The organism is Acetatifactor muris (genome assembly GCF_024623325.1).
GTDB lineage: Bacteria > Bacillota > Clostridia > Lachnospirales > Lachnospiraceae > Acetatifactor > Acetatifactor muris.
Map to the genome: position 1 here is coordinate 115,343 of NZ_JANJZD010000008.1, position 101,292 is coordinate 216,634.

The window sequence follows — 101,292 nt, forward strand, 5'->3', positions numbered from 1 at the left end:
TCTCAGAAGTACATTGACAGGTCCGTTGGCATTGAAGATTGTTCTCATGGTCAGCAGCGTAACGAACTGGGGAACTGCCACGGAGAGCACGAACATAAATCTCCAGAAGCCTTTTCCCTTCGTACCCTTGCGGTTGATCAAAAGCGCCAGCAACAGTCCCAGGATGTAGCAGGTCACAGTGGCCGACACAGCCCAGATCAGCGTCCATCCCAAAACGGGCCAGAAAGTGGTGGCAAGAGAGCCGCTGGAAGCAATCAGCGATTTGAAGTTCTCCAGCCCCACCCAGGAGAACAGCGTTCCGGGCGGCTGATGCTCATGGTCATAGCTGGTAAAGGCAATGAGAATCATAAATACCAGCGGCACAATGGTAAATACAAGAATACCGATAATAGGAAAAGAAAGCAGAAACGCATGCAGATTCTCTTCGTGCAGGGAACGGATGTCATCCCGGAAAGTGGGAATATGCTGTCCCTTTGCCTTGCGTATCTGGGTGCAGTAAGCACTTTTTGCAGACATACAGGCTACAAAGAGAAATGCCGCAGTCAACACCAGAGTAATAACGCCATACAGCAGACAGAGCATGGAATTATCACCCATGGAATACTCATAGATCCCCAGAGCCTCATTGTACACCTGCCCCTGTTCCACGGTGCCCAGAGTTATAAAGTCACCAATGGCTCCGATACCAAATACAATCATGTATACAAAATAGAGAATCTCCAGTGCCAGGAAAATCAATCCTCTGGCCACCTGTTTATTCATTATGTTGCCAAGTCCGAAAACGATAAAGGAAAGTCTGGTAATGGTATCACCCTTTTTAAATACCTGCGAAATGCTTTCGTCCCTGGGCTTATCATACTTAAGCGAAGCTTTTCTCTTAAAAAGTCCCATTAGATTTATCTCCTATCAGAGTTCCGCAGGTGCCCCTCGACACCCCTCACGGGAAGAATTGCCGGCCGCACAGCGTCCGTCAATCCTTCCGGGTGTCTTCGCTTCACCTGCTGATTAGAGTTCCGCAGGTGCCCCTCGACACCTGCTGATTTATGTTCCCGCAAAAATTTTATTCCGCTGTCATAGCCTGAACGAAAGCATCCAGCTTCGCCTGTGCATTGTCCTTGGTGATTTCACCGCTTCTGATTTCGGTGGGGATTGCACCTGCATAAGACCAGTATCTGGAGCTGAATACGGAGTTGGAAGGCTGTGCCACGCTGGCGTTATTGGACTGCTCTACAAGCACTGCCGCAAGAGGATCCGCCAGAACCTTCTCGCTGGCGCCGGCCGCTTTGTTGGCAGGAACCTGCTGGGACAATTCATAACGCAGAACCTGATTCTCTTCGTTTCCAATAAATGCGGCGAACTGAACAGCTGCAGCCATATTCTTGGACTGTGCGTTTACGCCGATAGCCTTGGAACCATAGAAGCTCAGCAACTGATAATCATTGCCGTCAGGGTTAAAAGTAGGGATAACTGCCATTCCCAGATCATCGCCCAGGATGCTGTGGAAATTCTCATATTCCCATGTACCGCCGAACCATGCGCCCAGTCTGTGGCCCTCAATCAGCTCGGTTACAGTAATCTCACCGTCGAAAGCACATTTGGGGTTATTGATCAGGTCAATCAGATAATTGGTTACAGCCAGACCGGTTGCGTTGTTCCAGTCTACACCTGCAGAAAGGTCGCTGCCTTCAGGTCCGAAAATGCTGCAGCCCGCGCCGTAGTAATAGCAGCCCAGTTTCCAGCCGCCCGCAGACTCAAAATAATAGTTGTATACATTGTCTGCCGTTTCCTTGGCCATGATCTTCTCCAGAGATGTGATGTCGGACTCATCCAGGAGAGTCTTGTCATAGTACATAAAGAAGGTATTGTGGGTAAAAGGAATCCCGTAAATCTTACCGTCCTGTGTGACGGTGTCAACAACCGCCTCAGCGATATCGTTCTTTACCATCGCCTCGGTATCGCCGCCCAGCTGTGCAATGGCCCCTGCATCCACCAGCTGCGGAAGCTGGTCACTGGCAAACAGGAATACATCCGCCGCGTTGCCTACATCCTTAAGCACTTCGTCCTGGCACTTATCCTCACCCACAACTTCTGTGGTCCAGGTAATCTGGTACTCGGGATGTGCTTCTGCAAATGCATCCTGCATCTGCTTCATGGCACCTGTGTCAATCTGGTTCTGGGGACACCATACTTTAAGGCTGACTGCCCCCCCTGACTGGCTTCCGCCATCCTTACCGCATCCTGCCAGAACGGAAGCTGCCAGAGCTGTTGTCAACAATGCTGCGTAAAGCTTTTTCATTTTAAAGTTCCTCCTTTAAGAAAAATTTTATTGTTTCTTAATATTTCATTGAGATGAAAATATCATATTTTAATTTTTTCGTCAAGCTTGATTTTGTGCATATTTTTGTCTTTTCTTCTCATTTTCTGCGATGTATTATGCACTTTGTATGCCGTTTCGAAATTTTTTCGAAACCTGATAACGAAACTTTATTTTTCCATTTTCGATATTATTGTATTTTTGCAATTGCAGCTTCCTGTTTTTCCGATTGTCAGTTTTGACAGAAAATCGTTTATTTCTTTTTCCAATTTTTCCCATTTCTGTTTAATTTTACCTTTTTGTGGGTTCATTTGAAAAAGGGGGCACGCGGATTCGACTTTTCTTCTTCCTATTCCGCCATTTATATTGATAACGTCAGGAAATAAAGTTTCGCTGACATACTTGTTTTTTCATCACCGTCCTGTTATAATCCATATATCGACAGGCAAAATTGTTGTAATTTTTCACAAATTTTTAAACCGGCAGTAAAACGCCGATGTAGTGCAGCGGCTTTTAAGGGGGAATCTATTTATGACGACGATAAATGATATTGCTGCCAGACTGGGAATATCCAAAAGTACCGTTTCCAAAGGCCTGAACAACGCCAGAGATGTCAGCGAGGAAATGCGTAAGAAAATTCTGGAAACAGCTGTGGAAATGGGCTATGTCAACAGACGCCTGCAGAAAAAGGAAAAAAAGCTCTGTATTCTTGTGGAAAACATGGACTATCGGACACCCAATCAATTCGGTCATGATCTCATATTGGGGTTTAAGCAGATGGCCGAACCTGACGGCTGGAAAATAGACGTGATTCCTCTGGACAAGGAATTTCAGAGGGGAATCCCCTACACGGTGTTTATGATGGAGCATGGATACCAGGCTTCCTTTGTGCTGGGATTCAGTCTTCTGGACCCCTGGATACATGAGTTTCGGACTTCCAGAATTCCTGCTGTTCTCTATGACAATTATATCAAGGAAAATCCGAACATTGCCTCCGTAGGCTGCGACAGTCAGGAGGGATTCGAACTGGCTGTAAAGCATCTGGTCGACCTGGGCCATCAAAAAATAGGCCTGATCTCCGGTCCTCTGGATTCCTATATCCTGAAGGCCAGATACAATGCCTATCTCAATGCCATGGATAAATATGGGCTGGAAATCAATGAAAAATACATCGGACTGGAATATTACATAAACGATTCTACCAGAAAGTATGTCCCCAGACTTCTGGGCGAAGGGGTTACCGCCATTCTCTTCTCCCACGACGTACGTGCGATTTCCGCCATCACGGAATGCGAAGACAGAGGCATCAGCATTCCAGGGGACGTAAGCATTATCGGTTTTGACGATCTCCCCATAGCCGCACACACACAGCCTCCACTGACCACAGTGCGCCAGGACAGGCTTGCTCTGGGTAAATGCGGCTTCTATGCCCTTTCCTGCCTGCTGAATCGAGTCCCCATAGGTTCGATTCTCCTGCGCGCAACTCTGATTGTACGAAATTCCACAGGACCGGTTCCCCGGAAATCAGTGTGACAGCCGCCTGCCCACACCTTCTCCCAGACGCACCTTTGTCTCGATTCCCCGGCGGGAATTCTCCAGAATATCCCCGTCAGGGCAGGCTTCTCCTTTTTTGGTCATAAGAATAATCGTGGAACCGCCAAAAGCAAAATTCCCCTTTTCCCAGCCTCTTTTTACCTTGATTCCACGATTATGATTCCGAATTTTTCCTACCAGCAAAGCTCCGACCTCCATCTGAATCATCTCGCCGAAATTGTCGGAATGCAGTATGCAGTATTCCCTTGTATTCTCTTTGTAAACAGGGAACTCATCGTTTGCCACAGGATTTACCGTGTGTAAAACGCCGGGAATCCACACCAGTTTGGACACGGTTCCTCCATCTGCATAAATATATCTGTGATAGTCCTCCACACACAGCCGAAATACCCACACATAACCGCCGGCATAAGACGCCGCCAGCTTCTTATTCTGCAGAAGGCTTTCCGCCGTATATCGGGTATGCTTGATAGAAAAAGACGCCTTCTCGTTTATCTCATACACACTCAGTCTGCCGTCACAGGGACTGACGAGAACCTCCGGTGCCATTTCCACTCTGCGCGCTTTCGGCTCCATCCTTCTGGTAAAAAAGTCATTATACGAGCGGTACTTTTTCGGACGATATTCACTCATATCAATTCCGTGGCTGCGGACAAATCTGCCGATAAACACCCTGGACAATCCGGAATCCAGGAGCCTTCCTCCCAGTCTCGACACCGCCGGCGTCACCAGAAATCTCAACAACGCCCTTCCCGCCGCATGGCCATACAGTTCTTCCAGAAAACGATCCTGCAGAGATACTTCTTCCGTTACATTTCCTTTTCTGTCTGCAATCAGACCCATAAATCCATCCCCCTTCCGCAGTTCTGCCGTATTTCTTTGACAGCCCCTCTTTTTATCCTCTGGAATTTACCAGTTCCCACCAACTCCTCCATGCGAAGACAATCACCGCAACCGCAAAGGCAACTACTCCCACAATCAGCAGTACCTCCTTCACAGAAGGCTTACGTACCTTAAAGTTAAGAACAAACAGAAATCCTACCAGCCCCACCACAATATGCAGCACCACAACAAATGCAAGATGACTGGGAAACAGAGGCGATATCACGAATAAAACAGGAAGTGCAATGGCCATGGATGTGATGGGCAGACCCTGATAATACTTTCGTGCCCCCCCGTCCTCGGCCTGACGCTTTGCCTCCATTACATTGAAATATCCCAGGCGGATCAGCCCGGCCAGACCGTACAGCGCCAGAATCGCCATCCCATATATCCGATCCATCCCCAGCCTGTAACAGATTATAATCGGCAACGCTCCGAAACACACCATATCGCAGAGGGAATCAATCTGAATTCCGAAGCTTTTCTCATCCTCCGTCCTGTCTTTTTTCATTCTGGCGATTTTCCCGTCAAACATATCACAGAAACCTGAAAAAGCAAGGAAAAAAATTGCCCATCGCAGCTGCATGGCAGCCGCGCTGAAAATCCCCGCCACAGCCGATATAAAGCTGATATAAGTGAGTATAACTGTATAATTATAAAATCCTATCATTTTCACACCTCATATTTGCCTTCCGCAGTCATCTGCAGACTGTCTTACAGACATTCGGCCTGCCCATCACTCAGACCGGGCTTTCACCATATAGTATCCCTGCGCCGCCAGCGTAAAGACCGCGCTCAGCAGCAGCTCACTGTAGTAGCTCATTCCCCTGGACAACACCATTGCCGGCAGGGTCACAGACCCGAATACCGACGAAAATATTTTCAGGAACAGCGCCTCGCTGATTCCCATTCCCCCCGGCAGAGGAAGCATATCCACCGAAATGGAAATCACTGCCTGCAGAATAATCACATCCCACATGGGAGTTCCCGATAAACCGAAAGACAGGTAGACCAGCCATGTCACTGTAAATAATGCCAGCCGCTGTATAAAGGTAATTACAATCACACGAAATATCATTCCCGGATGATTTCTCAGATACAGCGCCGTCTCTCTGTAAATCTGCATGGATTCCCGCAGCTTCCTGCCGCGCTCTTCCTTATGTCTGAGAAACCGGAATCTTTCCAGCAGCCTCAGTCCTCTTGTCAGTATCTTCTCTGCCAGGTCCGGATGAAACACCAGCACTGTCATAAAACCCACGCAGAAAATATTCAGCAGCACGCCCAGGTAAAAAACAGGAGCGACCTCTTCCATATACCGGTGCATAAACCCTCTTCCAAAACAGGCTATTCCCACACCCATGACCACCAGCACCAGCTTATATGTGATAGTCACCACCATCAGTATCACCGTGGCAACCGGAATCGGAATCTTTTCCTTTTTCATATAGTAAATCTGCATGGGCTGACCACCCGTGGCAGACGGGGTAATGCAGCTGAAAAAGAAGCCCACCGAGGAAAACAGAAAACAGATCCTTTTCTTCAGACGAATCTGAAAGGAACGCATCATATACCACAGTATAATGGATTCACCCCAGATAAAGAACATCACCAGCACAATCCCGGGAATCAGCCATTTTATATCCGCCTGCCGGATAGCCTCCATCATTGCTCCCGGATCTTCCCCATGAAATACACCGTAAATCGTAAGTGAAAAAACCACAATCAGAAAAACAATGTTCCAGAATGTCTTCTTTTTCGTCAACATTCACCGCTTCCCCCTTTTGAAAGAAGCTTTCCGTTAATGTTGTCCAGAATCCTTTCATAAGTTCCCCGGACTTTTTTATTCGCAGCCACAAGAAAACAAAATTCCGCAAGGAAAATTCCGCCAATCACATCCGGAATCACATGTTGTTTCGTCGTCAATGTGGAAATGCATACCAGCAGTGCCATCAGACAGGAAGCCGCCCGATACCAGAGCGGTATATTTTTCTTCCCCCGCAGCCCTATGTAGCAGAACCAGCTCACCAGACAATGTATGGACGGAAACAGATTATCCGCCGCATCTATGGAATACAGAAAAATCACCAGCTGATTCCAGAAGCCCTCAGGATCCACCACCGGTCTGGTATTCGTGGTGGGATAAGCCAGATAACAGACCAGACAGACCACTCTGGAAAGGAAATCCGCCGCAAAAAAACGGCACACTTCTTTTTTCTCCTGTCTTCCGATTAAAATGTAGTTGACAATCCAGAACAGATAACATCCAAGATAAATCGCAACTGTTGGCGGCCAGAACGGAATCAGCCGGTCAAGGTTTCCTTCAATATTATGATGTGTCCATTCCCCGGCAATCATCCTGGAACCACCGTAAACCGCCAGGTTAAAAACAACGGCAAAAATCAGAGGAATCATGCTGTATTCCGGAATAATGGTATGTATCCTTTTCCAAATCTTTTCCATTCGGCCCTCCTGCCATAGCCAAACTGTCATCTGCACCTCAGGTTCCGTATAACAGTTTCTACTGAGCTGTTATTGTATAACCGTTTACCGGAAATCCATAACTTTACAGACACATCATAAAATATAGCAAAAAATGAACCGATGCTCAAGATGTTTTTTCATATCTTAAAAAAATCTTTAGATTATATCCAAAAAAAGACAGCAGGCCTTTTACAAAGCCTGCTTTTCCATGGAAAAACCCCGTCCCCGCACTTCACTCACCCTGCTGACAACCATGAAACTGGCCGGATCAATACTGCGGACTATTTTCTCCAGTTTATAAAGCTCTCTGTTGGAGACAACGGTAAAAACCATCTGGGTCTTATCGTGCAGATAGCCGCCCTCCGCCTCCAGCAAAGTCACGCCTCTGTCCACTTCTTTCAGAATGGCATCCCGTATCTGAGACGAGCGGTCACTGACAATCTTCACTTCCGTACGCGTGGTTCCAAGCAGCATGGTTTTGTCCAGTGCAACGGCCGAAATCATCACAAACAAAATACTGTACAAAATGTTCTCTGTCTGATTCAGCGGTGCCTGCAGCAGCAAAATAGTCACATCAAATACGTACAGGCTCACCGACACCGGAATCCTCAGATACTTGTACAGAACCAGCGGCGGAATGTCCATACCGCCGGTGGATGCCCCTGTGCGAATCACAATTCCCATAGAAACGCCCACTCCCAGCCCTGCGAACAAGGTGCAGAGCAGAATGTCGCCCGTCAGAACGAAATCCCCCAGTATCCGGTCAAATACCTCCAGCGCTGCCGGAATCAGAAAAGTACTGGCCAGCGTGTTCACCACAAAAGTCCTGCCCAATGTAAATAGGCCCAGAAGCAACATGCCCACGTTCACCAGAAGCAGAATGCCTGACACAGGCAATCCCGTCAGATAGTGCACCGCAAGCGCGATACCGGTGCCTCCTCCGCTGGCCAGATTAGCCGGAAGCAAAAAAAGCTTCACCGTCAATGCATATGAAATATTTCCCAGAAGAATGGCAATGATGGTCTGCCATGTCCAGCTTAACTTTTCTTTGTCTTTCATATTATAGTTCCGCCATGCGCCCGCCGACGGCCTGCTCCTTCATGATTTCCGCATCACCCGGCAGATACAGCTCTCCGGTATGCAGTTTATCCTTCATTTTGCTCATGTGCAGTCTCCCTTATTCTACTTTTATCTGAGCTTCTCCGGTTTCTGCAGGCACTATGTCATACGCCGGATGTCAGCCGGAGTCCTCACTGTTTTTCTCCGTCAGCAGTCCGGATAAACAATCACAGAATTCCCGTCGCCAAATGGATGCTGTTTTGCCTTTCCGCCAAACCAGGAATACTCGCTGTCCTTCTCCGTCTTGCCGTCACACAGCTCCTGCAGCCCTTCCCGAAGCTCCTCAATCAATGAAATCGGCTCAAAACCTTTGGCATGTCCGTGCAGGATATAATCCGCTTTCTCCTCCAGATACCTGACTCTGTCTATCTCACTCAGCACTTCCTTCGGAGACAGACAGCCCGGAAGCTGCAGCCAGAGATGCCGGTTAATGCTGTCACCGGTGAACAGGATTCTGTCCTCTCTCAGAAGAAGCAGAATTCCTCCCTGTGTGTGTCCCGGGAAGTCGATCACTTCCACACTCAGGCCGCCCAGCTCAATGACAGCGCCTCCCCGTATCTCCCGAAACGGTGGCATAGACAGACCATGCCTCGAAATTTCACTTGCAAATTTCTGAAATTTCGCATGTTCCTCTGCCAGCTCCAGGTCAGCCGGATGCAGGTATGCTTCCTCGAAATAAATATTGCCGTAAATGTGGTCACCATGTCCATGTGTATTCACAACCGTCAAAGGCAGATCCGTGACCGTCCGCACCACAGCCTTTACATCTTCACTGCCATTCATGGTATCAATCACCAGAGCCTTCTTCTCCCCCACTACCGCATATCCTGTGGCTTCTCCATTGTCATCCATCAGGAAAACATGTGGATTTAATTGTTTAATGCTTATTTTACTCACAGTACCCCTCCTCATCCATTTTCTCTATCTTATCATGGACAGCGGCGAAACACAATCCTTTCCTTGACCTGGAACGTTTGATTCAAAAAAGTTTTTAAAGTACTTGTATACTACGGAAAACTATGCTATAATCAACGCATTATCAGCCGAGGCACTTCTGGTGTTTCGGAAAATCATTAAGTTTCTCGCGTTTCGGGGAGCATACTGCTTCTCAGAATGCATAGAATTTCAGAATGCTCCGCATTCTGGTCTGTTGGCTTTTCGCCGCTTATTCAATCAGAAACCGACAATCAATTAAGGGCAGGCGAAAAGTATTTCTCCTGTCCCACATGAGAACAGGAGGAGGCATGAAAGAAAAACAAAAAAGAACACAATCCTTTAAAACACAGCCGAAAGAAGAGAGATTTAAATCTGCGGATGGAAAAAAGGCCGGAAAAAGCAATATACACAACCGGGATATCAACAGTAAGGAAATCTTCGACAATCCCGTCCTGTGTGCCCAGTTTCTCCGGGATAATTTTGATATTCCGGTCTTAAAAAACGTACAGCCGGAAGATATTGAGGATATCTCCGAGCGCTATCACCCTTATCTGGGAACGGAATTCGAGACAGATTCCGTCAAAAAAATCAGGATTCTCGATATCGGAAAGGAAAAGGACTCTGTGATGGAAGCGGAAAGTGAACCGCCTTTTCTGGTCTCGCTCATTGATCACAAGAGCCTGGTAGATTATGATGCGGCCATGCAGCTTTTACGGTATATGATGTGTATCTGGACGGCATATAAAAAAGAGATGGAGGCAATGCATGCGGGTATCACCAGGAGGAAGGAGTTCCGGTATCCTGTGATTATTCCCATTGTGTATTTTGAGGGAGAGGCAAAGTGGACAGCCGCCAGGAATTTCCGGGAGAGAATCAGCAGAGAGTCCCAGTTCAGAAAATGGATTCCGGATTTCAGATATGAACTTGTGAATGTCTGTGCCTACAGCAACGAGGAGCTTCTGAGCCGGGAAGATGAGATGTCTTTGATTATGTTAATCAATAAAATACAGAACGATGTGGATTTGGAGCAGTTTCTTCGGCTTCCCGGAGACAGACTGAACCGGATTCTGAAAAACAGTCCGGAACATGTCGTGGATGTAATGGTATCTGTGATGGAAAGTCTGTGTTTTAAGATAGATGTATCTGCCGAAGAGCGAATGGCATGTGTTCAGAAAGTGAGAGAACGGAAAATGGGATATCTCTGGGAAAATATGGAAAAATTCAGCATACAGGAAGAACGCCGGAAGACGGAGAAGCAGCGCCAAAAGACAGAAGCTGAACGTAAAAAAACAGAGGCCGAACGAAAAAAAGCAGAGGCCGAACGAAAAAAAGCAGAGGCCGAACGAAAAAAAGCAGAGGCCGAACGAAAAAAAGCAGAGGCCGAACGAGAAAAAGCAGAGGCCGAACGAGAAAAAGCAGAGGCCGAACGAAAAAAAGCAGAGGCCGCGCAAAAAAAGGTCGAAGAACAACAGCAATTACTGGAAGCAGAGCGCCAAAAGAACAGGGAAATAGAAGAAAAGCTCAGCGCCGCTGAAGCATTGATAAAGCAGTTGAGCAGTGACAGGCAGGAACACAGCGGAGAAATATAGTTCTTCTCAGTCTTCAAAAAGGATTCATTATGATCATCAGACATACCGGGCCGAACGAATTAGAACAAATATGTCAAATATACGCCTGTGCAAGAGACAGGATGCGCAAAGGGGGCAATCCCTCTCAATGGGGCAACAACCGCCCTTCTGTTCCCGTACTTGTAAGAGATATTCAAAACGGCTGCAGTTATGTGATAACAGAAAAGGATAAACTCTGCGGAGTCTTTTCCTTAATCATCGGTACGGACCCTGCTTATCAGGTAATCCAGCAGGGCAGCTGGCTCAATGAGGCCCCATACGGAACCATTCACCGGCTTGCCGGAAATGGTTCCGTTAAGGGTATTTTCAGTGCATGTCTGTCCTACTGCCTGTCGCAGATTCCCAACATCCGAATCGACACCCACAGGGATAATCTGATTATGCAGCACCTGCTGACAAAAAACGGATTTACCAGATGCGGAATCGTTCATGTGGAAGATGGAAGTGAGAGAATTGCCTATCAGAAATCTCTGCCCGGTTATGACGATTCCGTCTCCCTTCACTCTATATAAGAGAGCTGCCCTGTCAAATGTGCTGGGCAGAGATTATTCTATTCTATCCTTCTGCTTCACTCCAGCTGTCCCTTTTTAACAGAACATGAAAGCACAGGCATATCAGAACGCCAACCACGCCGCATACGCCGAAAAGCATAGCCGCGCCGGAACCTTTCCCGCTACCGAACAGTGATGTCAGCATACCCTCAGCCTTCCTGGCCATCAGTGGTTCAAACACCCTGTCCACCAGCCAGCCTCCCGCCATATATCCCACTGGAATTGAGAAAAACTGCAGCGTATTGCGACAGGCATACACTCTTCCCTGCATCCTGCCCGGTATGGTACTGCGGAAAATTACGTCCATATTCGCGTTCATGTACGGAACAAATATCCAGCCCAAAACCGCGCCGATACACCATACCACCGTATCATTTCCAAATGCCAGCAGGAAATTCTCTGTACTCATGGACACGAACAGCGCCAGACAGATTGCTCTGACCCGGTTTTTCGGTTTCGGAACAACAGTAACCAAAATACTCCCTGCCAGTGTGGCAATTCCCACAAAAGTATTAACCAGCCCCAGTACTGTCTCCCCGCCTTTTTCTCTGGACAAAAGCATGGCCGGCAGCGCCGCATTGTAAATAGAAGCAACCAGATTAATACAGGCCAGAAACAGAATCAATTTCAATATCAGCAAATTCTGCCCAAGCCAGCGCAGTCCTTTCCCTGCCGATGCCAGAAGTTTTTCCTTTTCTTCTCTGACATCCTCCGGCGACTCCTCCTGGGGAATCTCAATAAACAGCCACAATGTCAGAAATGCTGCCATAAACGTAAGCAAATCCACTGCAATTACCGTTTCCATCCCGGCAAAGGAAAAAAGTGCTGTGGCCAGTATGGGCGTCAATATGGAATTCAATGACTGTGAAAAGGAACGCAGTCCGCTGGTTTTCTGGTAGTATTCCCTGGGTATCAGCAGTGTCGCCGCCACCTCACTGGCCGGCTGCTGTACCGTATTCATCAGACCACTGATCCCGTTCAGGAAATACAGATGCCACGCCTCCAGACTGTCCGTTCTGATCAGCACAAAGACTGTCATCGTACTCACTGCAGCAATCAGATCACAGAACAGCATGGTTCGTTTCTTATTCCATCTGTCACTGAGAGCGCCTGCAAATATACTCATAATGATATAGGGCGCATAAGAACAGACAGATAAAAGCGCGGTCTTTAATGCAGATCCGCTGCGCAGATACAGCCACAGCACCAGGGCGTAGCCTGTCATTCCACTGCCGAGAGCAGAAAAAGCCTGTGTGCTCCAAAGTATCAGGTAAGGTTTCAATTGTTTATATTCTTTTTTCATTTTGACTTTGCTCCTTTGATATTCTATTTCATCTTATCAAAATGCAAAGCCGAGGACTTCTGTCATCCTCCATGCGGTGTCCTCAGGCCCTGCATGGAGCAAAAGCAATGCACAACAGCATATGGGACGTTCTCCTTTCCTCAGAATTTCTCTGTTTCATTTTATCACATTCTGCCATTTCAACCAGCTTTAACCCGGACATTCTGCAAATAGCTTCTGCCATTTCTCATTCCCCTGCAGCCACCCACATGCCCCTTCATCCCGGAAACTGTTCACCAGTTTCTCTTTCAGATCATCGTAAAATTCCTCTCCCAGCCTTCGGAAATCCATATGTTCATAGAGACGGGATTCCATATAGGTGCAGATTGCAGGAATATTTTCCAGAAGCCGCTTTGCAATGTCTGCTGCGGCATCGGCATCCCGCCTGCGCATTGCCGGCTCCAGTTCCCACATGAGTGCCTGATATTCTCCCATTTCCAGGAGCGCTGCCAGCTGCCGCTGTATGGTCACGATCATCTGTTCCTTTTCCGAATCCTTCTCTTCCGCAGCCAGCTGATAAATGCCATTTAAAACCATGCTCATCCTCTGATATCCGGAAAACAAAAGCTCCTCATAAGCCTTGTAAGCTTCCTCCCTCCGGTCCGTTCTGGCGCAGATCTGAGCCTGCTTTCTCTTCTTCTCCGGATCCCGATCCGGAAAATAAGCCAGATATTCCTCCGCCTTATCATATTGTTCCTCTCTCGTATAGAAATGGAACAGTGAATCCGCGGCCCTTTGTCTGATTTCCTCCTCTTTGCTGTCCAGGGCGCGGATGTAGCAGCAGATAATCTCATCGGTATATTTTTCCGCATTCGGCACTTTATTCACCAGTCGCCATGCATCCAGCACCACCGCCATGTTCAGGAACAGTTTCTCACAGTTGGGGAACTGCTCCCGTTTCTTTTTTGCCCATTGGAAGACCTCTTCATAAGGTTCCTTTTTCAGGCTGTCATCCAGCTCATAAATCAGGCTGTTGATTTCATCCTCCGTCAGCGCCTCCTGGAAGGACAATAAAGTATCCAGCGTGATGTCAAGCAGTCTGGCAATGGGCGCCAGCAACATCACATCCGGCAGGGAGTTACTGTTTTCCCATTTGTTCACCGCAGGCGCCGTCACCCCCAGGGCCCGGGCCATTTCTTCCTGTGTCAGATTCTTTTCCTTCCTGTATTTCCGTATCACTTCACCTATCTGCATAAGACTGTCTCCTGTTCTTCTTCCGCCCCTCGCTTCGCTGTCCGCAGCAGCGATTCTCCGAAGTCCGGGACTCCCATTTACATGCATCGGCCTTTGCAGTTCCTATTATAGTGGTTAGCGCAGGATTTCACAATTGAATGGTTGTTAAATCACAGGAAATAAAATTAACTGTTGGTTATAACCCAATAATCATAATAGGCTCTCTGCTGCACATGGCCGATCAGAGGCTCCTCGGATTTCTCAAATCCAGCCTTCCGCAGCGCTTCTATCCGCTCGACAGCATACAGAGCCGCTTTGGTGGCAATGTCCGTACAGCCGAACCAGTCATGGAAAGGCTCCGTAATCAGGGACACAATCTCATACAGCAAGTCCGCTTTCTCATAATCACTTCGCACATCCACCCTCAGAAGCCCGTAGCCGTCATAATAATCATCCGATTTCCTCCGGAACATTTCTATGGTTCCGATGGCCTGTTCCGTTTTTCTGTCAACGATAGAAAAACGCACAAAACCTCTGTACTCATGGTATTCCAGCAGCCAGTATTTTATGGTGTCCTCCATATCCTTTCTGACCGCGCAGTAGAAATTACTGCCGTGGCAATTGTCGCTGTTGAAAAAAGGCAGGGCATTTTTGTCACTGTAAACCTTCAGCAGGTCATCCGCATCCTTTTCTTCTATGAGACGTATCGTAAATCGTTCGTTTTCCAGCACAGGGCATTTTTCGTAAATATTCATTGTTTCTCTCCATCCTTTGTCTTTTATTCATCCAAATCAGGAAATCCGTCATAGAGCTCATTGAACGATTTCAGGGGACCACATCTTCCAAAAGGCAGTTCCCTGTTCGCTCCCGATTCAGGCAGAAGACACTTTCCATTCACAAAAAGGGAGTTTGGTCCACTCCGCTCCGTCACACCAAAGCTTTTCATAACAGCTTATGACTTTTTCTGTACTCACCTGGCGTCACCTGAAATGTTTCTTTGAATTTACGGCAGAAATAACCGATATTTTCAAATCCTGTATCCCGGGCAATAGCCGAAACGCTGTCCTCCGTACCCATAAGCAGCTTCGCAGCCCGTTTCAGCCTGTAATTTACCAGGTAGTTTATGGGAGAAGTATGAATGTTTTTGTTAAACAGATTCAACACACTGCTTTTACTCAGCGTCACAGTTTCCGCTATGTCATCCAGAGAGATCTGCCGGGAATAGTTCTTATGGATAAACTGCATCATAATCTGAAGCTGGGCCTGTGTCCGTACGGAGGAGCGGGGAGCGGATATGCTTTCTGTTATCTCCATATTTTCATACATCATGCGCCATAATTTCAGAAGCAGTTCCACTGTCTCCATTTCACATGCATTACCCGATTCCTGAAGGATGAACACGGAAAGCAATGTATCTAAAACCTCATTCTGCCCGGCATTCGGAGAAAGGGTATAACTCTCCAATGAGGAATTCAGAATCGGCTGTATATAGTTTCGGTATACCAGACTTTCCTCCGGAGAAAGCAGGGCAGGCGAAAATACAATGTTGGGAACAATGGCGCTCTCTGTCGCTTCCATTCTGTGAATCACCTGGGAATTTATAAAAATGCCTGTTCCGGCAGACAAAAGATGCCTGTCGCTTCCAACCAGACATTCCACCATTCCTTTTTCCACATACACAAACTCTACTTCCGGATGCCAGTGCCAGTCAATGCAGTGAAAGTCAAACATCCAGGGATCTTCCACATAATATTGAAATGGATATTCCTCGCTTCCGTGTCGAACCATTTCCCGTAAGGACTCATCCGTTATCGTCTTGCCAGCTCCGTTATGAGGTTTCATCGCAGCTCACTCCTTTGTGAGATTATGTAATAATCTTGCGAAATATTGCATTGTCTTCTTCCTGTTCCCGCCATATAATGTAATTCATTGTAACAAATGAAAGGAACGGATGTCAACATGACCAAAAATTATAAAAAAACTCTGACCGCCTGCTATCTCGGCTTTATTACACAGGCAATTGCCGCCAACTTCGCACCGCTGCTCTTTTTAAAATTTCATATGGACTATTCTATTCCCCTGGGAAGAATAGCCCTTATTTCCACGGTATTTTTCCTGACACAACTGATTGTGGACGTTTTATGTTCTTATTTTGCAGATCGTATCGGATACCGCAGATGCGTGGTGGCTTCCGAATTATGCTCTGCTGTTGGACTCATCGGGCTTGCGTTTCTGCCCGATCTCTTCCCCGATCCGCTGACCGGGATTCTCCTGAGCGTTATCGTCTATGCGATCGGGAGCGGTTTGATCGAAGTACTGGGCAGCCCCATTGTAGAGGCCTGTCCTTTCGACCACAAGGAAGCGGCCATGAGCCTGCTGCACTCCTTTTACTGCTGGGGTTCTGTAGGCGTCATCCTGTTATCCACTCTCTTTTTCGCCGTCTTCGGCATCCACAGCTGGAAATGGCTGGCCTGCATATGGGCTGTTCTTCCTCTATATAATATCTATAACTTTGCCACCTGCCCCATAGAACATCCCGTGGATGAAGGCAAAGGCATGAAAGTAGGCGATCTGCTCAAGGTTCCCTTCTTCTGGATCTCCATTGTCCTTATGGTATGCGCAGGTGCTTCCGAGCTGTCCATGGCACAATGGGCTTCCGCCTATGCCGAGTCAGCTCTGGGCCTGTCAAAGGCCATGGGAGATCTGGCAGGCCCCTGTCTGTTTGCGATCACTATGGGAATCAGCCGGGTTATCTTCGGGAAATTCGGCGACCGGCTGGATCTGATGAAATTTATGATTGGTTCCGGCGCTCTGTGTCTGATCTGTTACATAGCGGCTTCCCTGTCAGGCAATCCCGTGGTGGGACTCATCGGCTGCGTTCTGTGCGGCTTCTCCGTAGGTATTATGTGGCCCGGAACAATCAGTATCTGTTCCGGACGTCTCCCCGGCGGCGGAACCGCCATGTTCGCCCTGCTTGCCATGGCAGGCGACCTGGGCGGTGCCTTTGGCCCGGGTCTGGTGGGCAATATCACGCAGCATGCGGATAATGACCTGCGAAAAGGAATGCTTGTGGGCTGCCTTTTCCCGTTGGTATTGATTCTGTCGCTCTTCCTCCTGAAGTCTCTGAGGAGAGAGAAATCGTGTGAGGATACCACTGCCTGAGGAAATAAATGCTTCCGCGAATGCAGTTATGAATGAGCTTCCCGCTCTGTAAACCCAAAGTCACGTATGGCGAAAGTTCCGGTTCCGGAATATAGGAACTCCATCGCACTTTCTCCCTGAAAGCGAATGACTCCTGTAATGCTTTCCCATTCTTTTCCCTGAATGTCAATGGGGATATCTGTTTTATCCCCGGCGACAATCACAGTAAAAACTCCTTTCGCTTTTCCCTTTATACGGATCTGAATACCGGTTTCTCCTTCAAATAAAAAGTATTTGTATACTGCATGTGCACTGCTGCCAAACCGCTTTATCATATGGGTCCTGACGCCCTGTGCCGTTTCCTCATCAAAATAAGTGCCCTTTGCGCGCCTGCAGCAGATACTTTCAGAGGTATCTGCACCGTTGTATAGATTGGCCGCAATCACTGCCGAATACTTCCCTTTTGCCAGAAGAGGCCCCTGGTTCAGACCACAGGAAGTACATTCCGCCTGGACAAAATCGCCTTTCTCCGACATTGTGATTTTCTCAGCACATCCCTGTCTGGAAAAGGCGGACTGCTGGGTATGCCGATGATAGAATATGTACCAGGTTCCTTCTATTTCCACCAGAGAGCCATGGTTGTTTCCCCACCAGTTACGAAAGACAGTATTACCATTCAGGCCATAATCACCATTGGAGATCAGCACACCCCTGTATCTGAAGGGGCCGTCCGGCGCGTCAGCCGTGGCATAGCACAACTCATGAGACAGTTGGCTGGAATAAATAAAATAGTATTTTCCGTTTATTTTCCGAATGGAGGAGGCTTCAAAAAAAGCATGTCCCTGCAGAGTCTCATCTGTATTCGTATATTTATTAGGCAGAGTAGCCCCAGGCTCCGACAATACCGTCAGCATGTCCGGCGCCAGCTCCACCACCGCCCCTCCCCGTCCTTTATTTCCCTTTCTCCAGTCTCCGGAGCCAAAACCATAATATAGCCAGACACGCCCGTCCTCATCCACCAATACCGCAGGGTCAAAGGGAAAATAAGACTCGCTCCACGGGGACAATTCAATCCTCCCATAGTACTGATACCTTCCCGCAGGCGTACTGCATACCGCCACATTGATGCACCACTGTTCCGGCGGCTTTCTGCTGCCATGGCCATAAAACATATAGTACCTTCCATCCGGTCCCTTTACCACGTCAGGCGCATACATGGCATCCTTCTCCGGATTATTGGGGTCATCTGTCTTCCGATAGATGACGCCCTCATATCTCCAGTCTGCCAGATTGTCACATGGCGCCGACCAGCCCACATAATCGTTCATACAAAACCGATTGCCATGGCTTCTGTCATGGGATCCAAAAATGTAAAGCCGGTTGTCAAAAACACGGGGTTCCCCGTCGGGAACATATTCGTCCAGCGGAAGATAGGGATTCACTGCCTGCTTTTTCATTGTTTTTTACTCCTCATTTTTCATCACGTTTTATTCCGGCAGTACGCTCCGCCGCAGGCTGGTATAGGCCAGCAGGATATAAATTCCGTAAATCAGAAAGAACAACGCCAGTGAAAGCGCCACAATGGCTGCGGGGCTGCTCATCCCTGCCATGATGCCAGGCTCCGGCAGCCGGGCCATGTGGAAGAGAAACGGAGCTGCGATCAGAACCGGAGGGACAGCAGGCATGGTATAGTAGAGGGCAAACTGACGGCCCAGAGCGCGCTTCATCTCCTGTCTGGCCATGCCCAATTTCCGAAGCAAGATGAACTGCCGCCGGTAGCGGTCTGTTTCACTGAGCTGCTGAATGGTCAAAATTGTGGCGGCAGTCATGCTGAGAGCCAGGGCCAGATAAAACATGGGAAATACCGAGATGGCCGTCTGAACCGCCACCTGGGCAGCCTCGTTTGCCTTTGTGGAAACGAACCCATACTCCAAAGGATTCACCTGCTTATCATGTTCCATGGCAGCAATATCATTTAGGACATTATACTGCCGCTCAGATACCGGCTGAAGCGTCTTCGCGGCATAGGCCAGATGGTGGACCGCCAGTCCCGCAGCCGCCTCGTCCGGGACTACCAGAATATACCCCCGGCCGTTCCCCACACCGAAACTTTGGGAGAGATGTTCTGTGTAAACGTTCCCGGGAGTCAACGTAACATTCCCCAGGGCAATCGGCTGGTGGTAGTCCCCCAGGGGCTCTTCCAGATAGGTCATGCAGTGAATCAGATACCGCCCAGGCTCCATCTCTACTGGCGGATAACCCGCAATCCGGCGAAGCGCCGCATAGTCGCTCCAGCAAAGGACAGGGTCCCTGTCGTAATTGTAGTAATAATAAACGGTACGGCTGCTGATGTAATCCTGCACCTGGGAACTGTCGCTCAGGTAGACCTGATACAAAACCGACTGCTCTACCGAAATATTTCCGTTGATATATTCCAGATAAGGACCGGGGTCCTGGTCCTCTCCCTCGATTCCGAAATAGAGATCAAAGCAGGCGTTTTCCGCTGCTCTGCCCCGAAAAATACCGTTGAACACCAGCCCGCTTCCTTCAGTGAGCAGTGTGGCAGTGAAGATAATGGAAATCACCGCCATAACCATTCCCATGGTGGCGAGTTTTGAGGCCAGTGTACGGAAAACCAGCAGGGTCTGCCCCTGATATTTCCGGGCAGGACGTTTCTCGAAAAAGGCGGGAACACCGGAGGCGAAGCTGAGAAAAAAGCCAAACAGAGCGGCAATCAGACATCCTGCCCCCATGATGCCGATCATCAGACTGCCCGCTGTCAGCAAAGCAGTCCCCGCCACCCCCAGCAGGATGGAGACGCCAAACATCCAGCGGCGGAGCTTTCCGGTCCGGATGGCCACGCCCTCATTCTGCCGGTCAAAATAGATGAGATCCCAGATCTTCATTTTGCGGACGCGCTTTCGGCTTTTCCCAAGGGCGTGGAGATAAATCAGGCCAAAATAGAACAGGGTCAGCCCTGCCGCCGGAAAGGAGAGCGCCAGCGTGAAATGATAAGGCAGGCCAAACATGGCGAACAGAATGGCCCGCAGAATCTGGTAGAGCAATCCGCCCAGCGCCAGTCCCAGGACAAGCGCCGCACCGCCCACTGCCAGGTTTTCCAGGAAAAACAGCCGCGCCACCTGCCTGTTGGTCAGCCCGATCAGCACATAGGTTCCTAATTCCCGGCTCCGGCGGGAAAGCATGAACCCGGTGGCATAGCTTACCAACCAGCCGAAAATGCACACAACCACCGCGCTGGCCAGGACGATCACAAAAGGCAGCATGTCCATTCCCTCCGAAAGCTGCCTGACTTCCCCGGAAAACACCAGTCCATTGAAAGAATACAACAGCGCCGCGGCCATTACTACAGTGACAAAGTACACCAGATAATCTCTCGCCTGCCGTCTGGCATTGCGCAGGGACAGTTTAGATAACGTCACTGACATCACCTCCCAACGCGGCAAGCACATCCAGAATCTCATGGTAGAATACAGACCTTCCCCGCTCTCCCCGCAGTAGTTCGTTGAACACCCGGCCATCCTTCAGGAACAGCACCCGTTTGGCGTAGCTTGCGCTGTAGGCGTCATGAGTGACCATCAGGATGGTGGCCCCCATGTCCCGGTTCATGGCAGTCATGATCTCCAGCAGATTTTTGGACGCCTTGGAGTCCAGCGCCCCGGTGGGTTCGTCCGCCAGCAGCAGGGACTGCCCAGCTACCATAGCCCGCGCGCAGGCAGTCCGCTGCTTCTGCCCGCCGGAAATCTGGTAGGGGAATTTGGGCAGGATGTCGGCGATTCCCAGTTTCCCTGCCGCGCTCCGTACCCGGTCCTGCACCGTTTTCGGGTCCATGTGATTCAGGGAGAGAGCCAGACCGATGTTCTCCTCCACTGTCAGGGTATCCAGCAGATTAAAGTCCTGAAACACAAAGCCCAGCCGCTCCCGGCGGAATTTCGCCAATTCTTCCTCCCCCAGATCGGCTATGCTCACCCCATCCAGCAGAATCTTGCCCGCGCTGACGGTGTCGATGGTGGAGATGCAGTTGAGCAGGGTGGTTTTTCCGCTGCCAGACGCGCCCATGATGGCCAGGAATTCTCCGGCCTCCACATCAAAGTTCACCCGGTCCAGGGCCTTGGTGACATTGTTTTTACTTCCGTAATATTTCTCGATATTTTGTACCTGAAGCATAAGCAAACCTCCTTTGCACCTTATGATACACCGGATGCAAAGGAGGCGGTATCGAATTCATATTGATTTCCCTTACAATTCTGTAAGATTCTCCTTTGCGGGAAAGGTCAGCGTAACCGCCGTCCCCTCTCCCTCCCGGGAGACAATACCCAGACCTATATCCAGAAAAGACGCCAGCTTTCTGCACAGATACAGTCCCATACCGGTAGAACCTCCCCTGCTTCGCCCGTTGCTGCCGGTGAACCCCCGGTCGAACACCCGGGGCAGCTCATGGGCCGGGATGCCGATGCCGTTGTCCTGAACCACAAGCTGAATCTGTTTCCCAAGGGGCATTGCAAAGAGTGTGATAACCGGTTCCGCGCTGCGATACCGGGCCGCGTTTTGGAGTAACTGCCCCAGAAGAAACACCGCCCACTTTTCATCGGTATAGACAGTGACGTCCAAATGCTCCGTTTCCACCCGGACACCGCTTTGAATCAGCAGAGCGCGGTGGTTTTCAATGGCCCGGGAGGCAATTCCCCCCAGGTTTGCCTGCCGGAACAGGCAGTCCTGTTCCGGATTTTCTGCCCGTGCGTAGAACAGGGCCCGCTCAATATGAGCTTCGATTTGCGCCAGCTCCCCGGTCAGTTTCCGGCGGGTATCCCCGTCCAGGTCCCGGCAGAGCAGCCGGACGGCAGTGATGGGCGCCTTGACCTCATGTACCCAGCGTTCCACATACTCCCGGTACTCCCGTTTGGAGGCTTCTGCGTCAGATACCGCCCCGGTCATGGCCCGCCCCGCCCGGCGGGTCAGGTCAAAAAGCCGGCGTTTGTAAATGCCTTTGGGCGGCAGGGCGCACTCCGCGAACAGATATTTCCGGTCCAGGCCGTCCCAGATGGCCTCCAGCTCCCGAAGCCAGGCCCGTTGACGATAGAAATCCCAAAGCTGCGCCGCCCCGAAGACCGGCAGAAAGACCAGCAGTAAAATCACCAGAATCCCTGGCTGCGTCCCTGTAAAAAAAAGGAACAGCGCCGCCAGTCCGGCGCAGATCAGCCAGAGGGCGATCCGTCCCATTCGATTTGCTAGAAATTCCCTCAGGGTCATAGCTGATACCCCATTCCCCGACGGGTTTTGATGGCGTCAGACAGGCCCAGCGCCGCCAGCTTTCCCCGAAGCCTGGTCATGTTCACGCTGAGGGTGTTGTCGTCAATGTAGATCTGATTGTCCCACAGCGTCTCGATCAGATCCCCCCTGGAAACGATTTGCCCCGGGCAAGCCATCAGACAGGCTAAGATCTGCAGCTCATTTCGGGTCAGCTCCGCCGTTTTTCCGTTGGCCGATACAACTCCTTTGGTCAGGCTCAGACACAGCCCGTCCCCCTCCAGAACATCACTCGGTTCCGGCCCGCCTCCCGTCCGTCGCAGGACGGCCTTGATCCGGGCCAGCAGGACCGGGACGCTGTATGGCTTCGTAATATAGTCATCTCCGCCCAGGCTCAAAGCCCGCACCTCGTCCACACCGGCGTCCCGGCTGGTGACAAAAATCACCGGCACAGGAAGAGCTTTCCGCAATGCGGCGCACAGGGAAAAGCCATCTCTCCCCGGAAGGCCAATATCCAAAAGAATCAAGTCCGGGTGTTCCCGGGCTGCCTGATCCGGTATATCTGTAAACTCTGTAATTGCCAGAGGCATATACCCCTCATTTTTCAGGAGCAGCGTCAATTCCTCCCGAACAGCCGGGTCGTCCTCAATTATCATGATTTTGGGCATACTGCCATTACCGTCCTGTCGTTTTCCCTATACTAACACGAAGGGAGCGTATTTGTCCAGAAGCTCTTCTGCACATGGTAAAATGCGTCCTGACTTATCCGCCATCAGATCGTTCGCCGTCCTGCCTTCTGACCTGAGAATGCGGAAGCTGGAAGAACAGGCAAAGCAAATTGAAAACGATACTGCACAGACTGATTTGAATGCAAAGAAGCTTACCATCATTAATTCTCAGATAGATATTCTGACCGAAAAACTGGGACTGGATGTCAATAAGCCCGAACATAAAGAAAAAGTACAGTTGCTTTGCCTTCCTCTGGTTGATTATCTTGATCATAATCCTGTTGGCAGCGTCAACGACGCAACCTACAATCTGACTCAGGAATTGCACTTACTGGAAAACAAAGCAGCAAATTCCTGATTCTCAACCGTATCCCGGAGGTATGCACCTTCGGGATATTAATTTCTTATTCTCTTTTTCATCCGTGACGCACTATCATAACCGTTCACAAATCACCGGACTATTACACACTGTCATAATTATCGTGTTCTGTCATCATTCCGGCAATTTTAATCCGGGTATTCTGCAAATAACTCCTGTCACCTCTCATTGTCTTTCAGCCACCCACATGTAAACTTTCATAGATTCTGCCTTCCAGATTCTTCACAAATTCATATAATTGAAAAGCATTTTCCGCACAGTGCACATCCTTTTCTCTTTCAAAATACGCCACAAAAAGCAGCTCTATACATTCCATCACATAGGGCACCGCTCTCTTTTCCATTTCGGATAATTCCAGCCTGCTTTCATACCCGGCAAAAACATTCTCCAGAAATAGAAACCACATTTCTTCAGAGAAATCTGCTTTTTCCTCTTCGCACAGCAGCCCCATCAAAAAGTAACATATATCAAAAATCCGAATATTTCTCTGACTTAAATCAAAATCAATATACCCTGAGAACCTGCCGTTCTCAAACAAAAAATTGCCGAAATGAACGTCTCTGTGAATCAATTGCACCGGCAGACTGTCATACACCATGGCCAGCTGCTCTGTGTTTTTTTCATACGCTTCTCTGCTGATATATTTCCAGTCCGTCTTTTCCAGGCTGCTTTTCACCCACCCGTTCATTTCGTCAAGCAGACTGTTGTCCCAAAGCCCTTCCACATCCTCACATTTTCTGAAAGCCATATGAAGATCTGCAATAATCTCCCCCATTGCGAAAGCCAGATCCGTGTCATTGCCAAAGTGGGAAATGTGCTTACCCGGCAGCCTCTCCGCCAGAAAATAAAAGGAATCCTCCAAAGAAATATATTGCCTGTTATCGCAGGCAGGCACAATTTTTCCTACCGGAACATTCATGCCATCCAATATCTGAAGTATTTTCAGATTCCGCTCCAATGTCTTCTGATTCTGATATTCCTTCAGCACATATTGCTCTCCAATCTGCCAGGCCGTCCGATATATCTGTTTCACTTCACTTTTTTCCACACCCCAGTGAAAAAGAATTTTGGTTATGGTATTGTTCACTGTCGTCTGCCCTCCTCACCTGATGATATCCATATTCTCTTCGGCGCACTCCGCCTGCAGATACCTGCTGAATCGGAGCATCTCCTCCCTGATAACTCTGTGCATCCTTTCATCAGGGCATACATCCGGTTCCCACCACCAGCTTTTTATCCGAAAACATCCCGTTTTCCCTACCGGCTCCGGCTCAAATCTTGCCACAAAACGGGAATTATAGAGAACAGGGATGACATAATATCCATATTTTCTCTTTGCCGCAGGCGTATAGACCTCCCAACGATAAGAAAAATCGAAGAGTTGCTCAAGTAAGGTCCTGTCCCACATAATATTGTCCAGAGGTGCGATAAAGCGTGCGCAATCTTTCTGTTCTTCATCTGTCTGTAAATCCAGAAATTCTTTGCATGCATAACAAATCTCTGAAACTCCTTCCAGCTGGAAAGGAAAAACACGCTTCTGCTTTACCAGCCGTTCTAATGCCATTTTTCGCACATCCCTGTCGCTGAGGAAATGTCCCTGCCACGCGCCGCCATTTTTATCCCACAGAAATCCCACGCTCCGGATTCGCCTTTCAATATACCAGTCCAGAAACTCATCCTGGGATATATCACCTGTCCCCATGCAGGCAGAGGGAATGACCCGCTCTGTCAGGTCAAAGTATTTCTGTGTTCCTTTTTTATCCGTGACACACAATTCCCCTTTATTGTAAAGATAATCCAGCGCTGCGCTTGACAGCTTTCTGTGCCCCCAGCTGCTCTCCCTCGTCTCGCCGATGGAGATGTCCTTCGTCCCTGTCTGTCCATGTTCGGCCACGAATGCTTTCACTTCATCCAATATCTTCAACGCATCCAGCTGCCCGCGGTAAGTCAGCGTATTTATCACAGCTTTTGCATGGGCTTCCCGCACTTTGGAAAACCGGCCAAAATCTTCCGTATTATAAATACACATTTCCTTGTCAAATCCGTCTGTGAGACTGTGTTCTTTGTATAATAAAATATACAGATTCTCATAATTATAGTCATTTACCCGGGCCTGCAGCACCAGGTCGGCATTCCGTCCCACCACATTCAGCGGATCGTACTGTATGCTCCCCAGTCTGCCCATGATCTTTCGAACACCTTCGATGCCGGTCAGCTTTTCACTGCCGTCTATGTTATGATACCGCAATAATCTGCGCCTTATCTCATCCCGCGTGTATCCTTTCACCCCGGTTCCTCTTTTCTGAATCAAATTTCTATTCCTTCTGGCTAACTTACTGGAAATCTCACCACTCTCGCTTAACGTATTCCATTGACATATTCTCCAATATCTCTGGTAAATTTCACTTTCTCTCTCCCGAGTTCAGGCAGCATACGCTATTTCCTCACAAAAGCTTCTCCATCCACTCCTCTTCCCTGAATCCCACAAGCACTGTCTTATCGTCCACTATGATAGGCCGTTTTACAAGCATTCCATTCGTCGCAAGCAGTTTTAACTGTTCTTCCTCGCTCATGGCAGGCAGCTTTTCTTTCAACTGCATCTCTTTATACAGTAATCCGCTTGTATTAAAAAACTTTTTCAGCGGCAATCCGCTTTTCTCATGCCACCCCCTTAACTCTTCGTAAGAAGGATTCTTCTCCGCAATATGCCGGTCCGTATAGGTAATGTGATGTGCCTCCAGCCACTTTTTGGCTTTCTGGCAGGTAGAACATTTGGGGTATTGTATCAACAACATAGGTTTTCTCCTTCTTTTCCTTTCAGGCAACACGATTTTTGAGCAACTTCTTACTCTGAACGCAAATTTATAATCGTAATGGTATTGTTATCCAGCAGCCATTGAACTTCCTCGTCTGTCCGATTCTCAGGAACATCGCTTCTAAATATAGCGCATTGTGCCTGTCGGACAGGCTCGCGTATGTTTATTTTATAGTCAGCTTCCAATCTGTTCCATCGTCGATGCTGATCGTACACACGGTTTCCGACCCTTCATCAAACTGAAATGTATACTCAAATTTACCGTCTTCAAAGCTCAGATAGGTTTCACTGTCTAATGTCATCTTCGCCTCGCTCATAGCTTCCTTAATCTGTTCCCTGGTATATCCCGCATAATTCACACCATTTATCAGAATTTCTCCGGTAACATAGTCCGGATCCCGATAGTCTATCACAACCCGGAATACTTTTCCCTCTTCAAAATTGACCTTTTGTGAGCTCTTATTGCCGGCATACATGGTTCCATAAGTGACATCATTCTTCATGGCATAGAAATTTTCCCAGGAGCTGCTGTCAATCTGAGATTTTTTATCGTAAGAGTACCGATCTGTAAATCCTGCCTCCATGACCTCCGCGACCCTGGTTTTCCCCAGTTCCAGTTCAAAAGTTCCATCATAGGTCAGCACAGTCTTCTTTCCAATAGAACAGCTGGTTAAAAAAAGCATACCTGCCAGTAAGAAACCCAAGCATAATTTTTTCCTGACACACATTGTCCTTCCCTCCAATGCACGAGTGTTTTTTCCTGATTGTAATAATGAACTCATTTGAATCGTCCTCCGGTCAATTTTTATTTGGTAAATTTCCTGATCACTACTCATCTGCTTATTTGGGCGGATCTTTTAAAGTAATGATACCACAGCTTCAGTAACTTTTGAAGATTTGAATAGTGAAATTTGTGGTATTTCCCCTGGCATCGGTAATAAATCAATGCTTAAGAATTATTTTGATTATTCAATTCTTTGGCTTCTTTTAGATCAATTTTAGCCTTATGTCCGTGTTTTTCCAGCAGGAACAGCAGATTTGCCCCGTTCATTAACGTTATAGGTTTACCCTTTGCAAATTTATATGCATCATTTCCATAATTGGATGTTGTAACAAGAATTCCCTTTGTAGCACCCTCATTTATTATAGTTCCATATAAATCCCTAACTGCCGATACACCTACAACATTTGTATAACGCTTTGCTTGAATGACAATTTTACCACCCCTAATTGGATCTGGATCAAATGCAATCCCATCAACACCGCCATCTCTGCTTGCCTGCGTAATTTTTACCTCTCCCCCAATTGAATTAAATTCTTCAGCAAAAATCTCACGAATTAGATTTTCAAAATCCTGCCAGTCAATAGCAGCCAAATTTACAGACTCATCTAATTTATCAGCCACTTCATAGCCATCAATAAATCTTGAATCTTCTCTGCTTATCTCCACCATAGGAGCAACTGGTGTAATTTTCGTAAATGTTGCAGCCGATATTCCTTTTGAACTCTTAAACCACTCCTTTGAATCAATATATTCTAGATTAAGATCTTTGAAACTTTCTCTTGAAACATTTACAGACAATATATATGGTGAAATTGCCTTACCTGTTGATTTGTCTATTGTATTTACTTTACCATTAAGTACAATCGCTTCTACATTTGGATCATTTGCATCAAAATTTCTGATGCATCTTTATCTCCCTCTCTATATGAAGCAAATAGTTCATCAATTCCCTTATTAAATTCTTCTTTATTTCGTAAAAATTCATTCTTTTCCTTTTCCCATTTTTCAAATTCTTCGCTGTATAAAGCAGCAGCAATAGAATTATCACTCGATATTTTATCACATTCTTCTATCCATTTTTTATAATCAAGATTGAATTTCTCATCATTTTCATCTATAAAAGCCTGCTTTTTCTTTTTTGAAATACATGTAAAGAAAGACATAGGGGGATTATATATACTATCTTCACGAAGAGGTTCTCTTGAAAAAGTTTTCGGAATTGGCTTAACAGGCATACAACCGCATCTTTTGTCATATCTTCAGCAAATTTAGCAGCTTTTTCGATATCTCGCTTTTGTTGTTCCTTATCTCTCTTTCTGGCTTCTAATTCCTGCTTACGAGCCTCTGCCTCACATTTTCTTCCCCATTGTTCATCCCATTGTGCTTGAATAGCCGCAATCTTTTGATTTAACTCATATCTATTTTGGGCTGTAACCACACGATATTTATTTAATCCCTGATGACTTATTTCCTGACGTAATGTATAAGTATATCTTGCCATAACTATTCCCCTTTCATTTGTAATTTCTGCACATATAATTGTTATCATTTATAGCACATTTCAGCATATTTTTCCATTGCTTTTCTAACTTGAGTTTCCGCTGTTTTATCCATGTGAATACCGATTGGCAATTGTAATCCACAACTTTCAAAAAATCCCTAAAATATCAGGAGGCTTTCCTGGCCTGACAGGAAGTTCACTGCCGGCATGACCTACAGCATACTTGCTTCCTACAGCTGTCTTCTGACAGATGTTGTTGACCTGCTCCACGAAAGTTCCAAAAAGCTCAACGCTTTGGAACGGCTCACCAGATATTTAGGCAAAGGGGTTCCCGGTATAAAGCGCACCTGTCATCTATATAACAATATCGTGAAACCAGACAGTTGAAAATCTGAAGCCCCGGGGCTTGTAAGAAATGATACTTAGAATACGGATATAAAAAATGCCATCCAGTTAGCATCTCCTCAAAGATCCATTCCTAATCTCATAATGTGTTTTACACCGTCGTCCAAATCAATCGCAATCATCTGATCTTGCAGTGGTCCATCACTCTAATCAACTATTTGGATTTCTTCTATTTCTCTTTATATTTTTTTGTAATAGATAAAGTGTAAATTGCCATAATTGCTATTGTTTCTATCATTACTCCTAATACAGATAATATGATATATGGCGTATTCTGGCCGCTGAGTAACGGCACTCCTAATACAATAAAAATGAATCCATAAGCAATAAAAAGTTTACCAGTTGCACGATTGTATCCCCTTATGTCATTCACTGGAAAAGTCTTAATATTTGCCCAAAAACCAACTGCTTTCTTTGAGAAAAAAGCACTGATTCCAAGACCAATCATAAAACAGCCGAATAACGCCCACACTATAAATCCAATAATTCTTCTGTCCATATTGTTTCCTCCCAGTAAATTCTTGTTGAAGTATACGTTATTTGTTATCCCAATAAAATTTTTACAGCCTGTTTTACATTCTCAAGAGTCAGCCCAACTGTCTGGTCAGGTTTTACTTGATGCTGTTCAATTTGAAGTAAATCAAGATCATCGAGCCCCCCATTCAGTAACATCATTATGCAAGTCTATCCATAAAAGAATTTCGTCAGCTTTCACCAAACTGAATTTCTTTGTTTCTCTAATTTCTTCTGTGGTCAAATTCGGTGTTACTCCGTTTATGTACAAGTCCTCTTTTTCTAATAATTCAACCAGTTTATTTGCTTCCCTACAAAGTGGTTTCAATTCAAAATCAAACCAAAAACGCCATCCCGAGTGAAGAATTATTTCTGAATCTGTCTCTCTTACTAAATATGCTAACAGTTTAATTTTTTCTTCATCAATCAATGTACCATCACTAATTTCTATCTGATGTCCATTATTCCCAAAATTAGAATTGAGTACACCATCTATATCCAAAAATATAACTCTTGACATTATTGCTCCTCTAATTCTCCTGTTTATACCATTTACTACTCCTGTTTACTCCAAAAATACAGAGCATGACCGCCAGCATCATGTATATCTGGCCATTAAAGAGAAGTTCGATTGAATACTATAAACATCATCTTCATGCTTCTTTTAAAACAAGCTCAATATAGTCTATCAATTTTCGTGTAAGCAAATTCCAATCATATTCTTGTATTGGAAAAATCCCATCTTCTTCCAATACCTTTTGTACTGGAAGCGATATTCCTGTATTCCATTCAGAATTATATGGAACAATCTTACCTTGAATAGTATCTATAGCATTTGCTATTGTGTCATTTACCATTGCTTTATAGCTCTTTAATGCCCAATCAGAAGCACCTCCATGCGAGATAATCTTTAAAATCAGTATCATTACAGCATCTTTTACTTTCAAAACATTTTCCACAACCAATACACGGTTGTGCTGATATACATAATACTTTCATTTAGTCTCTCCCCTACATCAATCTCTCCATCAATCTCTCGCATTAAATTTATAAGATTGATTATACCACTTCCGATTTCCATTTGCCACAAAATATAGGCATCGCGACCGTCACATTATATTCATATGCCGTGGTATTTCTACAATTTTATTCCTTTTCGACACCGCTTTCCACTTTTCCATTGTTGCAAAGTTTCAAAAAGGGCTTCCCTACTCTTAGGAAAGCCCTGTAAAATCCAGCTTTTTACGAATGAATTCGTCAGAATTCTATTTACTCGATTATGCTTTTTATTGCGGAAAACAGCGTAAAATCATTGTTTTTGTAGCGTATTTTTATTTGCATGATTTCCCGGCACTACCATCTCTAAAGCAATAAACAGTAAGAGTACTTTTATTGTCTCAGCTGTATAATTCGCTCATCAATCCTCCGCACTACGCTATTGGTGTATGCAGTAAAATATTTTAGCCAGAATCCGCGAGCTGTTGGATTAAAACTTTCAAAATCCACTCCAAGTCTGGTATAGCCTTCTTTCCGTTCTGCTTTGCCACAAAGTAACGTGCCCCTTCCTGCATTGAAGATACTACAAACACCCCTTGTGTTTCGGGCTCACGATTCATAAAGAAAGGGCTTTCTCGGTAATGGCGATATAATGCCAAATAAAGTGGATAGATAAAATGACATTCTGCTTTCGACAATTCGACAAAATCATAGCCGGCACAAAATTCACAATTAATCAATTCCATCGGACCGATAGCATCTATACAGCGTAAACCAAAACCATAACGGAAAAACTGTCGTTGAAGTTCTTCATCATGGGCGTACAAGCAGATTGCATGGGAAACTGCCCCGGTCTTTATCCATTTTTCTCCTGCCGCCTGATACATGGCTGCATAAATTGGGGGGCGGTTTTTAGAAACGGCTGCATTTGCACCCATAGGAGAAAAAATTCCTCTCACATCAGTGGCGCGAAACGCATTGTCAAAAGGTTCACAGCAGCACAGGAACCCTATCATCTTTTCATTTTCAAATGCAGCAACACCCAATCCATTTTCAGCAAAACCGTATAAGTCAGGAATATCACACACTTGTGGTAATTCTTTTACATATTGCCGCTCATCATAGTAGTTCGCAAGCGCAATTTCCATTGCTTCCTTAACGTGCTTTTTTTCAAAGTTTAATATATCCATCAGTCTCTCCTTATTATCTACGGAGAGCTAAATTATAGTCCCCCTCCGTACTTGAATGTATTTAATAATATTTTTCATATCACTTCATCTCCTTTGCATAAAATTATTTTATTTCTATCATCTTTATAATCCCATTTGAGATAACCTCAAAACCTGTTTTCTCATAAAATGGTTCTTTTCCTTTGGCTGAAACGCCTCCGATTGTTGTAAATTTTCCAGTAGTAGAATTTTCTCTCGCATAATCAACTAAATGATTAACAATCATAGTACCAATACCTTTTCGCTGAAATTGAGGCAAAATTATTATTTCTTGAAGATACCAATACATGGCACCATCTCCAACAAGTCTCCCCATTCCCACAAGTTCGCCATTATAAATGGCAGAAACATTAATTAAACCGTTTTGCAGAGCCTTTCGAGCATGCTCCACTGGTATCTCAACAAATCCTGCTTGTATTCGCAGTCTTACAAAATCCTCCGCTTGTAAAATATTATCAACAAGTTTAATCTCCTCACAAACATTCTCGCCCATATTCACCCTCCCATTATATTTATAGATAAGTATCTAATTTCTCTATATCACTTCTGCCAAACTCCTCAAATATTTGCTTTTGGTTATATCACTTTCACTCTTTATTCGCTGCCTTAAAATACAGGGCATGGCAACCGCCATCCCCCACATTCCTTATCGTTCCAACGGCTTCTCAACTTTTATGGCACCACTTTCCACTTTTCCATAAAATACAGCTTTTTACGAATGAATTCGTCAGAATATCCCAAGAATCATATGGTGCATTTGCAATTGCTGTGTCATGCGCACTGTTTATGGTAGCTTATACCTTATCAGAATAATTCATCACCACTCAATCCTTTCATTGAAAATATATACATGAATAGCTATGGAACTTATAATTCTGCAATGCCACTATACAAATTGCATATTTCAACACAGGCTCTCGAAGGTCTGATTAGTTTATCAAACGCGACTCAATTGTACCCTTATTACCTTCTCCATACTGTGCCTGAGCCTCCGCCACCATAGACAAATTCTGCGGCATCTCATATGTATAAGCGCCCGTCTCATCCAAAGCCTTTATATCCTTCTTCCTCATCTCCCGATACACAACCTCCGCCAACGTACTCATAATCGCATTATACTTAGCCGTATCCTCAAATAAACTCTGATACGACTCCTGTGCCTCCATATATCCGTCCTGCGCTGCTGTACCAAACGCTTTAGGAAAAATACTTTCAACAAATATTTGCGGATCAGAGGACTGTGCCATTTTTTTCAATTTCTTATCAGAAAGTAGCTTATCCCTCAGTGCTGACAGAATAACTTTATCCCCCTCTGTGAAATTGCCCTTGAACTTCTCATTAATCTTTGCAATCACCTCATCCAAAGGTGTTTTTTCATCCATTCCCTTGACACCTTTATGCTTTGCCGGAACATACACTGTCTTTGCTTCTTCCAACGCAATTTCACCCTGAAATGTCTTTTGCAGCTTATAATATTCCAGTTTCAGTTTACCCTCCAAATCAACCAACTCTACAGGATCTTTGGGCAATAACCCAATCAGATAAGAGCAGAATACATATTCCCTCTGCAACTCTTTATCAAACATTCTCAATATCTGAGAGATGTAACTATACCATTTAATCAGATTACGAACCTGTCTGCGGAATTGGTATCTTTCGTTCTGCGTTTTTTTTTATAACGGTTGGAAACAGGAAGTAAAATGCTGCTCATTCGCCCCACTGCCCTATCGTCCTGCCTGCCTTTTTTGTAATATTCATTTGTGAAGGCTTCAATATCCTCATCCGAGTAAATACCATACGCCCGCAATTCTCTCTGCGTCTGATACAACAAATCTGCGTTTACTTCTTCCTGCAAGAATGTTTCCTGATAGAATGGCTGAAATGCATCCTTTATTTCCTCCGCCTTGTTTACAAAGTCTAATATAAAAGTATCCGTCTTGCCCTCACAAGTGCGGTTGAGCCGAGATAAAGTCTGTACTGCTTTGACATTCTTTAACTTTTTGTCCACAATCATCGTATGTAAAAGCGGCTCATCAAATCCTGTCTGATACTTCTCCGCTACAATCAGCACATTAAAATTATCATGGAACTCCGCCTTAGTCTGATTCTCCGAGATATGAGAACCATCTTTGCGTACATTCAGCTTTGATTCCGTATATTCCTCGCCCTTATCATCAATTGCACCGGAAAAGGCCACCAGAATATCCACATCATCATATTTCTTTTCCTCAATGTATCGTTTGGTTTCGTGGTAATAACGGACAGCAGCCAGTCTTGACGATGTGATTACCATCATCTTTCCTTTGCCATCAATCTTATGTCTTGTGGTATCTCTGAACGTTTCCACAATAACCTGTGATTTCTGACTGATATTATATGGGTGCAATTCCTGATATTTACGGATAACCTTTGCCGCCCTGCTGGACGGAACATCAGGATTATCTACCATAGTCTTTGCAATCCGGAAACAGGTATTATAGGTCATATAATTTTGAAGGACATCCAAAATAAATTTCTCCTCAATCGCCTGTCTCATACTATATACATGGAACGGATGAAACGATCCATCCTCCTGTTCCTGCCCAAACATTTCCAGTGTGGTGGCTTTTGGCGTTGCTGTAAAGGCAAAAAAAGATAAATTCTTATGTTTACCCTGGGCAATCATTTCTTTTACAAGCCTGTCCTCCGAATCAACTTCTTCCTCTGCTAAACCTTCACGCTCCGCATACTCCCGCAAGGCTTCTTCCGTATCTGCCAGCGCAGTCTTTAATTTAAGCGCCGAACTGCCTGTCTGAGAAGAATGCGCCTCATCCACAATCACGGCAAAGCATCTTCCATTTGCCCTGTCAACTTCCGTGTAAATTACTGGAAACTTTTGCAGAGTTGTAACAATAATGCGCACACCGTCATTAATTGCATTTTTCAAATCCTGAGAATTTTTATCTTCTCCTATGGTTTCTATGGCACCCAACTTATGGTCAAATCCCGCAATTGTCTCCTGAAGCTGCGTGTCTAAAACAGTGCGGTCCGTCACGACCATCACACTGGAAAATACCGGCTTATTGTTTTCATTGAAAAGCGATGCAAGACGGTATGCTGTCCACGCAATAGAGTTAGACTTGCCCGAACCCGCGCTATGCTGAATAAGGTAATTCTTACCTCGGTAATTTTTCCCTGCTCCATTTATCCGTACATCTGCAATAAGTTTCCGAACTACATCTAACTGATGGTAACGTGGGAATATCAATGTCTTCTTTCTCTGTAAATTGATAAACTTCTGGATAATATCCAACATACTATCTTTCTGAAATACATTTTCCCAAAGGTATGCTGTAGGATATCCGTTTGGATTGGGCGGATTCCCCGCACCACCATCAGAACCGGCTCCATTGGAACCTTGGTTAAAAGGTAAAAAATAGGTATCTTTTCCTGCCAGTCTCGTTGTCATCCAGACTTCTGTATGGTCTACGCAAAAATATGCTAAAATTCTCTTATTAAACTGAAAACATATCTCTCGCGAATCTCTGTCGTACATCCATTGAGTCTTGGCATGATCCACATTCTGCCCTGTGTATTGGTTTTTCAGTTCAAAAGCAAACACCGGAATGCCATTTACTGCAAGCACCATGTCCACCGACTTTTTTGTGTCTGCGGAATAATGCCATTGCCTATAGCACTCTACTTCATTTTCGGCATATTGAATCCCTGCCGTATCATTCAATGCAGATTCAGGTTTAAAATAGCAGACTTTAAAGGTAGTTCCTCTATGCTTAAATCCATTTCGCAAAACATGCAGCACTCCGTCCATATCACAGGCATTATTAAAAGCAACACAGAATTTGCGTACAGGGTCTATGTCATTTTGCCGTTCAAACGCCGCCCACTCTCTTGGTTGGGTACGCTGAATAAAAGAAATCAATTTATCCTGATATAAACCCAGCTTGGAATTGTATGTTCCATTTCCTTTTGTATATCCGCCTTCGGCTGATATAAGAAAAGCCTCAATATCTGATTCAAACTGCTTTTCTGTGGTAACTGTTATGCCCATGTTTTTCCTCCACAAATTGATTTTTAAAAAATTGCTACATGTAGCGACTTTTCCTCTTACTCTGTTAATCTGTTATCCCTGAATTCCTGTTCTATCTCCTCAATGCTCGGTAAAGTTCCTTTAAAATCTTCCGGATAAAGTTTGGATAATTCATACTCCGATACACCGATCGGCTCGCTGCTGGACTCCAATGCATATTGCGCCAGAACATTATCCTTTTCCTTACAAATCAATAATCCGATTGTTGGATTGTCCCGCTCTGATTTCAAAATATGATTCGTTGCAGCAACATAAGTTCCAAGTTGTCCAATGTGCGCAGAATCAAATTTTCCGGTCTTTACTTCTACAACTACATAGCAATGCAGCCTAATATTGTAAAAGAGCAAGTCTATAAATTTTTCGGTTTTTCCTATCAACAACCGATATTCCCGACCTACAAAAGCAAATCCGCTTCCCAATTCAAGAAGAAAATTCACAATATTATTTTGCAGTGCATCCTTTAGCTCTTTTTCATTATAACCTTCCGTAAGTGTCAAAAAATCAAAATTATATGGATCTTTTGTGATTTCCTGAGCCAAATCTCCCTGTACCGCCGGAAGTTGATTGTGAAAGTTAGTAATTGCCTTTCCTTGCCGCTCATACAAATCTGTCCCCAGCCAATTTAGCAGCACCGCTCTCGACCAATTATTTTCAATTGTTTTTCTCACATAAAAAATTGCTTTTTCCGGCTTACTTTTGCGCTTATCAATAATATAACGATGATGTCCCCACGGAATTTTGCATAATTCATCCACAAGCTGTGGACTAATTTCTTCTGCTGCATTTTCGTCCACAAGCTGTGGACTAATTTGACTATATAATTGATAAAAATATTTCATGTATTTTAAATTTGTTTCAGAGAAACTTTTCACATTGGGTAGCGCCTCTGCTAAATCCCTACTTAAATTCGCATAAAACTTATTTCCCCATTTACTGTCTGCATGAAGTTCCACAATATCACGCCCCAATGTCCAATCAAATACCCCGCTGCAAGCAACGGGGTATCAATCTTGCAGCGCTGCAGAGCAGCGGGGTATTTGACCCTCGCGGCATTCGTCAAATGTGCATGCAAGCATGCCCACTTGACTCATTGCTCGCGGAAATAAAACAGGAGCATTTCGCGATTGACCTTTGTGGCAGCTTTTATCTGCATGCTCTGAAAGCGTATGCTAATATCTTGAATCCACTTCGCATAATTTGAGTCTATTTTAATCAGCTGACTCACAAAGCACCTCCTTTTTCCCTGTTACATATTCATAAATCAGCGATCTTTTATAGTTTTCTATCTCAGAAAGGTATTGCTCTTTCTTTGCAATAAGTTCGTCTATTGCTGAACATTTTTTGTCAAGATAGTTTACTATCTCGTTCTGTTCTTCTAATGACGGTATAATAAAACTCAATTTTTTCAACCCATCCCAATTTAAGCCTTGACGTACCCCAGCTCCCATTATAGAGACAATCAATGATTACCCGATGATAGTAGCCACACGTCCAGACCCAACAGTCCTGCCACCCTCACGAGCTCTCGGAAATGAAATCTGAATGTTTTTACTGCGTTTTCCTGCTTGTTTTTCTTTATATTATCCAATTTATCCCTACGTTTTTACTATTCTGAAAAATTTTAGAGCCAAAATAGAGCCAGTGGCAAAACACCGATTTTCTTCTTATCCCCCCCTTATTACATGGTGTTAGAACCATGTCTTTTATATTAAAGGAAAATGTAATAAACATTCTATTCGTATACAAACTGAAATTCACTCCTTTCCTACTAAAAATAAAATAGTTCTTCAAACTTTTTATCTAATGCGATACATAGTACCAGTGCCAATTTAGCCGTTGGGTTAAACTGTCCTGTTTCAATAGAACTAATCGTGTTACGAGATACACCAACCATTTCTGCCAGTTGACTTTGTGATAACTTCCTCTCTGCTCGTACTTCTTTGAGATGATTTTTTAATATAAGCTTATCTTCCAAATCATCACCACCTTATAAAATCGTAGATGACACAATCAAATCATAGATATGCCCTATAGAGCATGCAGATACAAATATCGTGTAAGCGATTGCCATCACAAGTTCATGCTTACGACGCAGTTTTATATATTTCACCCAAAATGTTGTCATATTTGCACTGAAAACAAGTGCCCAAATACCCCAATTTGTACCACCGCCGACAAATATCTGTACGACAAAAAAGATTGTTGCAAGAACCATCATTATTATGACTGCACTTGTACTTGCCTGTTTCAAAACTTCTTTCTCATAGATGTCCTTATTTCTATTTTCCGCTCTGCTTTTCTCCAATATCTCTTCCTTGTTCATATAAAAACCTCCTACTAGAATTACCAAGTTTTCTTGGCGCATTTTCATAATAGCACTGCCAAGTTTTCTTGTCAATACTTTTACCAAGTTTTCTTGTCAAAAATATGGGACTCGGTCTATGGTGTCACTCTGCTCCATGACCTTATCCGTCAAGCGGCTAATCTGTTTCTGTTGTCCGTCCACTTTGACGGTCAGCTTCTTGCTTTGTTCTGCAAGCTGTACGCATTTGATAGTCAGATTTTTTACCACTTCTTTCAATTTCTCCACAAGCGGTAAAGGCTTTTTATCACGATAAGCCTTTGTGCTCATCAATGCCCCCGGTTCTGCCAACTGCCATTTCACAGCTTCATCATAGGCGTGTATGTTGCGCTCCATGACTTCTTTTGACTGCACCATTTTATTGATTTCCTGCTGTAACTTTTTCTGCTGTTTCTCCAATTTTTCATTTTCAGACAGCAACTTTTCTTTATCCTCTGTCAATTCTTCCGTCTGCTCTCTCAAAAGAAGATTTGTAACGAAAAGTTCTGATACTTCCTGCCGGATTGCTTCACCCTCTTTCCGTATCTGCTCCGTTTGCTGTCTTGCCGCTATCTGCTGATGAAGAATATTGGATAATTCCTCTTTACTGCCGGAGATTGTCTGTTCCAGTTCCGCAACTTCTTTCTGTCGCTCCTTACGCCAAAGGATATGTTTGATATTTGGAAAAAACAGAAAATTACTGATTACTCCACCTTGCCAGTGACAAAGAAAATGTATGAAGAAATAGACAATGCTACAAGAATGAAACTCCGAAATGAACATTTGGAGCGGCAATTTAAGAAAAGTCAGAATGACAGCGAATAAAAATAGAGCCATTTTAGAGCCACAAGCCATTCTCAATGAAATTCCGGCAAGTGGCTTTTCCTTTTGTTCGCTATTATTTTCAGGCATTAAGAAACCGCAACCCCTTGATTTCTCAAGGAATTGCGGTGCTTATTTTACTTATTTGGCTCTAATCACAAGATTACTCAATGATTGTAGCCACACGACCAGAACCTACTGTACGACCACCCTCACGGATAGCAAAAGTAAGTCCCTGCTCCATAGCAATAGGATGAATCAGCTCAATGCTCATCTCTACATTGTCGCCAGGCATGCACATCTCGGTTCCGGCAGGCAGGTTGCATACGCCGGTAACGTCGGTGGTTCTGAAATAGAACTGCGGACGATAGTTATTGAAGAAAGGTGTATGACGACCACCCTCGTCCTTGGTCAGAACGTATACCTGAGCGGTAAACTTTGTATGGCAGGTAACAGTACCGGGTTTGGAGAGAACCTGTCCTCTTTCGATTTCAGTTCTCTGAACACCACGAAGCAGTGCACCGATGTTGTCGCCGGCCTGAGCCTGATCCAGCATCTTGCGGAACATCTCGATACCGGTTACAACTGTCTTTCTGGTCTCTTCCTTGATACCAACGATTTCAACTTCCTCATTCAGCTTCAGGGTACCACGCTCTACACGGCCGGTAGCAACAGTACCACGTCCGGTAATCGTGAATACGTCCTCAACAGGCATAAGGAAAGGCTTGTCTGTATCACGCTGAGGATCGGGAATATACTCGTCTACAGTGCTCATCAGCTCCATAACCTTGTCGCCCCACTCGCTGTTGGGATCTTCCAGAGCCTTCAGAGCGGAACCCTTGATGATAGGGCAATCTGTAAACTCATACTCTTCCAGCTGCTCGGTGATTTCCATCTCAACCAGCTCCAGCAGCTCGGGATCGTCTACCATATCGCACTTGTTCATGAACACTACGATATAGGGAACGCCTACCTGACGGGACAGAAGGATATGCTCCTTTGTCTGAGCCATAACGCCGTCGGTAGCAGCTACAACCAGGATAGCGCCGTCCATCTGAGCAGCACCGGTAATCATGTTCTTTACATAGTCAGCATGGCCCGGGCAGTCAACGTGTGCATAATGTCTGTTCTCGGTCTGATACTCTACGTGTGCGGTAGAAATGGTGATACCACGCTCTCTCTCTTCGGGAGCCTTATCGATATTCTCAAAATCCACCTTCTCATTACCGGAAACTCTCTCAGCCAGCACTTTGGTAATTGCAGCTGTCAGAGTTGTCTTACCATGGTCAACATGGCCAATGGTACCAATGTTACAATGGGGCTTAGTTCTCTCAAATTTAGCTTTTGCCATTATTAAAGTCCTCCTTCAATTAATGAAACTTTTTCATTACTTTCTTCTCGCCGAAGCGCATTCGCACACTTGGCGCTTTTATCTCGGCTGCCTCTGATTATAGCTCTTAAATAGCAGGAATCTGAACCTGACTCCTATTATAGTAAATAATCAGAGGATTTTCAAGTCATTTTTTACAATTACAGCCAGTTTTTGGGATAAAAATGGCTTACTTTGCCTTTGCAGCCAGAACCTTCTCCTGTACGTTCTTCGGCACCTGTTCGTATTTCTCAAAGAACATGGAATAGTTACCGCGGCCCTGGGTCTTGGAGCGCAGGTCAGTGGAATAACCGAACATTTCGGCAAGGGGTACAAACGCGCGTACCATTTTGCCTCCGCCGATATCATCCATGCCTTCCACACGTCCGCGGCGGGAATTCAGGTCGCCGATGACGTCTCCCATATATTCTTCCGGCATGGTCACTTCCACCTTCATGATGGGCTCCAGAAGTACCGGATTGGCCTTCTGCATGGCCTCTTTAAAGGCCATGGAACCTGCGATATGGAATGCCAGCTCCGAAGAGTCAACCTCGTGATAGGAACCGTCATATACATTCGCATGGATGCCCAATACAGGGAATCCACCCAGGATACCGGCCTGTGCCGCTTCCCGGATTCCGTTGCCTACCGCAGGAATATATTCCTTGGGAATCGTACCACCCACTACAGTGCTCTCGAAGAGCAGTGTCGGAGGCTCGTTGATCAGGATATTCGCCTTGGCATCAAATTCGAACTTCACACAGTTCGCTTCCATAGGCTCAAATTTAACTTTACAATGTCCATACTGACCGCGGCCGCCGGACTGTCTTGCGTATTTGGAATCCACTTCCACTGCTTTGGTAAACGCTTCCTTGTAGGCAACCTGAGGTGCACCTACATTTGCCTCCACCTTGAACTCACGCAGCAGACGGTCCACAATAATCTCCAGATGGAGCTCGCCCATACCGGCGATAATCGTCTGGCCTGTCTCCTGGTTGGTGTGTGCACGGAACGTCGGATCTTCCTCTGCCAGCTTTGCCAGCGCCTCGCCCATCTTGCCCTGACCGGCTTTTGTCTTCGGCTCGATGGCAAGTTCGATAACGGGCTCGGGGAATTCCATGGACTCCAGAATCACGGGATGCTGATCGTCACAGATGGTATCACCGGTGGTGGTAAGCTTAAAGCCCACAGCTGCAGCGATATCGCCCGAGTAAACCTTATCCAGCTCCGCACGCTTGTTGGCATGCATCTGCAGGATACGTCCCACACGCTCTTTTTTATCCTTTGTCGCATTCAATACATAGGAACCGGAATTCATGGTTCCGGAATATACGCGGAAGAATGCAAGCTTTCCTACAAAAGGATCCGTCATAATCTTGAAAGCCAGAGCGGAGAACGGTTCATCATCCGATGAATGTCTCACGATTTCATTGCCTTCCAGATCAGTTCCCTTAATGGGCGGAATATCGGTGGGCGCCGGCATATACTCCAGGATTGCATCCAGCAGCTTCTGCACTCCCTTATTGCGGTATGCTGACCCGCAGCACACCGGAATTGCCGTACATTCGCAGGTCGCCTTGCGCAGAGCCTTCTTCATGTCTTCCACGGACGGCTCTTCACCTTCCAGATAGATCATCGTCAAATCATCGTCCAGTTCGCAGACCTTCTCTACCAGTTCCGAACGATACAGCTCCGCGTCATCAGCCATTTCTCCCAGGTCATCAGTTACGGTGATATCATCGCCCTTATCATCATTATAGATATAAGCCTTCATCTCAAACAGATCAATGATACCCTTAAAATCTTCTTCCTTACCGATGGGCAGCTGGGTGATAATGGCATTTTTGCCCAGTCTGTTCCGAATCTGCTCCACCGCTCCATAGAAGTCCGCACCCATGATATCCATCTTGTTGATAAATGCCATACGGGGTACATTGTAAGTGTCGGCCTGACGCCATACATTTTCGGACTGAGGCTCAACACCGCCCTTTGCACAGAAAACGCCCACTGCGCCGTCCAGTACACGAAGAGAACGCTCTACTTCCACAGTAAAGTCAACGTGTCCGGGTGTATCAATGATATTGATACGGTGTTCCAGCGCGCCCGGCATGGCTTTGGTTTCCTTTTCCAATGTCCAATGGCAGGTTGTAGCCGCTGATGTGATGGTGATACCTCTCTCCTGCTCCTGCTCCATCCAGTCCATGGTAGCAGTGCCTTCATGAGTGTCACCGATCTTGTAATTGACACCAGTATAATACAGAATACGCTCAGTCAATGTGGTCTTGCCAGCGTCGATATGAGCCATAATTCCGATATTCCTGGTTCTCTCTAACGGATATTCTCTTCCAGCCAAGATTTTTTCCTCCTTATTATTCAGTACAAAGAAAATATGCAGGGATTAGAATCTGTAATGTGCAAAAGCCTTGTTTGCCTCCGCCATCTTGTGCATATCTTCTTTTCTCTTGACTGCGGAACCCGTATTGTTGGATGCGTCAAGAATTTCGTTTGCCAGTCTGTCCTCCATGGTCTTCTCACTTCTCTTGCGAGAGAACATGGTCAGCCACCGAAGTCCCAGAGCCTGACGTCTCTCTGCTCTCACCTCGATGGGCACCTGATAGGTGGCACCGCCGATACGTCTGGCCTTTACTTCCAGAACGGGCATGATATTGTTCATAGCCGCTTCGAATACTTCCAGAGCGGGCTTGCCGGATTTCTCCTCTACTTTGGTAAATGCACCGTATACAATCTTCTGAGCGACACTCTTCTTGCCATCAAGCATGATATTGTTGATCAGCTTAGTCACTACCTTATTATTGTATAAAGGATCTGCCAATACATCTCTTTTTTGAATATGTCCTTTACGTGGCACGGTTCTTCCCTCCTTATTCATCAGTGTAGTCCATGTGCAGAGCACACTTTACACCTGTGCGTCTCACCGCACTTCAATAGATCATCGGTACTCACATGTGTTTCCCCAAGTGTTCGCGCTGTTTATCTGTTCATTGAGAGTAAAAGACAACTTCCTTTATTCTTATCTAACAGAATTCCAACACTTTCTTAGTTCGTTTTGTGGACCAAAGATGACGCCTTACTTCGCAGGAAATAATGAAATTATTTCTTAGCTGCCTTGGGTTTCTTTGCGCCGTACTTGGAACGGGCCTGCTTTCTGTTGGCAACGCCTGCCGTATCAAGTGTACCACGGATAATGTGATATCTTGTACCGGGCAAGTCCTTTACCCTGCCGCCGCGAACCAGGACAACGCTGTGCTCCTGCAGGTTGTGTCCTTCTCCGGGAATGTAGCTTGTAACCTCGATTCCGTTGGAAAGACGTACTCTGGCAACCTTCCTGAGCGCCGAGTTAGGCTTCTTGGGAGTTAATGTCTTAACGACAGTACACACACCGCGCTTCTGAGGAGCAGATGCATCCGTAGCCTTCTTGTGAAGAGAGTTGTACCCTTTCTGCAAGGCAGGTGCAGTCGACTTCTTTACAGAAACCTGACGTCCTTTTCTTACTAACTGGTTAAATGTTGGCATTCTGTTTCACCTCTTTCTACTTTCTGAAATCTTGTCGTGTATACCGCTTAAATAAAAGCCTCCGCACACACGCTATATCATTATAGCTACTCGCCGATATGTTGTCAACTGTTTTTTACCTGATTATTTATCCTTTTTTTAGAATCATCTTATCTCCGTTTCATTGACAAGTCCTGTGGGTTGGTATTATGATACTAACAGTTTATATTTCATACCATTCATAATAAAATTGCAAAGCTGACAGCAAATCTGCAGCCATTGAAAGGAGATACTACTCATGCCGGTAATGGATGAATTCAGAGAGGAAAGAGAAGCACTGAAGCACGGAACCCTGAAGCAGAAGATTTCCTATTTCTTCTGTTATTATAAATGGCATGTCATCATCACCATTGCCCTTATTGCCTTTGCCGTTTCCATGGCCCATCAGATACTGACCCAGAAGGAAAATGCCTTCTTTGCGGCTTTCATCAATACGGTGGAGCTGGAGACCGCGGGAAATTTCGTTCAGGGCTTTACCGAATATGCCGGCATTGACATGAATGAGTTCGACGTTATGTTCGACACTGCCCTGCGTATCAACCCGGATCCCGCTTCCTATGATGAAAGCACCATTACTTCCACCCAGAAAGTCATGGTATATCTGGCCGCCCAGGAAATCGACATCCTTGCCGCGGGAGATACCGTCATGAATTCCTATGCCTACAATGACAGCTTTTATGACCTGAGAGAAATCCTGACGGCAGAGCAGCTTGCTGAATATGAGCCGTATTTCTACTATATGGACAGAACCGTGGCTGAGGAGCGGAGCGAAATGGATTTCACCAGCGCCGATTACTCCTCCCTGCCGGCCTATCCGGACCCCAGGAATCCGGAAGCCATGAGCGACCCCATCCCTGTGGGTATCTACCTTGACAGCGCGGACACCTTAAAGGAACATTATTATTTCCTGGATGAAAATGCGCTCGTTGCGGTAGCCGCCAATACCCGGCATCCGGAAACCGTCTCCAGATATCTTGAATACATTTTTCAGTGAAGCAGTTCCTTCAGCAGTCCGTTGACAGTGACAGGATCCGCCTTTCCCTTCATGGCCCTCATTGTCTGACCTACCAGATAACCGACAGCTCTCTCCTTACCGCCGCGATAATCCTCCACGGACTGTGGATTCGCGGCGATGACTTTTTCCACTGCCTTCCGGAGAGCTTCTCTGTCATCTACCATTTTCAGGCCATGTTCTTCCACATACTGCTCCGGGTCCACATCCTTGTCAAACAGTTTCTCAAACACGGCTTTTGCCACCGTGGAATTGATAGCTTTCCTCTCTGTCAGCGCAATCAGCTTCGCCAGATTTTCCGGGGAAAAGCGGATGTCATCCGGATCCAGTTCCTTTTCCTTTAAAAGTCTCAGAGTCTCCCCCATCAGCCAGTTGGATACTTTCTTCGGCGGCACTCCCAAAGCCACAGTCGCTTCAAACAAATCCGCCATATGCTTTGAACCGGTGATAATTTCAATATCATAGTCAGGAATGTCAAACTCTGACTTATATCGCTCCATTTTCTCTGTGCGCAGTTCCGGCTGCCTGGAACGGATCTCCTCCAGAAACCCGTCGTCTATGCTGACCGGCGGCAAATCCGGATCCGGGAAATACCGGTAATCCTGTGCGTCCTCTTTGGAGCGCATGGGAAAGGAGATTTCCTTCGCTTCGTCCCAGCGCCTTGTCTCCTGTACCACAGTTCCTCCTGATTCCAGCAGGTCTGTCTGGCGCTCCCGCTCCCTTTCAATGGCCCGGGCAACAGACCGGAAAGAGTTCAGATTCTTCATCTCCGTACGAGTGCCGAATCTGTCCGTCCCCCTCTCACGAACCGACAGATTCACATCGACTCTCATAGACCCTTCCTGCATCTTGCAGTCGCTGGCCCCCAGGTACTGAATCATCAGACGCAGTTTCTCCAGAAAGGCAATCACCTCTTCCGCGCTGCGCATATCAGGCTCTGAAACAATCTCAATCAGAGGTACGCCGGACCGATTATAATCTATCAGCGTACAGTCCTCCTCTTCGTCATGAATCAGCTTACCTGCATCCTCTTCCATGTGAATCTCATGTATCCCGATTCTCTTTTTCCCGGGCATGCCGCCCTCGGATTCTGCCTTGGTATCAATCTCCACATAGCCATCTCTGCACACAGGCAGATACAGCTGAGAAATCTGATAATTCTGCGGATTGTCCGGATAGAAATAATTCTTTCGGTCAAATTTGCAGTATCGGGTGATGCTGCAGTTCGCAGCCAGCCCCACCGCAACCGCATATTCCAGCACCTTCCTGTTCAGAACGGGAAGCGTACCCGGCATTCCGGTGCACACCGGGCAGGTATGGGAATTGGGCCTGCCCCCGAAAGCAGTGGAGCATCCGCAGAAGATTTTAGTCCTGGTGGCCAGCTCCACATGGACCTCCAGTCCGATGACCGTCTCATAGATTTTTGCCATTTTATCTCCGGTGCCTCCTGTTATATAACTTTACCGTCCTGCCGCTGCAGCTCTCATAAGTATAGGCTGCCCGGAGAATCTTCTTCTCCTGAAAGCAGTCTCCGATGAGCTGGAGACCGATGGGCAGTCCCCTTTTATCCATGCCGCAGGGAATGCTCACAGCCGGAAGTCCTGCCAGATTCACGGAAACCGTGTAAATGTCTCCCAAATACATTTTCAGCGGGTCCGAAAGACTCTCCCCCAGCTTCGGCGCTGTGGTGGGAGCCACAGGTCCCAGAATGCAGTCGTATTTTGCGAATGCCTCATCAAAGGCCTTCTTAATCATTGCCTTTACCCGCAGCGCCTTCAGGTAAAAGGCATCGTAATAACCGGAACTGAGCACAAAGCTTCCCAGCATGATACGGCGTTTTACCTCCGGGCCAAAACCTGCAGAGCGGGTCTTTTTATACATTTGATGCAGTTCTTCCACAGATTCCGCACGATAGCCGTATTTCACACCGTCAAACCGCTCCAGATTGGAGCTGGCCTCCGCGCAGGCGATGGTGTAATAAGTGGGAACCGCATATTCCGCCAAATCCAGGTCAAATTCTTCTATGACGGCACCCTTTTTCCGCAGCACTTCCGCCGCGTTCAAAACGGCCTCCCGCACCTCCGAATCCAGGCCTTCCTCTGTGCCCCCTGCCGCCCTGTCCGCAAGCCAGGCCTTCGGTATCCCGATGCGCATTCCCGTTACATCTTCTATCAAAGCAGCAGTAAAATCAACCTCTTCTCTCTCCATAAGTGTGGAATCCCTGATAATCCCTTTCTCCTCTCCTTTCCCGGAAGCAAGAATCTCCAGAATGACGGCACAATCCTCCACCGTCCTGCACAGAGGTCCAATCTGGTCCAGGGAAGACCCATAGGCCACCAGGCCGAACCGGGACACGGTTCCGTATGTGGGTTTCAGTCCCACGACACCGCAATGGGAAGCCGGCTGTCTGATAGAACCGCCTGTGTCGGAGCCCAGGGCAAAAAAACACTCTCCTGCCGCCACTGCAGCCGCCGAGCCGCCGGAAGAGCCTCCCGGCACATGTTCGGGATTATGAGGATTGCAGGTAGGACCACAGACAGAAGTCTCCGTGGTAGACCCCATGGCAAATTCATCCATATTGGTCTTGCCGATGAGAACCGCCCCTGCCCTCTCCAGGCTTTTCACAGCTTCTGCAGAATAAGGAGGGATAAAATTACGCAGCATCCGGGACGAACAGGTGGTGAGCAGTCCCTGTGTACACAGATTGTCCTTCACCGCCACAGGCACCCCCGCCAGAGGTCCTGTGAGTTCACCTGCCACAATTCTTTTCTGTACTTCCTCCGCTCTCCTCAAAGCACCTTCCGTATCCACTGTCACATAACAATGGTAAATTTTCTCCTTCTCTTCTATCTGCTCCAGCACGGCCTCCATGGCTTCCACTGCCGTAGTCCGGCCCTCCCGGATCGCCCTTCCCAATTCCGATGCAGACAGGGATAAAAGTTCCATATGCCACCTCCACTTCTCCATTTTCACACTCCCCTACATTGCCAGAGCGGCATGTCCGGCCCACCATCCTGACCGCCTGGAAAATCTTCCTTCCATTCACGCCTTCAGCCAAACGTCTTCGGCACCACAAACATATCGTCCTTCCGGCATGGTGCGTTCCGCAATATCTCCTCCACAGCCTCCGTCCCTGTCACCTCATCCTCCCGGAATACATTCTTCTCCGGAAACACATGAGACATGGGTTCCACCCCTGTGGTGTCCAGTTCATTCAGTTTCTCAATACAGGCAAACATTCTGCCCATGTCCTTTCGGGCCTGCTCCCTCTCCTTCTGCGTAAGCTCCAGCTTCGCAAGAATGCTTACATATTCTATGATCTCGTCATTGATTTTGTCTGCCATTTCATGTCTCCTGTTTTCTGCCCTTTATCTGTCTCCGAATCTCAGGATATACTTTTCCGGCAACACTCCCTTTGGAAGGTAACCCATCCATTCGTCGCCGTCCTCTCCCTTCACAGTAACCGAAATATACCTCCTCTGAAACACGCTTCTGTGATAATAATTCTGAATGTAAATCAGCAATGCTTCCAGCTCTTCTATCTCCTCCCGGTCGGTGACAACTACCCGGCACCCGCCGTCCGGAAATGCTTCCGTATCTACGGATACAGCTTCCTTCTGCACGATGTCTTCCCCCGGACCGTCTCCTTCTCCGGCTTCTTCCTTCCTGATATCCGTCTGACCCCGGCCCGCTTCATTCTGTCCGGGCTGTGCCAGGACACCGTATATCTCCCGTGCCCGTTCAATCCATATTGCCTTATCCACACTCTCATCATACTGATACCCCAAATCCAGTACAACAGACTGGATTTCCGGCTTCTGAGCCTCCATGTCCAGCCCATCCATCCGGTGAAGCGCCTCTATGGTATGCTCCATGGATTCCAGAATGTACAGGTTGTAGGTTTTCCACCTTCTGCCCTTCTCAGACTGGTATCGGAATTCCAGTTCCACCTCCGCCAGCATTTTGTCCTGATTCAATAGTATATTGTCCGCATTTTCCAGCACATCCTGATTATACGCCCTGATAACCGGCAGAAGCTTTTCCGGCAGGTTATCAGTGAGATGCTGCTCTTTCCTGTCAAAGCTCACCTTCATCCCAACACAGTCCGCCACAGAATCTTCGTCGAGCATATAGGCATGTTTCAGATATGTCTCACTGGTAAAAATCGGCCAGAGCAATTCTTCATCTTCTTTCAGGACCCGATAGTACCGGTAATAGCTTTCGCCGCTTTTCAGTGTAACTTTTGCCGCCACACGTTCATAATTCTCATAAGTCAGATTGCCTTCCGCCTCCCGCTCCGTCATCTCCTTCAGAAAAGCATAAATTACCTCCGTGTCCTGATAATGAATCTGTTCCAACGCATTTTCCGCCGCGTCATAAAACAGACGGTTTGACAGTTCTGCATCATATATGGCAATTTCCGCAATCTCATCCGCATCCGGAAGTCTGGTATCGAATCCAATCCAGTCCCAATAGAAGGTAAAGCAAACCAGCAACCCCAGCATGACAGTCACTGCCATCTGAATCTTATGTGCGAAAAATGCTTTAAAATCCATCTGAAAAATGATATCCAGAATTCCAAAAGTGAGAATCGAAGCCAGAACCGCTCCAAAGCTTCCCCAGGTCAAAGCCTGCGCATTCGAAGTCAGCAAGACGAACAGCCCCCAGCCGCACATGCCGGCTTCCACACCCATCAGAATTCTAAAGCAGGCCGCTGCCGTTTTGTTTCCCATTCCCTGCCCTGCCGTCTCGGAAGTCCTTCTCCTGTAAAAGAGCCAGGCTGCCATTCCGAAAATGCCTGCTACCCCGGCATTCGTCAGGAGCACCTTTCCGAACTGCCATGACCATTGACCGGCAGAATCTATCCACTGCGTCAAAAGGTCAGGGGCTCCCAGCAGCGGAGAAAAATATGGCACATTCCCCCAATCCACTACCGGGAAATAAAAAGTATCCATATAACTGTCAAAATAAGTCAGACCCAACGCATAAAAAGAAATCACTCCAAAACCAAGAAATCCCATACAGACCAGTGTATTCAGCGCATTTCCCGAAAGCATCACCGCCGTCAATACCAGATGATAAATCAACAGATAGACCACTGTCAAGACCAGCACACTTATTCCCAGGTTCCGCAGTATGGTTCCCAATATCTCTTCGCCGCCCAGCCGCACCATGAAGCTGCCTCCCATGGCCAGTGTCAGCAGCAGACAGGTCAAAAGCGGAACCAGCCAGATTAAAATCCCATTTAGATAACAGGCGCCATACAATGTACTCCTTTTTACAGGCAGACTGTGATAAGTATCCACCATATTTTTGTGAAATACATAACGAAAGCCTGACAGACCTACGATAACTGCTCCTGTAATAGCCAGGAACCCACATACACCTGGCACATAAGAATTGAATATCCACATAATATTCTCCTGACGTACCAGTTTCTCCTTCATCAGCAGGCCCTCCATCCCGCCGTACTGCCTCAGTACATTGCTCCTCCAGAGCAGCCACGCCACAGGCAACGCCAGAAAGCTTCCGAGAAACGACAGTGCTGTCATCCAGATTTTATGGCGCAGGTCCTCCTTCATTGCCTTAAAAAATAAGTGCTTTGATGTCATACCCCTTTACCTCCGTTTCACTGATAAAGATTTCTTCCAGAGACAGCGGCAGCAGTTCATAGAAAACAGGAGACAATTGTTCCATAACAGCTTCCACCCCGTCTCTGTTTCCTCTGACCGTGAAGGTATAGAGTGCCCCTCTGTTCTCCATGGTCATCACCTCCAGCCTGTCCTTAAGCTGCTGCAACATACTTTCTTCCTTCACCACACACTGTACCTTGTGAATATTCAACTTCATTTCATCCAAATCCTTTTCAAAAAGGATTCCTCCCCTGTGCAAAAGTCCCACATACTCACAGATATCCTCCAGCTCCCGCAGATTATGAGAGGCAATCACAGGAGTCAGCCCTCTCTCTTCCATCTCCCGGACGAAGACTGCTTTCACAGCCTGACGCATTACAGGGTCCAGTCCGTCAAAGGTCTCGTCACAGAACAGATACTTTGTATTGGCACAGATTCCGCAGATGACGGAAAGCTGCTTCTTCATCCCTTTGGAAAACGTACTGATCTTCCTGCCTGCATCCAGGCCGAATTTCCCCATCATATCCTTCCACTTATCCGTGTCAAAACCGGGATAATAGGTTTGATACAGCCGAAGCATATCCCCTGGAGTACCGCTCCTGAAAAAATACTGATCATCTGATATATAAAAAATTCTGGCCTTTGCAGAAGGATTGTCGTACACCGGTTCCCCATCTACAAGAATCGTCCCTTTGTCCGGCTTCATGACTCCGCACAGCAGACGCATTAAAGTAGATTTCCCGGCGCCGTTGGTTCCAATCAATCCAAACACATGACCTTCCCCAATAGACGCAGTCACATTGTCAATTGCTTTCACCCGGTCAAAACATTTACTTATATTCTGAAACTCAATCATGACTCTCCCTCCCCATATATCAGATGCAGCTCCTCTGAAAGACGCCCCCGGGTTACTCCGGCCTCTTTGGCCTGCAGAGTGATACTTCTCCACTCCTGCAGAATTTTGTCCTGCCTGTTCTCCCTCCATTCGTTCTCCGCAGTCACAAAGCTGCCCCGGCCGGACACCGTATAAAGGTAACCGTCCTGCTCCAGCTGGGCATACGCCCTCTGCACTGTGTTGGGATTCACAGAAAGCTCCATGGCCAGACTGCGCACACTTGGCATTTTAGTCAGCGGTTCCAATCCGCCGCTGACGATCAGACGCTCCAGCTTTTCCACCACTTGTTCGTAGATAGGGCGTTTATCCCGATAATCCAACAAAATCATGCTCCCTCCTTTTCTCTATCGTATGAAAAGTAGTAAGTGTATTAATTTATTTAATACACTTATAACACAATCAAAGTATAACGTCAAGCCTGAATTCACTTCTTAAGTAATATGATAAAAAACAGGAAGCATCCCTACTGCCCTGATGCTTCCTGTTTCTCCTTACTCAATTCTCCCGATACTATCTTTCAGCTGCCTGATCATTTCCTCCGCTGCTTTCAGCTTTTCTTCCGCCTCATCAGCCCTGCAGCGTTCCTTTTCGGCAAGCTTCCTCTGCTCTTCTGTCCTTGCACGTTCTTCTTCCGCAAGCTTCCTCTGCTCTTCTGTCCTCCTGCGCTCTTCCTGTATGCTGATTTTCTCCATATTCTCCCACAGATATCCCATTTCTCGCTCTCTCACTTTCCGGACACATTTCAACCGCTCTTCCGCAGATACGTCTATCTTAAAACACAGACTCTCCATTGCAGATACAATGATGTCTATCACATGTTCCGGACTGTCCTTCACAATCTGATTCAGTCTGTCCGCAGGAAGCCGAAGAAACTGCTCCAAATCCGCATCGTTCTGTATTTTATTGATTAACATTATCAACGACATCTCGTCTCCCCGGTTCAGAAGCTCCTCGTTGCTATAGGCACAGACAGTCACAAGTTCATATCTGAAATCCGGAATCCATTTTCTGAACTGGGACTCCCTGCTGATTCTCTCCCGGAAATTCCTGGCGGCTGTCCACTTTGCCTCTCCCTCAAAGTACACAATGGGAATAATCACAGGATATCGGAACTCCTTCCTCCTGGTGATACCCTCATGCTTTGCCTCCAGTTCCTTTTTATACGCTGTCCAGATACACATCATATACCGTAAAAGCTGCATGGCCACATCATAATCTACCAGGCTCTTGTGATCAATGAGCGAGATCAGAAAAGGCGGCTCATTTTCCGCTTCCACCACAGAGTCCTTTTCCTTTCCAATATCAAGAATCCGGATTTTCTGTACGGAATCCGATTCAAATTCTGTTCCCAGATAGGGATGATAACGGGAAGAAATATCCTCGATATCCTCCGGCTGTACATTCTGTAAAAACGGAATGTCAAAATTATCCCGAAGAAACTGCGCGCACAATACAGGATTGGAAAACACATCCTTGCTGCTGATGTCCCTGTTATGTACGCTGCTTTTTCCATATCCTTTCCGTTTTACACCAGCAACGCTCTTTTTCACAGGCTGCCGTTCTGCAGATTTTACTTCTGTCGTTTTTCTCTTCATTCTTTCCTCCTGTTCTCTTAGCGGACAGGAGAAGCTGCTTCGCCTGCCCTTATTTTGTTTTATTTCACTTGAAAAGGTGGCGAAAAGCCGATACAACAGAATCCAGTGCCCTTTGGAATTTACAGATTCCTGTACACTGAATTTAGACATTTCATCCGAAGCGTAAACCAACGGCTGATAATACGTTTACTATAGCAGATTTTTCCGTATTGCGCAAGCACTTTTTTTACCTTTTTGATTGCCCTTTTTGATTGCCCCTATGCGATTTATAAAGCAGTCCGGACAGATCACTGCACTGTCAGGATTTATTGTTGAAATGCTGTTTTTGACAGGATTTCCCATAATCTGCCTTCTCTGCAGACAGATTATGGGAAACTATATAATAGATTTACAGAAAGTACAGATTATAGTCGAATGTAAGATTTATTATATCGTTTCTTCCTCCTCCGGAAGCACTGTCTCTGAAAAACGGCCGCAAATATGCCTGCGGTAAAACGTATCCGGATGATTATTTTCTCTGAGACGATACCAGATATCTTCCGGTACATTATCATACTGTCTGATTCTCCCATCAACCAAAAGCTTAATTTCCAATATAGCAGTCTGAGGATCATAACCTACAGTTGCAATAAAGGTACTGTAAAAGCTTATATGTTTAATGGCTTTCTCCTCTGTATCTAACTTTTTCACTTTTCATCACCTGCTTACTTTCTGAGTTTCTAAATTGTTTTTGGAACTGCTTCTCTTTTTTCACAATCTTCTCCTTTGCATTTATTTCGAAAGGTATCGGCGACTCCCTTCCATGCTTTCTGTAAAGATCGCTCTTATTACCCTTCTACTATATAAATGACCTGAGCTGCCAATTTATTACAGAAAAAAAATATTTTTTTATTTTTTCAGATAAAATGGCCCTCCCCTGTAAATGACTGACCTGAAAAACCCCTTGAATTGAAATTCCCTGCCTCCATCCCAGATTACTGTCAGGCGAAAGCAGGGAACCCCATAAAGCTTAACAATACCTTTTATTACATAGCAGTTCAGAAGATCATATAAACGATTCCCCTATTCCGGTCAAAGGCTACTCCTTCTCCTGACCGTCGTCGTCCGAAACAACTGTCTCTTCGAAATGGCCGCTGACATTTACGCGGAAATAGGTATCCGGATGATAATTATGTCTGAGCCTGTACCAAATGTCTTCCGGCACATCATCATATCTCCGCACCTTTCCGTCCGTCGCCAGCTTAACCTCCAGGGTGGCAGTCTGTGGATCATAACCAATTGTTTCAATAACCGTACTGAAGAAACTGATATGTTTAATTGTCTTGCCCTCCATTATTTGATGTACTACTATGGTCACTGGGTTTCTCTGTTATTGTTTTACTCAAAATTGAAAACAAATGCTCCGCTGTCGTTTTCTCCTTCTATGTAACCGTCTACATTTCCATAATGTACACAGGTAATTTTGTAAGTGGCGCCCTTAACTGCATTTGCATATAGTATACTTATGCCCATTATAGAACGATTTTCAGACTCTCCACCACTAGATGTAGCCACCAAATCCCATCCTCCATACCATGTCTTCTTCCAAATTTTAACATCTTTCACTCCCAATACAGAAGCTTTTCCTACTGCTCCTGTAGATATACCAATATGCATTCCTTGGCTATCTCCAGTAACACTAATAATGCATTCAGTTAACATAGTATACGGGCTCATTTCAGAAGATAAATCTATGTCTTCTACTACTGTCGCTTCTAGAACTTCTACATTCTTTTCTACATCACTTACCAATCTGTCTGTTTCTGCTGCGTTACTAACAAATCCAGAAGTACTTACAAGCAAAGTTACCATTACCGCTACACTTAAAAGTCTTTTTACTTTTCTCATTTCTATTTTCTCCTTAGTATAATTTTTCGAAGGACATCTCTTTCTCCTTTCCCATAAAACTCTCTTCAAATTATCCTTCTATAATTAAAATGACCCTAAAAGACTTTTTATTACAAATATCATTACAAATATTTTTTTACAGAGTACCAGTACTGTTTAATTAAATCTTGCAAGTTATCTAAATCATCTTCTCCTTGAATAAAAAAACGGCAATTATTCTCATAGAAGCACAAATCATAATAATTTTTTCCTGATTCTTCCACCCTACTATATACATCAATCTTTTTTTCAGCAATTTCATAGCCTTGGACATAATTATATCCTATAAATTCTTCTTTGTTATAAGATATTTTATCAAAGTATATACATTCTCCTAAGAGGATTTGTTTTTCCAAGCTAGCGTTTAAATAATAGCCTACAACATATCTTCTGTTTTCTATTTCACTCGTCTCATAATACTGCCACTCATACCCCTCCGGCATCTCAAACTTCTCTTCAATCTCCAGCCACTCCTGGGTCCAATCGGGCATTTCCTCCCGACTCAGATAGGTACATTCATTTGTATCCGTCTCTGCCTCCAAATCTGTAGGTGAAGTCATCATTTTTGTTCCCGTGTCATCCTGCTCCAGCCAATAGAAAAAATCATTACCTCCTGTGGCTATCGCCTCCGCCGTTCCGCTGACTGCCAGAATCAGCGCAATCACAATGGTTGCCGCGATATACTTATGCCCCATTGCAAAATGCCACATCCCGGCAGTAAACCTGCCCTGAGCAGGACAGCCTGTCCCAAAAAACCTGATGCTTCCCGTTTTGGGAAGGCACGCGCCGGCCTTTGATGCACTGAAGCCGGATATTCCCAGTTCTGCGGATATCTCCGCTCCGAAATCCGCAGTATCCGGCGCTCTGAACTTCCTGAATTCGGATGCCTTCTTCTCTTTGACTGCATGCATTTCCCCCATGCCGTCTTTCGGCTCGTCGGTCCCGGCCGCCTCCCCCGTACTGTCTTTCGGTTCTTCGGTCCCGGCCGCCTCCTCCATGCCGTTTTCCGGTGTCTCGGCGGCGGACACTTCCCGCCCTTTTTCTCCGGCCCTGCACGCTTTCTCTGTCCTGTCTCCCCGCATTTCCGGGACAGGCAGTAATTCCTCCTGCCTGCAGGCAAGTTCCTGAAAGCGTTCCCAGACCTCACTCTTCCGCGGAATATCATTCTCTTCTATGGGCTCCAGGCGGTCCAGCAGATAAAGGATCGATTCCACAGCTCCGGCATCGTACTCCTCTTCTGAAGCGAACAATGTATACCAGTCCAACTTCTCCTTTAACTCTCTTACCAGTAAATCCCTGTCTTTGTCTTTCTGCATATTCTCCTCCTTTCCCGGCTGTCCCAACATACAGGCCGCACAGGTCATCTCCTGTTGACGCGGAGATACCATACCCGTCGGCTATTATGATGATTTAAACAGAATTCGAGCCGTTACTTCTCTCATTTCATCCCGTCTTTCAGCTTTTTCTTCATTCTGTAAAGGCGTACTCTCATATTGTTATCCGTGATTCCCTCTTCTTTTGCCAGTACTGAAATCGGACACCCGCCAAAATAATATCTCTTGATCAGCTTCCACTCTTTCTCGTCCAGAATCGCCAGCGCAGTCAGCTCCAATTCCACCTCTTCGTAACAGCCTTCCTCTACACCCAATTCCGGACTTCCCTCATCCAGAGGCTCTGTGGCCCAACGCTTCATTTTCCTGTGAAGTTCCCGCATTTTGAACCATGCAGTGCGCAACAGCCACAGCTTTGGTTCAGAATGTTTCAGAAAATCATTGCTCTTCTTCAATGCCACATAAAATACATCCTGTGTAATATCTTCTGCCATTTCTTTATGTGGGATTTCACGATATACATATTTGAAAACAGCATCGAAATATTTCTCATAAATCTCCGCGAGTTCGTCCGGCATATTGATTATTGGGTCTTTCTCTTTCATCTTCTGTTCCGCCATCTCATCTGTAATCCTCAAATAAATACAATTACACCTATGTCTTAAAAGTTTACTTTACCCTTTCTACTGTACCATTATTTCCCTTATCAGAAACAAAACTTTAGATTTTCTGAAATTTCTCTGCCTGTTCCCCGCTTCCTAAAACACCCTGTTCCGACGACTCCCCTGCCGCATCTCTTTACAGCATATATCAGCTGACATCCAGGCCCTCCAGCCTTTTGTTCAAACCATTCTCTAAATTTCTTGCAGGAACCGATTCCATATATTATAATGGTACTTGTCTGATTCGACTGCCCCTGTAAAAATGCGGATGTATCAGAAGCAGAACATTGGAGCAATCGACTACAGTACCATAATACATGGAAAGGATTGCTAATGCAAACAAAATATTATGAGTTTTGAATTTATTCGCAAACTTCCCACTCCGGCAGAGATTCGTGAAGAATATCCCCTGCCCCGGAATCTGGCAGAATTGAAACAGGAAAGAGACGCTGCCATCAGAGATGTCATCACAGGCAAAAGCTCCCGCTTTCTCGTAATCATCGGTCCCTGCTCCGCCGACAATGAGGACGCTGTCTGCGACTATATTAACCGGCTGGCCAGGATCAATGAAAAGGTAAAAGACCGGCTGATTCTGATCCCCAGAATCTATACCAACAAGCCGCGTACCACAGGAGAGGGCTATAAGGGTATCGTCCATCAGCCTGACCCGGAAAAAAAGCCTGACTTCCTTGCCGGACTGATTGCCATGAGAAAAATGCACATCCGGGCTTTTCAGGAGTCAGGTCTCACTGCTGCGGACGAAATGCTCTATCCCGAAAACTGGCGCTATATCTCCGATATTCTGTCTTATGTGGCTATCGGCGCCCGCTCGGTGGAAGACCAGCAGCACCGCCTGACCGCCAGCGGCTTTGATGTGGCCGCCGGTATGAAGAACCCTATGAGCGGCGATTTATCCGTTATGCTGAATTCTGTCTATGCGGCCCAGCATTCTCATTCCTTTATCTACAGAGGCTGGGAAGTCACCACCACCGGCAACGAACTGACACATACCATTCTTCGCGGCGCCGTAAATAAGCACGGGAACAATGTGCCCAACTATCATTACGAAGATTTGAACCGCCTTCTGGAAATGTATAACACAATGGAATTAAAATACCCTGCCTGCGTCATAGATGCCAACCATTCCAATTCAGGAAAACAGTATGAGCAGCAGATTCGCATTACCAAGGAAGTCATGCACAGCCGCAGGCTGAATGCCGGCATTCACAAGCTGGTAAAGGGTGTCATGATTGAAAGCTATATCGAAGAAGGGTGCCAGAAGATAGGCGAGGGTGTCTATGGGAAATCTATCACCGATCCCTGTCTGGGCTGGGAAGCTTCTGAGCGGCTGATCTATGAAATCGCCGAATATGAATGAAAATATCCATTGCAGGCCTGCGGTTCAGCCTGTGCACTATCGCTTTATGGCTGAATCGCGGCGCTGAAATCCTGTCTGTCTGGTAATTCCTCCTTCAAAAGTCTGCGGAATCAGAATATTTTCAGAAATCCCAGCACCAGCCAGGGATTAATATACCCCTCCAGCAGACATCCTGTAATTACAGCGGCCAGAATTCCTGCAAGTCGTCCTGCCTTTTTCAGCAGGAATCCTTTGTCTCCGGCGCTGAAATCTCCCCGCACATAGATTCCCCGAAACAATTCTCTGCACCAGGGAAGCATTGCCAGCACAGCCGGCACATATAACAGATATTGCGGAAATATACTTACCAGCGCCAGCAGGATTCCTTTCAGTCCATACCGCAGCGCCAGCGCCGTCAGAAAGGCACCTGCGGACATCCCGTACCACAGGGCCGCTCCCATACAGGCAGCCATCCCCAGATAAGTAGTGGAGATTACAGCCAGAATCAGCAGCCTGCCGATTCTTTTTCTGAACACATAGCAAAAAAGAGCATTGCCGTCCAGGGACATATCTTTCATCTGATACAGCGTATGTTCATTGAACAGTCCTGTATCTCCCAGCAAAATGCTCTTTCCTATATTCACAATAAACATTCCGGCCACTAATCCCACAACGAAAAAAGTCAGAAATGTACGTTCCCCGGATAAAAATCTCCTTCCTGAAAGCTGCACCCGCATCACCGTCCTTCCAATGACAACTGATATCCGCTGCCTTTCTCCTGTCACCTGTAAAAATGATGCAGGAAATGCAGCCGATACTCCAATGTATGCGGGCAGGCTTTTGTCTATGCGGATTCAGGGGCAAACTTTGCGGCATAGGTCAAAATGCCGCAGATGGTTTTGGAATCCTGAATCTTACAGTCAAAAATCATTTGCTTCAGTTCTTCCACTGAATACGCCTCCACATTGATATTCTCGTCTTCGTCCAGATGCTGTTTCCCCGGCTTCAGGTCTCTGGCCAGGTAAATGTCAATCTTCTCATTGCAGAAAGCCACCGTGGTATATATGGAATTCAAAAGCTCCACCTGACCACAGGTATAACCTGTCTCTTCCTCCAGTTCACGTACCGCCGCAGCTTCCGTGGGCTCTTCCCGCCCGTTCAGTCCGCCTGCGGGAATCTCCAGGGTCTCTCTCTCCAGCGCATTCCGATACTGCCGCACCATGAGAAGCTTTCCATCTTCCCGCACCGCTACCACCGCGGCAGCTCCCTTATGATCAATCAGATCCCATTTTGCCACATTCCCGTTAGGTATCAGCATGGTATCCTGATAATAATCCAGAATAACGCCGTTTGCCACAAGTTCCCTTTTCAGTCTCTTATATTCTTCCATTTCCTTCTCCCGAACCCCTTACTTCCTGAAAAGACTCCCGACTGTTCGCCGGGAGTCAGAATCTGTATTTATAACAGTCCGGGCAGCACCCTGAACTGCCCCTGACTTACAATGTCATACAGCCCTTCCCACAGTCCCGCTGCAGGAAACGTAAATCGGCTCCGGACAACACTTCTCCAAAAGCTTTTCCACGCTTACCAGCTTGACACAGAGGACAAAAATATCTGCTGCCAGCTCCATCTCTTCCTGCGATGGGAATGTGGGGGCAATCCGAATGTTGCTGTCTTTCGGATCCTTTCCATAGGGGTAGGTTGCCCCTGCACCGGTCAGAGTGACGCCCGCTTCCTTACACTTCGCCACAATCGCCTTCGCACAGCCTTCCATGGATTCAAAGGAAATGAAGTAGCCTCCGTTGGGATTTGTCCATTCTCCGATACCTGTTCCCGAAAGTTCCCTGTCAAGCACCTCCAGAACTGCCTGGAATTTGGATCGCATCTGCACCGCATGTTTTTTCATATGCCTGGCAATTCCGTCAATGTCCTTAAAATAACGTACATGACGCAGCTGATTAATTTTATCATACCCGATGGTCATAATCGAGAGGCTCTTCCTTATCTCATCCAGATTCGCCTTCGAGGAGGCCACAGCCCCCAGACCTGCTCCTGCAAAAATGATCTTGGATGTGGAGCAGAATTCATACACCAGATCAGGATTTCCCGCCTGCTCACACAGACTCAGAATCTCCGGCAGTTCATCCTGCCTGTCTTCATAGAGATGATGCATTGCATAAGCGTTATCCCAGTATATCCGGAAATCCTTTGCCGCAGGCTTCAGATTCGCAAGTCGTTTCACAGTCTCACTGGAATAGGTATATCCCTGAGGATTGGAATATTTCGGCACACACCACATGCCCTTGATGCTCTCATCCTCCGCCACCAGCTTCTCTACCATGTCCATATCCGGTCCCTGAGGCGACATGGGTACATTAATCATCTCAATTCCAAAATGCTCCGTAATTGCAAAATGTCTGTCATAGCCGGGCACCGGACACAGGAACTTCACTTTATCCAGCCTGCACCAGGGAGTACAGCCGCCGACACCATGGGTCACAGAACGGGAAACCGTATCATACATAATGGCCAGACTTCCGTTTCCGCACACAATTACATGATCTGCAGAAACGCCCATAATATCGCCCAGCAGTTTCCGAGCCTCCGGAATGCCATCCACAATACCATAATTGCGCACATCCACTCCGTCCTCTGTCTTCATATAACTGTTTGAATCCAGTGTGTCCATAAAATCCATTGCCATATCCAGCTGAGATACCGAAGGCTTGCCTCTGGACATATCCAGCTTCAGGCCTTTTGCCTTCTCTTCCTCAAATTCCTTCTCCAACTGCGCTTTCAATGACAATAATTCTTCTCTGCCAAGCTCCTGATACGCTTTCATCTCTTCCTCCATCCCGGGCATTGTCAGCCGTATAGATTTATTTTATAACAGTTCCTTCTGCGTTGTTCTCAGCCGCTTCTGAGAGCTGTTATACTTTGATTACATGTATCATCGTATACAATCATGCATCTGCATTATCATACTATAATTTCTGCCGCTGCACAATAGAAAAAACAACAAATTTAAGCTCAAAATCTCCGGCCTGTTAAGTGAAAATGCATAGAAAAAAAACGGCGGAAAACCACACCTCTGTGATTTTCCGCCATTCTGTCTTATCAATTCTTTTTTACAATGATTCAGTCTTCGGCCAAATCATTCCATTTTACTTTGCGTAATCAATGACACGGCTTTCACGGATTACATTTACCTTAATCTGTCCGGGATATTCCAGTTCAGCTTCTATCTGTTTGGATATATCACGCGCCAACAGAACCATATCCGTATCCGAAATCTGCTCCGGCATTACCATTACGCGAACTTCCCGTCCTGCCTGAATAGCAAAAGATTTGTCTACACCCTTGAAATTGTTTGTTATTTCCTCTAATTTTGTCAATCTGCTGGTATAAGTCTCCAGCGTCTCCCTTCTGGCTCCCGGTCTCGCTGCAGATATTGTATCGGCAGCTTGTACAATACAGGAAATCAGTGAAGTAGGTTCCACATCTCCATGGTGGGATTCCACTGCATTGATAACCGTTGCATTCTCCTTGTATCTTCTGCAGAGCTCTACGCCCAGCTGAATGTGAGAACCCTCCATCTCATGGTCTACAGACTTACCAATGTCATGGAGCAAACCGGCGCGTTTTGCAATCCTGATATCAAGGCCCAGCTCTGCGGCCAGCAAGCCTGACAGCTGTGCTACCTCGATGGAGTGCTTCAACGCATTCTGACCATAACTGGTCCTGAATTTCATTTTACCCAGTAATCTGATAAGTTCGGGGTGAATGCCATGTACACCGACTTCCAGTGTCGCGGCCTCTCCCTCCTCCTTTATCATCACTTCCACTTCTCTCTGCGCCTTCTCCACCATCTCTTCGATTCTGGCCGGATGGATACGCCCGTCCACAATCAGCTTCTCCAGCGCAATTCTCGCCACTTCACGGCGAATAGGGTCAAATCCTGACAGAATAACTGCCTCCGGCGTATCGTCAATTATCAGATCTACGCCTGTCATGGTCTCAAGTGTACGTATATTACGTCCCTCTCGACCAATGATTCTTCCCTTCATTTCATCATTCGGAAGCTGTACAACCGAGATTGTGGTCTCAGAAACATGGTCTGCCGCACATCTCTGGATAGCCGAAACCACGTAATCTCTGGCTTTTTTGTCCGCTTCTTCCTTGGCCCGACTCTCCATTTCCTTGATAATCATGGCCGTTTCATGTTTTACTTCATCTTCAACAATTTTCAATAAGTAGTCTTTTGCCTGTTCAGAGGTTAGTCCGGAAATCCGCTCGAGTTCCTGCAGGCGCTGCTCGTTTAATTTGGAAATCTCTATCTTGACCTTATTCAGAGACTCCTCCTTAGCGGTCAGATTTGCTTCGCGCCTTTCAATCGCTTCGGTCTTCTTATCGATATTCTCTTCCTTCTGCTGAATCCGTCGCTCGGAACGCTGCACTTCCGCTCTGCGTTCTTTAATCTCCTTGTCCAATTCATTTTTAGCCCGAATAGACTCTTCCTTCACTTCAAGGAGTGATTCACGTTTTTTGGATTCTGCCGTCTTAAGAGCTTCATCAATAATTTCTCTGGCCTTATCCTGTGCACCGCCGATAGCTGCATCCGCCGATTTTTTCTGGTAACCGGTCACCACAAATGTGGTTACAACTGCGGTCAATACTACAGATATTGCTACAGCAATTATAATCTCAAGCATTAACAGGGCACCTCCTTATTCCATTTTCATTGTACATTAACTGCAAGACGTCCTGCCGCCTCACAGCCTATATAGAATGTATGTACTTATTCCCAAAGCATACACGTTCTTCCCGGGAAATTGAAAACATTCTAACAAGCAATTCACAACAAATTCAATTTTACCCTCAAACTTATCCGATGTCAAGCAAAAGGTTTCATATCCTGCAGAAAATCTTTCATAAAAACTGACATTTGTTGTGCTATTTGTACAAATTCTGTGATGCCCGCGTTTTAAGTGCTTTACCGCAGTTTTACAGCCAGTCGCCCATCTCTTTCAGTACCGCCCTGCGCACCTGTTCACCGGAAAATCCCTTTCTCATCAGAAAACCATACATCCGCTGCCGTTCCTTCAGATTCGCCTTATCCGACGCAAAGCCTTTTTTCGCCAGCAGCGCCTGAATCATTTTCTGTTCGTCCTGGTCTCCTCCCTGCTCCTCCCACTGAAGCCACGCCTTCTCCAATGTGCTCCTGTCGATTCCTCTCCGCAGGAGATCCTGCTCTATTCTCCGGCGGCTTCTGTTATCTGAATGTCCCTCAATAAAGCTGACCGCATAGCGCAAATCATCCGTATAATGAAAGCTCGCCACATATGCCAGAGCCTCTTCGATCACGTTTTCCGGGTAGCCCCCCATCTTCAGCTTGTCCTGGAGCTGCTTCACCGTATATTCCCTGGTCTTCAGCAAATTCATAGCCCTCAGCTTTGCGCGCTTCGGCAAAAGCTTCGTCAGAATCTCCTCATAGCATTCCTGCTCTATTTCCTCTCCTTCACGGATATGAAAGGAACGCAATTCGCCTTTGTACAATACAAAGGCGAATTCATCCTCTACATATATCCTGACCCGGGATTTGGATACTTCTTCTATCTGTGTAACCTTCATCCGTTCCCCCGCCTGCAATATGTACTCCGGTTCCCTTTATAAATTCCCCTGTTATGCTTCCTCTTCACTCACCGCAGCCTGTTCCTCTGTCTTTGCAGCTGCTTTCCCTCCTGATTTGGAGCCTTTGCCCTTTGTCTCTGACTTCAGTATCGGCTTCTCTGCCCCTTCCAGCTTTTGGGCTCTGGAATCGCCAAATCCGTAATGCTCTCTCACTTTCGTGTCCACAGCCATACAGACATCTTCATGCTCTCTCAGATACTGCTTCGCATTCTCCCGGCCCTGCCCGATCTTGTTCCCCTCATAAGCATACCATGCGCCGGACTTGACAATAATGTCCAGATCCACTGCCAAATCCAGAATATCTCCCTCTTTGGATATGCCCTTGCCGAACATAATGTCGAACTCTGCTTCCTTGAACGGCGGCGCTATCTTATTTTTCACTACTTTCACCCGAGTGCGGTTGCCGATTATTTCACCACCCTGCTTCAGAGATTCGATTCTGCGCACATCCATTCGGACAGAAGAGTAAAATTTCAGAGCCCGGCCTCCTGTGGTAGTCTCCGGGCTGCCGAACATAACACCAACCTTTTCACGAAGCTGGTTGATAAATACTACCACACAGTTGGATCTGCTGATCACTGATGTAAGCTTTCTCAGCGCCTGAGACATCAGCCGGGCCTGCAGTCCCACGTGGCTGTCACCCATCTCTCCGTCAATCTCCGCCTTGGGAACCAGCGCTGCCACCGAGTCCACTACCACAATATCAAGGGCTCCCGAACGCACCATAGTCTCTGCAATTTCCAGCGCCTGCTCCCCGCTGTCCGGCTGGGAGATATACAGATTGTCAATGTCCACTCCGATATTCTTGGCATATACGGGATCCAGCGCATGCTCTGCATCTATAAATCCGGCTATGCCGCCCATTCTCTGTACCTCGGCCACCATATGCAGCGTGACCGTAGTCTTACCACTGGATTCCGGTCCGTATATCTCCACAATTCTTCCCCGGGGAACTCCCCCCAGCCCCAGCGCAATGTCAAGGCTTAAGGACCCTGTGGGAATTGTTTCCACATTCATCTGTGCACTGGGATCCCCCAGTTTCATTACCGCTCCTTTGCCGTACTGCTTTTCAATGTGACTGATTGCCGCATCCAACGCTTTGAGTTTTTCATCTTTTTCCATATTCTTATCTCCTTTTCATCAAGGAACAAATGTTCTGTTTTTATTAAGATAAAACATTTGTTCTTATTTGTCAACTCCTGTTTTCTAATTGCAGTGATCCGGTTGTCTCCAACACTGTTTCATACTATAGCACTGTTTGAGTATCATAAAACGCCCTCAAACACAGCTTGTCTCCTTCTGCTTTTTTCCGAAGTCTCTGACCCAAATGCCTGATTATGTAGACTTTCCTTTCTCTGAAATGTGCAGAAAAGCGCTCCCTCTTCCTGCCGTTGTCTGCGGTTTCTTATTTCTGGGGTATGGGCCTGTGCCCGGCAAGAAGTTCAAACTGACATGAAAGGCTTTGGACAGCCTTTAGATTAAAAACAGAATGCAGAATTCTTAGCCTGAAAACAGGTTAGCACAATTCTGGCAGGATTGCAACAGGTTTTTGATGGGAGCGGCCGGATTTTCAATACAGCGGAATGCACATTGAGAATTTTCGTAATTAAGCCTTGCATGCTCCTGTCCCATATGCTAAAATCAATTCAAAGCATAACAATTTCTCAGCAGGGAATTTCAATCTGTGAAATTCCTGTTTGCCGGTCGCCCGTGCGACTCAGGTCGGTTATTTTCATTTGTTATCGAAACTCTATGCTTTTAAATTCAAAATCAAAGTGAAAAAGCAGGAGATTTCGGAATATCTGGTTCTCCTGTGGAAAAAGGAGGACAGTGAATGGATATTGTTTCTTTGAAATACGACTATTTATTCAGGTATCTGATGCAGAACCCGCTTGTCAGAAGGCATTTTGTCAGTGACGTGCTGGATATTCCCACAGAGGAAATCCGGTCGGTGCGCCTGGCCAGTCCCTTCCTGTGGAAGCGCTTCTTCCGCCAAAAGCAGGGGATTCTTGACATTCTGCTGCTTTTGAACGGCGACACGAAAATCAACATTGAGTTGCAGATCAAAATCATCCGGTACTGGGACAGGCGCTCTTTGTTTTATCTGTCAAAGACTTTTACAGAAGACCTGCTGTTCGGTGAAAAGTATACGAAATTAAAACGGTGCGTCAGTGTCAGTATCCTGGATTTTAATCTCAGCAATGATCCGGATTATCATCGGGTTTACAGGCTGAGGGACAAAAATGGCGATGAATTTACTGATCTGCTGGAAGTACATATCGTGGAATTACAGAAGAAGCTGAGCGGTACCGAACGGATGGATGACTGGATCCGGATTTTTAATGCAGAGACAGAGGAGGAGCTGGATATGATTAAGACAGAAAACCCTGGTATTTTAGAGGCAATCAGAGAAATAAAGCTTTCCAGTGCCGGAAAAGTAATACGAGCTTTATATGACGCACATATGAAAGAGATCCGGGACAGGAATGCAAGAGAGGATTATGTGCGGGATGAGGGAATCGCAATCGGTGAAACCAGAGGCAGGGCGGAAGGGGAACTCCAGAAGGTCATCAGTCAGGTCCGGAAAAAGGTCTCCAGAAATATGTCTGCAAAAGAAATTGCGGATATGCTGGAAGAAGATATAAATCTTATTAGCCAGATATGTCATGTATTGAAAAAATATCCGGACCTGAATGACGAGGAAATCAGAACGTCATTACAGCTATAAACCCGAATATGCAAATTTCATTGCGACAGTTCCAGTAGTTGCCTGGCTGTTACTGCCTGTTCCTTAAGCGCAAAGTTTCTCTGGTCAAATATCTGCCAGGTTTTTTCCAGAATTGGAATATTTTTCTTGTCCCATGTCTATACTTTTAACAGCTTAATGGAAAGAGAGGGCCTGCCATGAAAACATATTTCAGTCAGAGAAGTGGGACAGACAGTATGACAGAAGAAGATTATTCCCCCATGACACTAAAAGATTCCATACAAAGAACCCGCCAGGCTCTTAACGACGCCTATGCGGGTTTCGATAATGCTGTGGATATTGACCTTATCGACAGCTATATTTACGAGATTTACGCTTTACAGAAAAGGTACAAGCATCTGACCGATCTGGCAGCTGCGGAACCAGCCGAGGAATCCGGTCCCTTACGCAAGTATTCCCCGGTTCGTGCCCTGGTCAGCCATGTTCTCGGTTAAAGTATTCCTTCCATAGGTCAGGCCGGCATACACAGTCTGAGAGTTATTCATCACCGGTCCTGCACTGTTCTGTCCGGCAATCTCACGGTAAGCACCGGCGAGCGGCTCGATAACACGCCTTATCTCTTCCAGGAAACGGCTGTCGCGTCTGGCCTCGCCGAGTGCAAGCCGCCGTATACAGAACAGATAAAGCCGCATCAATTCCGGCGCCGGCTCATATTTCAGGTCCAGAGAAGTCATCAGCTCATTGAGGCATCCCCGGGCTTTCCGTACAGCCTCCCGGAATAAATCCTTATCCTCCGAAGCACTGCCCTCCGGTATCTCCTTTTCCTGTAATGCCTCCTGTGCATCAGTCAGATAGCACAGCAGCATTTCGTATAAGATTACAATCAGCTCTGTGGAATTCGCCTGGGTAATTCTCAGAGTAAACTGTTGCCTGTCCTCTTTTTTCATCTCTGCTCACACCTTTTCCGCTCAAATTTTCCGACCGCGGGAATCCTGCATTTCTTCACTGATTTAAGGTTCACCTTACTGCAGGAGCTGCAGCACCTGTGAAGGTCTCTCATTTGCCTGGGCCAGCATGGATGTGGCCGCCTGTGTCATCACCTGGTAAGTTGTATAGTTCGTCATTTCTTCCGCCATATCCACGTCCATAATCCTGGAATAAGCCGCTGTCATATTCTCATAGGACACATCCAGAGTGCTGATGGTCGATTCCAGTCTGTTCTGATAGGCGCCCAGATGTCCTCTGACGCTGGACAGGAAATGAACCGCTCCGTCAATGCGGTCAATGGCCTCTGTGGCACTCTCCTGGGTGCTCACATCCAGGTCCTCAATTCCCATCTCTCTCAGGGATATCTCAGGAATATCCACTTCCAGAATCTGACCCTCGTTTGCCCCGATCTGCAGCTTCATGGCACCGATTCCTGTGACATTGACCTCCAGGTCCGAAATGGCAATCGGTGCGCCCGGGAAAGTTCCCGCATCGATTTCCTTGTTGATTTTCCCTGTCAGATCCAATGTCAGCTCAAAACCGTTTACTCCCTGAATGGTCACCAGATTGTCCTTGATGCTGGCGGTAGCGCCCTTCGGGAAACCGCCGTTGTCTGTTCCGCCCAGGTTCATGGTCACCTTATATCTCTCGCTCTCGTCCGCCGGAAGCGGGTTCTCCTCAATCACCAGAGAATCTATCTTGTAAATTCCCGCGGATACTTCCTTGGTGTAGGAGCTCACCTTCACATCCAGATTGCCGTTCACATATCCCTTCAGGGAAAATTCGCCGTTCAGCAGTCTCTGTCCGTTGAACTCCGTGGTCTCCGCCACACGGTTGATCTCGTCTGTCAGCTGGTTGACTTCCTTCTGTATGACGCTTCTGTCGGCGTCTGCCTCCAGTCCGTTTGCAGACTTGATGGCAAGCTCGTTCAGACGCTGCAGCATTTCGCTCATCTCCGACATGGCGCCGTCCGCAATCTCCATGATGGAAACGCCGTCGCTGGCATTGTTGTTGGCCACGGACAGGCTCTCCAGCTGGGCATTCATCCTCTTCGCCATGGCCATTCCCGCAGGGTTGTCTTTTGCACTGTTGATTTTCAGTCCTGTGGAAAGTCTCTGCAGAGACTGTGACAGCAGATTATCATTATTTGCCAGTGCATTATTGGTAAGCATTGCAGATACATTGTAATTAATTCTCATCTTTTATACCCTCTATTCTCCTTGTTGAACTACCGATTGCAGGAACACCCTGGCCACGCGATACAGATCAGCGCTTTCCGTGGGTGTATGCGCTCCGGATTTAATCAGCTCCGGCATTCTCTTCTCAGATGCAATGGTGGAAATATTTCCCACCGTCCAGCTGCCTTCCGCTTCCTTTCTAAAGGTATCGGCTATCTGCTGTAATTTCATTACCTCAACTTTTCCTTCCCCGAATAAAATTCCGTGAACGGTATCATTTTCCAGGTAAAGTCTGGCCTGCATATGCGCCTCTTCGGAAAGTGTCACGCCGATAGTGACGGTTCCCTTCTGTGGGCTGTTCCTGTCCAGGGTGAGGTGAATTCTCGTGAGGGTCTCTCCCACATACATGGGCAGATAGTATTCTTCCCTCTGTGCAAGAGAGGCCGCAACTGTCAGCTGTTTATGATTCAGCTGCATATTTCTGACGTCCACACTACTCTCGGCCTCTTCAAAAGTGGCCTCTTCCACGGACTCCAGCGCTTCCCCGGTCATGCGCTCATACTCCTGCGCAAAATCTTCTCTGTCGTCCAGCTTCTCCCACAGTTTTGTACTTTCCACAGGCTCCTTTTCCGGGTTCTCCCCATCCGTCCGCTTCTCTACGTTTTCCCGGCGTCTGTCACTGAGCGCAAAAATGTTCTCTCTCCCGTGGGTCAGGGCATGGGCGGCCATCAGATTATCCGCACTGGCAGGCAGCTCCCCTCTCTGCAGCATGGCGACGCTCTCCTGGTCCGCAGCGCTGACAGCCTGGCGCTGCTCTTCCAGCTGGGCCTTATTATATTCTCTCTCGGTCTTTTCATCTGCTGACACTTCTGTCAGTATCTCATTTGCCGCCTTGAGCAACGCTTCAGAAGACTGTGCAGGGACAGCAGCCTGCTGCATCTCATCCGCCCCGGCGGCAGTCATCTGCCCGGACACCGTCTCCACAGCCGCATTTACCGCACTGCCCGCAGCTTCCTCCGCGGCAATGGAGCGCTCTGAGGTTGTGGCACTTTGAGCCGCCGCCTCGTCGGGCACAGCATTCTCCCCGGCCCGGGCCGCGTCAGCTGCCGTCTGCACATTTTCTTCCACAGTCGCACTCTTCGCCTCCGCCATTGCCGCTGCGGCTCTGGCAGCCTTCTCCGCTCTGATATCCGCCACTGTCTTCACAAAGGCTTTGGATATCTGCTCTGTAATGCTGGCCGTTTTACTCTTCTGTCTGTCTATGGCGCCCATGTCTTCCGACACCCGCAGGTCAACGCTTCTCCTGCCGCCCTGCATGGCCGCCAGCAGACTGGAGAACTGAATCTCCGACTGGGCGTTCACAAGCGCGCCCACCGCCGCGCCTTCCGCCTTCTCGAACTGGCGCACCAGACGGTAAATGCCGATATAACTTTCCCGCTCTTCCGGCGTAATGGCGTTGTTCCGCTCCAGGCCATACAAAAATCTGCTGTAGCTTTCGGCTTCCTTTTTGTATTCCGGAGGAAGAGATTTGAAATACTGTTCCAATTCTCCAAAGCTCTTCTCCAGCGGATTGAAGCCATCCCGAATCATCTTCAGCGTTGCTGCCGGTGTCAGCTTTCCGAGTACATCCTGCACCTGTCTGTCGGCATCTCTCACAGCCTCCAGATTGGACAGATTCATTTCCATCCGGTTATATCCCAGAATTCTGACAACTCTGCGGTTCTCATCCGTAAGCTCCACACCCAGCTCCTTCAGAATATGGTCCACACTGGCAAATGCCTTCTCAATGCTGTCTCCCATCTCACTTCTGGGCATGGTCATCAGCTTCTCATAGCTTGCCTGCGCCTTCTCATAATTATCCTGCAATGCCTTGCCTTCGTTGTAAATCGTCTCCAGCGAGGCACCGCCCCGTCCTTTTGCAAAGATACCCAGCACATCCGCCGGCAGCCCCGGCAGCTGGTCGGTAACAGTACTTACTTTGCGGTAATTATGGTATTTTTCCACTGCCATATCGTCTCTGGGGAAGTACTGGTCGGCCAGCTGATGCTCCGCCAGCTTCAACGCCTCTATCAGCTCCTCCATGGGAGAGGTGTCAATGGAAAATCCGCTCTTTAACAGTTTTACATTTACTTCCGCAGTCATGCGGAGTCTGACTTCCTCCAGCTGCCTTCTGGCAGTAATGTCTCCCACCGTGGCTTCCCAGAGTTCGCTGCTGTGATAGTATTCTGAAATGGCGGCTGCCCTTTCGTACAGATTTCCGCCTTTTCCCTCCAGAGACGCATGTACCGGACTCTTCCCCTGCGCCACCGCAGCGGCCACCGCCTCTCCGAATCGTTTCTCCGTCACAGGCAGTTCCACCTGCTCCAATTCTTCCAGCCTCTTCAGGTTCTCCGGCGTCAGCGGCAGACCTCTGTCCAGAAGCCATTTCGCATTCTCCCGGCTTCTCTGGTTCACTTCACTTCCGGCCTGTTCAATAATCCGGTCTATCTGTCCCTGAAGCCCGTCTGTCTGTCCCATGCCGGCGCTCTGCGTATAATATCCCTGCACCTCCTCGGCATAGAATCTGGGCGCGTTTCCGCCTCTGCCGGCCCCGCTGCTCTGGGCCAGATAGAGATTCCATATCTCCGCTTCCATTCCATTGTCAATCAGATAACTGTAGGAACCATCCCCCATGGGCTGCAGCCCGGAGCTCATGGCCCACGCCTGGGAAATAGCCGACAGATTCTCCTTCGTCAGCGGCACATCCGCCTCCCGGAAACTGTCCGCCACGCTTCTGGCCAGCACTTCGCTGCCCAGAGCCGCCGTCAGTGTCCCCATGTCCAGATTATCCGTATAACCCACAATATTTTTGCCTGCACGGGCCAGCTCGGCTTTAATCTTATCCACAATGGTCACGACCTCGTCCGGCTCCATGCTTCCGGGATCAAATCCTTCTTCCTGCATTCTGGCATAGTCTTCTTCCGACATGGTATGTGACATAACTGTCATAAAATCCCGCTGGACCCCCACGTCGGCTTCCGCAGCCTCCTGCTGCAGTTCAATCAGGCTTTTCCCCTTTTCTCCGCCTGCCCCCGGCAGGTCATTTTGTCCGCCCAAAAATGCCGCGAAAGGTACCTGTCCCTCCGCCGCTGCCACGCCGGCATGAGCCTCTCTGCCCCTGTCGGCCCGCTGTCTCTCCGCTTCCTTCACTGCCTGTTCCGTAAATGTGATTTTCAAAATGAAGTCTCCCAATCTTCTCTCCGCAGCGTTCCTCTAGTACCCGGACTGCCGGACACCCTGTTCCTCTGCGGATTTATTCGTTCTGATTCCATATCCATATGACACCGGACTTTCCTCCGATGTAAAAAAAGGTGCAGGCACAACTTTCGCACCTACACCTTTTATTTCGGTAACTATACAGAAAACCTTTACCCTTCCTCATGGCTCTCTTCCGGTTCCCCGGCATTTCAGCCAACTGCCGGAACACGTTCTGATTTTCTGACAATCAGCCCCTGCCGTCAGCGTGTTGTCCGATTTCCCGCCGGCTCAGCCACTTGTCAAACCGCCCTCTGGCCGCCTCAGAAGACAAATACCGCAGAGCCATAGGGAGGCAGATCCACACAAATAGAATAATCCCGCCCATGGCAGACAATCTTCTCCGCCGCAATTTCTTTCGCAATCTCATTGCCCCAACCGCCGAACCGTTCTTCATCACTGTTCAGCAGCAGCCTGTACTTTTTCTTCCGCGCGCCGATAGGCACGGGCACTCTGTAAGCCTCCCGTTTTATCGGGGTCATATTCAGCACGAAGAGCAGGCTGTTGGTTCCTCTGGAAGATTTCCTCACAAAGGAATACACACTGTTCTCCCCGTCATCCGCGTTCATCCATTCAAATCCGGCCCAGTCGTCGTCCAGTTCGTACAGCGCAGGATATTTGCGGTAAATTTTCAGCAGCTCACTCACATAGTTTTTCAGGCCCAGATTGTTCTTCTCTCCCAGCAGAAACCAGTCCAGTTCTCTCTCCTCGCTCCATTCCCGCTCCTGCCCGAAATCCTGTCCCATGAACAGCAGCTTCTTGCCGCTGTGTCCGAACATATAGGTATAGCCGGTACGCAGATTGGCGTACTTGTCCACTTCATAGCCCGGCATTTTGTTTACCATGGAGCATTTCAGATGCACCACCTCGTCATGAGAAAGAGGCAGAATATATTTTTCCGCATTGTTGTAGCTCATGGCAAAGGTCATGGCGGAATGATTGCCTTTTCTGTACAGGGGATCCAGCTTCATGTATTCACAGAAATCATGCATCCAGCCCATATTCCATTTAAAGCTGAACCCGAGCCCTTCTCCGCCGATCTCTCCGGTCACATTGGGCCAGGCCGTGGATTCCTCCGCAACGGTGATAAATCCCGGATAGGTTCCGCGCACCACGGAATTCAGATGTTTGAAGAACTCAATGGCCTCCAGATTCTCATTTCCTCCGAATTTGTTGGGCAGCCACTGGCCGTCCTTTTTCCCGTAATCCAGATAGAGCATGGACGCCACAGCATCCACGCGAATGCCGTCTATATGGAATTCCCGCAGCCAGAAAAGTACATTTGCAATCAGGAAATTCTTCACCTCCGGCTTGCCATAATTAAAGATCTTGGTCCCCCAGTCCGGGTGAGACCCCAGGCGCGGATCCGGATGCTCAAAAATACACTGCCCGTCAAATTCCGCCAGACCGTGGGCATCCGTGGCAAAATGCGCCGGAACCCAGTCCAGGATGACGCCTACTCCCATCCTGTGCAGCCTGTCCACCAGATACATAAAATCCTTCGGTGTTCCGTAACGGGAGGTCGGCGCATAATATCCCGTCACCTGATATCCCCAGGAGCCGTCAAAAGGATGCTCCAAGACCCCCATCAGCTCCACATGGGTGTATTTCATCTCCTGCAGATACTCTGCCAGCCTGTCCGCAAATTCCCGATAATTGTAAAAGCCCTCCGTCCCATCCGGATGCTTCATGAAGGATCCGATATGACACTCATAAACTGCCATGGGCTGCCTGTAGAGATTTCTCCTGTCTCTTGCGGCTATCCACTTCGCATCTTTCCATTCAAATCCGTTCAAATCCGTGATCACAGAAGCCGTCCCCGGCCTGTACTCCGCATAATTGGCAAACGGATCCGCCTTATAAAGCTTTCTTCCGTCCTGTGCGGTAATCAGGAATTTATACATGCTGCCTGTCTCCACTCCCGGAATAAACAAGCCCCAGATTCCCACCGGTCCCAGCTTCTCCATGGGATGCGCCTCTTCGCTCCAGCCATTGAATTCGCCCACCACATGTACCTGCACGGCATTCGGCGCCCACACACCAAAATAGACGCCCCGTTCTCCCTCTTCCTCCGACACATGGGCACCCAGCTTCTTATAGATATCATAGTGCGTCGCCTGGGAAAAAAGATACTGATCGTCCTCAGATATGAAAACCTTTTCCACTGCTCCCTTCATTTCCTTACCACCTTTCATGCAACAAAATCTTTTTCGGTCAATATGATCATATCTTCATTGTCATATCGTTTTGCCAGAAGAATGTCAAAAAAATGTCCCAGAGTCTTCCTGGAAGCACGATGAATCGCCTCATCCACAATCTGCTTCACCTCAATTACGGTCACCACATGATCGATGGTCTGAAGCTCTTCGATTCTGGTGTGCAGCGCCAGCACCCCCAGATCGTCGATGGAATATTCCATCTCCCGGGCATACAGCCTGCCGAAGGATACCAGGGTGTCGTTGCTCAGAGCTTCCAAATCCATCCGCGCGGTAAAGCAGCCCGACAGTTCCGGATTCTCCGCGAACAGCTTATTGACTGCCTTCTTCGTTCCCTCCAGCACCACGATGATTCCCAGCCGTTCCTGCTGCAGTGCCTTATAAAGCTTTTTCGCCGTCTTACTGCCCATACCTGACGCATTCTCGATAATCAGTGCACCATTATTCAGCCGTTCCAGCGTCTCGCCGATATTTCTGTCGTTCAGACCCTGCCCTGATATTTTTGCCACCTTTCCGGAGAAATTGCTGTCCGTCAGACGCACTTCACGAATCATATTTTTCGCCAGCGTCAGTGTATCCATTCCTTCCTCTCCGGTCACTACAATGTTGCCGGTATAGGCAGCCATGCTGATACTGTCGATGGCCTTCACCAGCTGTTCTCTGGAATGACGACTCTGGATGAAAGGAGCATACAGTTCCTTCTCCTCCCGGGTCAGCCCTCTGGCACGGGCCTTTTCACGCTGTATGGGATGCTTTTCTCTGTTTCCGTTCCTGTCTTCCGTTTTCTTCTGTCCGCTTTTCTCTTCTTCCGAGCTCAGGTCTTCCTCTTCTTCCTGCGCTTCTGCGCGCTCCGCTTCCTTTGTAAGCGCACTGTATCCCAGCTCTTCAAACAACGCCTCCTCCGACAGATCTTCCTCATCGTACTCCGGTTCTTCCGTCGATACCGCTGCCTCCTCCCCAGATTCGTATTCCTCATCTGTGTCGTACTCCGGCGCTTCCCCGGATATGGCCTGGTTCTCCTCTTCGTATTCTTCCTCTATATATTCCGCATCTGCTGCTTCTTCCGGTTCCGCTCCATATGCAAAGTCGTCATATTCTTCCTCCGCATATTCCAGATCCCCGGCGCTCTCCGCCTCCCCCTCATACACAGTTTCGTCAATATCTTCCTCTGCATACTCCAGGTCCCCGGGGAGTGCCTCGTCCTCATATTCCGAAGCCTCAAAAGTCTCCCCGTCCTGCGCATATTCTTCGTCAGAATATGCCTCGTCCTCTATATATTCCAGCTCCGCCGGAATTTCGTCCTCCTCCCCGTCATATGCAGGACTGTCAGGACTTTCCGCCTCCCCGGAATATTCTTCCACATATCCGGCTTCATCGACGCCTTCCTCCCCGTCCGCATACTCTGCTTCCCCGGAGTATTCCTCTTCTCCCCTGTCTATGTATGCAATCTCTTCCGGCAGCTCTTCCAAAATTTCCCCCCGGTCTCCCGGAACCATTTCTGCTCCCAGGGACACCTCTGCCGTCACATGGGTTCCGCCTGCTGTCGCGCCGCCTTCCAGCTGCTCCAGCAGTCCGTCCCTGACAGATGCCTCGAACTCAGTGAACATGGGGCCTGTCTGTCTGAGAACGTGCTGCCGCACCTCTTCCCTGCATTTTTCCTCGTTCTCTTTCTTCATGCGTTCCCATTCAACCAGAACGTCTTCAATCTTCATCTGACCCGTCAGCTGCTTTTCAACAGCAAGTTCCTCCGGCAGCACCAGACTAATCTGACCGTCTGCCTCCTGAGAAAGCACTTCTGCCAGCTCTCTGGGCGGCTGTGCGTTCACGGTCTCCTCCTGACGCATCTCCTCCATCACTGTCTCAGCGGTGGTATCCGCCGGCACAGTCTCAGCGGGTGTCTGCTCTCTCACAGTCCTGTTCCGCTTCTTCACCGGTTCCGCCGCTTCCGCTCTCCACACTGTCTCTTCTGCAGATTCCGGCTCACGCGCCATTTCTTCCAGACTGTCCATCTCTCTGAGAACAGGTGCCTTTTCCACTGGCAGCTGACTGATTTCCCCGGTCTCACCGAAAAATACTTCTGTCTCTTCTATCTCTTCCGCTTCCAGTTCCCCGCTGTTCTCATAGTCTTCCGCCGCTTCCGCCATTTCACCGGCTTCCGCATCCTCTGCCATATCCGGTTCCGCTGTCAATGCTGCGGCGCCCTGAGCATCCCCGGCCTCCCCCAGCACTTCCTGAAGTCCTTCCGCCAGCTCAGCCTGCAGATTAATTGTATTGTACTGGCCCACATCCATGGTCTTCACCTGGATGTCTGCCTCCGCCGGTTCCGCAGGCTCTTCCGGCTGCTCATATTCAAACGCGCCCTCTTCCTCCATGATTTCATCGGCCGGCTGCTGATCATACCCGTAATCTTCGTAGTCTTCGTTTTCTCCCGCTTCTTCCGGTTCCGCCTGCAGATATTCGTCAAACCGATGATCGTATATCTGCTGCTGGGCAGAAGTCAGCGGCTGATGAAGCATTTTCAGCTCCATGGCCTTCACCACATATTTTCCGTCCCCAAACCACAGAATCATCTCATCGCATTCTTCCACACAGCGAGTTGCAAGTCCCACCCTGTGATACAGAAAAGCCAGCTCATATGCCCACTTTTCTCTGTAATCCCTCTTCTTCAGCTCCTCCAGCACACCGATGCGCTCTTCCAGGCTCACTTCCTGGGCCTCATAAAGTCTGTACTGCAGAATATACCGGCTGGGATCCTTCGGCGCCGCCTGCACAAATTCCTTATAATATTTCAGAGCCTGCACAAATTCTTCCGTCTTGATACAGAGTTCACACAGAGAATAGCAGATGGTCCTGCCGCCCGGTCTTCTCTCATAAGCAAGCAGGAGCATATTTTTCGCATCTTCATAACGTCTGTTGATCTTATACAAGTCGCTGACCGTGCAGAGCATAATGACGCTCTTGACTCTCCGCCAGTCTATGGCATCCGCTATATCGGCGGCCCGGGCATACTCTCCCTCCGCTATCAACGCCTTAATTTCATCCGATCTTATTTTATATTCATATTTATCCAAGGTATCTCGCTCCCCACTCTGGTAAAAAAGTGATACACATTATTTTTTAGTGTACCATAAGCATCATGTATATGTCAAAAATAAACGCAAAAAAATAACAAAAATAAATAGCAGAAAGAGATTCAAAAAAGGACAGCGCCCCGCTGTCCCCTTTTCTCTCAATTCCCCTGCTGCTCTGACAGCAGATTGCTCAGCTCCGCATATTGCGCCAGCGTCAGCGCTTCCCCGCGAATGGCGGCCGCAAGTCCCATCCGCTCCAGCGCCTGCTCCACCCTTTCCTTTTTTACCTCCAGGCCGGAAGCATTTCCCAGACTGTTTGCCAACGTCTTTCTCCGCTGATTGAAAGCCGCCCGAATCAGGGCGAACATTTTCTTCTCGTCCACAGTCTGCACGGGAGGCGCCGCATAACCGGTCAGGCGTACCACCGCGCTCCCCACAGCCGGTCTGGGCAGAAAGCAGTTCGGCGGCACATTCGCCACAATCTCCGGTTTCGCATAATACTGCACCGCAAGAGAGAGCGCGCCATAATCCTTCGTGCCGGGCCCGGCCTGCATCCGGTTCGCCACTTCCTTCTGCACCATCACCGTAATGCTTTTCAGGGGCACATGACTTTCAAACAGGCCCATAATAATGGGTGTGGTGATATAGTAGGGCAGATTGGCCACCACTTTCACGGGTCTGCCCCCGCCCCACGCTTCCGCATATTTTTTTACATCCATTTTCAGAATATCCTGATGAATCACAGTGACATTCTCATAGGCAGCCAGCGTCTCTTCCAGAATGGGAATCAGATCCCCGTCAATTTCCACCGCTGTCACCTTCCCCGCCTGCTCTGCCAGATACTGCGTCATGGTACCTATGCCGGGGCCGATTTCCAGCACACAGTCTTCTTCCGTAATATCGGCGGCCCGGATGATTTTATCCAGTACATTGGTGTCAATGAGAAAATTCTGCCCGTACTTTTTCCGGGTCGTGAACCGATGCTTCTGCAGCACCTCTATTGTATTGCGGGGGATTCCCAGATCTGCCATCTTTCTGCTCCTGTATGTATATCCTTTTGTCTGTGATATTTCGTATCTTTCTGTTTTCAGACCAGCCTGCTTCTTACGATGTTGTCCGGCCGGAAACTATATGGCTGTCCCTCCGGATTCGAAAGCAATCTCCGCCAGACAGCGCTGCACCTCCGACAGATTCCGGAAGATTTTCCTGCTCAGCCGCCTCATTTCCTCATCCGGCTGAATCATGTCCGGCACCATAATGGGATGCATCCCCGCCCTGTGAGCCGCCCGAATCCCATTGGGAGAATCCTCGATGGCAAAGGCCTCTTCCGGTCTGACCCCCAACTCTGCGCAGGCCATCAGATAAATGTCCGGACATGGCTTCGAATGTTCCACCATGTCTCCCGTGACCACCACGGAAAAGTATTCGCCAAATCCCGCCTGGCGCAGATGGCTCAATACGGAAGATTGCTTCGTGGAGGAAGCCAGTCCAACCTGGTATCCGGTGGTCTTCAGCCACTCCAGAATCTGACGGGCCCCCGGCTTAACGGGCAGACCGTTCTCCCGGATATATTCCTGAAACCACTCCGAAGTCTCCTGCCGGAAGACAGGATAATCAAAATCTTCCCCGTAGGCATCCAGCACAATCCGTCTGCTGTCATTGGCATTGAGCCCAATGCACAGAGGAAAGACTTCTTCCATCCGGGGCAGTCCCCTTTTCTCCGCCACGGCCACCCAGGCCTTCATACATACGAGTTCCGTGTCAAACAGCACGCCGTCCATGTCAAATACAACTGCTTTCATCTCTCACTCCAGATAGGTAAAATTTTCCAGGAAATGAATGCAGTTATACAGCACCAGCACATCCATCCCCTCTTCCGGTTCACAGCTTTTCATAAACTGAAAAAGCCTTCCGTTAAAATACCGCAAATCCATGACATAAATTTTCTCATAGTCCGGAATCAATAACGGAATAAAACAGTTTGCATAGGAATCCTTTATGACAAACAACGTTTTTCCGTTATGGTAATCCGTCTCTATCTCAACAATGCCGTGATTGTCATCCAGAAAGAACCCGTACTTGTTTTTCGTCTCCAGGTAAGACTCCTCATAACAGGACTCCCTGACCGTTTTCAGATCATAAGTCACCTTCAGAGGCCGGCTCACCGTTTCCGGGAAATACCGAATGACATCCGGGCGCACATTCAGATTCACTTTCGAATGCAGAGTCCCCAGAAAGTCTTCCGTTGCGGTCTCCATGACAGCAGGGTCATACTTTCCCTCACTTTCGCCCCGTTTCTCTGCCCATGCCTGATAACCGTAAAAGGCCCCCAGTGTGGTCCAGTGGTGGTCCGTGCGATAATAGATCTCTTCCTCCGCATGCTGACGCAGAACCGTGTACACATCCACATAATGCCCGGCGCCAACCTGCTGTTCCACCCGTTCCAGAAAGCTGACCTGGTCATAGCAGGGTGCATTTGCAGGGAGTTTATCTGTGAGAATATTGTCCGCTGTGGGAACCAGCATCACATCCGCATCCCACGCCTGCACCAGTTTTTCCAGCAGAGATATCTTCTTAATCTCCTGCACCAGAGAATAGGTCTCCGGAAGATGCCGTTCTATCAGATAATCGTCCGTCCCCAGATAGACACCGTTGATTTCCTGCCTGCCCAGCGCAATATCCGTGCAGGTCTTGATCGTAATCCACTTCTCTCTGCCCACAAACTGATCTGTCAGATACTTTTCATAATCCTCTGTATACTTTCCCCGGAAGAGGGCATCCCAGGAAAACTTCGGCCGGGAGGCAAGCATCTTATTCTCTGTCTCTGAGAAAAGTCTGTCCCCCTGAATCAAATCGGCCAGCATGAAAATCAGAATGACAGATGAGAGAAATACTATGGTAAGTATGGAACTTTTCTTTTCATTCATCGCCGAATCTGCCTTCCTCCTTTCCCGGGCGGTCCCTGCGTTCTCTCCGTCTCATAATGTCTCCGGAGTATCTCCCCGTCCCGCTGTCGCCATTCAGGGCTGAAACTTAAAAACTAAAAACGAAAATACAGGAACGGATTATACGTGGCTTCCACGATTCCCGCTATGGCCAGAAGCAACAGCGCCGCGGGAATGATTTTCTCCCCCAGGCTGTATACTGCGATGCCAATCCCTGTCCGGGCTTTTCTGACCCTGGCGGCCAGCCTGCCGAAAAAGGGAACCGAAGCCGCGGCCGCAATCACAAACAACAAAAGATACTCTCTGCCCAGATAAAGCCCCTCCCTGTCAATGACCGCGCCTGCCATACCGAACATTGCCCTGAAATAATTCAGAATCCCCGCAGGTGTCTCCAGCGCAAAAAGCACCCAGCCGGCCAGCACCACAAATGCGGTGTACAAAATGCCGACCCCCTTCGGGAGCCAGGACAATATTTTCCCCAGAAATGCTTTCTCCAGCACCAGGGCAGCCGCAAACCACAGTCCCCAGAGCAGGAAGTTCCATCCGGCGCCATGCCAGATGCCGGTGAGCAGCCATACTGCAAAAATGTTCAGCAGCTGCCTGGGCAGCCCCTTCCGATTGCCGCCCAGCGGAATGTACACATACTCCCGGAACCAGCTTCCCAGCGAAATGTGCCATCTGCGCCAGAATTCCGTGACAGACCCGGATATATAGGGATAATTGAAGTTCTCCGGAAATGAGAATCCCAGCATTTTCCCCATACCGATGGCCATATCCGAATACCCGGAGAAGTCAAAATAAATCTGAAAGGCAAAGGCAAATATACCCAGCCAGGCGGTCAGCACACTGATTTCCCGGAAATCCATCCCCGAAATCAGAGCCCACAGTTCCCCGATATTATTGGCGATCAGCACCTTTTTCGCCAGGCCCACGCAGAATCGCTTCATTCCCTCACTGATTTCCGTCAGGCTGGCCCTGCGGTGATGAAGTCTGCGCTCCACATCCCGGTATTTCACAATGGGTCCCGCAATCAGCTGAGGGAACATGGTCACATACACCCCGAAATCCAGCAGATTTTTCTGTACCTTAGTCTCGCCCCGATACACATCGATGGTATAGGACATGGTCTGGAAGGTGTAAAAGGAAATCCCGATGGGCAGGGGCAGATTCGGCGCCGGAAGAGAAAGCCCCGCAAACAGATTGACCGTCTGTATCAGAAAATCCGCATATTTAAAGAAACAAAGTACAGACAGATTAATCACTACCGAGGACAGAAGGATATATCCCGCCGCCCTTTTCCCCCGGAACCGCTCCAGCAGACGCCCGTGAGTGTAATCCACAACAGTGGAAAACAGCATCAGCAGCACATATATCGGCTCTCCCCAGGCATAAAAAAACAGGCTCCCCAAAAAGAGGATGAAATTCTTCATCCTCCCGGGAACCAGATAATACACCATAAAAAACATTGGCAGAAACCGAAAGAGAAACACTGTGCTGCTGAAAACCATTTATTTATTCTCCCAGCTTATTCTTGATTGCCTCCACAGCCTTCTGATTTGCTTCCTGGCACAGTCTGATGACTTCTTCCTCACTCTCCGAGTCAATGGCAAACCCGCCCAGCTGCACAAAAATCACATACTGGCCGCTCTTCTCCACCTGAGACGCCTGAACCTTCCCCAGATTCATCGGGTACTGCATGGTGTCATTCACGTTCGCCTCACGATATGCATTCAGCGCCGCTTCCACTTCGTCCACCTTATCTTCCTTTGCCCTGACAATGATCAGTTCGTCCACATTGTTGCTGATCATGGGTCTCTCCGCCAGATAATCTTCATACATATCTGCCTTCAGCCCATAGTACGTCTCGGCCATCTGTGCGTCCATTGCCATGTCCGGCCAGTAACCCTCCTGTCCCACAGCTTCAATCACTGCCGCTTTCAGGCCTTCCATCTCTTCGCTCCAGCCCTGAGCGGCGTCGCTTCCGCCTTCTTCCGGAACACTCTCAGAGGTTGATTCGTCCTCTGCCGGCGAACTGCTCTCCGCGCTGCTCTCGTCTGCGGTACTGCTCTCTTCTGCGGTACTCGACCCGACGCTGCTTTCATCCTTGTCATCACCGCAGCCGGCAAGCGTCAGAGCCAGCGCACCCATGCATAACAAAAGTGTGATTTTTTTCATAATAGTTTCTATTCCTCCTTACTTTCCTTTCGCAGAATTCCCTGAAACAAAGTTTATCCTGTTTCGAAAATCCTAAACCTATTCTACCATGATTTTTCCAGAATACAATAAACACTTTCTTAAATTAAGTTTATGAACAGGTGAAAGGAAAAGCCTCTATGGAACCGGCACCAGCTTCCCGTGGAGAACGTACCGTGCATCCTGAAAAGAATAGGCGCATGTAGACAGCACCACATACTGATCATTCCTGCTCAGACTTATTTCTTCCCGGGCATCCGGTCCGGTCATGTTGAAGTCTGCCTCAAAATCCGATTTCTCCATGCACTGCTTCAGGTACTCCTCCAGTTCATCGCAGGAATCCGGAAAAATGGTGTAAGTATCCGATGCGGCCGAAGTGGTATAGCCGGCAAAGAGCAGGATCCGGTAATTCTGTTGGGGAGTCAGCAGCCACATGACAGGATGTTCTTCATAGTATTCCTGTTCCGCCCATTCATCCAGGGAGGCGAACATGGAACCGTTTTTCATATGATGGCCGTAAATTATGGTATTCGAATCCCCAAAGCCCGGCTGATTGGCCGCATCCACGAAGATGGAACCGGCGTTGTGCGTCTGTCGGTTCATGTTGCGGTGCAGATAATAGTCATTATCCTCCCCCTGCAGCACCGGATAATTGATGACGGTGCCTTCGCAGTAAATCCAGCCCACCACATCGCCGTTGACCTCCCGGAGCCTGGGGAAATCCACTTCCAGCGGAGCCCCGGCCCAACCGTTTAGAGTCTCTGCTTCTTCCACCGCTTCTGCTCCGGTGGGCAGCCCGGAGGCATCCGAAGTCCCGAAGCCTCCTCCGTCTGTCACAGGACGGGTATACGCTTCCGCAGCCTGCTCATACACCCTGTCTTCCTGCTCATATTTCTGATATGTAAAAAATATGACGCCGCCGGCCGTACAGAAAACGACCAGCAACAGCGCCATGATGATATGTCTTATTTTTTTATTCATATTCTTGATTTCACTCCGCCTTCTCTTCAGTCCCGTTTTGTTTCTCCCGGGCCCTGTCCCGCAGTCTGGCTGCCAGCATGTTGAACATGACACCGCATGCTGCATAGCAGACCACATAGATTTTTCCAACGCCGCTGGTGTAAATCACCAGCAGCTGCCCGATAAAAGGAATATGATATTTCACACGTCCCACCAGACTGGCATAGGAAATGGTATTAAGGTCTTCCTGCTGGTTGGCATCCCCTTTGGTGACGAATTCGCCCTCCACCAGGCGGTTTTGAACCACGCGGTGGGTGACGGCGGACCCTCCGCTGTAGAAGACAATAATCTCACCTTCCCGGACTTCCGCAGGCTGCGCCGGTTCCACATAGACCAGACTTCCCACCGGAATCTCCGGTTCCATGCTGCCGCTGATGATATTGTAAGCCTGGTATCCCATAAGGCGGGGGATTGTGACCGGAATGAAGGTAGCTATTACGGACAGCAGAATCAGGATTCCCAGTATGTTGCAGAGAGCCGCTGCAATTTTTCTTCCCCTCATATCTTTCCTCCGCTTTGGGACACATTCTCTTTATCCTTCCTGCGGGACTTTGCAAGCCACCAGATGCCTCCTCCCAGGGTGAGCAGGAAGATACCAAACAGCAGAATCTTCACAGGCAGAGGGATGTTCACCAGAAAAGCATTGCCGCTGAGCATACTGATCAGTTTGTTCTCTTCCCCGTCAAACTCGGCAAGCGGCACATCTTCATCATCCAAGTCTATGGTCTCCTGAGGCCCGGCCTGTGGAACAGGTTCGTCGGGAAGCTCTGTCTGGTCCCCTCCGCCGCCCTCCGGAGCCCCACCGCCTTCCCCGGGCAGCACGGTGACGGTTCCTTCCTGCTGTTCTCCGACAGGGCCGGTCGTTCCGGCATCACCGGGAATCGTAATCACATTGGTACCCGGCTCCGGCACACGGCTGTACACGAAGGTAAACACATTATCCGCCGCATTGGCTGACAGCGTTTTGGTCAGATTGTAGGCCTGTGGCTGGTACCCGTCAAAATACTGGTAGGAAACCACCGGTTTGTCGCCCACAGTCCCATAGTATCTGTCACTTTCACGTAAGGGATTTCCCGCTTCATCTACATAATGAATGGTATATTCCACCGCATCCTTCATCAGCCCGTAAGCAATCACATAGTCTCTGTCGCACTCTACCGTTTCGGATCCGATTCTCTCACTGTTGTCCTTACCGCTTTCCCGGGAACCGATGATATTATATTTGCTCTCTGTCCTGAACCGTATCGTCGTGGTTTGTGCCGGATCATTGGTTTCTCCCCGCCGGACAGTCAGGACAAAATAATTATACTGATTTTCCGGGGACGTATCCCCGCCGGAAACGCTGTCCCCCTTTTGCTGTAATGTGTAACTGACACTGACACGTTCCCCATATTCCAGGCCGCTCAGCATAAACGTCCTGCCGTCCTCCGTGATGCGGCCGTTTCCGCCGGTACATTCCGTCATGACACCCTGCTGTCCGGCATAAATGCGGATAGTATAGGTATTCTCTGCCGCTTTCACAGGAAAACATATGGTGTGAAGCAGCAGGACCGAGAGCAGCACGCCCAGCAATGCTTTCATCTTTCTCATGTCATGGGGCCTCCTTTTTCTCTTTTCTGTTCTGTTTCACCCCATATACGGCCAACAGTAAGAACAACAGACCGCTGACCCCCATGGCAATTACATAGGGTATCAGGTTGGTATCATCCCCTGTGCGGACCAGCCCGGTTCTCCCCGGGCTGCCGGGCTGCGGTGTGGCCGGAGGCCCTTCTTCTGTCACTGTGACAGGTTCCGGACGGACTTCCACCGCAAACTGCATCCGCAGATCTGCCAGCGTATCCTGATAGGCATTGCCCTGTGTCTCACCATCCAGGGCCACCCGCAGAGTAATACTGCCGCCCTGACCGGGATATAAAGTATCCAGATAGACATAATCTTCCTTCAATGCATCCGTGGCGTCCCGCAGACCCTCGGAGCCGTCGCCGCCCACAGTATCACTGTCAAAAAGCACCACAGACCGATTGGCTCCTGTATAAGCCAGGTAATAGGTGTAGGCACCGCCTCCTGTGGCGGAATTTTCACTGGTATCCTCCAGGGACCGCACCACCTCGTTGGTCAGATACCAATCCGTCATCTTGCCGTTCTGATTGCCCAGCTCCAGCGTAAAGGTAATATTGTCACCGGGCTGCATACCGGATATGGCTTCGTCTATACTTTTCTGGCCGAAATTGCTGTCCATCCTGCTGTCAGCCGTAAATGTGACCTTCCACCCCGCCTGCCCCAGCAGATCGTCTGCCCGGGCTTCCGCGCCTGTGAAGAGAAACAGGCCACAGGCCAGAAGCAGACCCATACACTTTTTCTTCATATTCGTCGCCTCCTCTACTTCACAGAAATCAGGCTTCCATTGCTGTCGATTTCCACCTCGCGCCCCCATGCACTCCAGATGGCATCCTCCGCGCTGTGGGTCTGCACCGCGTCCACCTGGGCTCTGATTCTGAATTCCGCCCCGTCATAGACATAGGTGGTGGTAATGGTGGTATATGCTCCGTTGGTCTCCGTGGTCTCGTAAACCGCATCTGCCACGGAAGGGTCGATCCTCAGATAATCCGTCAAATCCGCCGTTCTGGTCTGAGCCGGATCCACACCCTCGCCGGGCGCTTTCAGAATCTCCCGGTAATACAGAACGGTACGCTCCCTGGTGGAGGAATCCGTATCCAGAATCCAGGGCTGGTTTTCTCCGCTGAGACCGCAGTTAATCAGATGCAGGTCAATCAGGTCCGGAGACAGTTCCGGAAGCTTCGTTCTGATGACACGGCCTTCTCCGTCCCGTCTGAGATTCCCCGCCTCATCCTCTTCCGGCGGGTTGACCCAGTATTTATAAATGGTGACGCGGACATACTGGTCAATGTCACCTGTATTCTCCACATACAGCTTTTCCTCATACTTCCTGCCGGGCTGCATCTCTTCCCCCGGAGCCAGCAGATCTGTCAGAAGGGAATTGTCCGCTTCGTTCTTCAGCTCATCCACATCCCAGTAACCGGTTTCTTCCGCGTCGTAATTTCTCCAGGATACCCGCTTCGGCGCATTGTCACCGCACTGTTCATACAGACTCACCCCGATATTAAACATCTGAACCCGGGAATTATAATACTCGGAAGTATAGGTAAGTACCGCTCTGGCACTGCCTATGGTGCTTCCCAGAAGCATCACCACGGCCAGGCCGAACAGTACTATGGTCACTGCCGGAGAAGCCAGAAATTTCTTCCATTTGCGGAATCCGCTCCCCGACTTTCCCGTTTCCTTCGTCCGGGCTGACCGGGTCTTCTTATTCTCCGACATTTACATCACCTCCAGCTCCGTTTTCAGAATCACCGCCTGTTCCATTCTGCTCTTCTGTCTCTTTATCAGATATGCTTTCATCGGCCTCCGGCTTCCCTGTGGCCGTCACCACATCCAGCGTCTCCGACCAGTCCGCATAGGGCTCTCCGTTCTCGTCATATCTCACGGGTGTGCTCTCATAAATAACGATTACGTTAAAGCTTTCTCCGTCTTCCGGTTTTGTCTGACCGGGCTCATTTCCTTCCGGCATGGCGGGAATGTCAATCACCACATCCAACGTGGCGGTAGAGCCGCCTCCCGGCACAATGTCTTTGTAGTAGTACCAGTCCCCGTCGGCTTCCCCACCCGGAACCACTTTGTTCCAGACACCGCTCTCCTGCGTCCACATTCCCCCGGGGCTGCTCTGGTAAGCAACCTCATATCTGGCGCAGAATGCTCTGGCCCGAATATAAACCGGTTCCGAATCCGCATCACTTGTGATAATCACATGTTTTGTTCTGGAATCAAAAGTCTCTGTGATCTCTGTCCGGTCCCCCAGATGGACAGGAAGTCCTCCCTCCGCTGTGGTGTAAGTCGTAAAATAGGCAAGCGCGCCGTTCACTCCCGCGGTCAGTACAGCGGCCCCGGCCAGAAGAGACAGACATATGTTTCTGATATCTTTACGTTTCATCTTCTCTCCCTCCCCTACGGTGTATCCACCGTTTCATCTGCAGGTGTCTGATGATTTTCCTGCGGACTGTTGTCCGAAGACGCCGTTCCTTCCTGACTTCCTTCGCCGCCCACCGTGCCGTCCGCATGAACGGAAGTCCATATCCATCTGTCCTGCTCCGCATTGTATGTGAAACGATTGGTGATACCATGACCATCCACATGGCGCCCATTGTAATAATTGGTGAAAGTCACCTCGAAAATCTGCTCCGCCTCCGTAATCAAAGTGGTCTGTTCATATGCCTCTCTGTCTGTGCCGTCCTCTGTCCCGTCCGGATAGGGACTGTAACCGGGACCGCTGTAGACCTCCTTCACTGTCACCCGGGCTCCCACAGGCAGCAGCAGTTCCTCTCCCGGTCTGTATGCGGTTTCGGATCCTGCCCCCGTAAAGTCAATGGCTACCACATCCTTATATTCCTTCTGTCCCCCGGCGCCGCTGATCCTGTCTTCCCACACAGCATTTATTTCAAAGATAAAGGTAACCGGCCTGGGGATGTTCTGTCCTGCCACGGTTTCGAACTCCGGCAGCTCCTTCCTTATCTGCAGGCTGCCGTACCGCATCTGCGCCCGGGCCTTCAGCACAGGTTCCATATGATAGAGCCAGGGACCGGGATTCGCCGTATTGCTCACCGGATTCCCTTCGGCATCCACATAGGGTTCCTTTCCCGGCAGCGCAATCAATTCCGGCTCAAATGAAAATACACAGTCAGGGGAATCTGCCATGGTGACAATTTGCTCCGTTCCGTCGCTGTCCCTGCTGACTGCGGTATATGCCGCCACATCGTTATATGTCACATCCGGATCCCCGGCGCCTCCTCTCCTGGCAATCAGCAGATACAGACCTGCGTCCAGTTCTCCGATCTCCTGTTTCACGGATTCATTCATTCTGACAGGCGGCGTCTGAACCGTCCCGCTGACAGCTCCGGTATCGGCATCCATCGTAATCCCCAACGCAATCCGGACCGCCTTCTGGGCCTGCTGCCTCCAGTCCGCATTTGTCATATGCTCAGCAAGCTGCAGGCCTTCTTCTCCTTCATATTGCTCCTCCAGCTCAAACTGATAACCGTCATAGCCAAGTCCGCCTGCTTTATTGGGTACGGCGTCGGCCACTCTATAGAGATCTATCACCACAGAAGCATTATCAAGCTGCTCCGCCAGCCAGGCATTTCCCTCTCCTGTAAAATTGCCCGGTATCACCGTCAGAGAGCATTTCTCATCCAGCTTCACAAATTCTGCCGCCCCTCCCGAAAATGACAATGCTGTCACCATACCGAAAACTACTGCCAGCGACATCAGCACCCGTATCCATTTACGCTTCATAGACGCTTCCCTCCTATCTGATCATCCCAATGTCCGTCAAAGGCCAGACACGAAACAATATCTTGCCTACCAGAAATTCCTCACTAATACTGCCTATTGTACTGCTCCTGCTGTCCACAGAGGTCTCCCGATGGTCTCCCAGCACAAAAATGCGCCCCTCCGGCACCTGATAGGGGAGCGTAATATCGCATATTCCCAGCGCTTTCTCCGTGACATAGGGCTCTTCCAGCAGTTCGTTGTTCACATACACGTTTCCGTCCTTATCAATGTCCACCCAGTCTCCTGAAACCGCAATCACGCGCTTTACCAGGATATTATTGTTATAATAAAAAGCTACCACCTCGCCGGTACTGTAGTTCGATCCGTTCAGCGCCACCACAATATCTCCGTTCCACAGGGTCTCCGTCATGGAAGTTCCGCTGATCTGTAACACCGGCAGAAAGGTCACTGCCACCAGCATGGCTGCCGCCGCCACAATCAGCAGCGTGTATATGGTGCTCCGCATCACCCTTCCGAAGGTATGCTTATGAATTTCTTTTTCCAGTTCCGCTTCCAGCTGGCTTAGAGTAGGAGTTTCCAGCACCTTCTCCTTTTTTTCTTTCTTTTTCCTTCCCATATTACCCTTTTGCCTGTTCTATCTGAGCCCTTTTTCCGGTTTCATGTGACTCCCGTTCTCTTTCCCGGACTTCCCCAGCCTCTTCAGCGGATGTCTCCCGGCCGCCGAGTCTCCTGACATTTTCCAGATACTGGTCCGCCGCCTTCTGGGCAATTTCGAATATCCCGTTTAGCCGCAGCGCAGCCTCCGCAATGGAGCCCGCTTCCTGAAGCTCAATCCTGCGGGTGGTCCGCTCCGCCTGAAGCGTATCCCGAAGCTCCTGTATCTTCGCGTCCTTCTGGTCCAGCCTGTTCCGAAGCTTCTCATAATTCTCCCGAAGCTCCGTCATCTGTGCCTCTCTCTCTGTCAGCGTCTGCTTCAGTTCTTCTGTCTCCCTCACCTGTGCAAGCAGCAGCTGGAGGAGTTCACGTCTGCTGAGCTTATGCATCTCCTTGTCTGTCATGGTATCTGCTTCTCCTCCATCCCGTCTCTGTGTCCTGTCTGGCAGAAATCTACTTCTTCCTGTACTTAATCAGCAGCCAGGCAAGCAGCACCAGCAGCATGGGAATGGCTATGGCAGGCGCCACCAGCTTCGGATCCAGCAATCTGGCGTCCGGCGTCACCCGGATGGCCGCGGCCTCCGTCAGGTTGTCAATGCGCGTTCCCCGCACCAGCAGCCTGTGCGTGTTAATGCCATAGGGCGTACAGGTCACCAGCGTACAGTAATCTTTTCCTCTGCTGAGATCCAGCTCTTCTACTTCTTCCGGCAGAACAATTCGAATCTGGTCCACCTGATAGGTCAATGTCTCATTCAAAACCTGCAGCATAAAGAGGTCACCCTCCACCAGCTGATCCAGATCTGTGAAGAGTCTGGCAGAAGGCAGGCCTCTGTGGCCGGACAACACACAGTGAGTACTCTCACCGCCCACCGGCAGAGAAGAGGATTCAATGTGTCCTGCCGCCACCTGCAGCACTGCTTCGTCCACACCGTGATAAATGGGCAGAGATACATCGATGGAGGGAATCTGGATATACCCCATGATCCCGTTGCCGGAGATATTCAGCAGGGCTTCATAGCCTTCCCGCTCCTCCTCGCTGAGATAATATCGATTCGGCCTGTTCCAGAGCTTCTCATTGTATACTGCCGCCTGATTCCAGTACTCCTCATAGGTTTCCTCATCCAGTGCCGCCACAGCCTCTTCATAATTGGCTATAGCTCTGGACTGGTGAAGCGAATTCCAATAATCGCTGACTGTAGGATACAGCAGCAAGGACAGACCTGCCATCAGAATCAATGTTAAAATAATTGTGGATAAATGTTTCTTCATTCAGGGCTCTCCTTGCTGCCGTACGCGGAAGGAGCCGAAGCCCCTTCCGTATACAACAGAAATTGCATGTGTTACTTATACCTTATTTCTCCTTACTCATACGTTTCCTGGTCACAAGCAGAACCACCGCTGCCAGCACCAGAATACTGCCGGTTACATAGAAAATTGTGGTACCGATACCGCCGGTGGAGGGAAGGAGGGCACCGTTCACGTTGATGATATCTGCCGCAAAGATACCGTTTGTATTTGTGATTGCCGAATTACCGTTCTCATCGGTGGGCCATCCTGTAATCTCCCAGGTACAGGTCTCATTTCCCTCTGTCACTTCCACAGGAGGAATGAATTTAATCTCAAATTCAATGGGTTCAATGGTGTTGAATCCTGCCGGCGTCTTCGTCTCTGTCAGAGTATATTTCCCTTCTCCAAGGCCTTTAAAGGAAATCCTTCCCGTCACCGCATCTGTGGTCAGTCTGATGGATACTTCCGAAGGAACCAGTCTGGTCGTCGTCTCGGTTACCGGGTTATATTTCGTCTCCACGTCCGCATACAGACCTGCGGAACCTTTTACCAGCATATAGACTTCCCTGCCTGCATATTCGGTCCTGTCCGCAGGAATATAATACACATCCTCATTGTCAATGGTTTCTTTCAGATACCCTTTTGTAGTATTCTCATCGCCCTGGCCAATAGAAGTATATTGATCGTCCGAAGGCTCATCTGTTGTATAGCTTCCGTCCAACAGCTTATAGTATGCTCCGTTTTCGTCCACAACATAGTGTTCCACCGTATCCAGCACCACCTGATAAGAGGTACCTGTCAGGGTAAATTCAGCACCGGCCAACAGGTTCTCTTCCAGCACTGCATTTGCATACTTTGTGATGTCCAGCTCCGTGAGATAAGTCAGTGTCTTCTGCTCCGGGGTCTTTCCCAGAGGAATATCTTCGTCTTCCACAGGCAGACCGGGATGTTTCTCATCCTTGCTGCCGCCATAGTCAAAATTCGGATCCTGTGAATAATCCAGGGACCATGCGTTCTCATTTCCCTCCACACCTATAATGGCATCCTCATTTACCGTTGCAGAATAAGTCACAATAATCTCATCGCCCACGGTATACTGCATAATGTCGGTAAACGCAAGTCTGAAAGAATGATCCCCGTTGGGATATACATAGTACTCTGCCAGCGGATTGTCCGCAGCCTCTCCTGCCGCATTAAGCGTTCCTCTTGTCAGTGCTTTACCGCCCACAGTAACCGTAACGGAATCTGCACCGTCAAAAGTAAGCCCCTCTGCCATTGTGTCGTTCATGACAAAGAAATAATAATCATATCCGGCATAATTGGGCACTTTACTCTTAATCCGGAAAGTGGCATGATCGCCAATGCCCGCATAGTTTGCATCGTCAAGATTCTCATTGGGAATATAATTCTCAACGTACTCCGGATGGTTGTAGGCATCTGCCCCCTGATAGAACACATCCTTTTCGCCGGAGGGAACTTCGGATTTTACTACCATTGTGGAATCACCCACAACCTCCAGCAGAATTCTTGTATAGGCAGCCTCTTCTCCTGTCACGGTATCTTTCTGCGCATCTTTCACCAGATAGTAACCGGAACCGGTGACATCAATGGCAACATCCCCTGTGCCGGTTGCGGTAAACTTTGTGGCACTTAAATATTTGGAGACGATGGATGCGAAGAAATCAAGCGGGCCCGATTCTCCGATGCTGGTATTGGAGAATTCCGACAGCGCTTTTGCCACATCGGCAGCTGTTGTACAACTGTCAAACGCGCCGCTGAATACACCTTCCGCATCTGTCTTCAGTTCCTCCAGCAATGCCTCTCCGTCTGTCACACCGGAACCCCATACAATGTTGGACAGAATGTACTGGGCATTGTATCGTCCGTAACACTCTCTCGTATGTGTATGTTCCTCCTTACCGCATGTCACCTCATCCCCTGTCTTACAGGAGTCATCATGTGCATGTTCTTCTTTGGTACAGGTCACGCTGTCCCTGTACTCCGGATTCTCTGCCAGATCTCCTGCAAAAATCTGATAGGCCTCATAAGTATGTTCCGCCTTATCATTCTCGTTTTGTTTTACGGTGATTGTATGGGACAGAGTATCCGCTGCAAATGCAGTCAGTCCCATTCCCAAAACCATCACCATCGCCAGCAATATGCCGGCAATTTTTCTCATACGCTTCATCGTCTTACTCTCCCTTCTTCTATTTTTCTTCCTTTTGAAGCTCTGATTCTTCTATACATCAGGCCTGCGCCGGACAGAATGCCGAATGCGCCTGCCAATGCATATAATGTTGCGGTGCCTGTGCCGCCCGTTTCGGGAAGTGAGAATTCGTACAGGTTATTATACGCAATCTCAACTGTACCGTCTTTTGTAATGGTTCCTATGATCTTCCTTTTTGTGTCTGTGGCGATTCCTCCCGAGATAATGGGACTGTACGGGTCGTCAGGGTCCACCTCCCAGCTGATGTCCTCTCCCGGTTCTTTGGGGCTTACTGTGACCGGCCCGATCTCTTCAATGGCATAGCTGGAGCCCTCCGGAAGAAAGCTTACCACAATGTACTGGCCGGCTTTCAATGTAAATCTGGAATCATTCCAAATGAGAATATCGCTTTCAATCACTTTGCCGGACGAATTGTACTTGGTATAGGAATAGTCATTTTTCAGAGCATTCTCTTCTGTCTGCCCTGCCAGGATTTCCTCCTTTGTGTCCCCGGACGTCCTGTAGAAATGAATGGTAAAGCCAAATTCCTCATCCGTCATTTCATTCCCTGTCACCTGCTTCTCAATCCTCAGTTTTCCCGTATCCTGTTCTGTGGTGGCAAAGGATACGGAGGGAAGTGTGAACTGCATCCAGCAGGTGGAACCGGAAGCACCTCTCTCTGTATAGTAGAAGGTCAGCTTATATTTACCAGTTGTCCCCTTGTCAATGTAATCCCACAGGTTTACATACTCGCCAACGGAACTGTGCACACCGCCGATATCACAGATCAGCTTTCCATTGTATCCGGGTCCGTCAAGGAATACCCACATGTCATCATCCCCATAGAAGAGATATTCCAGAGGTCCCACATAGTCCTCCACCAGATCAAATTCGACGGTATAGTGCATGCCGAAATAGTGATTGTGGTTTAGGTCGTCGTCTGACACAGGCATAAAAAGGCTGTTCTCCTTAATGTTATTTTTATCAGCAAAATTCTTTGTTACCGCTTTACTGGCAGGGCTTCCAAACAGCAAATCATGTCCCCCTGTTCCTGCGGTGGGAACCGTGTCCAGAGGATAAAAATCATTTCCGGCGAAATAATATGTGTTATTCCAGTTGTTGCGTTGTCTATTGAATCTGTCTATTCCATATACACTGCTGACAACCTCTTTATTATCCCCTTCTCCCATTACAACTTCCGCGCCGGTAAGCGTATATGTGTCACCCATCTGGCGGAATACAAGATTTCCGCTGTAAGCGGTCTTGCCTTCCGCATCCCCGTCATTAAACAGATTGGGCGCTTTTACGGTGGGCGCATACTGAATTTTGTCATCCTTCAGGCCTGTTACCATTCCAAAGGTGGGACTGCCGTATGCGGCATTATCTGCGTTGGCCATGTTTCCCGTAATATCACCCATTGTTGTCTTCACACTTGTTTCACTGTTTCCAAAGCCAAAGGTCTGATCCGGTCTGTTGCTGTTAATTCCCTGCCTGTTGGTATACAGATACCATGTGTCACCGCTCTCATGGGTGGTTGCATTGCCCCGGTCCGCTGCCTTTCCATCCTCCGTATAAACCCTGCCGTCCGAGACATCGTAATCATAGAAATCAGCCCCGTTTCTTACTTCCTCCTCCCGGCAATTGTAGATCAACCGGATGGTTGCCCCTTCCGTAATCAGGATAAAGTCATCCCTGTTTTCCTCCTGCGTCGTTCTCTTATTGGTGAAGTGCCATTCCTTTCCGTCGGCGCAGCTGTAAAGCTCCCAGGTATCACTGTCCTCTCTCTGGACACGTATTTCATTTAAGATATAATTCTGGTTTTTTGCAATTTTATTGAAGTAAACCAGCCCCGGCGCCTGCACATAGTGATAGGTGCCGGCCGAATAGATCTCCTCTTCCACCATCTGTGTCTGAACCCTGCCGTCCTCCGACACATAAATGTTCTTTTTCTTCATTGTTCCGCCGTTTGTGGGCAGTATGGCATTATCCTGCCCCGGCTGCTTTTGCGTATCACCCGATGTGTCAATAACGGTGATCGGTCTTAAGGATGCATGGGTAGCTGCAAGCACCTCAATATTGGCATAAAATTCTACCGTAAACTCCGGATTTGCCTGGCTGGAAGCATAAATCGTTGCAATATTGTCCGTTCCCTGTGCAGCCGCTTCATATGTCATCGATTCGTCTGTCGTTTCACCATCCACTACAAGGGAGCCGTATATGTCCTTAACCGCAAATCCTGCTTCACTCTCCGCGATGTCCACGGCTACCAGCGACACATCACTGCTGTAAATCTCTTCACCCGGGACTGCTTCTTTCTGGTCCGGTTCGTCTGTGCCACTGTCAATTGCCATGGTACTTGCTTCCCCGCCTTCCGCGAACTCCACCAGTGCCTCTGTGGGAGTTACTTCCACAGCCACCCTGCAGCCTGTCAGATCCAGTTTCATCCCCTTGTAGATTAATCCATACGAGAGTACCTGCATGGAAAGGATTTCATCTCCTGTTCCCGTCTCTTCCGCATAGGTAAGAGCCGCTTCATAGGCCTCCGCATTCTCATCCAATGCCTCCACAACAGCTTCCAGTTCATCTTCGGTTACATTCTCTTCTCCCTCATCCGTTTCTTCCCCGCCGGGCGCCGCTGCCTCCCCATCGGTTCCCACGTTTTCTTCCTGCCCCGATTCTTCTGGCCCGGCAATCTCTTCCTGCGCCGTCCCTTCTCCCACAGCTTCCCCGATCTCCTGCGCGTCCGGCAGAATTGCTTCCCCTTCCACATGGAACTTCACTGTGAAAGCGTCATCTTCATAGGTAAAGGTCTTATCAACTGCAACGGTCTTCACCGGTTTCTTCCACCCCAGCGCAATTTCCGAGAAGCTGTTCATCCGGAAAGTGGTACCGTTCTTCTCCGCATTGCTTCCTTCCAGCCGTTCTGTCCCTGCCTCGCCAAAGTGAACTACAGTGACAGGGCTGCCCTCTTCCATGCCGTTTTCATCCAGGAACTGCACTCTGATGGTCACAGGCCCTTCGGGCTCCGCTTCCGCCCCTTCTGCTGTAAATCCAATGCGCATCAGAACCTGCATGGTATTCTCTTCTTCCGCTCCCTGCATCTCCTGATACTGGGCCGCCCGCTCCGCATAGTATGCCTCATTGCCTTCCTCGGTAATCCGCTCCGCATAAAGCCGGGCGTCCTCCGGGAGATTGGCTTCTTTCTTATTATAAGAGGCAGTCACGATAAAGTCCGGACCCCTGTAAGTCTGTGTGATTTCTATCTCGGCCGCATCAATGATGCATTCTTCTGTATGTTCATGTTCTGTTATCTGAAGTATGCCGCAGCTCAGGCCGCCGTCGGCATCTCTGCAGGAATCTGTGTGCTCGTGAATCTCTGCGGCCAGAGTGCAGGTCAGTGCCGGTCCGGCTTCCTGAGATTCCTGTGAATAACAGGCTTCATGGTGTACATGTAGTTCCGCCTCCGGCAGAGTACACAGAAGTACACCGTTCAGTCCATAGCACATGCGGCTGTGCGTATGAAGGACGTAATCCGCCAGTCCGCACTGAACATTACCGTCTCCGTCATAGCAGGCGGCTTCGTGCATGTGAATCTGTGCTGTACAGCCGTATCCGGTTGCCTCGAAGCACTCTTCCGTGTGCATATGCTCTTCCAGTCCGCAGATCACATTTCCATCGCTGTCCCTGCAGTTATCCCGGTGGGTATGAGCCGCTGTTCCACAGTAGGCAGTGGCGCTGACGGTATCAACCCATATATCGGAAGTGTCCATCCGGCAGCTCTCATCATGTTCATGCAGCGGCACTTCTGTCTGACCGCAGATAAGGATACCGCGAACTCCGTAACATTCTTCTGCGTGTATATGAGCCTCTGCCTCTTCCGTCTCCGACAGCGGGCAGATCAGTCTCTCGTTCTTGTCATAGCAGGCTTCGCTGTGAATATGATTCTGATAGTCCGCACTGCCGCACAGAAGATTTCCTTCCAGATCATAGCAGTCATTGTCATGAACGTGCACTCTCTCTGCGCAGTAGTAGGTGTTGGTAATATAACACTCATCTGTGTGAATATGTTCCTCTGTTCCGCAGACCGGATTCCCCGCTTCGTCATGACAGTCCGCACTGTGAATATGAACCGTGATACCGCAGTGCGGCTCCTTATAGCAGTTCGCCTCATGTCGGTGCTCCGCGGTCTCACAGGTAAGGCTGCCGTTTTCATCATAGCAGTTCACCCCATGGGTGTGCCCGGCAATGCCGCAGAATACTTCTTCATAGCACTGGTCATCATGGGCATGTTCTTCGGCCTTACAGGTCAGAACCTCCATGAAACACTCTTCCGTATGCACATGGGCCGGGGGGTTCGTGGTTTCCGAATCTTCTGTGGTTTTCGGATTTTCTGTATTCTCCGGATTTTCAATGTTCTCCGGATTTTCTGTATTTTCTGCCGTCTCCGCCGATTCTGCAGGTTCTACAGGTTTCACGCCGCTGTCAGATGCCTCTGTCTCTTCTCTTCCGCACACCAGTTTCTGTATTGTCTCGTAACAGGTATCCATATGCAAATGGCCTGCGCGTTCTTCCTGTCCGCAGGTAAGCTCTTCTGTCTGGTTCACAGTGTAACAGTCATCTGTATGTGCATGCCCTGTGCTTTCCTCCTGGCCGCAGGTCAGTTCCTCTGTCTGACTCACAGTATAGCAGCTGTCTGCATGGGTATGCTCTGCGCTCTCTTCCTGGCCGCAGGTCAGTTCCCGGTTCTCGGTGACAGTCCTGCATTCCTCCGTGTGAGTATGTCCCTGGCTTTCCTCCTGACCGCAGGTAAGCTCTCTGTTTTCTGTGACCGTTTTGCAGGCCTCTGTGTGCACATGCCCCGGGTCTTCGTCCTGATTGCATATGAGTTCTTGCTCTTCTGTATAGCAGGTTTCATCATGCTGGTGAGCCTGGCTTTCCGGCGCCTGTGATTCCGTCATTTCCTGTGCAGCATGGTCCTCCTGTCCGCTCTGCGAATTCTGTGCGTCCTGCGCATCCCCTGCATTCTGGCCTTCCTGAGAATTCTCTGCATCCTGGATATCCTGCGTCGTCCAGGTCACAGTTCCCTCAGCGGCACCATCCTGCGTATCTGAAGGAAGCGTGGGAATCTCCGTATATCCGCAGAGCAGCTCCTGTCCGTAGCATTCTTCGGTATGGGTGTGCTCCTCTATGCCGCAGCTGATGTCCTTCACCAGCGTCTGTGCCGGTTTCGACAGAATATAAGCTGTGGAAATGACCACAACTGCTGCCAGGGCCGTCACACTGATCTGCCAGCGTCTGCGCCGGTTTTTTTCTCCCAGAAGCTCATTTGCTTTTTTTATAATAGAAGAGTCCATCCGAATACCTCCTTATCCGCGGCTGCCGGTCCTGTCTCTCCCGGACTCCGCATCCTGACAATCCTCTATGGCAACAGCTCAGACGTTCCATCTCCGGTCATACTGTTACATTAAAATTCAACTGTTTTCTCATTTCACTATAAACCTCAGCAGGTTAATAAAACCGTTAATTTTTTCTCAAATACATGGTATCAGGCAAAAAACACATTCTGAAATTCCAAGTCTTCCACCGGATGACCCACATCAATCACAGAAGTAGCGTAAAACTTCACGCATTCACGCCAGGATCTGTGTTCCGCAGAAAATGCTTTGAGAATCCGCTCCCTGATCAGTCCACAGCCGCCCCCCTGGGTCCCGAAAAGCAGCAGCACAAACTGAGTGGGGCTGTACATACTGTATACGTCTCCACTTCGCAGCGATTTTCCGATGGCCTCCCGGAGAACAGGTGTCATGGTCTCGATACGTTCTCTGTCCTCCAGATGATTCCCCTTCGCGTCTGTCAGGGTACACACCATCATATATACAGACTCTCCATGTCGCTCCACCACTCGTCTCATCATTCTGTAACCGTCTATAAAACTGGGAAAACCGCAAAAATATGCCCCTGCCTTCCTGGGTTCCTTTTCCTGCAGAATACTGGTGATATTGGACGCGGCCTGTGTACTGGTATAAATCTTGCTGCCCATATCCCGCAGGCGATCCAGCATACGGTCCGAAGGCGGCAGGCCCATCTCTTCAAAGTACATCCTGGTAGTGGCCTCATAGACATCCATGGCCTCCCGGAACCGGTTCATGGCCATCAGGCAGTCTATCTTTACCGCCTGCCATTCTTCAAAGGGATACATACCGATGGCATCATTGCACAGATCCAGCAGATCCAGATAACGTTTCCGCTCCTTCAGCGCCTTTTCCGCTTCACTCAACGCCTGAAAATACTGCTCCCGGAGACGGGTGCTCTCCATCATCACCCACTCTTCTCCGGAAAGATTGGAGAGAAATTCTCCTTTATAGCAGCGACAGGCTTCGCAGCAAAGCTCCATACATTTCTCCGCGTCTGCCTCCATCCGTACTTTCTGTAACAGTTCTCCAAAAGTCTCCACATCTGACCGGATTTCCATAGGCGCATTCCAATAATAAATGCCTCCCTTGTTCTCTATGTAATTCCACTGCGGCAGACCGGCCGCCATCAGTTTCTTCCTGAGCTGGTATGTGACGACTTTCAGGTTGTTGGAAGGATTCTCCACATTCCCCTCTCCGTACAGAGCATGCAGAAGCCGTTCCCGGGTAATGCCCTCTTTCCTGTGGTATAGCAGTATCTGCAGGAGCTGCATACTCTTCTTCGTGGTATTTTTCTCCGGCGTCACATTTCTGTCTCCATAGCGCAGAGAAAATACCCCGAACATATATACATATAAAATATCTTTCATACTTCCCCCATCCTGCGGCAATGCTCACATATATGCCGCTGACTCCTGTTCCCTGCAAAACGCTATTCCCAGCCTACTGTCAGCTGTTCCTGTTCCAGCATCCGTTCATAGGCCTGTTCAATCAATACGGCAACATTGGCCTGAATCCCCTTCTGGGTGGACTGATACATTTTCCACAGGCATCTGGGATTGACTTTTTCCTCCGCCACCCGCGCATCCCTGCTGACCCGTTTGATACTGTGGCCTACATTGGAGCGATCCATGGGCTTTCCTCCCGCCGTGGCAAAAACGGGCCCCTTCACAATGCCCTCCCTGCCCATATATTCCAGCAATTCTCTCTGCAATATCCCGGGGAGATGCAGAACCCGGGTACTCATTCCGTTCTGGCGCTCCAGCCGCACGGTTCCCTGCCTGACTGCTTCTGCTGTAAGCTGGGGAAGCTCCTGTATACGTAAGCCCATACCGCCCAGAGTCTTAATCAGCAGATACACCCTCTCCTGGCCAGCCTGCTTTGCTGCCGACAGCAGACGCAGATATTCCTGCCTGGTCAGCTCCGGCTGCACATCGTTCTGTATGCTGCTGAATTCTCCCACCTGCCAGTCTCTATGTCCCAGATACTGCATGAGGCTGTTCCACACAGATATCCTGGTATTGACAGTCCGCGGACTGAACCCTTTCTCTTCCAGCCACTGCTTCCACCAAAGGCCGTTTTCCGCAGAAATTATCTTCTCTCCGGGAAGACCATTCCAGAGCATGGACAGCGTTCTCCGATATTCCTGCAGCGAGACCTGGCTGCGCCCTCTGGTCAGCAGGTACTCCAGAAACTCTTCCAATATTTCCGGGGTCAGCTTTTCTTCTGTTTTCTTTTTCAGAATATCCATTTCTTCTCCTTTTCCATGGAATATGGCTGTTCGGTAAATGTGATTAATAAACAAAATTGTCATTTTGCAGTTTCGCAAAGGCAAAATACACCTCTTTATACCTGTCATTAACTCCAGTATAGCACTGAAATCTGTGGTTTTCAAGATTATTTTATGCGTGGCACAGGAGGAAAGTGACTGAAAAAGTAACTTTTCAGACATCAGGGCGCAGGAAAAGAAACACGAAAAATGCCTTATTTCCTGTTCTCTTACTTTTTGTGCCCATTTTAGAGGCACCCGGGCCTGACTGCTTTCACAGAGGCCTGTTTTTTATACAATTCTATCGGTCATAAGCGGGTTCTGTAAATGAAATGACAATTTTGTGGTGATTATCCCGTTGGCCAAATTATTGTCACTCACTATATCTTCCCTCCGGTCAGCTGATCAGTCCCAGCCGTTCCATCTGGCGCGCATGAGTCTCCCCGGTGGAAATCAG

The 101,292-nt window shown here is 48.3% G+C and carries 91 protein-coding genes and 2 pseudogenes (1 of these 93 running past the window's edge); 10 read left to right on the forward strand and 83 right to left on the reverse strand.

Features of this window, described 5'->3' with window-relative positions:
• Positions 1 to 891, reverse strand: the 5' portion of a protein-coding gene (locus NSB25_RS09425; protein ID WP_103237529.1) for a carbohydrate ABC transporter permease. 504 nt of this gene lie to the left of the window's left edge; the window shows 891 of its 1,395 coding nt (coding positions 1–891); its start codon is at positions 889 to 891; the stop codon falls past the left edge of the window.
• A gap of 169 nt (positions 892 to 1,060) precedes the next feature.
• Positions 1,061 to 2,296 carry an extracellular solute-binding protein gene (locus tag NSB25_RS09430; protein WP_103237530.1) on the reverse strand — a complete coding sequence of 412 codons (1,236 nt, stop codon included), beginning with the start codon at positions 2,294 to 2,296 and terminating at the stop codon, positions 1,061 to 1,063.
• Positions 2,297 to 2,845: 549 nt separating this feature from the next.
• Between NSB25_RS09430 and NSB25_RS09435 the strand changes: the two genes are divergently transcribed.
• A complete protein-coding gene (locus tag NSB25_RS09435) occupies positions 2,846 to 3,847 on the forward strand; it encodes a LacI family DNA-binding transcriptional regulator (protein WP_103237531.1) in 1,002 nt (333 codons plus the stop codon).
• On the opposite strand, the gene NSB25_RS09440 is transcribed toward NSB25_RS09435, so the two are convergent.
• From NSB25_RS09440 to NSB25_RS09465, 6 genes are all read right to left on the reverse strand, one after another.
• Positions 3,839 to 4,711: a phosphatidylserine decarboxylase gene (locus NSB25_RS09440; protein ID WP_103237532.1), complete on the reverse strand. Its 873-nt coding sequence runs from the start codon at positions 4,709 to 4,711 to the stop codon at positions 3,839 to 3,841. The two genes, NSB25_RS09435 and NSB25_RS09440, sit on opposite strands and share 9 nt — an antisense overlap.
• Before the next feature lie 52 nt (positions 4,712 to 4,763).
• The gene (locus tag NSB25_RS09445) at positions 4,764 to 5,420 is read right to left on the reverse strand and encodes a CDP-alcohol phosphatidyltransferase family protein (protein ID WP_103237533.1); all 657 of its coding nucleotides are present in this window, start codon (positions 5,418 to 5,420) and stop codon (positions 4,764 to 4,766) included.
• A 66-nt stretch (positions 5,421 to 5,486) separates the two neighbouring features.
• Complete coding sequence (locus NSB25_RS09450) at positions 5,487 to 6,515, reverse strand: lysylphosphatidylglycerol synthase transmembrane domain-containing protein (RefSeq protein WP_103237534.1); 1,029 nt, start codon at positions 6,513 to 6,515, stop codon at positions 5,487 to 5,489.
• Entirely contained in the window at positions 6,509 to 7,210 is a 702-nt protein-coding gene (locus NSB25_RS09455; RefSeq protein ID WP_103237535.1) for a phosphatase PAP2 family protein, read from the reverse strand. The genes NSB25_RS09450 and NSB25_RS09455 overlap by 7 nt, the downstream gene beginning before the upstream one ends.
• A 210-nt stretch (positions 7,211 to 7,420) precedes the next feature.
• A complete protein-coding gene (locus tag NSB25_RS09460; RefSeq protein WP_103237536.1) occupies positions 7,421 to 8,290 on the reverse strand; it encodes a YitT family protein in 870 nt (289 codons plus the stop codon).
• Positions 8,291 to 8,497: 207 nt separating this feature from the next.
• Complete coding sequence (locus tag NSB25_RS09465) at positions 8,498 to 9,247, reverse strand: MBL fold metallo-hydrolase (protein ID WP_242982227.1); 750 nt, start codon at positions 9,245 to 9,247, stop codon at positions 8,498 to 8,500.
• A 347-nt stretch (positions 9,248 to 9,594) separates the two neighbouring features.
• On the opposite strand from NSB25_RS09465, the gene NSB25_RS09470 reads away from it, so the two are divergent.
• Positions 9,595 to 10,875 carry an Rpn family recombination-promoting nuclease/putative transposase gene (locus tag NSB25_RS09470; protein ID WP_172454906.1) on the forward strand — a complete coding sequence of 427 codons (1,281 nt, stop codon included), beginning with the start codon at positions 9,595 to 9,597 and terminating at the stop codon, positions 10,873 to 10,875.
• A 101-nt stretch (positions 10,876 to 10,976) separates the two neighbouring features.
• Positions 10,977 to 11,426 carry an N-acetyltransferase gene (locus tag NSB25_RS09475; protein ID WP_306817581.1) on the forward strand — a complete coding sequence of 150 codons (450 nt, stop codon included), beginning with the start codon at positions 10,977 to 10,979 and terminating at the stop codon, positions 11,424 to 11,426.
• A 43-nt stretch (positions 11,427 to 11,469) separates the two neighbouring features.
• Here NSB25_RS09475 and NSB25_RS09480 read toward each other — a convergent pair whose 3' ends face one another.
• The 4 genes from NSB25_RS09480 to NSB25_RS09495 all read right to left on the reverse strand — a co-directional run bounded on the left by NSB25_RS09480 (position 11,470) and on the right by NSB25_RS09495 (position 15,822).
• Positions 11,470 to 12,768, reverse strand: a complete 1,299-nt coding sequence (locus NSB25_RS09480; RefSeq protein ID WP_103237540.1) for an MFS transporter — start codon at positions 12,766 to 12,768, stop codon at positions 11,470 to 11,472.
• Between the two features lie 189 nt (positions 12,769 to 12,957).
• Positions 12,958 to 14,001 carry a helix-turn-helix domain-containing protein gene (locus NSB25_RS09485; protein WP_103237541.1) on the reverse strand — a complete coding sequence of 348 codons (1,044 nt, stop codon included), beginning with the start codon at positions 13,999 to 14,001 and terminating at the stop codon, positions 12,958 to 12,960.
• A gap of 164 nt (positions 14,002 to 14,165) precedes the next feature.
• Positions 14,166 to 14,735 (reverse strand): GNAT family N-acetyltransferase, encoded by a 570-nt coding sequence (locus NSB25_RS09490; protein ID WP_103237542.1) that lies wholly within the window; start codon positions 14,733 to 14,735, stop codon positions 14,166 to 14,168.
• A 187-nt stretch (positions 14,736 to 14,922) separates the two neighbouring features.
• Positions 14,923 to 15,822 carry an AraC family transcriptional regulator gene (locus NSB25_RS09495; RefSeq protein ID WP_103237543.1) on the reverse strand — a complete coding sequence of 300 codons (900 nt, stop codon included), beginning with the start codon at positions 15,820 to 15,822 and terminating at the stop codon, positions 14,923 to 14,925.
• Positions 15,823 to 15,939: 117 nt separating this feature from the next.
• Between NSB25_RS09495 and NSB25_RS09500 the strand changes: the two genes are divergently transcribed.
• Positions 15,940 to 17,142 carry an MFS transporter gene (locus NSB25_RS09500; protein ID WP_103237544.1) on the forward strand — a complete coding sequence of 401 codons (1,203 nt, stop codon included), beginning with the start codon at positions 15,940 to 15,942 and terminating at the stop codon, positions 17,140 to 17,142.
• A gap of 26 nt (positions 17,143 to 17,168) precedes the next feature.
• Here the strand turns inward: NSB25_RS09500 and NSB25_RS09505 are convergent, their stop codons facing one another.
• From NSB25_RS09505 to NSB25_RS09525, 5 genes are all read right to left on the reverse strand, one after another.
• A complete protein-coding gene (locus NSB25_RS09505; protein WP_103237545.1) occupies positions 17,169 to 18,578 on the reverse strand; it encodes a family 43 glycosylhydrolase in 1,410 nt (469 codons plus the stop codon).
• A gap of 30 nt (positions 18,579 to 18,608) precedes the next feature.
• On the reverse strand, positions 18,609 to 20,567 hold the full coding sequence (locus tag NSB25_RS09510) for an FtsX-like permease family protein (RefSeq protein WP_242982228.1): 1,959 nt from the start codon (positions 20,565 to 20,567) through the stop codon (positions 18,609 to 18,611).
• Complete coding sequence (locus tag NSB25_RS09515; protein ID WP_103237546.1) at positions 20,548 to 21,306, reverse strand: ABC transporter ATP-binding protein; 759 nt, start codon at positions 21,304 to 21,306, stop codon at positions 20,548 to 20,550. The genes NSB25_RS09510 and NSB25_RS09515 overlap by 20 nt, the downstream gene beginning before the upstream one ends.
• Positions 21,307 to 21,378: 72 nt before the next feature.
• Entirely contained in the window at positions 21,379 to 22,359 is a 981-nt protein-coding gene (locus tag NSB25_RS09520) for a sensor histidine kinase (protein ID WP_242982229.1), read from the reverse strand.
• Between the two features lie 26 nt (positions 22,360 to 22,385).
• Positions 22,386 to 23,054 carry a response regulator transcription factor gene (locus NSB25_RS09525; RefSeq protein WP_103237548.1) on the reverse strand — a complete coding sequence of 223 codons (669 nt, stop codon included), beginning with the start codon at positions 23,052 to 23,054 and terminating at the stop codon, positions 22,386 to 22,388.
• Between the two features lie 52 nt (positions 23,055 to 23,106).
• On the opposite strand from NSB25_RS09525, the gene NSB25_RS09530 reads away from it, so the two are divergent.
• Positions 23,107 to 23,472, forward strand: a complete 366-nt coding sequence (locus tag NSB25_RS09530; protein ID WP_103237549.1) for a hypothetical protein — start codon at positions 23,107 to 23,109, stop codon at positions 23,470 to 23,472.
• Between the two features lie 196 nt (positions 23,473 to 23,668).
• On the opposite strand, the gene NSB25_RS09535 is transcribed toward NSB25_RS09530, so the two are convergent.
• From NSB25_RS09535 to NSB25_RS09565, 7 genes are all read right to left on the reverse strand, one after another.
• Positions 23,669 to 24,580 (reverse strand): phosphotransferase, encoded by a 912-nt coding sequence (locus NSB25_RS09535; RefSeq protein ID WP_103237550.1) that lies wholly within the window; start codon positions 24,578 to 24,580, stop codon positions 23,669 to 23,671.
• 15 nt (positions 24,581 to 24,595) lie between these two features.
• Entirely contained in the window at positions 24,596 to 25,804 is a 1,209-nt protein-coding gene (locus NSB25_RS09540) for a DNA glycosylase AlkZ-like family protein (RefSeq protein WP_242982230.1), read from the reverse strand.
• A 133-nt stretch (positions 25,805 to 25,937) separates the two neighbouring features.
• Positions 25,938 to 26,288, reverse strand: coding sequence for an arsenate reductase family protein (locus NSB25_RS09545; protein WP_103237551.1), 351 nt, complete (start codon positions 26,286 to 26,288; stop codon positions 25,938 to 25,940).
• Positions 26,289 to 26,472: 184 nt separating this feature from the next.
• Complete coding sequence (locus tag NSB25_RS09550) at positions 26,473 to 27,012, reverse strand: hypothetical protein (RefSeq protein WP_146039931.1); 540 nt, start codon at positions 27,010 to 27,012, stop codon at positions 26,473 to 26,475.
• 245 nt (positions 27,013 to 27,257) lie between these two features.
• Positions 27,258 to 27,890, reverse strand: a complete 633-nt coding sequence (locus NSB25_RS09555; RefSeq protein ID WP_207656119.1) for a restriction endonuclease — start codon at positions 27,888 to 27,890, stop codon at positions 27,258 to 27,260.
• Positions 27,891 to 27,961: 71 nt separating this feature from the next.
• On the reverse strand, positions 27,962 to 28,255 hold the full coding sequence (locus tag NSB25_RS09560) for a hypothetical protein (RefSeq protein ID WP_103237554.1): 294 nt from the start codon (positions 28,253 to 28,255) through the stop codon (positions 27,962 to 27,964).
• The gene (locus NSB25_RS09565; protein ID WP_103237555.1) at positions 28,207 to 28,593 is read right to left on the reverse strand and encodes a hypothetical protein; all 387 of its coding nucleotides are present in this window, start codon (positions 28,591 to 28,593) and stop codon (positions 28,207 to 28,209) included. Before NSB25_RS09565 ends, NSB25_RS09560 begins: the two co-directional genes overlap by 49 nt.
• 207 nt (positions 28,594 to 28,800) lie before the next feature.
• Here NSB25_RS09565 and NSB25_RS09570 point away from each other — a divergent pair, with 207 nt between their 5' ends.
• Positions 28,801 to 28,980 (forward strand): hypothetical protein, encoded by a 180-nt coding sequence (locus NSB25_RS09570; RefSeq protein WP_103237556.1) that lies wholly within the window; start codon positions 28,801 to 28,803, stop codon positions 28,978 to 28,980.
• A 187-nt stretch (positions 28,981 to 29,167) separates the two neighbouring features.
• Here NSB25_RS09570 and NSB25_RS09575 read toward each other — a convergent pair whose 3' ends face one another.
• The 17 genes and pseudogenes from NSB25_RS09575 to rpsL form a co-directional block, all read right to left on the reverse strand.
• Positions 29,168 to 29,497: a hypothetical protein gene (locus NSB25_RS09575; protein WP_103237557.1), complete on the reverse strand. Its 330-nt coding sequence runs from the start codon at positions 29,495 to 29,497 to the stop codon at positions 29,168 to 29,170.
• Positions 29,498 to 29,644: 147 nt separating this feature from the next.
• Positions 29,645 to 30,031, reverse strand: coding sequence for an HAD domain-containing protein (locus NSB25_RS09580; protein ID WP_242982231.1), 387 nt, complete (start codon positions 30,029 to 30,031; stop codon positions 29,645 to 29,647).
• 133 nt (positions 30,032 to 30,164) lie between these two features.
• Positions 30,165 to 30,458, reverse strand: coding sequence for a hypothetical protein (locus NSB25_RS09585; protein ID WP_146039932.1), 294 nt, complete (start codon positions 30,456 to 30,458; stop codon positions 30,165 to 30,167).
• Between the two features lie 513 nt (positions 30,459 to 30,971).
• Entirely contained in the window at positions 30,972 to 31,697 is a 726-nt protein-coding gene (locus tag NSB25_RS09590) for a GNAT family N-acetyltransferase (protein ID WP_242982232.1), read from the reverse strand.
• Positions 31,698 to 31,800: 103 nt separating this feature from the next.
• Entirely contained in the window at positions 31,801 to 32,229 is a 429-nt protein-coding gene (locus tag NSB25_RS09595; protein WP_103237559.1) for a GNAT family N-acetyltransferase, read from the reverse strand.
• Between the two features lie 436 nt (positions 32,230 to 32,665).
• Positions 32,666 to 33,322, reverse strand: a complete 657-nt coding sequence (locus NSB25_RS29195; RefSeq protein ID WP_306817582.1) for a hypothetical protein — start codon at positions 33,320 to 33,322, stop codon at positions 32,666 to 32,668.
• A gap of 35 nt (positions 33,323 to 33,357) precedes the next feature.
• Positions 33,358 to 35,784: a type I restriction endonuclease subunit R gene (locus tag NSB25_RS09600; RefSeq protein WP_306817583.1), complete on the reverse strand. Its 2,427-nt coding sequence runs from the start codon at positions 35,782 to 35,784 to the stop codon at positions 33,358 to 33,360.
• Positions 35,785 to 35,840: 56 nt separating this feature from the next.
• A pseudogene (locus NSB25_RS09605) lies at positions 35,841 to 36,803 on the reverse strand (PDDEXK nuclease domain-containing protein); the annotation flags it as partial.
• Between the two features lie 107 nt (positions 36,804 to 36,910).
• Entirely contained in the window at positions 36,911 to 37,048 is a 138-nt protein-coding gene (locus NSB25_RS09610; RefSeq protein WP_146039933.1) for a DUF1016 domain-containing protein, read from the reverse strand.
• Positions 37,032 to 37,271, reverse strand: a complete 240-nt coding sequence (locus NSB25_RS29915) for a restriction endonuclease subunit S (RefSeq protein ID WP_146039934.1) — start codon at positions 37,269 to 37,271, stop codon at positions 37,032 to 37,034. Before NSB25_RS29915 ends, NSB25_RS09610 begins: the two co-directional genes overlap by 17 nt.
• A gap of 320 nt (positions 37,272 to 37,591) precedes the next feature.
• Positions 37,592 to 37,798: a helix-turn-helix transcriptional regulator gene (locus NSB25_RS09620; protein ID WP_103237561.1), complete on the reverse strand. Its 207-nt coding sequence runs from the start codon at positions 37,796 to 37,798 to the stop codon at positions 37,592 to 37,594.
• Positions 37,799 to 37,810: 12 nt separating this feature from the next.
• Positions 37,811 to 38,146, reverse strand: a complete 336-nt coding sequence (locus NSB25_RS09625) for a DUF6442 family protein (protein ID WP_103237562.1) — start codon at positions 38,144 to 38,146, stop codon at positions 37,811 to 37,813.
• A 108-nt stretch (positions 38,147 to 38,254) separates the two neighbouring features.
• Positions 38,255 to 38,824 (reverse strand): annotated as a pseudogene (locus NSB25_RS09630) (plasmid recombination protein); the annotation flags it as partial.
• A 325-nt stretch (positions 38,825 to 39,149) separates the two neighbouring features.
• Positions 39,150 to 40,337: an elongation factor Tu gene (tuf, locus tag NSB25_RS09635; protein WP_103237563.1), complete on the reverse strand. Its 1,188-nt coding sequence runs from the start codon at positions 40,335 to 40,337 to the stop codon at positions 39,150 to 39,152.
• 208 nt (positions 40,338 to 40,545) lie between these two features.
• On the reverse strand, positions 40,546 to 42,708 hold the full coding sequence (gene fusA, locus NSB25_RS09640) for an elongation factor G (protein WP_103237564.1): 2,163 nt from the start codon (positions 42,706 to 42,708) through the stop codon (positions 40,546 to 40,548).
• Between the two features lie 45 nt (positions 42,709 to 42,753).
• Entirely contained in the window at positions 42,754 to 43,224 is a 471-nt protein-coding gene (gene rpsG / locus NSB25_RS09645; RefSeq protein ID WP_207656120.1) for a 30S ribosomal protein S7, read from the reverse strand.
• Between the two features lie 242 nt (positions 43,225 to 43,466).
• A complete protein-coding gene (rpsL, locus tag NSB25_RS09650) occupies positions 43,467 to 43,889 on the reverse strand; it encodes a 30S ribosomal protein S12 (protein WP_103237566.1) in 423 nt (140 codons plus the stop codon).
• Between the two features lie 277 nt (positions 43,890 to 44,166).
• On the opposite strand from rpsL, the gene NSB25_RS09655 reads away from it, so the two are divergent.
• Positions 44,167 to 44,922 carry a hypothetical protein gene (locus NSB25_RS09655; protein WP_103237567.1) on the forward strand — a complete coding sequence of 252 codons (756 nt, stop codon included), beginning with the start codon at positions 44,167 to 44,169 and terminating at the stop codon, positions 44,920 to 44,922.
• Here NSB25_RS09655 and gatB read toward each other — a convergent pair.
• The 12 genes from gatB to NSB25_RS09715 form a co-directional block, all read right to left on the reverse strand.
• Positions 44,916 to 46,370, reverse strand: coding sequence for an Asp-tRNA(Asn)/Glu-tRNA(Gln) amidotransferase subunit GatB (gene gatB / locus NSB25_RS09660; RefSeq protein ID WP_103237568.1), 1,455 nt, complete (start codon positions 46,368 to 46,370; stop codon positions 44,916 to 44,918). The genes NSB25_RS09655 and gatB overlap by 7 nt on opposite strands.
• A 1-nt stretch (position 46,371) precedes the next feature.
• On the reverse strand, positions 46,372 to 47,886 hold the full coding sequence (gatA, locus tag NSB25_RS09665; protein WP_103237569.1) for an Asp-tRNA(Asn)/Glu-tRNA(Gln) amidotransferase subunit GatA: 1,515 nt from the start codon (positions 47,884 to 47,886) through the stop codon (positions 46,372 to 46,374).
• Between the two features lie 104 nt (positions 47,887 to 47,990).
• Complete coding sequence (gene gatC / locus NSB25_RS09670; RefSeq protein ID WP_103237570.1) at positions 47,991 to 48,284, reverse strand: Asp-tRNA(Asn)/Glu-tRNA(Gln) amidotransferase subunit GatC; 294 nt, start codon at positions 48,282 to 48,284, stop codon at positions 47,991 to 47,993.
• 24 nt (positions 48,285 to 48,308) lie between these two features.
• Positions 48,309 to 50,552: a hypothetical protein gene (locus NSB25_RS09675; protein WP_103237571.1), complete on the reverse strand. Its 2,244-nt coding sequence runs from the start codon at positions 50,550 to 50,552 to the stop codon at positions 48,309 to 48,311.
• Positions 50,527 to 51,429 carry an ABC transporter ATP-binding protein gene (locus NSB25_RS09680; protein ID WP_103237572.1) on the reverse strand — a complete coding sequence of 301 codons (903 nt, stop codon included), beginning with the start codon at positions 51,427 to 51,429 and terminating at the stop codon, positions 50,527 to 50,529. Before NSB25_RS09680 ends, NSB25_RS09675 begins: the two co-directional genes overlap by 26 nt.
• Positions 51,426 to 51,797 carry a GntR family transcriptional regulator gene (locus NSB25_RS09685; protein ID WP_103237573.1) on the reverse strand — a complete coding sequence of 124 codons (372 nt, stop codon included), beginning with the start codon at positions 51,795 to 51,797 and terminating at the stop codon, positions 51,426 to 51,428. Before NSB25_RS09685 ends, NSB25_RS09680 begins: the two co-directional genes overlap by 4 nt.
• Before the next feature lie 162 nt (positions 51,798 to 51,959).
• Positions 51,960 to 53,063, reverse strand: a complete 1,104-nt coding sequence (locus NSB25_RS09690; RefSeq protein ID WP_172454907.1) for an Rpn family recombination-promoting nuclease/putative transposase — start codon at positions 53,061 to 53,063, stop codon at positions 51,960 to 51,962.
• A 426-nt stretch (positions 53,064 to 53,489) separates the two neighbouring features.
• On the reverse strand, positions 53,490 to 53,753 hold the full coding sequence (locus NSB25_RS09695) for a KTSC domain-containing protein (protein WP_103237575.1): 264 nt from the start codon (positions 53,751 to 53,753) through the stop codon (positions 53,490 to 53,492).
• Positions 53,754 to 54,141: 388 nt separating this feature from the next.
• On the reverse strand, positions 54,142 to 54,420 hold the full coding sequence (locus NSB25_RS09700) for a KTSC domain-containing protein (protein ID WP_146039935.1): 279 nt from the start codon (positions 54,418 to 54,420) through the stop codon (positions 54,142 to 54,144).
• A 20-nt stretch (positions 54,421 to 54,440) separates the two neighbouring features.
• Positions 54,441 to 55,019 carry a hypothetical protein gene (locus NSB25_RS09705; protein ID WP_146039936.1) on the reverse strand — a complete coding sequence of 193 codons (579 nt, stop codon included), beginning with the start codon at positions 55,017 to 55,019 and terminating at the stop codon, positions 54,441 to 54,443.
• 53 nt (positions 55,020 to 55,072) lie between these two features.
• On the reverse strand, positions 55,073 to 56,305 hold the full coding sequence (locus NSB25_RS09710; protein WP_146039937.1) for a hypothetical protein: 1,233 nt from the start codon (positions 56,303 to 56,305) through the stop codon (positions 55,073 to 55,075).
• A 122-nt stretch (positions 56,306 to 56,427) separates the two neighbouring features.
• Positions 56,428 to 56,940: an RNA polymerase sigma factor gene (locus tag NSB25_RS09715; protein ID WP_103237579.1), complete on the reverse strand. Its 513-nt coding sequence runs from the start codon at positions 56,938 to 56,940 to the stop codon at positions 56,428 to 56,430.
• A gap of 391 nt (positions 56,941 to 57,331) precedes the next feature.
• On the opposite strand from NSB25_RS09715, the gene NSB25_RS09720 reads away from it, so the two are divergent.
• Entirely contained in the window at positions 57,332 to 58,360 is a 1,029-nt protein-coding gene (locus NSB25_RS09720) for a 3-deoxy-7-phosphoheptulonate synthase (RefSeq protein ID WP_103237580.1), read from the forward strand.
• A gap of 110 nt (positions 58,361 to 58,470) precedes the next feature.
• On the opposite strand, the gene NSB25_RS09725 is transcribed toward NSB25_RS09720, so the two are convergent.
• The 6 genes from NSB25_RS09725 to recA all read right to left on the reverse strand — a co-directional run bounded on the left by NSB25_RS09725 (position 58,471) and on the right by recA (position 65,152).
• On the reverse strand, positions 58,471 to 59,070 hold the full coding sequence (locus NSB25_RS09725; protein ID WP_172454908.1) for a stage II sporulation protein M: 600 nt from the start codon (positions 59,068 to 59,070) through the stop codon (positions 58,471 to 58,473).
• Between the two features lie 113 nt (positions 59,071 to 59,183).
• Entirely contained in the window at positions 59,184 to 59,729 is a 546-nt protein-coding gene (locus NSB25_RS09730; protein WP_103237582.1) for an NUDIX hydrolase, read from the reverse strand.
• Positions 59,730 to 59,843: 114 nt separating this feature from the next.
• On the reverse strand, positions 59,844 to 61,181 hold the full coding sequence (locus NSB25_RS09735) for an aspartate aminotransferase type Ic (RefSeq protein ID WP_103237711.1): 1,338 nt from the start codon (positions 61,179 to 61,181) through the stop codon (positions 59,844 to 59,846).
• A 322-nt stretch (positions 61,182 to 61,503) separates the two neighbouring features.
• Positions 61,504 to 63,051, reverse strand: coding sequence for a ribonuclease Y (gene rny, locus NSB25_RS09740; RefSeq protein WP_103237583.1), 1,548 nt, complete (start codon positions 63,049 to 63,051; stop codon positions 61,504 to 61,506).
• Between the two features lie 292 nt (positions 63,052 to 63,343).
• On the reverse strand, positions 63,344 to 63,970 hold the full coding sequence (locus tag NSB25_RS09745; RefSeq protein WP_103237712.1) for a regulatory protein RecX: 627 nt from the start codon (positions 63,968 to 63,970) through the stop codon (positions 63,344 to 63,346).
• Positions 63,971 to 64,021: 51 nt separating this feature from the next.
• Positions 64,022 to 65,152 (reverse strand): recombinase RecA, encoded by a 1,131-nt coding sequence (recA, locus tag NSB25_RS09750; RefSeq protein ID WP_103237584.1) that lies wholly within the window; start codon positions 65,150 to 65,152, stop codon positions 64,022 to 64,024.
• A gap of 712 nt (positions 65,153 to 65,864) precedes the next feature.
• Between recA and NSB25_RS09755 the strand changes: the two genes are divergently transcribed.
• Positions 65,865 to 66,758 carry an Rpn family recombination-promoting nuclease/putative transposase gene (locus NSB25_RS09755; RefSeq protein ID WP_103237585.1) on the forward strand — a complete coding sequence of 298 codons (894 nt, stop codon included), beginning with the start codon at positions 65,865 to 65,867 and terminating at the stop codon, positions 66,756 to 66,758.
• Positions 66,759 to 66,934: 176 nt separating this feature from the next.
• Entirely contained in the window at positions 66,935 to 67,231 is a 297-nt protein-coding gene (locus tag NSB25_RS09760) for a DUF2508 family protein (protein ID WP_103237586.1), read from the forward strand.
• On the opposite strand, the gene NSB25_RS09765 is transcribed toward NSB25_RS09760, so the two are convergent.
• The 24 genes from NSB25_RS09765 to NSB25_RS09880 form a co-directional block, all read right to left on the reverse strand.
• The gene (locus NSB25_RS09765; RefSeq protein WP_103237587.1) at positions 67,181 to 67,684 is read right to left on the reverse strand and encodes a flagellar export chaperone FliS; all 504 of its coding nucleotides are present in this window, start codon (positions 67,682 to 67,684) and stop codon (positions 67,181 to 67,183) included. The genes NSB25_RS09760 and NSB25_RS09765 overlap by 51 nt on opposite strands.
• 75 nt (positions 67,685 to 67,759) lie before the next feature.
• Positions 67,760 to 68,923, reverse strand: a complete 1,164-nt coding sequence (locus tag NSB25_RS09770; protein ID WP_103237588.1) for a flagellin N-terminal helical domain-containing protein — start codon at positions 68,921 to 68,923, stop codon at positions 67,760 to 67,762.
• Between the two features lie 12 nt (positions 68,924 to 68,935).
• Positions 68,936 to 72,118, reverse strand: coding sequence for a DUF6240 domain-containing protein (locus NSB25_RS09775; RefSeq protein WP_146039938.1), 3,183 nt, complete (start codon positions 72,116 to 72,118; stop codon positions 68,936 to 68,938).
• A 341-nt stretch (positions 72,119 to 72,459) separates the two neighbouring features.
• Complete coding sequence (gene glgB / locus NSB25_RS09780) at positions 72,460 to 74,373, reverse strand: 1,4-alpha-glucan branching protein GlgB (RefSeq protein ID WP_242982234.1); 1,914 nt, start codon at positions 74,371 to 74,373, stop codon at positions 72,460 to 72,462.
• A gap of 14 nt (positions 74,374 to 74,387) precedes the next feature.
• Positions 74,388 to 77,483, reverse strand: coding sequence for a putative sodium/potassium/calcium exchanger (locus NSB25_RS09785; RefSeq protein ID WP_103237591.1), 3,096 nt, complete (start codon positions 77,481 to 77,483; stop codon positions 74,388 to 74,390).
• Positions 77,484 to 77,641: 158 nt separating this feature from the next.
• On the reverse strand, positions 77,642 to 78,514 hold the full coding sequence (gene rsmA, locus NSB25_RS09790) for a 16S rRNA (adenine(1518)-N(6)/adenine(1519)-N(6))-dimethyltransferase RsmA (protein WP_103237592.1): 873 nt from the start codon (positions 78,512 to 78,514) through the stop codon (positions 77,642 to 77,644).
• Between the two features lie 96 nt (positions 78,515 to 78,610).
• Positions 78,611 to 79,285, reverse strand: coding sequence for an HAD family hydrolase (locus NSB25_RS09795; RefSeq protein WP_103237593.1), 675 nt, complete (start codon positions 79,283 to 79,285; stop codon positions 78,611 to 78,613).
• A gap of 3 nt (positions 79,286 to 79,288) precedes the next feature.
• On the reverse strand, positions 79,289 to 80,410 hold the full coding sequence (locus NSB25_RS09800) for a DHHW family protein (protein WP_103237594.1): 1,122 nt from the start codon (positions 80,408 to 80,410) through the stop codon (positions 79,289 to 79,291).
• Positions 80,411 to 80,523: 113 nt separating this feature from the next.
• Positions 80,524 to 81,936, reverse strand: a complete 1,413-nt coding sequence (locus NSB25_RS09805; protein WP_103237595.1) for an MBOAT family O-acyltransferase — start codon at positions 81,934 to 81,936, stop codon at positions 80,524 to 80,526.
• Between the two features lie 4 nt (positions 81,937 to 81,940).
• Positions 81,941 to 82,603: a DUF4358 domain-containing protein gene (locus tag NSB25_RS09810; RefSeq protein ID WP_103237596.1), complete on the reverse strand. Its 663-nt coding sequence runs from the start codon at positions 82,601 to 82,603 to the stop codon at positions 81,941 to 81,943.
• A 156-nt stretch (positions 82,604 to 82,759) separates the two neighbouring features.
• The gene (gene srtB / locus NSB25_RS09815) at positions 82,760 to 83,602 is read right to left on the reverse strand and encodes a class B sortase (protein ID WP_172454909.1); all 843 of its coding nucleotides are present in this window, start codon (positions 83,600 to 83,602) and stop codon (positions 82,760 to 82,762) included.
• 10 nt (positions 83,603 to 83,612) lie between these two features.
• Positions 83,613 to 84,143, reverse strand: a complete 531-nt coding sequence (locus tag NSB25_RS09820; RefSeq protein WP_103237598.1) for a signal peptidase I — start codon at positions 84,141 to 84,143, stop codon at positions 83,613 to 83,615.
• The gene (locus tag NSB25_RS09825; RefSeq protein ID WP_103237599.1) at positions 84,140 to 85,231 is read right to left on the reverse strand and encodes a MucBP domain-containing protein; all 1,092 of its coding nucleotides are present in this window, start codon (positions 85,229 to 85,231) and stop codon (positions 84,140 to 84,142) included. Before NSB25_RS09825 ends, NSB25_RS09820 begins: the two co-directional genes overlap by 4 nt.
• 1 nt (position 85,232) lies before the next feature.
• Positions 85,233 to 86,006 carry a hypothetical protein gene (locus tag NSB25_RS09830; protein ID WP_257479244.1) on the reverse strand — a complete coding sequence of 258 codons (774 nt, stop codon included), beginning with the start codon at positions 86,004 to 86,006 and terminating at the stop codon, positions 85,233 to 85,235.
• Positions 86,007 to 86,020: 14 nt separating this feature from the next.
• Positions 86,021 to 86,980 (reverse strand): hypothetical protein, encoded by a 960-nt coding sequence (locus NSB25_RS09835; protein ID WP_242982235.1) that lies wholly within the window; start codon positions 86,978 to 86,980, stop codon positions 86,021 to 86,023.
• A complete protein-coding gene (locus NSB25_RS09840; RefSeq protein WP_103237601.1) occupies positions 86,967 to 87,650 on the reverse strand; it encodes a hypothetical protein in 684 nt (227 codons plus the stop codon). Before NSB25_RS09840 ends, NSB25_RS09835 begins: the two co-directional genes overlap by 14 nt.
• Positions 87,651 to 87,664: 14 nt before the next feature.
• On the reverse strand, positions 87,665 to 89,008 hold the full coding sequence (locus tag NSB25_RS09845; protein WP_103237602.1) for a hypothetical protein: 1,344 nt from the start codon (positions 89,006 to 89,008) through the stop codon (positions 87,665 to 87,667).
• Between the two features lie 13 nt (positions 89,009 to 89,021).
• Positions 89,022 to 89,624 carry a signal peptidase I gene (lepB, locus tag NSB25_RS09850; RefSeq protein WP_103237603.1) on the reverse strand — a complete coding sequence of 201 codons (603 nt, stop codon included), beginning with the start codon at positions 89,622 to 89,624 and terminating at the stop codon, positions 89,022 to 89,024.
• A gap of 1 nt (position 89,625) precedes the next feature.
• The gene (locus NSB25_RS09855; protein WP_207656121.1) at positions 89,626 to 90,066 is read right to left on the reverse strand and encodes a hypothetical protein; all 441 of its coding nucleotides are present in this window, start codon (positions 90,064 to 90,066) and stop codon (positions 89,626 to 89,628) included.
• 49 nt (positions 90,067 to 90,115) lie between these two features.
• Complete coding sequence (locus NSB25_RS09860) at positions 90,116 to 90,931, reverse strand: class C sortase (protein ID WP_103237604.1); 816 nt, start codon at positions 90,929 to 90,931, stop codon at positions 90,116 to 90,118.
• 82 nt (positions 90,932 to 91,013) lie between these two features.
• Positions 91,014 to 93,137, reverse strand: a complete 2,124-nt coding sequence (locus NSB25_RS09865; RefSeq protein WP_103237605.1) for an isopeptide-forming domain-containing fimbrial protein — start codon at positions 93,135 to 93,137, stop codon at positions 91,014 to 91,016.
• Positions 93,134 to 98,509 (reverse strand): fibro-slime domain-containing protein, encoded by a 5,376-nt coding sequence (locus NSB25_RS09870; RefSeq protein WP_103237606.1) that lies wholly within the window; start codon positions 98,507 to 98,509, stop codon positions 93,134 to 93,136. Before NSB25_RS09870 ends, NSB25_RS09865 begins: the two co-directional genes overlap by 4 nt.
• A gap of 191 nt (positions 98,510 to 98,700) precedes the next feature.
• Positions 98,701 to 99,936 (reverse strand): AfsR/SARP family transcriptional regulator, encoded by a 1,236-nt coding sequence (locus tag NSB25_RS09875; protein WP_103237607.1) that lies wholly within the window; start codon positions 99,934 to 99,936, stop codon positions 98,701 to 98,703.
• 62 nt (positions 99,937 to 99,998) lie between these two features.
• Positions 99,999 to 100,817, reverse strand: a complete 819-nt coding sequence (locus NSB25_RS09880) for a tyrosine-type recombinase/integrase (RefSeq protein ID WP_242982236.1) — start codon at positions 100,815 to 100,817, stop codon at positions 99,999 to 100,001.
• Positions 100,818 to 101,292: the final 475 nt, after the last annotated feature.

Bases quoted from the DNA above. Each gene is read 5' to 3' on its own strand.
- NSB25_RS09680 (WP_103237572.1), bottom strand. From the start codon at position 51,429: ATGATTGAGTTTCAGAATATAAGTAAATGTTTTGACCGGGTGAAAGCA.
- NSB25_RS09770 (WP_103237588.1), bottom strand. From the start codon at position 68,923: ATGAGAATTAATTACAATGTATCTGCAATGCTTACCAATAATGCACTG.
- NSB25_RS29915 (WP_146039934.1), bottom strand. From the start codon at position 37,271: ATGGGAGCTGGGGTACGTCAAGGCTTAAATTGGGATGGGTTGAAAAAA.
- NSB25_RS09570 (WP_103237556.1), top strand. From the start codon at position 28,801: ATGACCTACAGCATACTTGCTTCCTACAGCTGTCTTCTGACAGATGTT.
- NSB25_RS09735 (WP_103237711.1), bottom strand. From the start codon at position 61,181: ATGAAAGCGTATCAGGAGCTTGGCAGAGAAGAATTATTGTCATTGAAA.
- NSB25_RS09560 (WP_103237554.1), bottom strand. From the start codon at position 28,255: ATGTCTTTCTTTACATGTATTTCAAAAAAGAAAAAGCAGGCTTTTATA.
- NSB25_RS09565 (WP_103237555.1), bottom strand. From the start codon at position 28,593: ATGGCAAGATATACTTATACATTACGTCAGGAAATAAGTCATCAGGGA.
- NSB25_RS09520 (WP_242982229.1), bottom strand. From the start codon at position 22,359: ATGGGACGGATCGCCCTCTGGCTGATCTGCGCCGGACTGGCGGCGCTG.
- NSB25_RS09715 (WP_103237579.1), bottom strand. From the start codon at position 56,940: ATGGCGGAACAGAAGATGAAAGAGAAAGACCCAATAATCAATATGCCG.
- gatA (WP_103237569.1), bottom strand. From the start codon at position 47,886: ATGGAACTTTTATCCCTGTCTGCATCGGAATTGGGAAGGGCGATCCGG.
- NSB25_RS09720 (WP_103237580.1), top strand. From the start codon at position 57,332: ATGAGTTTTGAATTTATTCGCAAACTTCCCACTCCGGCAGAGATTCGT.
- NSB25_RS09510 (WP_242982228.1), bottom strand. From the start codon at position 20,567: ATGTCAGTGACGTTATCTAAACTGTCCCTGCGCAATGCCAGACGGCAG.
- NSB25_RS09445 (WP_103237533.1), bottom strand. From the start codon at position 5,420: ATGATAGGATTTTATAATTATACAGTTATACTCACTTATATCAGCTTT.
- NSB25_RS09760 (WP_103237586.1), top strand. From the start codon at position 66,935: ATGAAAACATATTTCAGTCAGAGAAGTGGGACAGACAGTATGACAGAA.
- NSB25_RS09435 (WP_103237531.1), top strand. From the start codon at position 2,846: ATGACGACGATAAATGATATTGCTGCCAGACTGGGAATATCCAAAAGT.
- NSB25_RS09505 (WP_103237545.1), bottom strand. From the start codon at position 18,578: ATGAAAAAGCAGGCAGTGAATCCCTATCTTCCGCTGGACGAATATGTT.
- NSB25_RS09480 (WP_103237540.1), bottom strand. From the start codon at position 12,768: ATGAAAAAAGAATATAAACAATTGAAACCTTACCTGATACTTTGGAGC.
- NSB25_RS09840 (WP_103237601.1), bottom strand. From the start codon at position 87,650: ATGAAACGTAAAGATATCAGAAACATATGTCTGTCTCTTCTGGCCGGG.
- srtB (WP_172454909.1), bottom strand. From the start codon at position 83,602: ATGAATAAAAAAATAAGACATATCATCATGGCGCTGTTGCTGGTCGTT.
- NSB25_RS09755 (WP_103237585.1), top strand. From the start codon at position 65,865: ATGGATATTGTTTCTTTGAAATACGACTATTTATTCAGGTATCTGATG.
- NSB25_RS29195 (WP_306817582.1), bottom strand. From the start codon at position 33,322: ATGTTTGATAAAGAGTTGCAGAGGGAATATGTATTCTGCTCTTATCTG.
- NSB25_RS09470 (WP_172454906.1), top strand. From the start codon at position 9,595: ATGAAAGAAAAACAAAAAAGAACACAATCCTTTAAAACACAGCCGAAA.
- NSB25_RS09495 (WP_103237543.1), bottom strand. From the start codon at position 15,822: ATGAAACCTCATAACGGAGCTGGCAAGACGATAACGGATGAGTCCTTA.
- NSB25_RS09710 (WP_146039937.1), bottom strand. From the start codon at position 56,305: ATGCAGAAAGACAAAGACAGGGATTTACTGGTAAGAGAGTTAAAGGAG.
- NSB25_RS09655 (WP_103237567.1), top strand. From the start codon at position 44,167: ATGCCGGTAATGGATGAATTCAGAGAGGAAAGAGAAGCACTGAAGCAC.
- NSB25_RS09730 (WP_103237582.1), bottom strand. From the start codon at position 59,729: ATGGAAGAATATAAGAGACTGAAAAGGGAACTTGTGGCAAACGGCGTT.
- NSB25_RS09870 (WP_103237606.1), bottom strand. From the start codon at position 98,509: ATGGACTCTTCTATTATAAAAAAAGCAAATGAGCTTCTGGGAGAAAAA.
- NSB25_RS09485 (WP_103237541.1), bottom strand. From the start codon at position 14,001: ATGCAGATAGGTGAAGTGATACGGAAATACAGGAAGGAAAAGAATCTG.
- NSB25_RS09860 (WP_103237604.1), bottom strand. From the start codon at position 90,931: ATGAAGAAACATTTATCCACAATTATTTTAACATTGATTCTGATGGCA.
- NSB25_RS09805 (WP_103237595.1), bottom strand. From the start codon at position 81,936: ATGGTTTTCAGCAGCACAGTGTTTCTCTTTCGGTTTCTGCCAATGTTT.
- NSB25_RS09745 (WP_103237712.1), bottom strand. From the start codon at position 63,970: ATGAAGGTTACACAGATAGAAGAAGTATCCAAATCCCGGGTCAGGATA.
- NSB25_RS09765 (WP_103237587.1), bottom strand. From the start codon at position 67,684: ATGAAAAAAGAGGACAGGCAACAGTTTACTCTGAGAATTACCCAGGCG.
- rny (WP_103237583.1), bottom strand. From the start codon at position 63,051: ATGCTTGAGATTATAATTGCTGTAGCAATATCTGTAGTATTGACCGCA.
- NSB25_RS09545 (WP_103237551.1), bottom strand. From the start codon at position 26,288: ATGTTGTTGATACAATACCCCAAATGTTCTACCTGCCAGAAAGCCAAA.
- NSB25_RS09810 (WP_103237596.1), bottom strand. From the start codon at position 82,603: ATGAAAAAAATCACACTTTTGTTATGCATGGGTGCGCTGGCTCTGACG.
- NSB25_RS09500 (WP_103237544.1), top strand. From the start codon at position 15,940: ATGACCAAAAATTATAAAAAAACTCTGACCGCCTGCTATCTCGGCTTT.
- NSB25_RS09625 (WP_103237562.1), bottom strand. From the start codon at position 38,146: ATGAACAAGGAAGAGATATTGGAGAAAAGCAGAGCGGAAAATAGAAAT.
- tuf (WP_103237563.1), bottom strand. From the start codon at position 40,337: ATGGCAAAAGCTAAATTTGAGAGAACTAAGCCCCATTGTAACATTGGT.
- recA (WP_103237584.1), bottom strand. From the start codon at position 65,152: ATGGAAAAAGATGAAAAACTCAAAGCGTTGGATGCGGCAATCAGTCAC.
- NSB25_RS09800 (WP_103237594.1), bottom strand. From the start codon at position 80,410: ATGAATGAAAAGAAAAGTTCCATACTTACCATAGTATTTCTCTCATCT.
- NSB25_RS09830 (WP_257479244.1), bottom strand. From the start codon at position 86,006: ATGAAGAAAAAGTGTATGGGTCTGCTTCTGGCCTGTGGCCTGTTTCTC.
- NSB25_RS09595 (WP_103237559.1), bottom strand. From the start codon at position 32,229: ATGGGCGAGAATGTTTGTGAGGAGATTAAACTTGTTGATAATATTTTA.
- lepB (WP_103237603.1), bottom strand. From the start codon at position 89,624: ATGGGAAGGAAAAAGAAAGAAAAAAAGGAGAAGGTGCTGGAAACTCCT.
- NSB25_RS09475 (WP_306817581.1), top strand. From the start codon at position 10,977: ATGCGCAAAGGGGGCAATCCCTCTCAATGGGGCAACAACCGCCCTTCT.
- NSB25_RS09575 (WP_103237557.1), bottom strand. From the start codon at position 29,497: ATGGACAGAAGAATTATTGGATTTATAGTGTGGGCGTTATTCGGCTGT.
- NSB25_RS09515 (WP_103237546.1), bottom strand. From the start codon at position 21,306: ATGCTTCAGGTACAAAATATCGAGAAATATTACGGAAGTAAAAACAAT.
- NSB25_RS09525 (WP_103237548.1), bottom strand. From the start codon at position 23,054: ATGCCCAAAATCATGATAATTGAGGACGACCCGGCTGTTCGGGAGGAA.
- NSB25_RS09875 (WP_103237607.1), bottom strand. From the start codon at position 99,936: ATGAAAGATATTTTATATGTATATATGTTCGGGGTATTTTCTCTGCGC.
- NSB25_RS09855 (WP_207656121.1), bottom strand. From the start codon at position 90,066: ATGACAGACAAGGAGATGCATAAGCTCAGCAGACGTGAACTCCTCCAG.
- NSB25_RS09440 (WP_103237532.1), bottom strand. From the start codon at position 4,711: ATGGGTCTGATTGCAGACAGAAAAGGAAATGTAACGGAAGAAGTATCT.
- NSB25_RS09880 (WP_242982236.1), bottom strand. From the start codon at position 100,817: ATGGATATTCTGAAAAAGAAAACAGAAGAAAAGCTGACCCCGGAAATA.
- NSB25_RS09455 (WP_103237535.1), bottom strand. From the start codon at position 7,210: ATGGAAAAGATTTGGAAAAGGATACATACCATTATTCCGGAATACAGC.
- rsmA (WP_103237592.1), bottom strand. From the start codon at position 78,514: ATGGCAGATCTGGGAATCCCCCGCAATACAATAGAGGTGCTGCAGAAG.
- NSB25_RS09430 (WP_103237530.1), bottom strand. From the start codon at position 2,296: ATGAAAAAGCTTTACGCAGCATTGTTGACAACAGCTCTGGCAGCTTCC.
- NSB25_RS09825 (WP_103237599.1), bottom strand. From the start codon at position 85,231: ATGAGAAAGATGAAAGCATTGCTGGGCGTGCTGCTCTCGGTCCTGCTG.
- NSB25_RS09685 (WP_103237573.1), bottom strand. From the start codon at position 51,797: ATGATTTTGTTGGATTATCGGGATAAACGCCCTATCTACGAACAAGTG.
- gatB (WP_103237568.1), bottom strand. From the start codon at position 46,370: ATGGCAAAAATCTATGAGACGGTCATCGGACTGGAGGTCCATGTGGAG.
- glgB (WP_242982234.1), bottom strand. From the start codon at position 74,373: ATGAAGGGAGCAGTGGAAAAGGTTTTCATATCTGAGGACGATCAGTAT.
- NSB25_RS09865 (WP_103237605.1), bottom strand. From the start codon at position 93,137: ATGAAGCGTATGAGAAAAATTGCCGGCATATTGCTGGCGATGGTGATG.
- NSB25_RS09460 (WP_103237536.1), bottom strand. From the start codon at position 8,290: ATGAAAGACAAAGAAAAGTTAAGCTGGACATGGCAGACCATCATTGCC.
- NSB25_RS09845 (WP_103237602.1), bottom strand. From the start codon at position 89,008: ATGAAGCGTAAATGGATACGGGTGCTGATGTCGCTGGCAGTAGTTTTC.
- NSB25_RS09675 (WP_103237571.1), bottom strand. From the start codon at position 50,552: ATGACATCAAAGCACTTATTTTTTAAGGCAATGAAGGAGGACCTGCGC.
- NSB25_RS09490 (WP_103237542.1), bottom strand. From the start codon at position 14,735: ATGAATATTTACGAAAAATGCCCTGTGCTGGAAAACGAACGATTTACG.
- NSB25_RS09795 (WP_103237593.1), bottom strand. From the start codon at position 79,285: ATGAAAGCAGTTGTATTTGACATGGACGGCGTGCTGTTTGACACGGAA.
- NSB25_RS09820 (WP_103237598.1), bottom strand. From the start codon at position 84,143: ATGAGGGGAAGAAAAATTGCAGCGGCTCTCTGCAACATACTGGGAATC.
- NSB25_RS09450 (WP_103237534.1), bottom strand. From the start codon at position 6,515: ATGTTGACGAAAAAGAAGACATTCTGGAACATTGTTTTTCTGATTGTG.
- gatC (WP_103237570.1), bottom strand. From the start codon at position 48,284: ATGGCAGACAAAATCAATGACGAGATCATAGAATATGTAAGCATTCTT.
- NSB25_RS09835 (WP_242982235.1), bottom strand. From the start codon at position 86,980: ATGTCGGAGAATAAGAAGACCCGGTCAGCCCGGACGAAGGAAACGGGA.
- NSB25_RS09590 (WP_242982232.1), bottom strand. From the start codon at position 31,697: ATGGATATATTAAACTTTGAAAAAAAGCACGTTAAGGAAGCAATGGAA.
- NSB25_RS09580 (WP_242982231.1), bottom strand. From the start codon at position 30,031: ATGTCAAGAGTTATATTTTTGGATATAGATGGTGTACTCAATTCTAAT.
- rpsL (WP_103237566.1), bottom strand. From the start codon at position 43,889: ATGCCAACATTTAACCAGTTAGTAAGAAAAGGACGTCAGGTTTCTGTA.
- NSB25_RS09690 (WP_172454907.1), bottom strand. From the start codon at position 53,063: ATGAAGAGAAAAACGACAGAAGTAAAATCTGCAGAACGGCAGCCTGTG.
- NSB25_RS09600 (WP_306817583.1), bottom strand. From the start codon at position 35,784: ATGGGCATAACAGTTACCACAGAAAAGCAGTTTGAATCAGATATTGAG.